Annotated in this window: 35 protein-coding genes and 1 pseudogene; 23 read left to right on the top strand and 13 right to left on the bottom strand. The window is 69.1% G+C overall.

What is annotated here, in order from left to right; translation table 11 throughout:
• Window positions 1-398 precede the first annotated feature (398 nt).
• The 3 genes from ACFVDP_RS40875 to ACFVDP_RS40865 all read left to right on the top strand — a co-directional run bounded on the left by ACFVDP_RS40875 (window position 399) and on the right by ACFVDP_RS40865 (window position 4151).
• Entirely contained in the window at window positions 399-1514 is a 1116-nt protein-coding gene (locus ACFVDP_RS40875; protein WP_383501919.1) for a GlxA family transcriptional regulator, read from the top strand.
• Window positions 1515-1698: 184 nt separating this feature from the next.
• Window positions 1699-2916, top strand: a complete 1218-nt coding sequence (locus ACFVDP_RS40870) for an epoxide hydrolase family protein (RefSeq protein ID WP_383501925.1) — start codon at window positions 1699-1701, stop codon at window positions 2914-2916.
• 89 nt (window positions 2917-3005) lie between these two features.
• Window positions 3006-4151 carry a glycosyltransferase gene (locus ACFVDP_RS40865; RefSeq protein ID WP_383501917.1) on the top strand — a complete coding sequence of 382 codons (1146 nt, stop codon included), beginning with the start codon at window positions 3006-3008 and terminating at the stop codon, window positions 4149-4151.
• A gap of 64 nt (window positions 4152-4215) precedes the next feature.
• Here ACFVDP_RS40865 and ACFVDP_RS40860 read toward each other — a convergent pair whose 3' ends face one another.
• Together ACFVDP_RS40860 and ACFVDP_RS40855 are read right to left on the bottom strand one after the other, a co-directional pair.
• The gene (locus ACFVDP_RS40860) at window positions 4216-5250 is read right to left on the bottom strand and encodes an esterase-like activity of phytase family protein (RefSeq protein WP_383501922.1); all 1035 of its coding nucleotides are present in this window, start codon (window positions 5248-5250) and stop codon (window positions 4216-4218) included.
• Window positions 5251-5496: 246 nt separating this feature from the next.
• On the bottom strand, window positions 5497-6414 hold the full coding sequence (locus tag ACFVDP_RS40855) for a LysR family transcriptional regulator (protein ID WP_383501914.1): 918 nt from the start codon (window positions 6412-6414) through the stop codon (window positions 5497-5499).
• Window positions 6415-6789: 375 nt separating this feature from the next.
• Between ACFVDP_RS40855 and ACFVDP_RS40850 the strand changes: the two genes are divergently transcribed.
• The 7 genes from ACFVDP_RS40850 to ACFVDP_RS40820 all read left to right on the top strand — a co-directional run bounded on the left by ACFVDP_RS40850 (window position 6790) and on the right by ACFVDP_RS40820 (window position 11742).
• Window positions 6790-6945 carry a hypothetical protein gene (locus ACFVDP_RS40850; protein ID WP_383501911.1) on the top strand — a complete coding sequence of 52 codons (156 nt, stop codon included), beginning with the start codon at window positions 6790-6792 and terminating at the stop codon, window positions 6943-6945.
• A gap of 159 nt (window positions 6946-7104) precedes the next feature.
• The gene (locus ACFVDP_RS40845) at window positions 7105-8070 is read left to right on the top strand and encodes a glutamate ABC transporter substrate-binding protein (RefSeq protein WP_383501908.1); all 966 of its coding nucleotides are present in this window, start codon (window positions 7105-7107) and stop codon (window positions 8068-8070) included.
• Window positions 8071-8075: 5 nt separating this feature from the next.
• Complete coding sequence (locus ACFVDP_RS40840) at window positions 8076-8723, top strand: amino acid ABC transporter permease (RefSeq protein WP_383501905.1); 648 nt, start codon at window positions 8076-8078, stop codon at window positions 8721-8723.
• Window positions 8720-9637 (top strand): amino acid ABC transporter permease, encoded by a 918-nt coding sequence (locus tag ACFVDP_RS40835; RefSeq protein WP_383501902.1) that lies wholly within the window; start codon window positions 8720-8722, stop codon window positions 9635-9637. The genes ACFVDP_RS40840 and ACFVDP_RS40835 overlap by 4 nt, the downstream gene beginning before the upstream one ends.
• Window positions 9638-9710: 73 nt before the next feature.
• Window positions 9711-10466, top strand: a complete 756-nt coding sequence (locus ACFVDP_RS40830; protein ID WP_383501899.1) for a class II glutamine amidotransferase — start codon at window positions 9711-9713, stop codon at window positions 10464-10466.
• 32 nt (window positions 10467-10498) lie between these two features.
• On the top strand, window positions 10499-11047 hold the full coding sequence (locus tag ACFVDP_RS40825; protein WP_383501896.1) for a sigma-70 family RNA polymerase sigma factor: 549 nt from the start codon (window positions 10499-10501) through the stop codon (window positions 11045-11047).
• A gap of 152 nt (window positions 11048-11199) precedes the next feature.
• Window positions 11200-11742 carry a helix-turn-helix domain-containing protein gene (locus tag ACFVDP_RS40820; RefSeq protein ID WP_383501893.1) on the top strand — a complete coding sequence of 181 codons (543 nt, stop codon included), beginning with the start codon at window positions 11200-11202 and terminating at the stop codon, window positions 11740-11742.
• Window positions 11743-11765: 23 nt separating this feature from the next.
• On the opposite strand, the gene ACFVDP_RS40815 is transcribed toward ACFVDP_RS40820, so the two are convergent.
• Complete coding sequence (locus ACFVDP_RS40815) at window positions 11766-12224, bottom strand: SsgA family sporulation/cell division regulator (protein ID WP_383501890.1); 459 nt, start codon at window positions 12222-12224, stop codon at window positions 11766-11768.
• Window positions 12225-12454: 230 nt separating this feature from the next.
• On the opposite strand from ACFVDP_RS40815, the gene ACFVDP_RS40810 reads away from it, so the two are divergent.
• On the top strand, window positions 12455-13522 hold the full coding sequence (locus ACFVDP_RS40810) for a terpene synthase (RefSeq protein ID WP_383501888.1): 1068 nt from the start codon (window positions 12455-12457) through the stop codon (window positions 13520-13522).
• A gap of 18 nt (window positions 13523-13540) precedes the next feature.
• Here ACFVDP_RS40810 and ACFVDP_RS40805 read toward each other — a convergent pair whose 3' ends face one another.
• From ACFVDP_RS40805 to ACFVDP_RS40785, 5 genes are all read right to left on the bottom strand, one after another.
• A complete protein-coding gene (locus ACFVDP_RS40805; RefSeq protein ID WP_383501884.1) occupies window positions 13541-14380 on the bottom strand; it encodes a carbohydrate ABC transporter permease in 840 nt (279 codons plus the stop codon).
• Window positions 14377-15732, bottom strand: a complete 1356-nt coding sequence (locus ACFVDP_RS40800; RefSeq protein WP_383501881.1) for an ABC transporter permease subunit — start codon at window positions 15730-15732, stop codon at window positions 14377-14379. Before ACFVDP_RS40800 ends, ACFVDP_RS40805 begins: the two co-directional genes overlap by 4 nt.
• A 6-nt stretch (window positions 15733-15738) precedes the next feature.
• Window positions 15739-17067, bottom strand: a complete 1329-nt coding sequence (locus tag ACFVDP_RS40795; RefSeq protein WP_383501878.1) for an ABC transporter substrate-binding protein — start codon at window positions 17065-17067, stop codon at window positions 15739-15741.
• 65 nt (window positions 17068-17132) lie between these two features.
• The gene (locus tag ACFVDP_RS40790; RefSeq protein WP_383501875.1) at window positions 17133-18779 is read right to left on the bottom strand and encodes a glycoside hydrolase family 13 protein; all 1647 of its coding nucleotides are present in this window, start codon (window positions 18777-18779) and stop codon (window positions 17133-17135) included.
• 194 nt (window positions 18780-18973) lie between these two features.
• Complete coding sequence (locus tag ACFVDP_RS40785; protein ID WP_383501872.1) at window positions 18974-20242, bottom strand: ABC transporter substrate-binding protein; 1269 nt, start codon at window positions 20240-20242, stop codon at window positions 18974-18976.
• Window positions 20243-20416: 174 nt separating this feature from the next.
• On the opposite strand from ACFVDP_RS40785, the gene ACFVDP_RS40780 reads away from it, so the two are divergent.
• From ACFVDP_RS40780 to ACFVDP_RS40765, 4 genes are all read left to right on the top strand, one after another.
• Window positions 20417-20932, top strand: coding sequence for a PadR family transcriptional regulator (locus ACFVDP_RS40780; protein ID WP_383501869.1), 516 nt, complete (start codon window positions 20417-20419; stop codon window positions 20930-20932).
• Window positions 20929-21696 (top strand): ABC transporter ATP-binding protein, encoded by a 768-nt coding sequence (locus tag ACFVDP_RS40775; RefSeq protein ID WP_383501867.1) that lies wholly within the window; start codon window positions 20929-20931, stop codon window positions 21694-21696. The genes ACFVDP_RS40780 and ACFVDP_RS40775 overlap by 4 nt, the downstream gene beginning before the upstream one ends.
• Before the next feature lie 3 nt (window positions 21697-21699).
• Entirely contained in the window at window positions 21700-23979 is a 2280-nt protein-coding gene (locus tag ACFVDP_RS40770; RefSeq protein WP_383501864.1) for an FtsX-like permease family protein, read from the top strand.
• Between the two features lie 78 nt (window positions 23980-24057).
• Window positions 24058-24462 carry a cold-shock protein gene (locus tag ACFVDP_RS40765; protein WP_383501861.1) on the top strand — a complete coding sequence of 135 codons (405 nt, stop codon included), beginning with the start codon at window positions 24058-24060 and terminating at the stop codon, window positions 24460-24462.
• 115 nt (window positions 24463-24577) lie between these two features.
• Here ACFVDP_RS40765 and ACFVDP_RS40760 read toward each other — a convergent pair whose 3' ends face one another.
• Together ACFVDP_RS40760 and ACFVDP_RS40755 are read right to left on the bottom strand one after the other, a co-directional pair.
• The gene (locus tag ACFVDP_RS40760) at window positions 24578-26164 is read right to left on the bottom strand and encodes an ABC transporter substrate-binding protein (RefSeq protein WP_383501858.1); all 1587 of its coding nucleotides are present in this window, start codon (window positions 26162-26164) and stop codon (window positions 24578-24580) included.
• 170 nt (window positions 26165-26334) lie between these two features.
• Window positions 26335-26949, bottom strand: coding sequence for a DUF6518 family protein (locus tag ACFVDP_RS40755; RefSeq protein WP_383501855.1), 615 nt, complete (start codon window positions 26947-26949; stop codon window positions 26335-26337).
• 192 nt (window positions 26950-27141) lie between these two features.
• On the opposite strand from ACFVDP_RS40755, the gene ACFVDP_RS40750 reads away from it, so the two are divergent.
• The 3 genes from ACFVDP_RS40750 to ACFVDP_RS40740 all read left to right on the top strand — a co-directional run bounded on the left by ACFVDP_RS40750 (window position 27142) and on the right by ACFVDP_RS40740 (window position 32441).
• Window positions 27142-28044 (top strand): NADP-dependent oxidoreductase, encoded by a 903-nt coding sequence (locus ACFVDP_RS40750; RefSeq protein ID WP_383501852.1) that lies wholly within the window; start codon window positions 27142-27144, stop codon window positions 28042-28044.
• Between the two features lie 403 nt (window positions 28045-28447).
• Entirely contained in the window at window positions 28448-30742 is a 2295-nt protein-coding gene (locus ACFVDP_RS40745; RefSeq protein WP_383501849.1) for a TOMM precursor leader peptide-binding protein, read from the top strand.
• Between the two features lie 265 nt (window positions 30743-31007).
• On the top strand, window positions 31008-32441 hold the full coding sequence (locus tag ACFVDP_RS40740; RefSeq protein WP_383501846.1) for an amino acid permease: 1434 nt from the start codon (window positions 31008-31010) through the stop codon (window positions 32439-32441).
• Window positions 32442-32535: 94 nt separating this feature from the next.
• On the opposite strand, the gene ACFVDP_RS40735 is transcribed toward ACFVDP_RS40740, so the two are convergent.
• Complete coding sequence (locus ACFVDP_RS40735) at window positions 32536-33408, bottom strand: phytoene/squalene synthase family protein (RefSeq protein ID WP_383501844.1); 873 nt, start codon at window positions 33406-33408, stop codon at window positions 32536-32538.
• Window positions 33409-33999: 591 nt separating this feature from the next.
• Between ACFVDP_RS40735 and ACFVDP_RS40730 the strand changes: the two genes are divergently transcribed.
• Entirely contained in the window at window positions 34000-34377 is a 378-nt protein-coding gene (locus ACFVDP_RS40730; protein ID WP_383501841.1) for a hypothetical protein, read from the top strand.
• A 288-nt stretch (window positions 34378-34665) separates the two neighbouring features.
• Entirely contained in the window at window positions 34666-78120 is a 43455-nt protein-coding gene (locus ACFVDP_RS40725; RefSeq protein ID WP_383501838.1) for a hypothetical protein, read from the top strand.
• Between the two features lie 431 nt (window positions 78121-78551).
• On the opposite strand, the pseudogene ACFVDP_RS40720 reads toward ACFVDP_RS40725, so the two are convergent.
• Window positions 78552-79838: pseudogene (locus ACFVDP_RS40720) on the bottom strand (glycoside hydrolase family 71/99-like protein); the annotation flags it as partial.
• Between the two features lie 251 nt (window positions 79839-80089).
• Between ACFVDP_RS40720 and ACFVDP_RS40715 the strand changes: the two are divergent.
• The 3 genes from ACFVDP_RS40715 to ACFVDP_RS40705 all read left to right on the top strand — a co-directional run bounded on the left by ACFVDP_RS40715 (window position 80090) and on the right by ACFVDP_RS40705 (window position 83517).
• Window positions 80090-81439 carry a cytochrome P450 gene (locus ACFVDP_RS40715; protein ID WP_383501835.1) on the top strand — a complete coding sequence of 450 codons (1350 nt, stop codon included), beginning with the start codon at window positions 80090-80092 and terminating at the stop codon, window positions 81437-81439.
• Window positions 81440-81494: 55 nt separating this feature from the next.
• Complete coding sequence (locus ACFVDP_RS40710) at window positions 81495-82439, top strand: catalase family peroxidase (protein ID WP_383501832.1); 945 nt, start codon at window positions 81495-81497, stop codon at window positions 82437-82439.
• 175 nt (window positions 82440-82614) lie between these two features.
• On the top strand, window positions 82615-83517 hold the full coding sequence (locus ACFVDP_RS40705) for an NADP-dependent oxidoreductase (RefSeq protein WP_383501829.1): 903 nt from the start codon (window positions 82615-82617) through the stop codon (window positions 83515-83517).
• A gap of 142 nt (window positions 83518-83659) precedes the next feature.
• On the opposite strand, the gene ACFVDP_RS40700 is transcribed toward ACFVDP_RS40705, so the two are convergent.
• Window positions 83660-84217 (bottom strand): hypothetical protein, encoded by a 558-nt coding sequence (locus ACFVDP_RS40700; protein WP_383501826.1) that lies wholly within the window; start codon window positions 84215-84217, stop codon window positions 83660-83662.
• Between the last annotated feature and the right edge of the window lie 504 nt (window positions 84218-84721).

Genomic DNA, 84721 nt, shown 5'->3' with positions numbered 1-84721 from the left:
GTACAGGAACGGCGGCTCGGACGTCGCGTCCACGAACGCCTGCGCAGCGGGCTCCAGAGCGATGTTACGGGGATTACCGGCCATGGAAGGCTCCTTGTCGGTCATGGCATGGGTCAGTGAGCAAACTGTCGTGATGTATCGGCGGAAAACACTCGTATCAGGGCCGGGGTCATGCGAATCAGGACAGGTGCGGCGGGAATGCGTCTTCGAGGTTCGGTCCGGCGGGCAGGGTCCGTCACGTGCCGATGACGGCGAGGGCCCTCATTTCCAGCGCTGGAGAAGCCCGGCGACCGGCGCCGTGACATCATCACCTTAGAAGGAATTTAAGTGACACGTCAACAACTTGTGATCGCCAGAGATAATTGACATGTCACTTAAATGCTTCTTAGGATCGCGGCATGGACGGCTTGAACCCGGTTGCGGCCACGCATCGCAGGATCGCCATGTTGGTGGTGGACGGCGTGTCGCTGATCGACGTCGCCACTGTGTCGGAACTGCTCGCGGACGCATGCCGTCACGGTGGTGTCTACGACCTCGTCGTCTGCTCCCCCGACGGGAAGGACATCGCCACCCGCAGCGGCCTCCCGCTCACTGTCGCGGCCGACGCCCATGACATCGGCCCGGTGGACACGGCGGTCCTCCTCGCCGGGGACGACCTGATCCACCACCTGCCCACCCGTGAGCACATTTCGGCCGCGCGGCACCTCGCGGGTCAGGCCTGTCGGCTGGCCACCACGGGCTCCGGGCCCTTCGTCCTGGGCGCCGCCGGACTGCTGCACGGGCGCCGCGTCACCACGGACCGGCGGTACGCCCACCTCCTCCAGGAACTGCATCCGTCGGCGCAGATCGTCTCCCAGACGCCCCTCGCCACGGACGGCGGTCTCCTCACCTCGGCCGGCGAGGGCGCCGCGAGGGCACTGGCCCTGGCCCTCGTCGACCGGGACCGGGACGACGTGACACGCCACAGCGCGGGCCCGGGATGCGACCTGACGCCGGATCAGCGTGCGGGGTACGGGACGGGCGCATCCGAAACGGCGTCCGTTCCGGTCAACCCCCTGGTCCGCGAGCTCACTTCGCAGATCGTCGCCGACCCCTGCGCACAGAGTTCGCTTTCCGACCTGGCCGCCAAGGTGGCGGTGAGCCCGAGACATCTCGCCCGGCTGTTCCAGGAGGAACTGCACACGACCCCGGCCAAGTTCGTGGAACAGGTCCGTTTCGACACCGCCCGCCGACTCCTGGACAGGGGACTGTCCGTCACGGACTCCGCCTTCAGGTCCGGCTTCGGCAGCCTGGAAGCCCAGCGGCGCGCCTTCACCAACCGGCTGGGCGTGTCACCACGCGCATATCAGAAAAGGCTCAAGTCCGGCCCACCCGCCGCCTTGTCGCCCGTGCCGCCCCTGCTCCCTGCGGCGTCCGCCGAGCCACAGGGCACTCGCCGCGCCATGCGCCGGCCCCCATCCGACCCACACCGCCTGCGGGCCTACCGCGGCGGCCGCTTGACGGCCTCCGGCTGAGAGCGAGCCGCCGCGACGTGGTGCCGCAGTCCCTTATCCCTTCACTTTCCATACTTACGGAGAGACCGTGTTCAGAGGATCACACCCCGCCGCATCCCCCGCGGCCGCCATCGAGCAGGCGCCGCAGGGGAGCAGCCGCCGTGGCTTCCTGCGGACGACCGCGTTCGCCGGAGCGGCGTCCGCCCTGTCGGTCGGCCTCGGTGTCGGCGCCCCGCAGGCGCAGGCCGCGACGGTCGCCGGTCTGACCCTGCCGCCGGCGGGCAAGGACATCGAGCGGTTCAACCTTCGCGTGCCGCAGAGCGCGCTGAACGACCTGCGGCGCCGGCTGGCCTCGGCGCGACTGCCCGAGGCCGAGACGGTCCACGATGTCTCGCAGGGCGTGCAGATCAACCGGCTGCGCACCCTCGTCGACTACTGGCGCACCCGCTACGACTGGCGCGACCTGGAGAACCGGCTGAATAAGCTGGGGCAGTACCGCACCGAGATCGACGGTCTGGGCATCCACTTCCTGCACGTCCGTTCCCCGCACGCGAACGCCCTGCCGGTCATCCTCAACCACGGCTGGCCCGGCTCCTTCGTCGAGTTCCTGGATGTCATCGGCCCGCTCACCGACCCGACCCGGTACGGCGGCAGCGCCCGCGACGCCTTCCACGTCGTCATCCCCTCCATGCCCGGTCACGGTTTCTCCGACCGACCCGGCCAGACCGGCTGGGACACCACACGCATCGCCGCCGCCTGGGTCGAACTGATGCGGCGTCTGGGGTACGACCGCTACATCGCCCAGGGCGGTGACTGGGGCGGCTCCGTCACCACCCAGATGGCCAAGCTGCGTCCGTCCGGGCTGCTCGGCGTCCACCTGAACCTGCCGGAGTTCATGCTGACCAACACCCCCCTCGGGGACAGCACGCCGGCGGAACAGGCGGCCATCGCCCAGCAGAAGGTCTTCGGCGCGCAGGGCTCCGGCTACTTCCAGGAACAGGGCACGCGCCCGCAGACCGTGGGGTACGGACTCGCCGACTCCCCCACCGGACAGGCCGCCTGGATCTACGAGAAGTTCACCGACTGGACGGACAGCAACCACCGCCCCGAGCACGTGCTGGGCTACGAGCGCATGCTCGACGACATCACCCTGTACTGGCTCACCAACACCGGTGCGTCGTCGGCGCGTCTGTACTGGGAGTTCTACCAGGACAACCACGACCTGACGGTGCTGGACCTGCCGGTCGGCGTCAGCGTCTTCCCCGCGGAGCTGGTGCGCACCCCGAAGGTGTGGGCGGAGAAGGCCTACAAGGACCTCGTCTACTTCAACGACGACATCAGCGCCGGCGGCCACTTCGCCGCGTTCGAGCAGCCCGGGATCTTCACGAAGGAACTGCGGGCCTACGCCCGGCTCGTGCGGTGACGAAAGGTCCCGGCCCAGCGACACCACGCGGGTGCGCCGGGGCGGGACCTGCACACGTATGAACATGTTTGAGCATCTAGACTGGCTTTATGCGTATTCTCTTTTCCAGTACTCCGGCACATGGTCACCTGCTGCCGCAGCTTCCCCTCGCCCGTGCGTTCCGTGACCGCGGTGACGACGTGGCCGTGCTGACGGCGGCGTCCTATGCGTCCCTGGTCGCCGCCGAGCGGTTCGAGCTGCTGGCCGCAGGACCGGAGATGCCCGTCCTGCTCGCCGAGTCGCTGCGCCGCACCGGCGCCGACGCCGCGACCGAGCCCACTCCCGAAGCCGTGGCGGAGCTCTTCGCCGGCGTCCGCATCGACCTCAGCGCGGACGAGGCCGTCGCCGCGGCGCGCGGCTTCCGCCCCGACCTGATCGTCTCGGAGGCGACCGACTTCGTCGGCCCGTTCGTCGCCGCCGCGCTGGACGTCCCGCTCGCGAAGCTGGCTCTCGGCCCGCACCTTCCCGACGAGTTCAGCGAGGTCTTCGACTCCGTCGCCGAGGCCCGCCACAAGAAGCACGGCCTCGCCGTACCGACGCCCCTCTGGCACCTCGACCCGTGCCCCCAGCTGTTGCAGACGCCGGGCTGGCAGCAGCCGCAGGGCTGGACGCCGCTGCGCCCGGAGGCTCACCGCGGCCCCGATACTCCCGAGCACGTCGGGACCGCGGCCCCCGGTGCGGCCCCCGCCGCCGGATCCCGGCCCAAGGCCCTGCTCTCCTTCGGTACCCACTTCGCCCAGCCGGAGGTCCTGCGGCCGCTCGTCAAGGCGCTCGCGCCGACCGTCGACGTCCTCGCCACCCTCGCCCTGACCGCGACCGACGAGAACGTCGGCAGCGACCTGGACCACGTGGAGGTCACCCGGTTCGCCCCCCTCGCGGAGCTGCTGGACGGCATCGCCGTGGTGGTGACGCACGGCGGCGCGGGGACGACGCTGGGCACCCTGGCGCGCGGGCTGCCCCTGGTGGTCGTGCCCCAGGGCGCCGACCAGTTTCTCCAGGCGGCGGCCGTCACGAGCTCCGGCACCGGCATCGCGGTGCTGCCGCCGGCCAACGACCCGGAGATGGTGGCCAAGGCGGTGGCGGAGGTGCTCGGCAATCCCGAGTACCGCGACAACGCCCTCCGGGCCGCGGCGCAGATCGCCGCCATGCCCTCGCCCCGTGAGATCGCCGACCGACTGGCCGACGAGCTGAGCTGACCCGGACGAGGCGCACGCTCGTGCCCACCGCCTTCACGCGACGGTGGGCACGAGCGGGCAGCGGTCAGATGCGCGTCGTCAGCCGGTACAGGCGGGTGACCTGGGTGGCGTTGCCGTTGTCGTCGCTGACCAGGAGCAGGCGCAAGCGGCCGTCGTGGGTGCGGCCGAGGACGGTGACGCCCTCGATGTTGTCCAGCAGCGGGTTCGGCTGGGGCTGCTGGGCGGTGGCCCCCAGCGAGGGACAGTCGGCGATGTCGGCGAGGAGGGTGGTTCGGGCCGTCCGGACAGGAGAGCCGGCGCTGACGGTGGTGACGTCCCGGACGTCGGAGGCGCGTGCCAGGTCGGCCAGGTAGAGACGGACGGTGTTGCCGACGCCCGCGGTGAAGCCGCGCTCCACGACCAGCAGCCGGCCGTCGCCGGTGGAGGCGATGTCGGAGATGTTCAGACCGGCGTCGACCCGCATCGCGTACTGGGCCGCGGGGCGGAACTCGCCCGAGCCGCCCGTGCGGCGCCATGTCTGCAAGCGGCGCACACCGCTGTCGTCGCCGGCCAGGGCGCCTTCCATGGAGGCGACCAGGGTGTGGCTGCCGGGCAGCAGGGCCAGCCCCTCGAAGGTCTGGTTGGCGGTCGCCCGGCCCGCCGGGGCGATCCGCAGGGCAGCCGGGGTGTCCAGCCGGCCGAGGTACCTGCCGGAACGGCTGAAACGTACGACGGAGGGCTCGGTCTCCGAGGCGATCAGGCGGGTGCCGTCACGGTCCACGGTCACCGCCTCGGAGTCCAGCGGCTGTCCCGCACCGTCGGCGAGCTGACGGACGGTCAGCGGACGCAGGGTACGGGAGTCCAGGGTGTACAGGGACGACTCGTCCCCCACGGCGAGCAGCCGTCGTCCGCCGGCGTCGACCGCCAGGCCGGACAGCTCGCCCACCTGCGCCCCGGCGAGCGTCGTCTTGTTCAGCGCGTCCGAGAATCCCGTGATGTCGGTCGAGGGGGAGCAGGACCGGCCGCCGGTCCACGCGGACGACGACGCCGCCGCCGGTGCCGACGCCGCCGCCGGTGCGCCGAGAGCGAGGGGCGAGGCCGCGAGCAGGGCGGACGCCATGAGGGCGAACGGACGCAGAGGCACGGAGAACTCCTTCGAGTCGATGGGGTGTCTTCAAGCGGGGCACCACCGGTGCGCGCGACGCTCGCCACGTGGGCCATGTGCGGCTGAGGGGGGTGAGCGGGCCACGTTGCCCGCCGCGTGAACACACCGAGAGTCACCGGCCGCTCCACGAGTGGTGCGAGAGTACACGACCACCCGGACACCACAGGGTGCACACCACAGAACGTCAGGGGTGTGTGGTGTTCATGTCTCCGGGAATCCGTCCTGCTCGAAGGAGCGGGCCACCGCACGCGTCTCCTCCAGAGCCGCCTGGACCGCCGAAACGCCTGCCATGTCGGGCCACAGCAGGGCGTAGGTGTGCCGCAGCGGCCAGGGGCGCAGCGGGCGACGGACCAGGCCCGACGCCAGATGCGTGTGCAGGGCCATATCGCTGACCAGGCTGACGCCGAGTCCGGAGGCGACCAGTGCCTGGATGGCGCTCACGTCGTCCACGCTCGCCACGATGGACGGCTGGAAACCCGCCGTGGCGCAGGCGGCCAGGAAGCGGTCCCGGAAAGTCTCCATCACCCAGGGGTAGTCGGCGAGATCGATCAGGTCGACCGTGCTCTGTGCGGCCAGCGGATCGTCCTCCCGCATCAGCACGCAGCGGCGGTCCCGCATCAGTTCGGTCCGCAGCATGGCGCCCTCGCCCTCGGGCAGGTCATCGCCCTCCCAGTTGCACAGCAGTCCCAGGTCGACCTCGCCGGACCGCACCATGCGGCGCGCGTCGGCGGGTTCGGCCTGCACCACCGTGACCCGGACCTCCGGATGCCGGGCACGCAGGCGCGCGACCAGTTCGGGCACCAGCGTCACGCAGCTGCTCTGGAAGGCGGCGATGCGTACTAGCCCGCTGCCCCGTGCCAGAGCCAGGGCGACCTCCTGGTCCGCAGCCCGCAGGGTCGAGAAGACGGCGTCCGCGTGGCGTACGAGGACTGCGCCTATCTCCGTCAGGCGCAGTGCGCGTCCCGCCTTCACCACCAGCGGTGCGCCCACCGCCTGTTGCAGGCGGCGCATCTGGTAGCTGACGGCAGGCTGGGTGTATCCGAGCGACGAGGCGGCCGCCGTGTAGGAACCCGTTCGTGCCACCTCCTTCAACACCCGGAGCTGATGCACGTCCAACATGCCGTAACCATAAAGGAATTCGATGTGTGGCAAAAAATATCCCCGTTGGACACGGCCTCCCGAACACCGGTCAAATGTTGTGCACCGCAAACCGTTCGTCCGCTCTCCCTCTGTAAAACGTCCGCTCTCCCCCTGCAAACAGGAGCTCCGGTGGCCTCGATCGCCCGGCCCGACAGTGCTGCGCACCCCGCAGCCGGCCGCCGTGCGGTGGGGCTCGCACAGGTCCGGGGCCGAATCCTCCGGTACCGCGTAAATGGCCTGAAGACGACCTCCGGAGGTCATATACGTGTCACCGGAGTGACTCGTTCCGCAGGGTGGGAGCATCCCGGTACGTATCCACGCCGACACCGGCACGGTCGCCACACCACCATGACCGTGGTCACACCTGAGAGGGTCGCCTCCGAGGTCGCCGACCGCGTAGTGTTCATGGACGGAGGCCGTGTCCCCGAACTGGCCCCGCCCGACGTGCTCTTCACCGCACGCGGCAATCAGCGCACTGCCGACTTCCTGTCGAAGGTGCTCAGACGCTGACCGCCGGTGCCATCCCCTGGTCACGGTCCGCGAGACACCCTGTGTCCGTCCGGTCCGTCCCCTGACGTGCCGCCGCCCCGCCTAGCTCCCCCGCCGATGGGGCGGCGGCACCCCCCGTCTCGTCCTCCGCGCTGTACGTCCCCCTACTCGGAGACCCTCATGTCGCTCACGACCAGATCGTCGCGCCGTACCGCCCTGAGCAGCACCGTCGTGCTGCTCACGGTCTTCACCGCAGCTCTGGTCACCGGATGTTCCGGCGGCTCCGGTGGATCGGCGAAGGTGCCGGGCGCACCGGCCGGCTCCACCGCGGCCGGCACAGCCGGTTCGGACTACATCGACCGGTTGCTGGCCAAGGAGAAGCCGGCCGACGCCTCCCTGCTGCCGGCCGGCTCCACCGCCGCGGCCGTCAAGAAGCGGGGCACCCTGGTGGTCGGTGGCACCCAGACCGCGGCCCTGTTCTCCCTGCTCGACCCGACCACCGGCAAGGTCGAGGGCTTCGACGCCGCGCTCTCCCGCCTGCTGGCGAAATACATCATCGGCACACCCCGCACCAAGCTGGTCAACGTCACCGCCACCACGCGCGAAGCCCTGCTGAAGAACCACGCGGTGGACGTCGTCCTCGCCACGTACACCATCACCCCCGAGCGGGCCAAGGTGGTCAACTTCGCCGGCCCGTACTACGAGGACGGCCTGGCCATCCAGGTGAAGAAGGACGCCGACATCACGTCGCTGAAGGACCTGGCGGGCAAGACGGTCACCACCGAGTCGGGTTCCACCGCGGCGTCCGTCCTCAAGGCGAAGGTGCCCTCCGCCAAGGTGCAGCTCTTCGACACCAACACCGAGTGCCTCCAGGCCCTGCGCCAGGGCCGCGCCGACGCCTACGTACTCGACCAGGGTGTGCTCGCCGGCAACGCCGTCACCAGCCCGGACGTCAAGGTTCTGGCTCAGAGGTTCAGCACCGAGCCCTACGGCATCGGACTGCCCCTCGACCGGCCCGACTTCAAGAAGTTCGTCGACGACTGGCTGCGGAAGATCGAGGCCGACGGCACCTGGGCGCAGGTCTGGAAGCACACGATCGGCACCCGCGTGCCCGGAGCGGTGCCGGCGCCGCCGAAGATCGGCTGACTTCCGTGGACGTCATCACCTCACACCTCGATGTGTTCGGCAAGGGGCTCCTGGTCTCCCTGGAGATCAGCGCGTGCACGTTCCTGCTCGCGGCGGTCGCCGGGGTGCTCCTGGCGGTCTGCCGGATCAGCCCGGTCGGCACGCTGCGGCTCTTCGGCCATCTCTACGTGAACATCGTCCGCAGCGTGCCGCTGCTGGTCCTGCTGACCCTGTTCGTCTTCGGGCTGCCGGAAATCGGGGTGCTGTACCCGCTGTTCTGGACCGTCGTCACGGCGATGGGGCTGTACTGGGCGGCGTTCTTCTGCGAGACGGTACGCGCCGGCATCCGCGCCGTGCCCACGGGCCAGATCGAGGCGGCCCGGTCTCTCGGTATGACGTCCGGCCGGACGTTCGCGCACGTCGTCCTGCCGCAAGCCCTGCGCCACGTCCTCCAGCCCCTGGCCTCCCTGCTGATCGCGGTGGTCCTCAACTCCTCCCTCGCCGCCGCCGTCGGCGTCACCGAGGAACTGACCGGGCAGACGGTGCTGCTGGACCAGCAGTACGCCCATCCGCTGGCGACCTTCGGGGTGGCCGCCCTGTGCTACGCCCTGTTCACCCTGGGGGTGGGCCGGTGGGCGACCGCGCTGGACCGGCGTCTGGCGGTACGGACATGAAGACCGCCTCCGCGCCACGGCCCACCGACGCGCCGCCTGCCCCGTCGGCCGCCGGCCCGCCGGCCGCGCACCGCCGCCTCGGCCGGTTCGCCGACGACGACGATCTGAAGCTCTTCGACACTCCCGGGCCGCGGGCCCGCCGCCGCGCCGCACTGGCCACCGCCCTGTCGCTCCTGCTCTTCGCGGCCCTGGCCGCCGTCGCGCTTCGGCAGTTCGCCGTGCACGGCCAGCTCTCCGCGGACAAATGGGATCTGTTCTCGCAGTGGCCGGTCATCCGCTACCTGCTGACGAGTCTGTGGGCGACCGTAGAGGTCACCCTCGTCAGCGCGGTGATCGCGCTGCCGGTGGGCGTGCTGCTGGCCCTGGCCCGCCTGTCGTCCAGCCCGCTGCTGAGCCGGCCCGCCGGCTGGTACGTCGAGGTGCTGCGCGCCGTCCCCCTGCTCCTGCTGATCTACGCCTTCCTGCTCGGCCTGCCCGAGATGGGCCTGCGACTGCCGCTGTTCTGGCAGTTGGTGTGGCCGATCGTGCTCACCAATGCCGCCGTGTTCGCGGAGATTTTCCGGTCGGGCGTGCGAGCCCTGCCGGTGGGGCAGAGCGAAGCGGGATACGCGCTGGGCCTGGGGCACTGGCAGTGCCTACGGCTCGTCGTCCTTCCGCAGGCCGTGCGGCAGTCCGCGCCCGCGCTGGTGAGCCAGCTCGTGCGCCTGCTGAAGGACAGCACGCTCGGCTATGTCGTCAGCTACCTGGAACTTCTCAACTCCGCCAAGGTGCTCGGCGAGTACAACCACACGGTCATCCAGAGCTACCTGGTCGTGGCGCTGGTGTTCGTCGTGGTCAACGTATCGCTGGCCGCTGCCGCCGACGGCCTCCGGCGCCGGCTGGGCGGACCGGGCACGAGGGCCGCGGCCCGCTAGAGCGTCCCCGGCGGCGCGTCACCGACGACGAGCCCGTACGAACGGCAGAACTCACGAAAGGGCGTACCCGGACATGTGTCGACTTCTCGGTGTGGTCTCCCGCAGACCCACCGCTCTGGGTGATCTGGTCGCCGAGGACATTGATTCCTTCCTCGCCCTGGCAGGTGAGCACGCGGACGGCTGGGGTGTCGCCCACCGCACCCGCGACGGTACAGCCGTGGACATCGCCAAGGGCACCGCCCGCGGCGACACCGATCCCCGTCTGCGCGGCCTCCTGGCCGACACCGTCACCGACGCGGCGCTGCTGCACCTGCGCATGGCCAGCCAGGACTTCCGGGTCGCGGCCGGCAACACCCATCCCTTCGGCGACCGCCGGTCCGCCTTCGCACACAACGGCGACTTCGACCCGGCGAGCGCGCTCGACGATGTCATCGGCCCTCAGCTGCTCGCGACCGCCGTCGGAGACACCGACAGCGAACGCTTCCACCTGGCGATCCGGCGCCGCTGGGACGAGGGCATGAGCCCGGTGAAGGCCGTCATGGGGGCCGCTGACGACATCCGGTCCCTGGCCAAGGGGTTCGTGAGCCTCAACTGCCTCCTGCTCACCCCCGACGGCCTGCTGGCCTACACCGAGCACGACCCGGATTCCGCGGTCATCGCCCGCCGGGGTCCCGACTACTTCCGACTGCACTACCGCGAGGACGACGGCAGCGTGGCCGTCGCTTCCACCGGCTGGCCCCAGCCCGCCCCCCGGTGGACACCGTTGCCCGAGCGCTGCCTGCTGGAAGTCGTTCCCGGAACCTTGACGGTGACGGTACACGGCGGTTAGCGCGCTCCCACCCGCGACCTCAGGACCACAGCATGAAGACGACCGCGCACTCCCGAGCCGCGACATCACTGCGTTCGCACACCTATGTGTACACCCTGGCCAGCCAGCACCGTAAAGCGCTCGTCGCCTATGCCGAGCGGCTCCTCGCCGACCGCCACCTGGCCGAGGACATCGTCCAGGAGGCCCTCATCCGAGCCTGGAACCACGGGGACAAGCTGCGCAGCGGCGGGGGTTCCGTGCGCGGCTGGCTGTTGAAGGTGACGCGGAACCTGGCGATCGACCGGACTCGCAGCAGTTACGTCCGCCACGAGACCGTGACGGAGGACCCTGGTGACGGAGACACCTGGCAGCCCGACCATGCCGATGTGACGCTGGCGGCCATGGAGGCACACGCCCTGCTGCGGACGCTGAGCGCCGAACATCGCGCCGTCCTCACACATGTCTATCTGTCGGGACACACCTTGCGGGAGACCGCCCAACTCCTCGACATACCCGTGGGAACGGTCAAATCCCGCCACCATTACGCGCTTCATGCCTTGCGGGACAGGGGCACGGCGTTTGAATGGGAGCGCGAGCGATAGCAGTTGCTCACTACCGAAGAGCTGAGGGGATAAACTCGGATTCACACATTCTCGGCAGGAAAGCCGGCGCACGGCGGTCGTAACATGCGTTGACGCAGTGACTGTTGACACATGAGCGGCGGCAGATGGCGGTCGGCGACGACACGTGATGGATGGCGATGATCGGCAGTCGACTTCGGTGCATGCGTGTCGCGAGAGGCCTCAGTTTGCGCGCTCTGGCCACTGCGGCCGGGGTGTCGCCCACTCTTCTGAGTCAGGTGGAGCGGGGGGTGACCGAACCGAGTCTTTCGACCTTACGCAAACTCGCGGAGGTGCACAGCGTGGCCATGGCCGACCTGTTCGCCGACGACGAGAGCGCGTCGGTGGCGGTCAGCCGGCCCGGCGAGGGCGCGACAGTGCAGCCACCGCCCGGCATCGTCCGCTACGAGCGGATCGCTGCGTCCCGCGGGCGCCTTGAAGTACTGCGCGCGGTGCTACAGCCCGGCGACGTCACCAGTGAGGAACGGAGCAGTCGGCCCACGGTGGAGTGCGCCTACGTGCTCGCCGGCACACTCAGCGCAGAGATGGCCGAAGGGGTCCGTACCGTGCGGGCCGGTGAGGCCGTGACCTTCGGCTACGGGCTGGCGCACCGCTATCTGAACGAGACCGACGCCCCGGTGGAGTTCTTGCTCATGGCGAGCCCGTCGGTGTTCTGACCCCCGGTGTTCTGGTCGCCGGGTCAGTTCCCCAGCAGACTCGCCTCCAGTGCCCGCCAGTCGACTAGATCGCTCTCACTGCCCGAGGGCACCAGCTCGTACGTGGCGTCGAGCCAGCTCTGTATCGGGAGCAGGTCCGCCTCGAAAGTCACATGGCCGGCGGGCCGGTCGAGGCTGAAATAGAGACACCGGTCGGCGTCTTGATGCGCGCCGGAGGACCACACCCGGAAGTCGCCCTCACCGCTGGGCCGCGTCATCCCCTGGGCCAAGAGGTCCCGGGCCACCGTCCAGGTCACCGATGTCCTTGGAGTCGGCGCCACGTCGAGGGCCACGGCGAACGGATCGTCCATGCTGTACCGGAAGACGCACGGCACCGTGTGGGGCGTCAGCCGCGTGAACAGGCGGCGCAGAGTGGTGTGCAGCACGGGCCGGCGGACGTCGGCGCCGCTCTCGTGGTCACCTTCCGGTGGCTGGTCGTTCATCTGGATGCTTCCCCTTTGCTTGCCATGGCTGCCTTGTTGTTCGCCATGGTGCGGGCACGCCGACCCCGCTGGCATCCGTCGAACGACCGACCGTGGAGGAGACCGGGGATCGAAAGCCCGGCTCCGGTTCCGCAGCGAGTGCCCGCAGCCGGGCCTGCACGGGAACATTCACACGTATGTCGAACGATATGCTTACCGGAATATGTATGACCAGCAGGGAGGAACCCCCCATGCCACAGGTGACCCCGCTTCCCGTACCGCCTTTCTTCTGTCCGCTTCCCTCCGCGCTGCACCCTGACTGGGAGAAGGTGAACCTGCGTTCCGTGGAGTGGTTGGAGTCCTTCGGCCTCTTCGACTCCGTCCACCAGTACGAACGTCTGGTGGACGCCCGCGTCGGTGAACTCGTCGGCCGGGTGTCCCCCCGGGGCCGGACCGAGGCCATCCAGGTGGTGGCGGACTTCTACCAGTGGTTGTTCGCCTTCGACGACGCCTACTGCGACGAGGGCGCCCTCGGCACCCGACCCGACCTTCTCGTCGTGGAACTGGCCCGGTTCCTGCGGGCTGCGGAGGTGCCGGGCCGGCCGCTGCGGGACGGCGAGACCGGCTACCTCGCCGCACTGCGCGACCTGCGCTTGCGCCTGGAGGAGATCGCCACACCGGCGCAGTTGAACCGGTGGGTGGAAGCACTGCGCGGCTACCTCTACTTCCAGGTGTGGGAAGCGGCCAACCGCAGCAGGGGAGAGATACCGGCCCTGGACGACTACGCGGTGGCCCGCCTGCAGAGCGGAGCCGTGAAGGCGACCATGACGCTCCTCGACGTCGCCGAGGGCTACGAGCTCCCCGCGGCGGACATGGACCACCCCCGCACCCGCGCCCTCACCGAGATGGCCTGCGCCGTCGTCGACTGGGACAACGACATCGCCTCCCACCACAAGGAGTCGCTGCGCGCCGGCGACGGCCAGAACCTCCGCGACGTTCTCGCCCATGAGCACGGGCTGTCCGCACAGGACGCCCTGGAGCGCGCGATCGCCATGCGGGACCGGGTGATGTGCCGGTTCCTCGCGCTCAAGGAGGCGGCCGACGCGGTGAGTTCGCCGGCCGAGCGGCGCTACACCGCTTCCCTGGGCGACTGGATCAGGGCCAACCTCGACTGGCAGGTGTCCACCAACCGCTACCGCAACCCCGGGCAGCCGGTGGCGCTGGCCTCCGGGTTCGCGGCCCGGCCGAGCGACGACTCGGCCGAACCGCTGCCCGTTCCCTCGGTGCAGTGGTGGTGGCACGACGATCTGCTCCGGTAGGGGCCGGGCCCCGGCGGGCTACTTCACTGAGCCCGCCATCACCCCTTGCACGAAGTGCTTCTGGAAGGCGAAGAACACCACGAGCGGCACGATCAGCGACAGGAAGGCGCCCGGGGCCAGCACGTCGATGTTGCTGCCGAACTGCCGGATCTGCGACTGCAGCGCCACCGTCAGCGGCTGCGAGTCGCTGTCCGCGAACAGCAGCGCCACCAGCATGTCGTTCCACACCCACAGGAACTGGAAGATGGCCAGCGAGGCGATGGCGGGCCGTGCCACGGGTAGCACCAACTGGTAGAAGATGCGCCACTCGCCGCCCCCGTCCATCCGGGCCGCCTCCAGCATCTCCTTCGGCATCTCGGCGAAGTAGTTGCGCAGCAGGAACACCGCGAACGGCAGCCCGTACGCCACGTGGAACAGCACCACGCCGGGAATGGAACCGAACAGGCCCACCTGCCCGAAGAGTTTGGCCACCGGCAGCAGCCCGATCTGTACGGGCACCACCAGCAGCGCCACGACGACCAGGAACACCGCGTCACGGCCCCGGAAATCCAGCCAGGCGAAGGCGTACCCGGCGAGTGCCGCGATCACCACGACGAGCACGGTCGTCGGTACGGAGATCAGCACCGTGTTCCAGAACGCATGGGTCATGCCCGTGTTCCGCAGCAGCGCCGAGTAGTTGTCGAAGGACAGCTGACCGGGGTGGGCGAACGACGTCCACCAGCCGCCCTCCGCCGTGTCCTCGGAGGAGCGCAGCGAGGACAAGAACAGCCCGGCCAAGGGGGTGAGCCAGATCAGGCCGACCAGGACGAGGAAGGCCTGCACCAGGCCACTGCTGAGACAACGGCGCACGGCGGTCATCGCTGGCTCCTTCGGAAACGGCGGACGTTGAAGACCATCGCCGGCACCACCAGCAGCAGCAACAGCACTCCCAGGGCGCTTCCCAGCCCCTGGTCGTTGCCGCCGCCGAAGGACACCAGCCACATCTGGGTGGCCAGTACGGTGGCGTCCTCCTGCACCGGGCCGGGCGCGATGATGTAGACGAGGTCGAAGACCTTCATGACGTTGATGACGAGGGTCACGAAGACGACGGTGAGTACGGGGGCCAGCAGGGGCACCGTGATGCGGCGGAAGATCTGCCACTCGTTCGCCCCGTCCATCCGGGCCGCCTCCAGCGCGTCGCGCGGCAGGGTCGACAGCCCAGCACCGATGAGGACCATCGCGAAGCCGGTCCAGATCCACAGGTAGGCGCCGATGATGGCGGGGGTGACGAGGGTCGGGCCGAGCCAGGAGACGCCGTCGTAGGGCTGGGCGAAGTTCGACGCGGGCAGGGCCAGCGTGTAGGAGCCCGGGGCGAGCTTGGTGAAGACGAAGGAACCGTCGGAGCCGGTGGTCGTGGTCGCCACGGACGCACCGTCCTTCAGCACCTGCACCTTCATGCCGGGCAGTCCGCTTTCGCCGGGGTCGACCTTCCCGGGCGCACCCCCGCCGCCGGGGGTGAAGTCCAGGTAGGCGACGCCGCGCAGTTCGCCGGGGGCCGCTCGGTGGGCGGCCGCGGTCGCGGCCGGCCGGGCACCGGACGGCAGGTCCCCGGGAAGGACGCCGACCAGGGGCAGGTCCACCGTGCCGCCGGGCGACGCGGTCGCGCCGGTCCGGTAGGAGCCGTCCTTGCGCTTGACCAGGACCTGGCCGTCACGGGCACGGGCGGTCGGGTACGGCGAGGTGCCCGCGAAGGCGTCGTGCACGGTGACCGTCGCGGCGTTCAGTACGCCCTTGTCGGGGTCCTCGTCGTAGGCGAGCCGGAAGACGATGCCGGCGGCGAGGAACGACACCGCCATCGGCATGAAGAGCAGCAGCTTGAAAGCGGTGGCCCAGCGGATCTTCTCGACGAGCACGGCGAGTACGAGACCGAGTCCGGTCAGCAGGGCGGGGGCGACGACGACCCAGATGACGGTGTTCCGGACCGCCTTGAGCGTAGTCGGGTCGCGGAACATCTCGGTGTAGTTGTCGGTGCCGACGAACCGGGTGCCGGAGGCGTCGAAGAAGCTCCGCCCGACCGAGAACAGCACGGGGTAGACGACGAGCGCGCCGAGCAGCAGCAGGGCGGGCAGCACGAACAGCACGGCGGCCGTGCGCCGCCGCGGCCTGGCCCGGGGCCTGCCCGGGTCCGGGGCGGCGGGGGCGGGGGCGTCCTTGACGAGAGTGGCGGTCATGGCCGATCAGTCCTGGTAGGCCTTGGCCGCGGCGGTCTCCAGCGCGGAGGCGGTGGCCTTCGGGTCGGAGGGGTCGCGCAGGAAGTCCTGGAGGATCTTCCATTCGCCGCTGCCCTTGGTGCCGCCGAACGCCGCCGGTGCCTGGTCGGACATGTCGAAGCGGACGGAGTCGCCCGCGGAGATCAACGACTTGGCGGTGGCCCGGGTGACGTCGTCCCCGTAGGAGTCGAGGCTCAGCTTCTTGTTGGGGGAGAGGAAGCCGCCCTCCCCGGCCCATGCGGCGGCGGCCTCGGGCGAGGCGAGGTATTCGACGAGCTGCATGCCTGCCGAGCGGTGCTTCCCGTCCTTCAGGACCACGGCCGCGTCGCCGCCGCTGACCACCGGGGCCTTGCCGTCGTCGACCGCCGGGAAGGGGAAGAAGTCGGCGTCCTTGCCGATGGTCTTGCCGTACTGGTCCTTGGCGACCCCGGCGACGAAGTCACCCTCGTAGACCATGCCGGCCACCGGCTTCGGCCCGAAGACCTTCTCCACCGAACCGGGGAAGTCGGTGTTGAGGGCCGTCTTCTGCCCGCCGGCGATCAGCTGCTTGTCCTTGAACAGCTCACCCAGGGTGGTGAGCGCCTTGACCACGCTGGCGTCGGTCCACTTCAGCTTGTGCGCGGCGAGGGCGTCGTACTTCTCGGGTCCGGCCTGGGAGAGGTAGACGTTCTCGAACCAGTCGGTCAGGGTCCAGCCGTCCTGCCCGCCGACCGAGAAGGCGGCCAGACCGGAGTCGGAGACGGTCCGTCCGGCCTTCAGCATGTCGGCGTAGGTCTTGGGCGGGGCGACGCCCGCCTGGTCGAGGGCCTGGGGGCTGTACCAGACCGTCGACTTGTGGGCGGCCTTGAAGTACAGGCCGTAGAAACGGCCGTCCACGCTGCCGTAGTTCTTCCACACGTGCGCGAAGTCGGCGTCCACCGTCTTCTGCACGGACGAGGAGAGCGGCTGGAGCCAGCCCTTGCGCGCGAACTGCTGCAACACGCCGACCTGCGGCACCATCACCACGTCGGGCGCGTCTCCGCCCTCTATCTTGCTGCCGACGACGGTGGAGACGTTGTCGCCGGTGGAGACGAACTGGGTCTTGGCGCCGGTCTTCTCGGTGAAGGCGTCGAGCACCTTCTGGAAGTTCGTCTGCTCGCTGCCGGACCAGACCCCGGCCACGGTGACCGTCTGGCCGCTGAGCGACTTGTCACCGCCACCCGCGGAGACGGCACCGCCCCCGCCGCAGGCGGTCGCGCCGAGTGCCAGGGCCAGTGCGGTGCAGCTGGAGAGCAGGGTGGTGCGGCGTCGCATCATCGTTGATGACCTTTCGGGCTTCACGGAGGACGAACAGGAGGGGGAGGAACGGTGCCGGGCGTGGGTCAGCCTTCGGTGCCGTCGGTGATCCACCAGGCGGTCGTAGAGCCGGCCAGGACGCCGGGCTCGCAGGGGCCGCTGGTGAGCAGGGGGACGCCGGAGACCGGCGCGGGGGTGGGGGCGGTGTCGAAGTTGACGGCGCAGACCAGGCCGTCGCCGCGGGTGAAGGCCAGCACGCCGGGCGGGGTGTCCAGCCAGCGCAGCGAGCCCTCGCCCAACTGGGGCAGTGCGGAGCGCAGTTGCAGGCCGTCGCGGTACAGGTGCCAGAAGGAGCGGGTGTCGGCGAGTGCGCGGTCGGTGGCGTGCTCGGCGAACCACTCGGGCTGCGGCAGCCACGGCTTGACGCCCTCGACGCTGGAGGTGAACCCGAACGGCGAGGCCTGCCCCGACCACGGCAGCGGTACGCGGCAGCCGTCGCGGATACGGGCCCGGCTGCCGGTGCGCCGGAAGATCGGGTCGGTGAGCACGTCGTCCGGCAGGTCGACGACCTCGGGCAGGCCCAGCTCCTCGCCCTGGTAGACGTACGCCGCTCCCGGCAGCGCCAGCATCAGCAGTGCGGCGGCCCGGGCGCGGGCCGTGCCGAGGCCGCTGCCCTCGGGCGTGGGTTCGCCGTAGCGGGTGACAGTGCGGACCTGGTCGTGGTTGTTGAGGACCCAGGTGACCGTGGAGCCGGTGCCCGCGATGTCCTCCATGGCCTCGGAGATGACCTTGCGGAAGGCGTCCACGTTCCAGGGGGCGCTGAGCAGGTCGAAGAAGAACGCCTGGTGCAGTTCGTCGGGCCGTACGTAGCGGGCGTGTTCGCGGGCGGTGGGCACGGACACCTCGCCGACCAGGAGCCGTTCGCGGCCGTCGCGGGCGGTGTACTCCTCGCACACCGCGCGCCAGTGCCGCCATACGTCGTGCACCTCGGGCTGGTTCCAGGCGAGGGGGTTGACGGAGTCCCGGGTACGGGCGTCGGCCTCCGGGTCCAGCGAGTCCGGCAGGTCGGGGTGCTTGAACAGCCCGGCCGCGACGTCGATGCGGAAACCGTCGACACCCCGGTCCAGCCAGAAGCGCAGCACCTGGTCGAAGTGGGCGGGCACCTCGGGGTCGCGCCAGTTCCAGTCGGGCTGCTCGGGGGTGAACATGTGCAGATACCACTGGCCGGGCCGGCCGTCGGCCTCGGTGACCCTGCTCCAGGCCGGTCCGCCGAACATGGCGTGCCAGTTGTTGGGCGGCTCGGACCCGTCGGGGCCGCGGCCGTCGGCGAAGTGGAACCGGGCACGGGCCGCGCTTCCGGGCGGCGCGGCGAGCGCCGCCCGGAAGTCGGGGTGCTCGCTGGAGCAGTGGTTCGGCACGATGTCCAGGAGGACCTTGATGCCGAGGCGACGGGCGGCCGCCATCAGCAGGTCGAACTCACCGAGGTCGCCGAAGACCGGGTCGACGTCGCGGTAGTCGGCGACGTCGTAGCCGTGGTCGTGCTGCGGCGAGGGGTAGAAGGGGCTCAGCCAGATCCCGTCGACGCCCAGCTTGCGCAGGTAGGGCAGTCCGGCCCGGACACCGGCCAGATCGCCTATGCCGTCGCCGGTGCTGTCGAGGAAGCTGCGGACGTAAACCTGGTAGATCACCGCGTCGCGCCACCAGCTGCGCGCGTCAATGTTCTTGGGAATCACCCCGGGTGCCTGTCTGTGCGTGGCCGTTGTTATGCATACATGTTAAGTAGGTATGACGCGAAGATGTCAACGGGTGAGTGTACGTTTGCCGGATCGGTGGCGCCGCAAAAAGGGATAAAGGCGGGCAAAATGCCACCACAAAGTTCCTGCCACATACATAACAGGTAACTAGAAGGTGTGCGTTGTGGCTGACGTCAGGGTCGCGTGAGGGCCGACAGCTCGGCACTCAACCGCCGTACCGCCGCCGCCGGCGTCACCCGCCCCGTCAGGGCGTCGTGGACGACCGACTGGATGACCAGACTGACCTGGTCGTACTCGGGACTCTTGGGCCGTGGCGCGGCGGACAGGACCGCGGCGCGCAGCACGGGCAGGTACGGGAAGCGCCGCACCAGCGCGGGATCCTCGTACAGATCGGCGCGGACCGGCGGCAGCGCGCCACGGGTCAGGACCTGCCGCTGCACGGGCGCGCTGGTGAGGTACGCGATCAGGCGCTCGGCGGAGTCGGCGTGCCTGGCATGGGCCGTGACGGCCAGGTTGGAGCCGCCCAGCACGCTGGTGCCCGGCCCGTCGGGACCCGGCAGCCGTACGGCGCCGACCTCGCCCGCCACCGCCGAACCCGGGCGGTCGGAAGCGACGTACGCATAGGGCCAGTTCCGCAGGAAGAGCAGGTGGCCGTCCTCGAACGCCTGCTTGGACTCCTCTTCCTTGTACGTCAGCGCCGCCTTCGGTATCCACCCCTCGCGCACACCGCGCGCGAGGAAGCCGATGCCCTCGCGGGCCGCCGCGGAGTCGACGGTGACCCGGTCGCCCTCGTCGTCCAGCACGGTGCCGCCCGCGGAGTAGATCGCCTCGGTGGCGTTGACCGTCAGCCCCTCGTACGGCAACAACTGGCCCGCGTACCCGTCGAGTCCGTACTTCGGCGCGACGGTCTTCGCCGCCCGCTCCAGTTCGGCCCAGGTGCGCGGCGGCGCCAGTCCCTCCTTGGCCAGGACGTCCTTGCGGTAGAGGAGCAGACCGGCGTTGGTGACGTAGGGCACCGCGTACAACTGCCCCTGGTAGGTGGCGGTGTCGACGACCGGGGGCAGGAAGCTGTCCAGCGCGAACCGGCCGCGCGGCAGTGCCTGTAGCCAGCCCGCGGCGGCGAACTGCGAGGTCCAGTCCACGTCGATGTTGACGATGTCGAACCGGCCGCGGCCCCCGCCGCGCAGGTCGGTCTCCATCTGCGCGTGCGTCTCGTCGGCGGAGTCCGGCAGCTCGACCAGGCTGACCTTCTCGCCGGGGTGCGTCCGGTTCCAGCCCGCGAGAAGCGGCCCGAGATACCCGGTCAGGTCCCCGGCCGTGGCCAGGGTGAGCGGACCGCGCCCGGAGCCGGGCGCGTCGTCGCGCACATCGGCGGAGACATAACCGGACAGGAGCACCACGAAGACGAGAAGGCCCCGGCCGGCGGCGTGTGCCCACCGCATGGGTCCCTCCCAGCTCGACGCGCCGGGCACCTTCGCCGCGGCAGCAGATGCATGTATACCTGTTAGGTATGCGCGATACTAGGGCCTGCGATACATCGGTCACCGGCACCGGTGCGACCGTCCGGGGCCGACCGGTGCACCGGACCCGACACGGAGACGAGGTGGAGAGCGCAAGTGCGGCTGCCTCTCCTGGCCCTGCTGGCGCGCGGACCGGCGCACGGCTACGAGCTCAGACAGGATCTTGAGCAACTCCTCGGCGCCGCGTACCCTCAGCCCAACATCGGCCAGATCTACGTCACTCTCGGTCGCCTGGAGAAGTCGGGGCTCATCGAGGGCGAGCAGGTCGAGCAGTCCGGCCGGCCCAACAAGAAGATCTACCACCTCACCGACGCCGGGCGTGAAGCGGTGCAGGCCTGGTTCGAGGAGACCGCCGAGGAACCCCGGGTCAGGGACGACTTCTTCATGAAGCTCGCGCTGGCCCCGCAGACCGGTCTCGCCGACCAGATCGCCCTGATCAACCGTCAGCGACGCCAATACCTCAACACCATGCGTACTCTGTCGAAACTCGCCGCTGCCGAAGACCGCGACCACCGCATCTCCCAACTGCTGTTCGAAGGCGCCATGTTGCACCTCCAGGCCGACCTCGACTGGCTGGAACGATGCCAGGAAGAACTGGAAGAACCGGGATGACCGCTGGAGCCGAAGCGGGTGCCCCTCCACCCCTGCTCAGGGCCGAGGGACTCACCAAGACCCACTACGGCGAGGGCGCTCCCGCGCACGCCGTGCGCGGCGTCGACCTCACCGTCCGCAGGGGCGAGTTCGTCGCGGTGACCGGCCCGTCCGGCGCGGGAAAATCGACTCTGCTGCATCTGCTCGGCGGACTCCAGCAGCCCGACGCCGGCCGCGTCTGGCTGGACGGTGAGGCCACCGACCGTTACGACGAGGCACGCTGGGCCGTGGAGCGAAGGACCCGTGTCGGCATCGTCTTCCAGTTCTTCAATCTGGTCTCCGACCTGTCCGTCCGCGACAACGTCGAGCTGCCCGCCCTGCTCGCCGGCACCTCCGCCCGGCAGGCACGGACCCGGCGCGCCGAGCTGCTGGCCGAACTGGGCCTGGTCGGCAAGGAACGCAACATGCCGGGGGAGCTGTCCGGCGGCGAGCAGCAGCGGGTCGCGCTGGCCCGCGCCCTGGTCAACCAGCCGGACCTGCTGCTCGCCGACGAACCCGCGGGCAGCCTGGACAGCAGGGGGACCCGGGAGGTGACCCGGCTGCTCACCCGTTTCCACAGCCGGGGCCAGACCATCGTCCTCGTCACCCATGACGCCCGGCTGGCCAGCGCAGCCGACCGCGTCATCAGCCTCTTCGACGGACGCATAGCGGACGACGCCGCACTGGACGCCGGTCCCGGCCACGTCAGGGGCGCGGCGGCCGGCGTTCTCGAGCTGCGGGACTGACCGGTGCGGGCCGTACTGCGCTGGGCGCACGCCGACCTCCGCAGACACCGCGGCGAGGCGCTGTTCCTCGTTCTGGCCACCGGCGGCATCGTCGCCGCCCTGCTGTTGGCCACGGCGTTGTTCGGTTATGCCACCAATCCCTGGCAACGTGTCTTCACCCGGGCCAACGGCGCACACGTATGGATACACACCAGCGCCTCCGCCGACACCGCACGGCTGGCCGCTCTGAACGGCGTCGACTCCGTCGCGGGTCCCTACCCCACCGAGTCGGCCACCCTCACCGCGCACGGCGTCCGTGCCTCCGCCGAACTGCGCGGCACCACCGGACTGCCGTCCGTGGGCCGCCCCCTGCTCACCGCCGGGCACTGGCTGCGGACGTCCGACCCCGACGGTGTGGTCCTCGAGACGCACCTCGCCCGCGCCCTGCTGGCCGGCCCCGGCGACACTCTGACCCTGTCCGGCACCGGCCGCACCGTCACCGTCCTCGGTATCGCCGACAGCGCCGAACCCCGCTACAGCCCCGGCGAACGCCCCGGACCGGTCTGGGCGCCGCCCGCCGCCGTCAGCGCTCCCGACGGCCAGGTCACCGGGCTGCGGCTGACCGACCCCGAGGACACCGACTACGCCGTCCAGCGGGCCGTCACCGTGCTCGGCGCCGGCGTGGTCGGGCAGGTCTCCACCTGGCAGCAGGCACGCGAACAGGCCCAGGGCGACAACCGGTTGCTCGGCCAGGTGCTCGGCCTGTTCGGGCTCGCCGCGCTGGTCGCCGCCGGCTTCGCCGTGCACGGCGCGATCAGCACCCGGGTCCGCGGCCACCTGCGCGACATCGCCGTGCTGAAGGCGATCGGCTTCACCCCGGGCCAGGTCGTCCGCGTCTTCGTGCTGCAGCACCTCTCCTACGCGCTGCTCGGATCCGTCACCGCGGCCGCGTGCGTGCAGGGCCTCGGCCGGCGCATCCCCGGGCGGCTCGGTGAGGCGGTCGGCATCTGGCAGGGCCTGCCGGAGCACACCGCCGCCCTGCTCGCGGTGTCGGTGGGCGCCGTGCTGTACATCGGCGCCACCACGGCGCTGGCCGCCTGGCGGGCCGGCCGTGTCCCGCCCGTCCCGGTCGCCCGGCGCGCCGCGCACACCGGCCGGGGCCTGTCCGTCCTCGCCCGCCGCGCGGTCGGCCGCGGTCTGTCACCCGCGCTGGTGCTGGGCGTGCACCGGGCGATCGCCCGCCGGCCGCGTTCCTTGGCCACCGCCGCCCGGCTCGCCCTGCCGCTGCTGCTGATCGTGGTGGCGATGAGCGCGTGGAGCACCATCGACGGCCTGCACGACCATCCCGAGCGCGTCGGACTCGCCGGCGGACTCACCGTCCGCCCCGACGGGCTCGACGACAGAGCGGTCCGCGCCCTGCTGCGCGAGGACCCGCGCATCACCGCTGCGTACCCGGGCGTGGAGAGAAGCGCCCTGGCCCCGGGCCAGACCGCCACCATCGCGCTGCGCGGCCTCGGCACCGACGGCGCCCCCTACCCCTACACCCTCGCCGAGGGCCGGGCACCGCGCGGCCCGAACGAGGCCGTGGCCGGCCAGGGACTGCTCGACCTGCTGCACGTGCGGGTCGGCGCCTGGGTGCGTCTGACCGTCGGCGCCCGCCCGCAGATCCTGCACATCGTCGGCCGTGCCATCGAACCGGAGAGCGCGGGCCGGGTCATCTCCACATCCCTCGACAACCTCCGCGCCGACGACCCGGACCTGCGTCCCTCCCTCTACGAGCTGAGGCTGCGCCCCGGCGCGGGCGCGGACGCGGTCGCCGCCGCGGTCGCCGCCCGGGCCCACGGCCACGTCGACGTGTACACCGCACCCGATCCCGCCGAAGGGCTGTCCCCGCTGCGCGGTGTCGTCGCGGGGCTGATCGCGGTCCTCGCCTTCATCGGCCTGCTGGAACTGCTCACCGCGATCGGCGCCACCGTGCGCGAGAGCGAGGGCGACCTGCTCGCGCTCAAGGCGATCGGTCTGTCCCCGCGGCAGATCGCCGCCGGCACGGTCGCCACGACCGTGTCCACCGCACTGGCAGCGGTGGTCGCCGGTCTGGTCGCGGGCCTGCCGCTGGCGCGTTGGCTCATCGACGCCCAGGGCCGGTCCACCGGCATCGGCGCCGGCCTCGCTCGGACACCTCGGGCGGGGCTGCTGGCCGTGTTCGCACTGACCGCGGTGGTCGGCGCCGCCGCCCTCGCCGCTCTGCCCGCCACGCGTGCCGCGCACCGGCACCGGGCGGACGCCACCGGCATGTCGGGTTGAGCCCGTTACACTCCGGATCAGGTGTTCGGGTGTGTTGCCCGAGAAACGTATCTGAGTAGTGTCTCTGGGGTTGAAAAAATGATCGCCGGCAAGGTTATTCGGTATGACGCGGTGCGTGGTTACGGGTTCATCGCTCCCGAGCAGGGTGGGGAGGACGTGTTTCTCCACGTCAACGACCTGCTGTTCCCGGAATCCTCCGTACGTTCGGGAGCGCGGGTGGAGTTCGACGTCGAACAGGGGGACCGCGGGCTGAAGGCCGCGGGCGTCCGGCTCGCGAGCCAGGCACCGGCGGCCGTGCGGCCCGCGGCTGTCGTCGACGATGACGACGAGAGCACTTGTGATGTGCTCAGCTCGGCCGAGTACAGCTCCGAGGTCACCGAACTCCTGTTGAAGCAGGCCTCCTGGCTAACGGGGGAACAGATCGTGCAGCTGCGGGGGGAACTGGCGGAGCTCGGGCGACGGCACGGCTGGGTGGAGGACTGAGAACGACGTCCGCAAGCGGGCGCGGCGGGACGGGTACGCCGTCGCCCACCGGACCGGTGGACGGACGAACCCGTCCCGGCTGTCCGAACGCGTCCGCCGCACGCCGGACCGGGCGTCACGCCTTGCTGAGCTCCCAGAACCGGAACACCGTCGAGGCGTCCATGCAGTACTCGTAGCCGTCGATGTCGATGTCGTTGCGCACGACCGCGTACTGCTTGCCCTGCCAGAGGGGCAGCACCGGTACCTCGTCCGCCACGATGTCCTGGATCTTCTCGAACAGCGTGCCGGCGGCGGGGCGGTCGCTGACCGCGGCGGTGTCCGGGATCAGGGTGCCGGTGAGCTTGCTGTTCTTGTAGTGGTTGTCCAGTACGTTGCCGTCGCCGAAGAAGGGCGTCGTGAAGTTGTCCGGGTCGGGGTAGTCCGGCACCCAGCCCTTGACGTAGACGCCGTAGCGGCCCGCGGCGATGTCCTTCTCGTACTGCCCGAACGCCACGGACTTCATGTCGGCGTCGAACAGGCCGCTGGCGTTCAGCTGTGCGGCGATCGCCGCCAGTTCCTGATCGGTCGCCGGACCGTACCGGGACGGAGTGGACCACAGCGTCAGCTTCACCTTCCCGGTGATGCCCTCGTCCTCCAGGGCCGCGGCGGCCTTGTCCGTGGCGGTACCGCCGCCGTAGCGGTCGAAGAAGGCCGTGTGGTGGCCGACGATGCCCGCGGGGATGATCGAGTACAGCGGGATCGCGGTGCCCTTGTACACCTGCTTGACCAGGGCCTGCCGGTTCAGGAGGTACGCGATCGCCCGGCGCACGCCCAGTCGCCCGGCCACCGGGTCGTCCATGTTGAAGACGAGGTGCTGGATCTCGGCGCTGCTGCCCTCGACGACATCGACGCCGGCCCGGCCGCCCTGCTGCTCCAGGCTGTCGATGTCGTCCACGCCCAGGCCCCGGTAGGCCAGGTCCACCTCGCCGCCGAGCAGGGCTCGCTTCAGCGCGTCGCGGTCGCTGTGGAAGAACTTCAGGGTGATGCCGCCGTTCTTGACCACAGCGGTGCCCTTGTACCTGTCGTTGACCGAGAAGACCGCCTGGCCCTTGTCGAAGGACTCCAGCTCGTAGGGGCCCGAGCCGACCGCCTGATGGTCGGTGCGCAAGGCGTCCCCGTCGTACGCGCCGCTGTCCACGATGGAACCGGCGCCGGAGGCTATGGCGCTGGGGAAGGTGGCATCGGGCGCCTTGAGGTGGAAGACGACGGTTCGGTCGTCCGGTGTGGAGATCTTGCCGAGCGTGGGGAACATGACCGCGGGGCCGGCCGGGTCGTTGATCCTGAGCAGGCGGTCGAAGGAGAACTTGACGTCCTTGGACGTGAGCGAGTCGCCGTTGCTGAACTCGATTCCGTCCTTGAGGGTGCACCGGTACACCTTGCTCTGCCCGTCCGTGAAGCCGCAGTGTTCGGCCACCTCGGGCTCCGGCTCCGTGCCCCCGGCGGGAAAACTGAGCAGGGACTGGAAAACGTTGTCGAACAGCAGCCACGAGCCGGGGTCGTAGCCGGAGGCCGGGTCCGTGGCCAGAACGTCGTCGGTCATGCCGACGACCACGCTGGGAGCCCGGCCGAGCCAGTCGCCGCCACCGGCGCCACAGGCGCTCGACACGGCGCAGGTCAGCCCCAGCAGAAGGGGGAGTACTACTCGCCTGCTGCGTATGTTCACTGAAGATGCCCGCTTCTACTTCGAGGTTCGGTTGTGCCCAGCGCTGAGGTCGTCATGACGCGAACCATGTCTGGCGCCTGAAACACGATGTCGACCGGAATAAGGTTCAGCCCGAACTTCGCGATGTCCGAATACGTGTGAGTGTGCCACCTGCACGCGTATCCCGGTGGTCAGGCGGAGAGCGCCTGAAGAGGCAGCACCACGAGGCCGAAGGCGACCAGCGCGAAGCCCACGGCGACGGCCAGGGTCAGGACACGCTCGACGAGGGCGCGGGCCATGAGCAGCGGTATCAGCAGCGCCAGGGCGAGGCAGGTCCAGGCCTGCGGGGCGTAGTGGAGCACCCAGGCGTACATGAGCCCCTCCATGCCGAAGAGGCCGGCGAGCGCGGCCACGGCGGTGACCCGGGTGCGCTTGGTCCGGCCACGCCGCCACCAGTGGCCCGCCACACCGAACAGCGGCCCCGCCACGCAGGCCATGCCGAGCCACAGGAGGGGAGCGGACAGGTCGCCCATGCCGTCACGCCCGAACTCGGCATAGCCGTAGTACCCGACGACCAGCCCGACCTCCGCGCCCAGCCCGCCGAGCGCGGCCTGCGTCACGGAACCGCGCGGATACAGCACCGCTCCGGCGGCGAAGGCGACAGCGGACCAGACGGCACCCGAGTTGGCGATCTGGTTCCAGTCTCCCGGGAGCCAGCCCTGCGCCAGGTTGGTGAGGACGCCGAGCAACAGCCCGCCCGCCGTCGCCGCCGCGGCACGGCCGATCCGCGTCCGGAGTTCACTCATCGTCGCCTCCTGCTGTGGGTTGGGGGCGACACACTATACGCACTGTGTATACATGCCAGGTATATGTGAGGTGTACGCGTCCGGTGAACGTGTGGAGGGGGTGTGCCTGGCGCGCGCTCGACCTGCGGTTCGCCCGGATGCGTGATATATCAACTATATTCGTGGTACCTGCCCGAGAGAACTGGAGCCACCATGCCGAACGCCGTAGTCATGACCGGATATGGGTCGCCCGATGTACTGAAGTGGGCGGAGGTTCCGATGCCGGAACCCGCGCACGGAGAAATCCGGATCAAGGTGCGTGCCGCGGGCGTCGGCCCGACCGACCTGGCGATCCGGGCCGGTCACCTGAGGTTCCCCCTGCCCCCGAACCCGGTCCTCGGGTACGAGGTGGCCGGTGTCGTCGACGCGGTCGGACCCGGTGTGTCGGGAACGCGGGTCGGCGACGAGGTGGCCGCCGTCCTCTTCGAGCGCGGCGGCTACGCCGAGTACGCGGTGGCGTCGATCTGGACGCACAAGGCGGACGCGGTGTCCTGGGTGGACGCCGCCGCGCTGCCCAGTTCCGTGGAGGCCGCGGCCGGTGTCCTGCGGCAGCTGGGGATCGAGCGGGGAGAGACGATGCTGCTGCTCGGCGGCGGCGGGTCGGTCGGCGTCATCGCGACGCAGCTGGCGGTCGCCCGCGGCGTGAAGGTCGTCAGCGCGGTGGGAGCGCGGGACGACAGCCTCGCCGCCGAGCTCGGCGCGACCCCGGTGCGCTACGGCTCCGGTCTCGTCGAGGCGGTCAAGGCTCTGGGGCCGGTGGACGCCGTCTTCGACGCGGCCGGCAAGGGAGCACTCGGTGACGCCGTCACGCTCGCCGGGGGACCCGAGCGCGTCATCACCCTGTCCGACCCCAAGGCGTCGGACTTCGGCGTGATGCTGTCCGGACCCACGGCGGACCGCGCCCCCGGCTCCCTGGACGAGGGCATGGCCCTGCTGGCCGAGGGACGGCTGAAGATGAAGGCCCGCAAGCCCCTGCCCATGCGGGACGCCGCCGAGGCCCACCGCCTGCTGGAGAGCGGCGAGGTGCGCGACCGCATCATCCTCACCCTCGACTGACGACTGCTCCGCGGGGGCGCGGCGGTGGGGCGGCCATCCGGTTCAACGGTTGGTCATCCGGTTCATCGGGCGGTTCGTCCTCTGCCCGCACGGTGGCAACGCCTGCCTCAAAGTGAAACGTGTGCCGATCCGTATGCCGTACGCCTGGAACAGGCGGCTACATTCACGGCACAAGGAGGTTCCGTCTCGGAACACCTCGGAACAGACATACGTAAGGAGCCACGATGAACTCCACCACCGACGTCAACGAGCAGGCCGCGATCGAGATCGAGGACATGGACGCTGCGGCGCAGCAGGTCTACAACACCGACTGGGTCGTCGAGAACTGAGCCTGCACGGCGCGGGCGGGCCGTCCGTCCCACCGGTCGGCGGCCCGCCCCAGGCACGGACCGGACATCGCGGCGTGGAAGAACGCTCCATAAGGTTCCGGTCGGACATCGATGTCCGGCCCGTACGGCACGACGGAGTCTTCCTCCTGAGGGGCGCCCGGACCACGGTCCTGCACGGACCGATGATCTGGGCCCTGACCCCCTTGCTCGACGGCCGGTACACCCGTGAACAGGTGGTACGGCACCTGGCTCCCGCCTTCACCGCGGATCACGTGCACAGCCAGCTGGACCGGCTGGCCGCGGCCGGAATCGTCGTGGAGCCGCCGGCGGCCGACGGCCTGAACAGCCCGGCGGACGCCGCGTACTGGGAACACGCGGGTGTCGACGCGGACCGGGCCGGAGAACGTCTGCGGGCCGTCACCGTACGTCTGCGGGCGCTCGGCGGCGCCGACGCGGCCCCCCTGGCCACAGCGCTCACCGACACCGGCCTGCGCCTCGCCGCTCCCGCCACCGAGGACGGGGTGAGCGACGCAGTCGGCGACGTCGTCGAAGCGGTCGTCACCGACGACCTGCGTGACCCCGAACTGCTCGCCGTGAGCGACACCGCCCGCACCGCGCACCGCCCGCTGTGGGTCGTCAAACTCAGCGGCGCCCTCGGCGTCGTCAGCCCGGTGCTCTGCGCCGAGCGGGCACCGTGCTGGCACTGCGCCTCGAAGCGCCTGTCCGGGCGGCACCTCGAGAGGGAGTACCTGGAGGCACGCACGGACGAGCACGTCCCGAGCGACGTCCCGCTGGGCGGTCCCATGGTCACCGGCCTCGTCGCCCGTCTCGCCGCGCTGCGGATCGCCCGCTGGGCCGCCCGCGCCGACGAGGCGGACGAGGACGCGCTCACCTTCGACGCGGTGACGCTCACGACGCGGCGACACCGCATGGCCCGCAGACCGCAGTGCCCCTCCTGCGGCGACGCCGAGGACGGTCGCGAGCGCCCCCCGAGCCCCCTTGTCCTGGCCGACGGCCCCGGCCCACCCGCCGGGACGGGCGGGCGGGCCCTCTCGCCCGAAGCCCTGCTGAGCGCGTACGGACACCTGGTGAGCCCGGTCACCGGCATCGCGACGGAGCTGACGCCGCTCGCCACCGGCAGCTCCACCCATCACGTGTACACCGCGGTTCACAACTTCAGCCTGCACGCGCCCACCACCCGCAAGCGCTACACCGCGCTGCGCTCGGCGAGCGCCGGAAAGGGCCGTACCGCGCACCAGGCACAGGCCGGCGCGCTCGGCGAGGCGATCGAACGCTACTCGGGCCTCTGGCAGGGCGACGAGTACCGGGTCAGGGCGACGCTACGCGAACTGGACGGCGAAGCCGTGCACCCCGACCGACTCCAACTGTTCAGCGAACGCCAGTACCGGCACCGCGAGGAGTGGAACGCCGGCGGGGTCCCCTTCCGGCGGGTCCCTGTCCGCTTCGACGACACCGAGGAGCACGACTGGACGCCGGTGTGGTCGCTCACCGCACGACGTCACGTGCACGTCCCGACAGCCCTCCTGTACTACCGCTACCCGCACCGTCCGGGCCGGACGTTCTGCTACACCGACTCCAACGGCAGCGCCGCCGGAGGGACATTGACGGAGGCCGTCCGGGAAGGTCTGCTCGAACTGATCGAACGGGACAGCGTCGCGCTGTGGTGGTACAACCGGGTGGCCCGCCCGGCCGCGGCAGTCCACGGCGTCGCCGCCGCCGCGCTGGCCGCCTGGCAAGAGGATCACGCGCGTACGGGACGTGAGGCATGGGTCCTCGACATCACCTCCGACCTCGGTGTCCCGGCGGCCGTGGCCGTCTCCCGGAAGGCCGTCACGCACGACGGGGGTGAGCGCATCGTGCTGGGCTTCGGAGCTGCCCTGGACATGGCGACCGCCGTGCACAAGGCCATGAGAGAGGCCGACCAACTTCGGCCCGGAGCGGACGCGTTCCGGCCCGGGGCAGACGGCGGCCCCCGCAGCGGCGTGGACCACCAGCCACTGCACGACTGGTGGCTGACAGCCGGCCTCGACAACCAGCCGTACCTGCGGCCCTCGGCCTCCGCTCGGCCGTCCCCCGCGCCGCATCCCTTCGTCTCCGAAGCACAGGGCACCCTCGCGGACGTCGAGGCGCTGTGCCGCGCCGTGTCGGACGGCGGCATGCAGGTCTTGGTGGCCGATCTGACCCGCCCGGACATCGGCCTGCCTGTGGCCAAGGTGCTGGTGCCGGGCCTGCGCCACTTCTGGCCCCGCTATGCCCTCGGCCGCCTGTTCGACGTGCCGGTGCGTCTGGGATGGACCGACGCGCCGACGGCCGAGGACGAACTCAACCCCATCACCCTGTTCCTGTAGACCGCTCCGCAGGCCGCCGACGGCGAAGAGACGGCGAACACGGAGTGAACCCCGTGGGCCATGGACAGCGTGTTAACAGTGACCGGCCGCACATTGCGGGCCGCGTTCCTCACGTGTGAGTCCTTCTCGGCACATGTTTCCCGTGCTGAGCACAGGTCGGTCGAGGCAATGCCCTTTCCGTGCCGGCACGTTCCGTCCCGGCACGTCGAGATCCGCCCCGAGGCCGACGAGAATCCCGGCCTTTCCGGAGAAAAGGACGACACACATGACGTCGACGCAGGTCGGTACAGAGAAGACACCCGAGGAGGGGTACGAGCGCGGGCTGGGGAGCCGACAGGTCCAGATGATCGCGATCGGCGGCGCCATCGGCGTCGGCCTGTTCCTGGGCGCCGGGGCGAACATCGCCAAGGCCGGGCCCAGCCTGATCGTCATGTACGCCCTGGCGGGCGTCATCGTCTTCTTCATCATGCGGGCGCTCGGCGAACTCCTGCTCTACCGCCCGATCTCGGGGTCGTTCGCGGAGTACGCACGGGAATTCATCAGTCCGTTCTTCGGCTATCTCACCGGCTGGACGTACTGGCTGAACTGGGTGGTCACCGGCATGGCAGAGCTGACTGCCGCCGGGATCTACGTCAATTACTGGTTTCCGGCCATTCCTCAATGGGTGACCGCGCTGACCTTCCTGGTCATTCTGTTCGGGGTCAACCTGATTTCGGTGAAGGTCTTCGGCGAGCTGGAGTTCTGGTTCTCGATGGTCAAGGTCACCGCGCTCATAGGGATGATCGTGATCGGCCTCGGGGTGCTCACCCTCGGATTCAGCCAGGCAGGTGACCATGCCGCCGTCTCCAACCTCTGGGCGTTCGACGGATTCTTCCCGCACGGCATCGGTTCCTCCCTGATGACGCTCCAGGGCGTGATGTTCGCCTACCTCGCGGTCGAACTGGTCGGTGTCACCGCCGGTGAGTCCGAGAATCCCGAGAAGACCCTCCCCAAGGCGATCAACACCCTGCCGTGGCGCATCGCCCTCTTCTACGTGGGCGCCCTGACCGTCATTCTCTGCGTGGTCAAGTGGACCCGGTTCGCCCCCGGCGTGAGTCCCTTCGTCGAAGCCTTCACGGTGATCGGAATTCCGGCCGGCGCGGGCATCGTCAACTTCGTCGTCCTCACCGCCGCGCTGTCCTCCTGTAATTCCGGCATGTACTCCACCGGCCGCATGCTGCGCACCCTCGCCGACAACGGCGAGGCACCCAAGGCATTCGCCCGCCTTTCGGCCAGCCGGACACCGGCCCTGGGCATCACTGTCTCGGTCCTGTTCATGGGTATCGGCGTCATCCTGAACTACCTTGTGCCGGAGAAGGCGTTCGGCTACATCACTTCCGTCGCCACCGCGGCCGGCATCTGGACGTGGCTGATGATTCTGATCAGCCACGTCCGCTATCGCCGTCAGGTCGTCGCCGGCCGACTTCCCGCTTCCTCTTTCCCGGCACCGGGCGGCTCCGTGTGTTCCTGGATCGCCATCGTCTTTCTCCTGTTCGTCGGCTGTCTGATCGCCTACGACGCCGACGCCCGCGTCTGTCTGTACGTGATGGCCGGCTGGGCGCTGGTCCTCGGGATCGCCTGGCGGGTGCGGGGCAGCCGCGGCCCGCAGCTCACCGTCGTCGCCGACGAGGGCGACGGAGAGCTTGTGAAGGCCGACTGACCCCGCGTGACGGCGGATCCCGTCTCAGGGGCGGCGAGGTGCTGTGTCACCGTGCCGCCCCTGAGACGGGATCCGCAAAGGCGGGCGGAGGGGTTCAGCCAAGGCGTCCGAGCAGGCCCGCGAGCGCCAGCCGGGATTTCTGTCCGGAGGTCAGGGAGACCCGGCGGAGCAGCACCGCACGGGGCTCGGCCTCGATGATGTCGAGGAGCCCCCGGTAGATGCCGGCCATCGTTCCCACGCAGGCCCGGCTGCGCCGGTCCAGCAGGGGCAGCAGGCGGAAACCCTCGTCGTACAGAACGCGCGCCCGGCCCGCCTCGAGTCCGACGAGCCCCTCGATGTCGCCGTCCAGGCGGAACTCCTTGACGTCCTCCGCAGGAAGATAGCGCCGGTCCATTTCGGCGTCCTCGCGGATGTCCCGGAGGATGTTGGTCACCTGCAGGGCCAGCCCCAGAGCGTCGGCGTACTCGTTGCCCCGCTCGAAGTCCGTGCAGCCGAACACGCCGAGGGAGAGCCTGCCGATGGACCCCGCGACGCAGCGACAGTAGACAAGAAGATCGTCGAAGGTCTTGTACTCCGCCCCCTCGACGTCCATCGTGACGCCGGCGATGAGTTCATGGAAGGCGTCGAGCGGAATCGGGAACCGCCGGGCGGCGTCGGCAAGCGCTATGCACACCGGGTCCGCCTTGTCGGCGGCCGGGATGTCGCCGCTGATCAATCCGTTCACCATGGTGCTGACGCGTGCGAGCTGTTCCTTCTTGCGCTCGGCCGGCAGATCACCGTCGCCAATGTCGTCCACCCGCCGAGCCAATGCGTAGATGGCCGACATGGCTCGTTTCTTGGGTCCTGGCAGCAGCCTTATTCCATAACTGAAGTTCTTTGCTTCGTTGCGCGTCACTTCTTGGCAGTAACGGTACGCAGCCCGTGTATCAGTGGCTGCTTCAATGACGGGATCGTTGTGCAGGGTCAACCTGATCAGCTCTTCCGGCCGAGTTTACCGAAAAAATGGCAGGGTCCAGGCTATCGATCAGAGGAACGACCAGCCGGGTAAATGCCCTTTGAGGCAGAGGAGACGCGCGTGCCGAAGCAACTCATGTGAACGTTTCGCTACGTTGAGGATCGTCCGGCCGCGCTTCATTACAGACTATCGCCAGGGCACCTCCTATTCGGGCTCACCATGTGTCGGATGTGTGCAACTTGTCATGAAATGCGCTAAAAGCACATTAAATGCCTGTGCGGAGAAATATTGATCCTTGATGTCCGTAATGCCCTGCCGTAATATTCGGCATTTGGTAACAGGTTGCTCGCTGTGTGTGAAAGTTTCATCCCGGGCAGACTGATTGCCCTAACGGGCATTCGCTCGCCGGTCCGGTCGATGGTCCGTTACGTTGGCCGCGCTTAAAGTGCCTGTTTCTGAACGGGCTGCGTGCGGGCCGTTTGCTGTCCAGTAGCTATCTACGGTCATGCTCGGCTTTCGGAGTCTTGCCTTGTGCAGTGATGATTTCGAGGGCCTCCGTCGAATATGCCCCAAGAGAGGGCATCTACAGGAATGAGTATTCATATGGGCGTTGCAACGAAGGTGAAGAAGGCCGCGGTGGCGGCAGGCACGGTCACGCTGCTGGCCGGGGCGGCCGTGGCGGGAACGACGGCATCGGCTTCTGCCGCTGTGCCGCACACCTTCAAGGTCTGCGCGTACGGCAACTACTCCGCCATGGCGGACATCCCCCAGCAGGGCGGGCTGGCCACGTTCGTGATCAAGCCTGGCAAGTGCGAGGAGATCCCGATCGCCGACGGCAGCACGTACGGGAACGTGTGGGGCTTCTACAACGTCAGCGGCGAAAAGTTCTACGTCGGTACGGCCGGCTTCAACGCGGCCACCGGGTGGACCGGCGGCGCCAAGGGCTCGACGACCAGCCCGTACCTGGAGAACTTCCACTAGGGTCTGGGCTGTTGAGCTGACCGCGCTGCAGCGCAGCGTGAGTCTCAGGAGCGCGTAACGGTGAGTCCGTGCGTGATGCGGGGCCCGGCTGGCTCATCAGCCGGGCCCCGTTCTCGATGAGATGGACCCGGGGGCGGGCCGATGCCCGCCGGCGCATGTGACCTGGCTCATAGGGTTGTTGTCGAACCCGCATGCGCAGGTGCTACGTGTATCAAGCAACGCCACACGTGTGTCATCCGCGGTTCGCCGTGTGGTTCGGCTGTAGGTGTTTTCGCTGTTCGGAGGGAGGTGATTGAAGTGAGCGATTTTGTCGACGGTGTTGTGGTGGCGTTGACGGGGATGCACCGTCCGGATGGTGATGCGGGGCGGGTGCGGGCTGAGGTGGAGCGGCCGCATGTGGAGTTGGCTGAGGGTTTGGGGGATGTGCAGGAGCTGATCGCGCGGGTGGCGGGGTCGGTGGCGGGGTCTGCTGAGGGTGAGTGGAGTGCGGCGTATGTAGCGGCGATGAAGAAGTTCGCGGGGGGTGAGGGAGCGGATTACATCGCGGCGTTGCGGGAGACGGCGGTGCGGTTGGCTGAGTATGCGCATGAGTTCGCGTATCAGCTGGATTACACGAATCGGATGATCATCGCGCAGGTGGTGCAGTTTTTGCTGGAGTGGGCGTTGACGCTGGTGATGGCGGTGTGGAATCCCATCGGGGCGTTGATTGAGCAGTCGTTCCTGCGGGCGTTGTATCGGGGGGTGTTGCGGAGTTTTCTGTTGCGGTTGTTGGCGGCGGTGGCGACGCATGAGGTGTTGAACGTGGGGTTGGCGGCGGCGATGGACGGGTTGGTGCAGTGGTCGTTGGCGGCGGACGGGTTTCATACGTCGCAGGGGGGCCGGTATACGAAGCAGGCGGTGGAGTTTGGTGCGGTGCAGGGGGCGTTCGGGGCGTTTGTTCCGTTGTTGGGTGGGGTGTTGGGGTCGGGGTTGGGTCGTTTGGTGGGGCGTGATGTGGCGGGGGTGATCGGCCGGGATGTGGACCGGGCGTTGGCGGGTGTGCGTGGGGAGGTGGGGGGTGTGGGCAAGGCGGGTGGTGGGTCTTTCGGCGGTCGGGTGGGGGAGTTGGCGGCGGGGATGGCGCGGAGTGCGCAGTTTGGTGGGGTGCGGGGTGAGGCGGGGAGGGTGTTTGCGCGGGAGGCGGGGGATGTGTTCGAGGCGGGGTTGGGTGGTGTGGTGGGTCGGGATGTGGCGCGGCGGATGGGTGGTGAGTGGGCGGGGGCGTTGTTGCGTGGTGTGGGCCGCAAGGATTTGGCGTTGGGGTTGGGGCGGGCGGTGACGGGGGTGCGGTCTGAGGTGCGGGATGCGTTGTCGGTGGGGGTGGCGCGGGCGGTGGGCCGGGACTGGGGCCGGAAGGTGGCGGGGTTCTCTGGCGACGCGCTGGCGTGGGGTGTGCATCAGAACGTGTCGGAGGGGTTCTACAACCTGTTCACGACGGGGAAGTTCAAGACGTCGTGGGAGTCGTTCGTGGGGGGTGCGGTTCCGGGTCTGCTGTCGCACGGTTTGACGCGGAACGCGTCGTGGTTGGGGGCGGGGCTGCGGGAGAAGGCGGGCTGGGGCAAGCTGCCCGGTCTGCCGGCCGGGCTGGGGGGAGCGGGCGGTGAGCAGGGCGGGGTGAATTCGGGTCTGGGTGTGGTGGAGGAGTGGGGGGCGTTCCGGCAGGCGCGGGACGGTGTGTTCGGGGGACGGCTGCGGACCGCGGTGGGGACGCGGGATGCGGTGGTGGATGCGGTGGGGGATGCGGGGGGTCACGTGGCGGCGGGGGTGGCGCGTCGTGGGGTGGGGGATCTGTGGGGCGGGCGGTATGTGCGGGAGGGGGAGGAGGGGTGGCGGTTCGCGGTGGACCAGTTGCCCCGGGAGGTGCAGGAGCGGGCTGCGCAGTGGCAGGACCGGCGGGCCGGGGCGCTGGAGAGCGCGGATGCGGTGGTGGGGTGGGCGGACCTGCGCCAGCGGCAGGTGGATGTGTTCGGGGAGGACTTCGAGCGGGCGGTGGCCGACTTTAGGGCGGCAGACGTGTTCGACGGGCGGTATCTGCCGGAGCGGGCCGGTACCGACGCCGGTGGTGTGACGGGTGATGCGGATCGGCCTGTGGCGTTGTCGCTGGCGGACGTGGGCGCGCGGATGCGGCGGGAGTATGTGTGGGCGGTGGATGGGGCGGTGCGCAGCTTCGGGGGTGCGGATGCGCCTGGGGTGGGGTTGGTGGTGGATGCGCGGCTGGCGGAGTTGCGGGTGGAGTTGGCGGGGCGGGTCGAGGATTTGTCGATGCGGGAGCGGGCGGTCGCGGATGCGGTGGGGCGGTGGGAGTCGGGGGCGCTGCTGCACCATCTGCCCGAGGAACTGGGTCAGGTGCGGACGGAGTTGGAGAACCGGGTGCGCACGGCGCATGCCGGGTTGTCGGGGGAGTTCCGGCGGGCTGAGGCGGAGGCGGAGGCGGAGGGGGAGGCGGAGCCGGGGCCGGAGATGCAGGGGGGTGTGGGGGGTGAGGTGTTCAAGCGCCGCTGGAATGCGTATGTGGAGCGGGTCACGGCGCGTGACGTGGTGTCGGGGCGGGTGGAGTATCTGCGGGAGCGTCCGGCGCGGCTGGAGCAGGCCCGGGGGCTGATGGAGGAGGCCCTGGAGCGGTTCGAGGGGGATCTGTCGGCGGGCGGGGATCTGGGGGCTGAGGGCCGGCGGCGGGTGATGGAGGCGTGGGACGAGGAGATGCGCCGGGCGCTGGACGAGGACCCGCACCAGCCGGCGGCGGGAGAGGCGGGGGTGCGGCGGCTGCCGCTGGCCGCATGGGAGGAAGGTTCCCGGGCGGGCGAGAGCAACGCAGGGGCGGGCGCTCTGGCGCGGTGGCTGGCCGACCGGCCGCTGGCGGGGGAGGACGGCGCGCGGCACGGCGTGTCCTGGGAGCGGTTGCCGGCGGGGGCGGCGGCCGACGCGTTGCGGCGGCCGGCCTACGAGCATGCGCTGCAGCACGAACTCGACCGGGCGGCGAAGGACTTCACGGCGCTGGCCGGGCGCAGCGGCGGTCCGGACATTGACGCCGGGACGCTTCAGCGGATCGGGCAGGACTACCGGGACGAGACGCTGGCCACCTACCAGCGGCTGTTCCACCCCGCCGACGACCACCCCCACGACATCACCGCCTGGCTCGGCGACGAACGCGCCCACGAGAACGCCTTCGCCGCCGCTGTCACCACGGCCCGCACCACCCCGGCCCCCGACCGGCCCGCCCCCGCCCCCGGCCCCGCTCCTGGCCGTCCCCGCACCGAATCGGGCCCCACCCGCCCGCAGACCGACACCGCCCCCGACCGCCCCGGGACGCAGACCACCCCGGCTCCCGACCCGGCCGCCCGGCCGGGCACGGCCGACACCGCGACCCCGCGCACGGACACCGACGGCCAGGCCCGGCTCCACCGGCCCCGCACCGAAACCTCCGACATCCCCCTGCTCTCAGAAGTCCGCCGGGACACCGACACCGGCACCCTCAACGACGACGCCAGCGACACCGGCACCCTCAACGACGACGCCAGCGAGACCGGCACCCTCCTCGACGAGGACACGCTTGGGTCTGCTCTCCCGAAATGGGATGCGCCCAAGGGGGACAAGGAGGCAGTTGAGGCGGCACAGGCGGCGGAAAAACCGCAGGACCCGTTCGTCGGCATGGCCGACACACAGGAATCCATGGTCAACGGCCTGCGGACGGCACGAGACGCCGCTCTCCAGGCCGGCCGCACCGAACAAGCCGCACAACTCACCGCAGCTCTGGAAACCTACCCACGAGCAGCTGACGACCAGGCCGCCGATGACGCTGCTCTACGGTTGCGGGGCGGCGCACCGGACCAGGACGCCAGTCGCTCTCAAAGCCCGGCTGGTTCGCTGTTCGACGGTCCGCCCACGCCGGCTGGTTCGCTGTTCGACGGTCCGCCCACGCCAGCTGCCCAGCCCTTCGCCCTGTCACTGCCCACCGTCACCGGCTTCTCTCTGTACTCCGGCCATGCCCGACAGGCCGGTATGGATACAGGGGGAGGAGATGCTCAAGTACATTCTGCTGAAAGTGTGCGCCGACCCACACCCATCAGCGTCGAGGAGCATATCTATGCTCCCAGCGCTCGGGCCCGCGCCGACCTTGGTGAGTTGGCTGATGTGCCGTGGCACAGCGCCGCACCATTCCCCAATGCCCTTAGGTGGGAACGCGACAGCACCGAGGATCATTATCTGTCCCAAGATGAATTCACGCACCTCAGTGCCCTCCTTGATTCTCATCCTAACGCCACCATCGGTGGCGTGTGGGATCACGTGCGTGCCATTTTTGCAGACCTGCCTATAACGGAACTTCAGCGCCTCCATTATGCCTACATAAACTCTTCGGAAAAATACGCAGAGGGGCTAATCGTTGCGGCACTGTCCGCCTGGCGGAATGACCAAAGCGCCTGGGAGGCTGGGCAGGACCGCAGTTACATTCTGCCTGCACGACGCGCAATTCTCATCATCGACGGGCAAGATGTTCCTTTCGGGCGAGAGCTGTTCGACATGCAGAGCGAGCCGAGAAAGCTGCAGGATTCCACGGTTGCTGCACTGCGTGATCTCAGCGTGGACCTCAAACTGGTCGAGAAGGATCATTACAAGCTTATTCCTGGACCAGGTCAACGCGCATTTAAGATCCCCCTGACCGTCGATTGGCAGCGCAATCTGGTTGCAGCTTTGACTGCCTGGCGAAATGACTCCCAAGGGGTGGCCGGAGGAATAGATCGTAGTTATGTGCTCCCTTCCGAAAGCGTAAGGCAAACTATCGAGGGGGAATTTGGGGCGTTTTCCTTCCCTCTCGGTTATTCGCTGCGCAGGCTGGAAGTTACTGCGCGAGAACTACTCGACTCCACAGTTGCCGATCTGCGGAATCTGCGTCTTGTGCTTGAACCGACCGAAGACGGTCGCTATTTGCTGGTTCCGAGCGATGGGCAGCGGCCTTCGCGCAAGCGGTATTCGGTGCAAGAATTCCTGATAGCTTTTGATGCCTGGCGAAGCAATCCTGAAGCCAAGGCCAAGGGGGAAGATCGCAGTAAAGTCTTCCCTATGAATAAAGAGATCCAGGATGGCGTTCCGATCGGGCAGCGTCTTAAGCATATGATTACGGACGGGGAAGATCTTACTGCCGAGAATAGAGCTGCGCTGCAAGAACGTGGCATGGTCTTTGCTGAAAAACCAGGAGGTAAGTGGCTCCTGGTCGTGCAGGAAGGTCAACGAAATAGCCCCATTGCGGAAGCAGACATTATCGAAGCATTCGATCTCTGGCGCAACGATCCCGAAGCCCGGAAAAAGGGAGAAAAGCGCGACAACGCCATACCCAAATCGAGGGCCAAGGTGCTCTTGCCGGGGCGGACCGCGCCGACGCCTCTCGGGCGGTGGATGGAAAATTTCGGACGTAAAGACGGAAAACGCATTAAGGAATCGACGGCTAGGGAGTTTGAAAAGCGGAATGTTCGACTAGAAAAGCTGGCTGACGGCAAGTACAAGCGAGTCCGAGATGTAGGCGATGGCGATGCTCTGCCGACGGAGAGGGCGGATGGGCAGGCAGGGGGACCGAAGCGTCGCAAGCGCAAAAAGTTGCCTGCTCCCGGCGCTTCGGGTGCGCAGATTGAAACCTCTCGGGTGCCCGAGAATGATGCCTCAAGTGCATCAGAGCGAGTGCCCGACGAGAGCGGATACGGCACCGTAGGCGCAGTCGGATCGGTGCCGTTTGCGAGCAGTTCAGCGGTGTCATCTGAGCAATCGGTGGATATGGTTCCACTTGCCGATTCGATGAGCTCCATGCATGTGCGCGCGTATGGTGATCTCGGATATTCGGAAGGGGAGCAGGTATCTGCTCCGCCGATGGCAGATGTGCACGGTCTTATGCCGGTGGATCCCTGGACCCAGTACATTGCGGCGCAGTATGGCCTGCTTGCAGCGGATGTCAATGCGGATGGCAACCGCTTCATGAACGCACTCGCGGCCGCTGCCGGAATTCCTGGTACTACTAGTTCGATTGCAACTGCCGCTGAGGTCCGAGCCCAGCTGGCGACCGCACTGACTGACGATGTGCAACGGTCACCGTATGAGCGACTTCTGTGGCCACATCTGGAAATGCAGGCCCGCACGATCTTGGCGGAGGAACTAACGCGCAACGACGGTCTGGTCGTGGGTGACCAGGCATACAACATCTGGCGAGATGGGTACCTGACGCAATGGGAACTTTCGCCCGACGGGATCGGCGATGAGTACCGACAGCACATCATTGCTTCGATCGCGGCCGACGGGCAGTACAACAGTGCCGGGGGTGACCTGGCCTCCTTGGCCGCTGCTCACCTTTACGGCTTTACCTTGCACACGCTGCACATTAATCCGAGTACCAGCCAAACCTCTCTTTCGTCCTTCGGCCCTCGTACGGGTTTCGACGTCCATTTGCTCCGCCGGTACACCGGCGATCCGGGAACCGAGCACTGGATGCCGGCGTGGCCGAATCTGGACGTCTCCGACCTGACTGGTGCCTCCGCACTCCCGACCGGACTTGCCCAGCCCTCCCAAGACTCCGACCCGAACACTTCCGATGCGGCCTGGCCGGTGTCCGGCGCCTTCTCGGGCGGGTTGCCCGGGGGCAGCCGGGACGCCGGTCGTGACCCGATGACCACTGACTGGCCCGCAGGACACGTCTTCACCGCGGCAGGCCCCCGTGACAGCGGCAACCAGCCACTCACCGTGCCGGTCGGGCAAGTGCCCGGTCTGCTGGATGGCGGGAAGAAGTCCGAGCAGAAGCGGCCCGAGCAGTGGCACACCCTCGTCCGACACCGCCCCGCGGCCGAAGGAATCAGCAACGACGGCGCACGTGACTCCTTCTCCTATGAGGTCAGTACCGCAGGCCGGATTCACCTCCCCGACGGCCAAGTCCTGCCGGCCGGACCCTGGTTCGCGTACGGACACGACTTCGTACTCCTGCACTCCGACGTCCACCTGCTGCGCGGCGACAGCGCCTGGATCGGCCGACCGGACAACGCCGACCAGCTCCGCGCCTACCTCGCCGAGTACGGCACCGCCCCCTACGACCTCTCGCTCGGCCCCGACGGCCTGTACCTGACCCCCGACAACGTCGGCACCGGCGAGGGGAAGCGCGAAGCCGCTCACATCCCCGCGACCCTTACCGATGGGGCCGAGGCCCGTCCGGCCCCGAGTCCGTCGCCGCTGCCCTCCGCTGCCGATGCAGGCGTCGCGCGGTTCGAGGAGTCGCCGGAAGCCGGTGAGCCGGCGGGGCACGCGGAGCAGGAAGAGAGCCGGGACGGTTCGGGCCGGTCCGAGGACCGCACGCCCACCGCCTCACCGGGCGCGTCCGTCACCGTGCATCCCGTCCTTCAGCCCGCCCTGCCCGACGCGGTCACACGGCTGACCCACGACGACCGTGCGGGCGAGCTGGGCCTCGTACATCTCTCGCCGATGCCGGACGCGCCCTTCGCGATGCTGCGCGAAGCCGTGCTCCAGGAGCTCGAACGCCTGGACGACGGCAACCGCGGACCGCTGGACACGGTGCGGGCCTGGGCGGGCGGTGCGGACGAGGGCCGGGCGGCCTGGCTCGCGGAGCTGACGCCCACCGCACTGGAGTCACGCCTGCGGGACGCCCTCGGACCCGCCGGCGCGCTGTTCCGGCTGCCCGACGGTGACCCGGGCAGCGGTCTCGTTCTCGGCGTCCGGCTCAGGCTCGCCGACCCCCGGCCCGCCGCGTCCCGGCTCGCGGATCGGCCGGGAGGCGTACAGCGCTGGGTGCTGGCCTCGGCCACGACCGGGGTGTCCGCGGGCAACAGCGACGTGCGGACGGGCAGCTTCAGCTCCTCGCACGTGGCCCACGTGCCGACTTCCGCCGGACTGCCGTCCGTCTCCGTGGGACCGGAGCTCACCGCCACCGTCAACAAGGTGAGCCAAACGGCCGGTGGCGGCTACGTCATCCGCTCCCTGAACCTCCAGGGCGCGCAGCAGGAACGCACCGAGCAGTACGCGTACACGGCCGTGCTGGAGTTCCGCGTCGTGCCCCTGCTCCAGGCGGACGGGCCGGCGGCCGCCTGGAGCACCGTGCGCGAAGCGGACGCGACGTGGCAGCAGACGGCCTCCTTCCCCGCCCACCTGCTGCGTACCTCCGGCGGCACCGGCGACGAACCGGAGGAGCGGCTGACGCCGACGCCCTGGTCGGTCATCGAGGAGTCCGTGCCGCTCTACGGCATCGAGTCCTTCCCCCACCACGAGGTGCTGTTCGACGACGTCATGGCGGCCTACCCGCGCCTCGGCGAACTCGACGGACGGTCCATGGAGGCCCTACGCTCCTACCTGTCCGAGAACGGGCTGCGCGGAGGTTTCGTCCGGCCCGGTACACCGCCGCTGTACGACAGGAACGGCGCCGTCGTCGGCTACGTCTCCGTCAACTTCACCCTGCACTGGGCCGACGACCGCGGATACCAGGGCGAGACGACCGCCACGGCCCTGGAAGCCGGCGACATCATCCGCATCACGTCGGCCTCGACCGGCGCCTCCCTGACCAACGGGCTCTCCCTGGGCGGCAGCCTCGGCCTGGGCTGGCTCGGCGGCCGGCTGAACCTCTCGGGAAGCCTCGGCGGGCAGTACGCGGAGAGCCACGGGCTGAGCACCTCCCAAGGAGTGCTCCAGTCCTTCGCACTGCGCTCCTCCGCACCGCACGTGCTGCAAAGGGCAAGGTTGCTACCGCGGGTCCGGCTGGTGCGTCCGGACGGTGCGCCGCTGCTACCGGCCCACGGGCGACTGGCCCGGAACGATCACGATTACCCCGTCACCCTGCGCGTCCCGTCGTCGGCGTCGGTGCGGGCACCCGGCGATCCCGAGCGCCCTGAGCGCACCGTGCCGCCGCGCGACGTCCGTGAAATCGCGCCGGGCATGACCTCCACTCCGGTGGCGATGACCGGCGCCGACCAGGTGTTCCGGGAGCTGGAACGTCTCCTGCGACAGCGGGGATACCTGCCGGACGTCGAGGGAACACCGGTCGGCAACGCCGACGCCCGTCATCACCTGCTCAACAACCAGCGGCTGCTCCTGGAGGCACAGGAGCCCTGGGGACGCCGCAACCTCCTGATGGCGCCCCTCGACCTCGCCTTCGCGAAACTGGACCGGACCGGCCTGTCGCGACTGGTCGTAGGCCTCGGGGTCGAGCCGGACACGGCTGACGGAACCCCCGCCGCCGGCGAGCACGTGCTGTACGCGCCGGGGCTCAGGATCCTCAACTTCACGGCCTCCTACGGCGAGGCCGCCTACGCGCGGACCCGGACCGAACGGGCCTTCAACGCGAGCCTGTCGTTGTCGGGCGGTGGCCACGCCTCCGACCTCGTCGGGCTGTCGGCCCGTGTCGGCGGATCGGGCAGTACCCAGGCTTCCCGGACGGACGCCCGGCCTGTCGCGCTCGGCGAGGAGGACTACTACGTCAGCCCCCTGGAGGGGGGCGTGCACATCACGCGGCATGCCGGTGTGCTGCGGGCCGCCTTCTCCGACGAACGCCTCCCGGATCTCGTGGGCCGGGTCGAGGCGCGGTTCGCCACCCCGGACTACCGCATGCTGGCCAGCGCGGAACCGGGCGACGTCACGCCGGTACCCGTCATCCGTGAGGTCACCGAACAGGACACGCGCAACCTGGCGGACCGCGCGGCGGGAGCTTGGCCGCACCTCTTCCCGCGCGGCGCTTTCCTCGAACGGCTGACGCTGGAGGACGCCGTCCAGGCAGCGGTCCTGCGCGCCGTCGGAGAGCCGGCGGCACCCGGCCACCAGGATCAACAGGGCCACCAGGACCCTGTAAATCACCAGGGCCGCCAGGACGCTGAGCCGGAGGACGGCGGGGTAGCGATGCCCGGCGCCTACGAGTTGACGGTGCTGGCCGACGGTGAGGACCGGGCCGCCGAGCGTGCTGCCCGGACGCCGAACGACGAGCGGACGCCGCAGGCAACAGAGCAGACCGGAGAGACCGGAGACGAGGACGCACGAGCGGTCGGCCCCGCCGCCGCCGAACTCCGGCCGGCGGAGAACCCCCTGCCGCACGCCGAGGACGACGCCCCCGAGCCCTACCCCGACGGACCCTCGCTCGCCGCCCGGCTGACGGAACGCCTGCGCACGGACATGCTCGGCGAACGGCGGGAGGACCCCTCCTCCGCGTTCCGGGTCCTGGCGCGCGCCGCGTTGTCCCGGGCCCACCTGATGGACCAGTTCTCGGCGATGGTGCGCGACCCCATGGGCACGCTGATCGTCGTCGGGAACGTTCCGGTACGACTCCGGGCCTACCTCCAGGACGTGCGACGGTCGCCCGACACCACCGACGGCGTCGTCACCGAGCGCTGGCACGTGGCGGGCGATGGAGCGGACGTCACCTCCTCCGCCGGCTCCGGGCGCACCCTCTCCCTCTCGCCCGTCCCCGCCGTCGCCCTCGGCACGACCCCCTCGGCGAGCATGTCGGTGGGCCTCAGCAGCGGATCCGGCTCCGGCACGGGCACGACCCACTCGGACCGCACCACCAGCTACCGCATCACGACCGAGGGCGAGACCACCGCCCCGGTCCACCACTTCCGGGCCGGACTGGTCGTCACCATCGACGTACTGCCCGACAGGCAGGGCCTGACGGGCACCGCGCTGCGCGCCGCGCTGCGCGGCGGGGAGACCCGCACCATCGCGGTCGAGGCCGCGGAGTCGGTCGACTTCTTCGTACGTGAGGCTGAGCTGCACGAGGACGCGGGCCTGGCGGCCCTAGTCGCCGCCGCCGGTCCCGAGGCCGGGCCCGCGAGCGCTTCCACGGCTGATCCCGTGATCGATTCCTCGGCTGATCCCGTGGCCGATCCGGCACCCGCGTCCTCCCTGCCCGCCTCCTTCCTCGCCAGCGGTGACCTGGGGCCGGCCTCCGCCACCCGGGTCACCACCGAGCCCGGCGAGGGACACCCGTTCCACGTGGCGAAGACGCTGCTGAACCGGGTGGCGCCGGGTGCCCTCACCCCCGGCATCGGCTACGTCCCGCAGGCCGAGGTGGCCGTCCAGCGAATGACGTCAGAGCGCGGTCTCGCCCAGGCCGTGTCCATGCGTCAGGTCTCCGTGTCCTTCGCCCACACCGGTCTCTTCGGCACGCGCCTGGTGACCCTCTCGCTCCAGGCCGACCCGGCGCCCGGGTTCGAGGACGTCACGGTCCGCAAGGCACCTTCCGGCAGTGGTCTGGAGACGCAGCTGCTGTGGTCCACCGGCGCCGGCTCGTTCCTGGCCGGGCCGAACGCCGCCGCCGACAGCACGTCTACCAGCTCGAACACCGGCGTCAGCGCGAACTTGTCGCTAGCGGGCAGATTCGGGCTGTCCGCCGGAGAGGGCAATCAGCACAGCATCTCGCGGAACCGGGGGCGCAACCAGGACCACCGCGTGTGGCTGCACCCCGGCGACACCGTCTCCGAGGCCGACGTGCCGTTCGTCTTCCGGTTCCGCGTCGACTCCGCGGCCCTGGCCACCGCCGCGTCCATGCTGCCGCACCTCCCCGAGACGCTGCTCCGTCCCGTCCTCCCCACGTTCGCGGCCGACCACGTGGCGAAGAGCGCGGCCTGGCTCGCGCACGCGGGCGGTGTGCACGAGGTGGTGCGCCCCTCGCTCAGCGCGGTCGCTGAGGCACGGGCCACGGCGAGAGTCCGCTTCGTCTCCGACACCGTTACGGTCCGCTGGCCCGGCCCGCTCGTCCGGCCGTCCGTAACGGAGCACGACCCTGCCCAGGGACCGTGGGTGCCCGCGGGCGCTGCCGCCGTCGCTCCGCAGCCTCCTCTGAACACCGCGTGGCGGCCGACCGGCGTCCTGGAGGTCCACCACTTCGACGCCTTCCCGCAGCTTGCCCGGGCGCTGGAGGCGGTCACGCCCGGACTGGCGGCGCAACGGGACCCGATCTCGCCGCCACCGTCCACGCAGGGCATGCTGATCCGGCTGCGCGAACTCCTCGATGACCGCAAGGCCACGCCGCAGCTCCTGGGGGCGGCGAACATCGCGCCGTTCGTCGGCAGTCACGGAGCCGACGGCACGACGATCCAGGTCCAGCTGTACGACGCGGTCACCGTGGTGTCCACCGTCTTCTCGGCGGACAGCGCCGACATCACCACCCTCAGCGCCTCCTCCGGGGTCTCCACCACGACCGCTCCGGCCCTCGGTGTGAGCGGCGGCGAGGGCTTCAGCCTCGGCATCTCGGCGGGCAACCGCCCCCAGTACGCGCGGTCCTCCGGCGCAGCCCTCCAGGAACGCCGCTACCGGCGCTCGGGCACCACGCAGGCATCCCCGGACGGCACGGGCGCCACCGGCTACCAGGTCGCCGCGGTCGCCGGGATCACCTTGACCGGGCCGGGCGGCGTACGGCGGTACGTGGTGGGCAACATCCACCTGCGCGCCCTGGAACGGCCGCCGTCCCCGGCACTGAACGGCGTCGAGTTCGCCGTGGCCGCCGACGACGCGGCGCGCGCCGCACGCCTGCCCGATGACGCCGCGCAAGGACATGCTCCGGCACCGCGGCTGCTGGCGGAGCTCCTCGCCGCCGTGCAGCAGTTCGAGGGAGCGGGCACCCGCCCCGCACGGCTTCCCGAAGAAGCCGACTGGCAGGAGACCCGCGGCGACGCCGCCGCCCTGATCCGGGCCCTTGAGAGCCGAAGTGCCGGAACCCTGGCGCTGATCGCCCAGCCATCGGGACAGGCCAGTGACATGCAGGCCCTGGCCGCCTATCGCATCCGTGAGGGCGGGGTGCGCTGGGCCGTCCTGAATCCGGCGGGGGCCCACGTCCTTGACGGCACCGTGGCTCTGGACGCCGACGCCCGAACCGCCCTCTTCGACCGGGAGGGCAACCCTCTCGACACTCTCCTTTTCCCGCCGGTCACCCCGGGGGAGGAGTCCGACGCCCGGGAAGCTCAGCCCGCCGACGACGCGACGGGCGGCCCCGGCACGTCCGCCGCCGAGGAACACGCCCTTGAGGTGTTGCGGGGAGCCGGCGAGCCTGTCCGGCGGGAGCAGACGGACAGCGTCGGGACCGGCGGGAACGACACGGTGAACCGGGCGGACACGCTGGGGCATCATCAGCCGTTCGCCACTTTGGACGCCGAATCCCGCCGCGACGTCGTCGAGGGCGTGAAGCGCTTGCTGGACAGGGCGGTGCCCGACGCCGCACTTCGGTCGCGCTTCGACACGAGCATGGAGAACGTGGGCCGGTGGCACGACGCGCTTCCCGGCACCCACCACAGGCAGCCGCTGAACGCGCGGGCCTCTTCGATCGCTCTGGCCCTTCAGAGTGGCGGTCACGTGACGCTGCCAGGCGGTGCACCCACGCGGCAAGGCAAGCGCAGAGCACCGCAGGGGACGCATACCCGACACCAGGCCGGCACTGAGCAGGCGACGGCCGGTCCGTCCCGGCGCGCCGACCGCGATGCCGCCTCCGCCGTGACCGAGCGGCGACTGCCCTCGGCAGGCGCCGATGCCCAGCGTGAACTGGGCATGCTGGCCTACCGGTTGTGGAGGGACCAGAGCAAGGACTACATCCCCCAGAACAAGTCATCCCATTTCGCCCCATGGCATCCCGCTCTGATCCAGAAGTTGCGGTTCCCGGTAGAGGCCGACGACGACGCCACTTTCGGCAATGTGTGGGAATATCTGCGTTCCTCTTACGATAAGAAATTGTCGATCGTGGAGATGCAGCATCTCCACAACGACTACGTGACATCTCGTAAAGAATGGTTCGCACCGAATGAAACGCGGGAAGGCGCGTTGGTTGAGAATTTGCCCTCAAGTGAGTCGGAGGTTTGGAACGCCAAAATAATGATGGCCATCCGTGGCTATTACAGGGATGCCAATTCGATTCTGCGTCCCGAAAGGGTCGGACGTAGGCCGAAGTACGATACTGTGGTGAATACCCCGCTGGGTGCGGCAAAGTTGGGCCAACATGTTGATGGCCTGGTCCGGAAAGGGGTGAGATGGGTCGACGGTCCACTGTTGGCCGAGTGGGAGAGCGTGGGTCTTCCCCTCAGCTTCGGCGAAATCCGCAAGGGTGACGGCAGACCGGTGTGGCACCTTCCCCAAGGTTCCCCTGGCTCACGACTTGACCTCAGGGCGGAGCTGGCCGCGTACATCGAGGCTTATCCCGAAAGTTACGGGGATGTCCCTGGGGAGGGTGCGGTACAGGATCTGCGCGATGTCGTCCAGAAACTTCTGGTAACCGGAATGAAGGTTCGGCTGTCCGGTTTGCTGGAGTTTGATCTTACGGAATTCGGGCTGTCGCCGCACAAAAAGGAAAACGGTGAATGGTGGATCGACACGGCTGCCATCGCCACGGCGCAGGCTCACTTCATCGATCAAGGTTACGCAGACAGATTCAGGCACGGCTTCGTTACCCCGTTGGATTATAAGGGAATCGCGAGAGACGGCGCTTCGATACATGTGGGATTGCTGATCCACACACTGGCGGTGCATGGAAAAACGACTCTTTCCGAAGAGGTGCGCGAGGCTCTGGTCCGAGCCGGTCTGGACCCGCGGCAGCACGGGGAGGACGGCCGTTGGTGGATTCACCCCCGGAGCACCCCGTCAAGCTCGTTCGCGGCTGGGAGAATCCGTCCCCGACCTGAGTTCATGCTCTACGCGCCGGGCCACGGGGGCGAGCTGCATCCTGCGCCGGTCACGGGACCTGAGCTTGCGGAGCACGGCGCCGGCCGTCACGGACTGGCGGTGCAGGACGTCCCGCTCGACAGTAACCGTGTCCTCAGCGCTCTCGTCCTGTCGGCGGGGCTGACCGACGAGAAGGGAGAGCAGGCAACGGTCGAGCTGACGCGCGTCGTCGCAGTCCGTGCCTTCACGTCCAACGGGCAGCTGGTCTGGGGGGACAAGCTTCTCCGCCCCCAGGCCGCGCTGGCCGTGGCAGGAGCGGAGACGTGGACCGGCGCCACGATGCCCGCGACCGACGGATTCCTGCAACGCGTCAGGGACATCGGTGCACGCCAACTGAGCACCGAGGCAAGGAAAGCACTCGTCCGCGTGCTGGAGAACGCCCGATACGCACGCGTCTTCGCCGGCTTCACCGCAGGCGCCGTCGCCGTGTCCCATGGGGTGAGACTGACGGTGTTCGCCGTGTCGGACACCGGGGAGGCGTCGGCCTATCGACTGACGACTGCGGGACGTCCGGCCATACTGGTTCGTGCCGACGGCGACCGGCCCGACTCCGAGCGCTGGCTGGCCGCCTGGCCCAATGCGGACGCTGCCCGTGCGGACGTGGACGAGACGCTGGCCTTGTGGGGGCAGTCACCGGCGTACCACGGGGAGATCGTCGACACCTACACCGCGGAGACGCCCACGCTGGACGCGGTACGGCGGGCCGCGGTCATCACCGTGCGACGCCTGCTGAACCCCCAGACCGTACCGGTGGAAGAAATCCTGGGCCGGCTGCGAACCCTGCCCACCACCGGTGCTCCCTCCGACAGCCTGGCCACCGTCGTTGAGGTAGCCAATGATCTTCTCCGTCTCTCTGCGGACGACGTGACTGCCGGCCCGGAAGAACAGGAGCCCGCCGCAGTCGTTGAGGCCGCGAGCACGAGCGGTGGTCCCACCGGCCGGTTCGAGGCGTTGCCGGACTCGTTGGACGAGGAGAACCGGGCACGGGAGACCGGCGTACTCCAGGGCGCGGACATGGGCCGGCACACGGCGCTGCGGGTCGGAGCCCACGGCTTCGACCCGGTGGCAGCGGGCCTGCGGGCGGGCAGCGCTGTCGAAGTGGTCGGAATCCGCCAGGGGGCGACGGAGTTGGCGTGGGCGCAAGGGGCGCCGCAAGCGGACGGAGGATTCAGGGCGGCTGAGCAGTGGCACACCTACGCCAACTACTTCACCAACTCCGGCTCGGCGTTCTCCTACGCCGTGTCCAGTAGCGGAGCAGTGAACCTGCCCGACGGCCGGGTGATGGTGACGGGCATCTGGTTCCGCTATGGCGACGACTTCGTGCATCCGCCGTACGGCACGGTGCCCGCTCTGTTGCTGCGGGGGGACAGCGGCTGGATCGGTGAGGTGACCAACTGGGAGCAGCTACAGGAGACCATCCCGGTTGGGCCGCTCTACCTGCTGACAGCCACGGCGGCCGGACTGTACATCTCCACGGACATCGAGGCCAGCGAAGCCGTTCTGACGATGCGCCTTCCGCTTGCCCCGGCCGTGGCGTCGTCCGCCGACATGACAACGGCCGGGCCGCCCCAGATACGTATGGCCCGCACCGACGAGGCCATGGCGGCCGGGCTGCGGCGAGCTCTGGAGGACGCCGAGAACATCGAAGCGGATGGCGGGACGGCGAGCCGGCTGCGCAGGGCCCTCGGGACGTTCTCGCAGGGTGCGGCGGCAGTTCCGTCGGGCCCGGAGACGGTGCGGGGCACGGTCAATGCGGCTTTCACGGCTGTGCCCGCCACCGACGCCGACCTGCGTGGCATCCGGTATTCGGAAGCGGCATCGGCTTTCGAGAGGAGGTTGGCCGAGCACGTCATGACGGGCATGCCCGTCGTCTCGGCACAGATACGCGTGCTGACGCAGGCCGCGTGGGCGCTGGTCGAGCAGCGGCAGCCCGTCCAGCTCAAGGCGTTCGGCCGCAACGATCCCACCGCTCCCGGTGCCGTCGGCCTCGACCTCTCGGTCTTGGAAAGCACCGTGAGGGAGGGCAACCTTCGTGAGCACCTCGCGATGCTCAACTTCGCCGCGGCCGGTGGCGCTTTCAAGGGCTTGTTCGATGTACCGCGTCATCCGGTTCTGCATCAGCGTTCGGAACCCGCGGGAGGACTGGTCAGCAGTGGGGTGTCCGGGTCGACCGTTGCACTGCTGGAGACGGCCGCCCGGCTGAGTGAGCTGACCGACGTCACCGTCGACATGCGCCTGGTACGGCTGGCCGCTGTCGGAGGGTTCGTTGGTGTCGGCCACCACACCTTCCACGAGGTCATGCTCGCTGCGCGGCTGTGGGAGAACGACCGAGGTGGCGTTCACGGGCTGGATTACCACGACGACTGGCTCCGTTACCGGCGGATCGAGCCGCTGACGGAGGAAGACCTTCGCCGATTCATTGCCGTGCAGGGGTTGTTCCCTGACGAGCACGCCGTGTTGGGGCCGACCGCAGATGTCCCGGGGTCCGGCGACGAGACAGACGGGCCCGACAGCCTCACCGCGGTGCAGCAACACGTCCTTGAGGTGCTGAGGGCGCCTGACGCACCTGTGCCGCTGGATGACTCGCCCCGACCTGTTGGGGACATCGACGACTCTGTCGGCCGGCCGGACGGGGATTCCGTTCGTACGACAGAGCGCTCGGACGACCGTGGTGACGAGCAGGCCCTGGAGCTGGTGGCGGCGGTGGACCACGAGCTGAGGAAGCTGCCGGGCACAGCTGAAGCCAAGGCCGGGGCACCGGAGGTCATGAGCGTCCACGACGCTCTGACCAGGTGGCAGAAGCGGCTTCCCCTCTGGGAGAAGGCCGAGCTGATGGCGCACATCATGCGGTTCGGCGAGCCGCCGCGGATGCTGGGCGGAGCGAAGAAGAAGAGCAGAAGAGGGGCGCAGGGCGGCGACGACACGGTCCCGCCGGCGCAGGGAACGCAGAGCTCGTCGCGGGCCGCGGGGCAGTCGGCAGCCACCTCCGCGAACACCTCCGCAGAGCGACTCGTTTCCGTCGCCCGTGCCTTGACGGAGAAGCTCCCCTACCCCTCTGACCTGCCCCCCGAGAGACTGCTGGCGACTGTCCGGGAGATCGAGGCCCGTGCCTCGGAGGAGTCGATGCAGCGGCTGCTCCGCCATCCGCATCTCGTCTACGCGGCGGTGCGGCAGCCGCTGCTGATCGGACTGTTGAGAGGGCACGCCGGACTGGTCGATGCGCTGAGCAAGGCCCACGACCTGGTGAAGTCGTTGGTCACTGCCAGTGACAATTGGTACCGGGCGCAGACGCCGCAGTCGGCGGAGATCCTCAGCAGGGATGAGGTGATCAGCGTCTTGGAGACCGACAACGAGGCCCGCGCGGTTCAGTTCGCGTTCCCGAAGATCCTTCAATTCCTCAACGGGCGTATGGACGTACTGCGTACGCTCGTGAAGCTTGACTCCTTCATCAAGCAAATCGTCGGAAGCTCACCGGAATTCGCGACCGCTCTGCTGGGTTTGAACGACCCCGTCGAGGCGTTGTGGCAGCTGAACTCCGAGGCGGCGCTGCCGTTCGTGCTGACGGTGAAGCTCGCGGACAGGCTCTTCGAAACTGAGCGGTTCTACGCGACCTTGCTCGTCGATGAGGGACTGCGGGTTGCTATCCGCCCCTTTCCCGAACAGTTGCGTGTCGTTCTGTCCTCGGCGAGCGCCCTGGAGTCGGTCAGGGCGAATCCGCGTGTAGTGGAGATCTTGAGCCGGTCACCCCTGCTGACGGATGTCCTGGAAGACATGCCGAGGACTGCGGCGCGGCTGTTGTCGGCCGAGGAGCGCATCACGGCGGCAGTCGACAACGCCGCGGTTGCGCTTGCCCTGTCCCACGACCCGCTTCGCTACGACGGCGTACCGGACAGGGATCTTGTTCAGGCGCTCACGGAGACGCGCATGCCTGCGGCCACGACGTCGACCGTATCCGCGATGACTTCGGAAGCGGTCGGACAAGCCACGGGCGCCGCCGTGCTGAGCCACCTCATCAAGGTCAGTCCCGCGGTGCGGGCTGTGGCGACGAGCAGTGACACCTCGCTCAAGCGCGTGATGCTTCAACGAGAAGACCTGCTGCGGCGTTTGGCCCGGTATCCGGAAGGGGTCGTCCATCCGCACGAATTGCGCCGTATCCTCAGGACGGAAATATTCGAACTACCCGCCGACAACGAGGCTGCTTTCTCGATTCTGAAAATGGCGGCACGGTATACGATCGTTCCCCTCTTTATTCGGCATATGTCGAAGCAGTTGATAGAGGCGACAAACGCCATGGTCGCCGAACTTCCTGAACTGTGGGATCTGCTGCCCCGGTCGCCGTTGCTTGCCTACCTGTTCTTTACGTATCCCGGTTTCCTGCGGTACCTGGATCTCGAAGAGGCGGCGTTCGATCCATGGCTCGCCGGAACTGCGAAGCGCTCCAGATCCGTCCTTCAGGTGTCCACGACGGGAGTGGCCGATCTGCACACAGCACTCATGACGAGGGACGCGGCACTGGCGCGGCTGCTGGCTCGTCATCCGTCGATCGCCATCGAGCTGGCCGGAGAACAGCGGTGGGGTGCGGTCAGGGACAACGTGCTGGACTTCCCGGGGTTGCTGCCGCGACTGCTCGGCACTTACGGAAGCATGTCCGCAACCCATTGGAAGGCACTGCTGACCGGCGACGTGGTCGAAGCCTTGGGTGAGTTCGCGGGGCTGACCGCTTCGGAAGAAGCGCGGGTGGCTGGCGCGGATACCGTTCGGCCGGGCGGGGCGCTGGCGGAGGCGATGATCAGATTCCCGCGACTGCTGCGTGAAGCGGTGGCCCGGCCCGGGTTCGTGAAGGTGTGGAGAGAGCATCCTGGCGCGTTCGACGAGTCGGCGCGTCAGGTACTCGAACTGATTGATGACGTGCGAGGGAAGGGTAGCGATCGGGCCTTCGAGGAATCTTTCGATCATCTGGTGAAAGCGGTTGAGTCCTCGGGCGAGCTTCTTATAACCGAGGAGGGACTCGAGCTCTACCCGTTTATGGGGAGGCTGCTTGACATCATGATTTCCGGCTGGCGAGGGGAAATGCCTGCGGATGTGGTGGAAGTGGAGGCAGGGGCGGCAAATATTCCTGGGCTCTACGAGGTGATGCCGACTTATAAAGCCGTGCTCGAACGTGATGAGTTGCGCCTTGTCGCTATTTCCAACCGGTACTTCGCCCAGGCGCTCATGGGTGCGGGGCGGTTCCTCGACCTGATGATGATCCGTCCCTCGCTGGTGCGGCTCTTCGAGCGTGACCCGTTGATCATGCGACAGGTCGCTAGCGTAGATTATTTGCCCGATCTGCTGGCGGACGATGATTACGCATTCGGGTTGTTCAGCGAAAATTCTGGATTTCGGGAAAACACCTCCAGGGTTGATATGGTAGAAGAATACCGACGAAACCCTGAGATTGCTCCGGCTTATCATTCGCACCCGGAACTGATAATGCCGGATATGCAATACATTGCGAGTCTGGTGCTCAAGAGTGAGGCGATCGCGCGGGCAGTGGTGCAGCGGCAGGGGACGATGACGGCGTTGGGCCGGTCGCCCGGGCTGGTGAGCGTGCTGCTGGAAGCGACGGAGCGGGTGGCGGAGGCGGTGGTGGCCACCCCGGGACGTCTGGAGGCTTCCGCTGATGAACCGACTCTGGTCTTCGTGTTGGCGCATGCGCCGATCCTGGCGCACGCACTGGGGGAGCGGACCGATGTCGCCGCCGATGCCGAGTCGTGGCGTCGGCTGCTGGGCTCGGCCGAGATCATGGGACAGTTGACGGCGCATCCCGATGCCACGTGGACCGTGGTCGAGCCGACGGTCCTGCGGGCGGTCTCGGCGGTGCCCGGATTCGTGCGGGTACTGGCGTCCGTGGCGCCCGCGGTGCGCAGGGAACTGAGTACGCCGCGGGTGACACGGCTGGTGGAGCGAGCGGGCAAGGACCTGGTCGGCGCTCTGGTGGAGCGTCCGGAACTGGCTGTCGCGGTGGCGACGTTGCGGGGCCTGCCGGAGGCGTTGACACGCCGTCCCGGACTACTGCGGGATCTGCGCGGGCGTCCCGAACTGGTGGAGGGGCTGCGCGCCAACCGCGCTCTCGTCGACGACGCGCTGGCGGACACCCAGGTGTGGCGTCTGGCCCTGCGGCATCCGGCGCTCGCCCAGCACATGAACTCCCGGCTGCGGAACCTCCTGCGGCACTACCCGAAGTTGTCGGACGTACTGCTGGCACGCGGTGCTGAGCTGACCGCCGAGACCTGGGGCACGCTGCACAGGGCTCTGTCGCGGGGCGGCGTCCCCGCCCTGCTGCGGACGGAGGGACCGCTGGCCGGATTCGCCGCGGCGTTCGTGGAGCGGCCCCTGTGGCAGCAGCGGGCCGTGGACGACGACGACTTCGCCTCCGGTGTGCAGCGCCTTGCCGCGAAGCGGCTCCTGGCGGACCTGGTCACCGCCGAGGACCCCGGCCGGTTGTCGGCGGCACTGGACGCCCTGCGAGCCAGGCCGGGGTCGGTGGCCGTCCAACCGGTTTCGACGGCCGGGAGCCGGCCTTCCGGAGCGGTGACGACGCAGCCGTCCGTAACAGTGGCGACCGAATCGCGCCCCGAAGCACTTCAGGCGCTACCGCCTGAAGTGACGGATCTGCTGATGAGCGCGCAGGGCGATCGGGTGGCCGCCGACATCGCGGTCCACCCGGAACTCCTGCCACTGCTGAGCGCTGCGCCGCCGATCGCGCAGGAGATCGCCGCGCACCCGGACCGGCTGGAGTCGTACACGTTCCATCCCTTCCTCAAGAGCCAACTGCCACGAGCGGATCGTTTGGTCACCGGACCGGAGACGGCACAGAAGGGGCAGTCGGCGTCGGACCGCGATTTCGAAACGTACTTCGCGGCATTCGTCGAAGCGATCGACGTGGCACCGGGAGACCACTACAGCGCGGTCCGGGACGCGGCGCAGCACGCGTGGCGCCGGGTGGCGGCAGAGAGGGCAGGCGTGCTTGCGGAGCACGCGCGGAACGTCCGTGAGATCCAGCCCGGCGCGGAAAGCACCTGGCGGCTCAGCGGCCGCGTCCATTACGCGGGCCGGATGACGGCGGAGCGTCTCGCTCACGTGCTGCCGGCCGACGTGGCGCAGAATGTGGCACTGGGCCAGGGCGTGCGGGAGCCCCGCGGGGCCCGCCAGCTCAACATGGCGTTGCACGCGCACATCAACCGGGGCAGCGGCGGCGTGGCGTTCGTCTACGTGCTGGCGCCGGACGGCCGGGTCGACACGCTGATCTATGAGATGAGTACCGACCGGGCGGGCAACAACGACTACCGGTGGAGCGGCAGCCAGAAGCCCGTCTCGGGCCCTCCGTCGCTGGAGATCATCGCCAACGATCCGGTCCTGCGCGCCTCGCGCGAGCTGCTCGCCCGGCGCGAGGACTGGGCGCGGGAATTGAGCGAAGCTGCCCGGCCGCCCGCGCAGACGGACGTGGTCCGGCGGAGGGTCGCCGCGGCGGCCGCGCTGAACGAGGCGGTGAGGGAGTACCACAAGGCGCTGGGTGTTCTGCGTGCCACCGTCATGCGCGACGGGGGAGCCACCGGCGGTGGCCTGAAGACGGCTGCCGAGGCTCTGCTGGCTGCCGGTGAGTCGATGCGCGGTGTGGGAGCGGAGGTCTTCGAGCAGTTCTGGGAGCAGGCGGCACCGGAGGACCAGCAGGAGATCGCCACGGCGGTCGAGGACCTTTTCGCCTCGTCGGCGCCGCGGAGAACGGCGCGCGAGCTGGGCGCCGTCGCACTGGCCCACCGGGAAGCCGGTCCGCCCGCGGCGCGAGCCGTGGCACGGGCTCTGGTCCGCGAGGCCGGCGTCCCCCGGCCCGGGAAGGTGCGTGGCGGGCACCCGGAGACGGCACCCGCTGTCACGTATGAGGTGCCGACTGCTCGGGAATCCGTATCGGAGGTGTCGCCCGGGGTGATGACCGGGGATGTCCTCCGGCCGGTGGGGGACCTCTCGGGTGGTGAGGACGCTGTCGCCGTCACGTCCGGGCGGGTGGACACGGAGCGATGGGTTCCTTATGGGCGTGGCGATGTCGACGCGTTTGTCATCGACGCTCGTGGCGACGGTTCCCGGCATGTGACCCGGCCGGGCAATTCGGGCGAGTTGACCCGTGTCGGCTACTCCTGGCAGTGGCACGTCAGTGCCGCTGATCCGGCCGGACGTCTCCATCTGACCCGTCGGATCCATCTGCGTTCCGACGGAGTCGCTCCCGGCCGACTGGATGAACTCAAGCAGGACGTACTGAGTACCCTCGACACCTTGGTCAACCAGCCCGGTTACCGTGTGCCCGTGCCTGGTCTGGGCGTCGGCGAGGGACCGGTCCTGCGGGTCGAGGCCGAGTTCGTCGACGGGTCCGGTCCGGACGGTGCCGATTCGGTCGTGACGGTGCGGCCGGGTCTTCCCGGTCGGCGGCAGATGGTGCAGGACGTCTGGTACACCGACGTTCGGCCCGAGGCGTATGTGCACGAGATCGTCCATGGCCTCGGTGTCCGTGACGACGAGGCCGATCCGCGGGTGCTCCTTGTTCCGGGCGGTCGTACCGGCCCGCACGCCGATCCGGATTCCTCCAGCGTGATGGGGCCCTTCACCGCTGAGACCCTTGGTCGCCCGCTCATCCTCACCGACAACCACCTCCGACAGATCGCCGAGGTCTTCGCTCCGCACGCCCGCTACCCGCAGTTCCAGGCCCGGGACACGTCCGGCACCACCGTCCAGCCGGCCGAGGCGGCGGACTCCGCCGTGTCCTCTTCCGACCGCATGGCCGCGGTGGACTACGACTATGTGAGCCTCGACGACGCGCCAGTGCTTGTGGAGAGCCGGCCCGACGAAACCCTGTGGCGCTTCTCCAACAAACCGCCGGAAGAGATTTTCAAGTACGGCTTCACGGCCACTGACGAAGACAACGTCGTCGAGTTGACCGAATGGGTGGAGGAAGATCCTCGGGCGCAGTACGTATCGACCACCCGGGACCGTGATCTGTGGTTTAAGGGCAGGCCCTACCGGTACGAGATCGATCCGTCCCGGAACTCCGATCCGACCGGTGTGGATTTCAACGCCACACTCACCGGGCGGGAGGAGCACGACCACGTGACCTACTACGGGGTCGAGCAGGAGGTGGCCTTCACCCGTTGGATCGATGCGGAGGCCGTCGTGCGCGTCTACGACAGACCCAACGACCGCACCGGTGTGTGGAACACAGCGACCTGGAGCGTCGATTGGACACCTGGCGACACCACAGCGGGCGAGTCCTTCGCTGGTCAGGTCGACACCGCGCCCGCAGTCCACTACGCCGTGTCCCAGGACGCGCCGTCCGCGGAGTCCGGTCCGCGCGTGGACGGTCCGATCGGCACCGAAACTGCCAGGGAGGACACGGAGCGCGCGGCTGAGGACTTCGAGCGGCGGCTCGGCTCGCACTATCACCACGACCCTGCCGCCTTGGACGCCGCCCGCGCGGCGGTCGGCCGCCTCCGTGACGTGCTGCGCGTGGCCTTCCCCGACGAGAGCGAGGAGAGCACCGCCGAGGCGTTCCTCGCCGACGACCCCACGATCGCCGGACAGACCGGACGGACTCCCGGCGGGGCGGCGGAACGCCTGGACGAACTGCTTGCTCACGGCAGTGTGCGTGAGCTCATGACCGCCTACCTCAACGCCGTGGGCGGGAAGGCGCTGTACGAGAACAAGCCCGACCTGCCGTCCTTCACTCGCCTGCTGAAGTCGCTGCTGCCCCCGGCGGCGGACGCGGATCCGGGCGCCGTCGAGGCACGCATGGCACAGGCCGCGGGCCTCGGGCTGGACGTCGACGGGCTGCGTGCCTACAACGACTTCCTGCACGGCGGCCGGCGCGCGGAACTGCAAAAGGCCGTGGAGGACGATCCCGCGCTGGCACGGCAGAGTCATCTCTTCGTCCTCGGCGACCCGTTCGCGGTGGGCAGTCTCGCCGCTTTCGACCCCGCCGGCCGGGGCAAGGATCCGATGGAGATGCCGCGCAGCCAGAACACCCGCGTTCTTGCTTCCGCACGTGACCGCTCCCTCGGCGACCGAATGAGCACCCCCAGGCACTACAGCGAACTCGGGGCGCCGCTCTCACCGCATGAGCTCTCCTTCCTCGCCCAGCATGAACCCGCCCTGACACTGGAGGGGTTCACGCTCCACGACATTCCGCTCGCCACCCTTGGGTTCGACCCGGTCACCGGCATGCCGGACCTGGCCGACCTCCTCGCCCGCCCGGACGTGTTCTCCGTCGAGGTGCACCGCGGCCCTGCCGTACCGGAGGCGGCAGGGCACAGCGCGGGCCTCGAGCCCGAGGGGGCCGTCCGACCGGTGGAGCGGATCGTGGCCGTCGTGCGCCAGGACGTCACCGTTGCGACGCCCCGCAACACCGATCTGGACAGCGACGCCGCATTCGGCCCACAGCTTCCGGTCGGCTGGGTGGAAGGCTCGGTCCGTATCGAGCTCGATGCCACCACCGACTGGTACCGGGAATGGCACGAACAGCGAAACATGCCCGTGGTGGCCGGTGTGTCCGGGACAGCATTGCGCGTGATGCGCTCATTCCAGTGGCTGAACGTAGCCGGAACGTCCACCGCTGAATTCCGCAAAGCACTGCTTGGCTGGATGCTGCCCGGCAGGGACCACTCGCTCTTCGAGATCGTCCGCGCGTTCCATCTCGCTGACGCGGCCACAGAACAGGAGGAACAGGCAACCCACACCGCACCCGAAGACCTCTACGCCGCGCAAAGTCTCATACCCGCACACCTCAGGAACCTCGCCCTCAAAACCGCACGGCAACCGGCCTCCGACGCGCACCTGTTGGCGCAGGTGCGCTCCGAGTTGAGCCGGCTGCCGGTCCCCTCCGGGCGCGAAGGGGAGGCGGAGCCCGGGGCGGACGCGATCATGCGGGTCCACGACGCCTTGGAGGAGCACGAGCAGGGACTTCCCTCCAAGGCGAAGGCCGAAACGATCGCGCACCTCATCCGGTACGGGGAACGCCCGCGCATGCTGGGCGGCGGCAAGAACAAGAAGAAGACCGGCGCTTCGAGGACCGCGGCGACGGCAGCCTCCGGATCCGGGACCGCTTCCGGATCCGGAACGACGACGGCCGAGAGTGCTCTTCCTCAGGTATCCCCCAAGATGGTCGGGGAATTGCGCGCTGCTGTTGCCCAGTTGTCCGGTTTTGTGGGCACGCCAGAACGTGCGCGCGTTCTCTCCGCGGCACAGCACCTGATGCGGCGACTGCCCTACCCTGAAGACCAGTCCGTACCCAGCCTGGTGCACGCGCTCGACAGTTTGATGAACTCACCGCAGGTGGATGCGGCGAAACGTGTGCTGGAGCACCCGCGCCTGGTGTATGCGGTGGCGCGCCAGCCTGCTCTGCTGGAACTGCTGGAGGACCACCTCGGCTTGATCGACGCGCTGAGCGCAGCCCCCGAACTGGTGAGCTCCCTGGCGGCGGCCGACATCACCTGGTACGAGGCTCAGGAACCGGGCATGGCGGAAATACTCAGTCGACCCGACGTGGTCAAGATGCTGGAGACGGATTCCGAGGCCCGCTGGGCCACCTTCAGTTCCTATGAGCTGCTGGGAGCCATTGACGGGCGTGCGGACCTGCTCCATACGATCCTGGATGTTCACGGCAATCTGTCCCATGTCGCCCGCCTGTCAGGCCCGTTCGCTCGCGCGCTGGCGGAGCTCGAGGATCCGCGCGAGGCGCTGTGGCAGCTGGCCAGCGAGCGCGCCATCCCGGCGGTCCTGTATACCCGGCTCTACTGGGGCGAGGAGGACAGCCAGGAGTTCTACAGGACGCTGCTCGTCGACGAGGAGCTGAGAGCCGCCATCCGGCCGTTCCCCGGGCAGCTTCAGGTCGTGCTGTCCTCTCCGGAGATGCTGGAGGTGGTCAAGGCCCACCCGGGTGTTCTGGCGATCCTGAGTAGCTCACCGCTGCTGACGGACGTGCTCGAAGACCTGCCCCAGCTGGCCCTGCGCCTGATGTCGGACGAGAATAAGATCGCCGCGGCCGTCGGAAACCCCGCCGTGGCTGTCACCCTCTCCCACCACCCCGACCACTACGACACGATCCCGGACGATGAGCTGCTGCAGGCGCTGAATGAGACAACGGAGCCACAGCATCCGGTAGAGGCGGATGGCCCGGCGGGGATGAGTCCCGAGGCGGTCGCCGGCGCCGATAAATTCGCTCAGCTGGAGCATCTCCGGGCTGCGCACCCCGTGGTGCGGGTGCTCGCGGAAAACCAAGATCCCCAACTCCGCAAACTGATGCCCCGCGACGACCTGATTCAACGCCTGGCCCGCTACCCGCAGGGCATCACGTGGCCCCATGAACTGCGACGCATTCTCGGCCGCGAGGAGCAGCCCGACCTGAAGTTGCCCGAGGACGACGAAATCGCCTTCGTCATCATGAGAGCTGCGGCGCGCCACGCCGACGTGGAATGGTTCTACAGGTCCGGCCTGCAAAAACTCCAAAAGCAGCTCGACCAGCAGCTCAGAAAGTCGACCGACCTCCGTCGGCTCCTGCCCGAATCGCCGCTGCTGGCCTACATGGTGAACAGTTATTTGCTGTCATTGCCCTTCGTCGATGTGGTGGAGACGGCGTCCAACCCGTGGCTCGCCGGCTCGCTGAGTGCACATGCCGATGACGACCTGTTTCCGGAAACCCCGGAGGGCGACGAGGGGAGAGCGGCGATGACCGTCGGCGACGCGGCGCTGGCGCGACTGGTGCACCGGCAAACCGCGCTCACCGTAGAGTTGTTGGATGAGAAGCAATGGCCGCTCGTCCGGGGCCGGGTGCTGGCATTCCCTCATGTGCTGCAACGGCTGACCCATGCGTTCGGCCGTATACCGCTGGCCCACTGGGAGCAGCTGCTTACCGGTGAGCTCTTCGAGGTGCTGGCGCGGCACATGGGCCAGGAGGAGCCTGCCGGCCAGATGACGGAGGCGTTGCTGCGGTTCCCGGACGTCCTGCGTGAGGCTGTCGCCAGGCCGGGTTTCGCGCGGGAGTGGGCTGCGCGACCCGAGGTGTTCGAAGAGCCGGCGCGACTTCTGCTCCAGCAGTACGCGGACGCGCGGGGGACGAGCGGCGGTCATGGGGTGGCCGGCCTGCTGGAGCTGATCAGCGAGACGGGCGCCCCGAACATCACCGAGCTGGGCATCGCACTCGACCCTGAGCTGGCACATCTGCTGGATCGCCTTGTCGCGGGCTGGGAACAGCGGACACCCGACCAAGGGATGATCCAGGAACTTAAGACGGTCGGCATCAGGGTGGACAAAGCTCAGATGCGCTCCTACCGGGCCGTCCTCGCGGACGACAGGTTGCGACAGGCCGCCGTGGCCAACCGTTCGCTGGCCCAGGCCCTCGTGGCCACGCCGCGCTTCACCGAGCTGGTCACGGTCAGGCCCTCGCTGCTCGATCTGTTCCGACAGTCATCGCAGACCCTGCGCAAGGTGATCCGCCTGAAGGACCTGGCAGGCCTGCTGGCCGACGACGACCGCCTTTTCGCGACGTTCAGTGACGACGAGGCCTTCCGTGCGAACCTGACCGCCGACGAGGTCCGTCTCTATCTGACGAACCCCGCGTACATCGACCTTTATCAGCGCTGGGATGTGGAACTTTTGATTCCCGCCGTGAAAAAGGTGCTTCCTCTCCTCAAGGAGCACACGGCGGTGGCCCGGGCTGCGAGTGTGCGGACGGACGTGCTGGAGGTGCTGGGAGAATCGCAGGACTTGGTGTCGTTGCTGGAGTCGGCGTCGCGGGACGTGGTGGCTGCGACGGTGGCTACTGAGGGGCGTCTGCAGGACGCCGCGGCCGAACCGGGTTCTGTGCTGAATCTGATGGGATTGCCCGCGGTGGCGGCGGTGCTCAGTGAACGGACCGATGTCGCCGCTGATGCGGCTTCCTGGCGGAAGTTGTTGACGTCGGCCGACGTTCTGGAGCAGCTGGACCTGCATCCCGGGCTGGCGGAAGTGGTGCTGGAGCCGACGGTGCTGCCTGTGGTGCTGAAGGTGCCGCGGTTCGCGGAGGTGCTGGCCCACGCGAGCCCGAGGGCGCGGACGCAGCTGACGAGGCCGCAGGTGCTGGGGCCGGTGCTCAGGACGGCCGGACTGGCTGATGCGCTGTTGGCGGACGGTGGGCTGCGTGAGGCGCTGGGTACGTTGCGGGGTCTGCCGGAGGCGCTGGCCGGCCGTCCCGCACTCCTTGCCGAGCTGCGTGAACGGCCGGTCCTGGTGGAGCAGCTGCGGGCTGACCGGACGTTGGTGGACGACGCGGCGGCGAAGAGCGCGACGCCGGGCGCCGATGTGTGGCGGCTGGTGAAGCGGCACCCTGTGCTGGCTGGGCAGATGCGGTCACGGCTGCGGAACCTCCTGGGCCACTACCCGAGGCTGACGGATGTGCTGCTGGCGCGAGGGGCTGAGCTCACCGCCGAGAGCTGGGAGCCGTTGTACAAGGCCTTGCTGCACGGTGGCGTGGTGGGTCTGGTGGCGGGCGACGGCTCGCCTGCCGGGTTCGCCGCGGCCTTCGTGGAACAGCCGCAGTGGCAGCGGCGTGCCGCGCAGGATGCGGACTTCGCCGCCGGTGTGCAGCGCCTGTCCGAGCAAGGGCGGCTGGCGGACCTGGTCGAGGCCGATGATCCGGGCAGGCTCCTTGAGGCACTTGACAAGCTGCGAGCCGGTTCGGGCGGCCCGGCCGTTCGGCCGGTGACGGCCGGACGGGTCGCGGGCGACGTGCGGGCACCGGAGCCCGTAGCGGCGGCCTCGTCCGTGCCGGCGAGTGCCCGGGCCCAGGCAGTGGTGTCGGCACGGGCGCTGCCGACGGAGGTGACCGAACTGCTGGCGGACGCGGTGGGCGAACGGATCGCCGCGCAGATCGGGACACATCCGGAGCTGTTGCCGCTACTGGAGGCGGCCCCGGTGGTCGCACGGGACCTCGCCACTCATCCCGACTCGCTGGCGTTCTACACGTTCCGCTCCTTCCTGGAGGAACGCCTGGGGACCGGGATCGGGACCGGGGACGGCGCCGCGGCCGCACCGGTGCCGGAGCGGGGAGGAGCACGGGGGCTTGACGCCACCTTCGAGCCGCATTTCGCCGCGTTCCTGGAGGCGGTCGACGTGGCGCCGGGCGAGCACTACCAGGCCGTGAAGGACGCGGCCCGGCACGCGTGGCTCCAGGTGGCGGAAGGGCACAGCCGTGCGCTGGCCCAGCGGGCGCAGAGGGTGAGCGGCATACGCGCCAATGCGTCCGGCACCTGGAGTCTGAGCGGGCGGGTCCGCTACGCGGGCCGGATGAGCGCGGAGGACTTCTCCGATGTGCAGCCCGGTGACGTGGCGCAGCGGGTGGCCCGCGGCGAGGCGATACGGGAGGACCGGACGGCCTGGAAGCTCAACAGGCCGCTGCACGCCCATGTCAACAGCGGCAGTGGCGGTCTGGCGTTCGTGTACGTACTGGCACAGGACGGTCAGGTCGACGCACTCGTCTACGACCTGAGCAGGCAACGCTCGGACAACCAGTACAAGTGGAGCAGCAACAACGGCGCGTACATCGACGGTCCTCCGCCTCTGGAGTGGATCGCGAACGATCCGGTCCTGCGGGCCTCGCAGGCCCTGCTGGACCGGCGCGATGCCTGGGTGAAGGAGCTGAACGAGGCGGCAGTCATGCCGGCGCAGGCGGGTGCGGCCGAGAGGCAGGCCGTCACCGCCGCGCATTCACTTGCTGCCGCCGCCGCGGAGTACCACCAGGCGCTGGGCGCCCTGCGGACCGCGACGGCAAGCGGGTCGGGCAAGGCCACGGCAGGCAGGACGGGCAAGGCCACGGCAGGCAGGTCGGGCAAGGTCACGGCAGGTCTGGAGGAGGCCGCCGCCCGGCTTGTCGTCGCGGGCGCGGCGATGAGGGATGTGGGAGCGGACGTCTTCGAGTCGATGTGGGAGCGGGCGACGCCCGAGGAGCAGCAGAAGGCCGCCGACATCGCCGGGGACCACCTCACCTCCTCCGCGGGGACACCCGCCCAGGAGCCCACGGCGCGCGACCTCGGCGCCATTGCCCTGGCCCACCGGGAGGGCGGCCCCCTCGCTGCCAGGGTTGTGGCCCGTGCACTGGCCGGGCACCCCGTCCTGCCTCTGTCCGGGGCAACGCACGCCGGTCTGCGTGGTGGAGGCGACTCCCGTACGGCCGACGAACAGCCCGACGGTTTTGGCGCCTCCTCCTTCACCCCGGCGCAGATGACCGCCGTCATCGACGACCTCGATCTGCACGACCTTCCCGTCCACCTGGTCCGCCCGGCCCTTGAGTCCTACTTCCGCCTGTACCGGCCGGAGCCCGTGATCGGTGAGGAGGCCCGGGAGCAGCAGGCCGTTGTCCGCGCGGACATCCGGGCCGTCGTCGAAGCCGGCCTGCGCGCCCAAACCACCGCCGTCTCCGGGGAGTTCCCGGCCAGGACGGTGCGCGACGCCATCGACACCGCCGCCCGGCAACACGTCGCCGCACGTCAGGCAGCCATCGGCACCGTCGGCTCCCCCGAGGACCGGTCCCGTTACGCGGATCTGAGCTCCCCCTCGGCCTTCCGCGACCAACTGAAGACGAGCGTTGAAGCACACCTCCGCTCTGCCCGACCGGACCACCCAGGCGTCACGTTCGGCCAGCTCCTCACCGCTTGGCAGAGCCTGCCCCACCTTCAGCGGCGCCTGCCGCTGGAGCAGCTCGCCCTCAAGATCGTCACCACCCCGGACATCCACCGCGGCACTTCGCCCGGCTCCGACACCGTCCCCGCTCTCGCCACGGCGGACGACCGGCGTGTTCACGACGGTGGACAAGATGAGGCGGGAGCGTTCCCTGAGGGGGCGCAGGTCGTGCACGCCGGTGTCCCGCACGCCTTGTACGCGCTGATGCTGGGAGTGGTGGCTCACATCGCCGGACAAGTCGGTGGGGACCTTGGTGGGCCGGATGGGCAGGGCAGGCTTGAGGAGGCGTTCCTGGCCGATGCTCAGGCGCAGATGCTGCTTCGGTTGCTGCCGGCCGGTGACCCTGAGCAGGCGGCCCGGGACATTGTCGGCCAGTGGCTGGAGGGTGCCGGGGCGGGGGCGACCGACCCCGCTCTTTCCGGGCCGGCCGCGCGTTTCGCACCGGGCGGTGGAGGGCCGGCGGAGTCTGCGCACGAGTTCCCCGGGGCGGAGCTGTTCGACACGCGGGGCTATGGCGTGGGCACCGGGGACCTGTATGTCACGCGGTCGGGCAGGCTGGTACACGTGGACGGGCCGCGTGTGCTGGATCCTGACCCTGACACCGGGCGAGGGCTCATCAGTCTGGCTGACATCGATCCCGAGTACCGGACGGGCGAGTTCGCTCGCGGCTGGACCGGTGAGGACGTCCGGCGGGCTGCTCTCCTGGTGCGGGAGAGTCCGGCACACAATGTGCCCGATCTGGGCAACCCCGGACGCAGGATCCACTCCGGCACGGTCGACGGCGTGGACATCGACGTGTCGGTGAACGGACGGGGGCAGGTGGCTGCGGTCCGTCCCTCCCAGATCGTGCGCTTCGCCAAGGGGCGCCATGCCCTCTCTGCGGACAGCGCACGGGTCCTGGGCGGTATCGCGGGCCGTTTGACGACCCTGGCCGACCGCAACGACAAAGCCAAGTTCCGTGGGCCCCGTGTCACGGTGCGCACGGTGGGGACCAGCCGGATCCCGTTCCTGTCGGGCTGGCTGGACACATGGCGGGCCGCCAAGGTCACCGACCGTCTGAGGGCAGAGGCGCGAGCGCTCGGCGCGGACCTGGACATCGTGCACAGGCACGAGGTGATACCGGCGCGGCAGGCGGCCGCGCTCGGGCCCGACGCGATGACCGCTCTGCGCAACCAGGTCGTCGTGACCGTGGACTCGTACGCGGATCACATCGGCAGGTGGGCCGTCGCGGCTCTCGACGGCGGACAGCCGCCCCACTTCAACATCTCGGCGTTCGCAGCCTCTTCCACCCCGGCACCGGACCGGGACGGTGCCCCCCGCACAGAGGCGGGCCAGGCGACCACCGAAGACACGGAACCGCGACCGCACCCGGCCACGGGCACTGTCGTGATCAAGGACGCGCCGCCCACCGACGGCGCGCGCCGCCCCGCCCTGCGGGAGAACTCCCACCGTGCTCCCGCCACCCTTCACCCCTCCGCGCGCCGCCGCGCGGATCTGGCTCCCCGGGTGGATTACCGCATCGGCGAGCCGAGGGACGGGGCGGAGCCCGCGCAGTATGTATCCACCACTCGAGACATCGGCACCCTCGGGAACGCCACCGAGCCCGGCCGGACGGAACAGGCCGACCGGTTCACCGAACCACTGGATACATACGGAACTTCTTCGGATCGGCTCGGTGACGATTCCCGGCGACCGGATGAACCCCATGACCATGAATCAGACGTCACCGTGTCGGCCGCGGCGGAGCCATACGGCATGGGGGAGCCGACTCCCGACACGGTCGGCGCCGACCGTCCCCTCGCGTCCGACGACATGGAACGACGCATACTCGAGGTACTGAGGGGGAGCGAGGAGGCACCGCGGTCGGGTGATCGCGCCCACGGCGCCGGGCAGACCCGTTCGGCCGACCGGATGCCGATCCCGCCCGAGGGCTCCGGCGCCGCCACGGTCGCCGACGCGACGGACGACGGTGCACCGGCGTCGTCGCTGGGTGCCGACTCACCGGTCGATCCTCAGGTCGACAAGAAGGCGTTGTCTCGTCGGGAGGAGTTCGACCGTGCCAGGCGGGTGCTGAGCAAGCTGCCGGTGGACTATTACGAGGCGTTGTTGGTGCGGGCCGCTGGTGTGATGGCCGGTCGTCATCAGCCGCCGTCGACGGTGCGATCGGACCAGGAAGCGGGGTCGCCCACCGCGCAGTACGCGGAGTTGCACGAGAACATCGTCCATCTGGTCGCGCACGCCGTTCACACGGCAGGGCCGGATGCGCGTCTGGACGATCCCGGTCATCCGGCGCGGGTGCTGTCCGAGCAACTGCGCAGGGAATTCGTCACCAAGCAGATGACCGGAATGGTCGGGGGCGCCATCGGCATCGAGATCGAGTTGCAGCATCCATTGCTACGTCCAGCGGACGCCGGCGAACTGGAATACAACACGGTCCTGGCCAATCACTCCTCCGGCTTGCAGATCGCGGTGGACCACCACCTCTTTTACCAAGCTCCTAATGGCCTGTTGTTCCCCTCTCAGGAGCGAGCCCAGTCGGTCAGGGGCGACAGAGTCCCGCTGCGAAGCGTGGTCATGCCGATCCCCGAGCTCGTGACGCCTCCAGGGGCTGCGCTCCGTGGCGAGGACAGCCGGATGCCCCGCAGGCTTTTGTTCGAGTCGATCGAGCGCACGCGTCGTGCTCTGGCGGAGACCGACCGGCGCATGAAGGTGCTGGGTCTGAGGGAGGTACTTCGCGAACAGGACGGCTGGGAGATCACGTCCGCAGGGGCCCATGTCGCGGTCTATCCCACACATGGAAGTTGGGATCACCCGGCGTACACCCAGTTGACTGTCGGAGTGCCTCGCACGGCACTGGGCGCCGTGCTGCAGTTTGCGGAGAACCAACTGCCTCCCGCAGCTCCGGTGTTGGCTCATTTGTCCGCCGCCGGTGACGGCTTCGGCCAGAGCGTCGCAGCGCTTTTCGCCAGCTGGCTGACCGGCCGACATGTCTCCGAAGGAGATGTGGCGTATCTGTCCGGACTGCCGTGGGTGAAGGAGATACACGGTTTCGCGTGGCTGCTGTTCTCTCATGTCACCGCATCTCCTTTGCAGGAGCGCTTCTTTTCGAACATGTTGGTGAAGAACGTACTGACGGCGGCATCACGCAACAGGCTGTCGGACGTCAGAGAGGCGCTCAGCGAGCCGGTGCGGTATTTCCTGGACAGCGAGTACATGCTGATCAGCCAACGGCTGGTCGACCATGCACAGCGGTTCGTGGAAATGCGTCGGAGGGCCGTCGGTGGCAATGCGCCTGACGCCCATGGTCTGCTGGACGAGGAAGCAGGCGGGCTCAGGATCGGCGACTATGTGGCATCGGTGCTGCGGGGCTCGGCGCACGGTGAGAGGGACGTCAGTCACTACAAGGTCATCGGCATGCACGCCTGGCCGATGGACAGCGTCGATGGCCATCCGCTGGTGCTGCTGGAAATGCGGCATCTCGGTGTCAACGCAGAGCTCTCGGCCCCGCAGGACGTCCAGAGGACTTATGACGGCCTCGCACGCCTGACGCAGCAGGAGTTCGACGCACTGCCGGAGCCCGGTCGGCCGGAGCCGGACATGGCGGAGGCCGCCAGGGACATCCGGCGGATTCTGGACCGCCCCGAGGTCCGCGACACTGGGGGTCTGTTGGCGCGAGCGGTGGCCCTCAAGGGCTTCGGCGTGAGACCGGGAGCGGAGCCGATGCTGCTGCCGTCGGCCGAAGAGCGCTGGATGGGCGCGCAGTTGGCCGAGTTCGCGTTCGGCCGCCTCCCGCAGCCGGAAGCTGTGGACCGTCTGCAGAGCCTCATCGACAGCGCCCGGGTGCTCTCCGGCTTGCCGCGCGATCACCCTCGGGCTCTGCGACCTGAGGACGCGCAGGGGCTGAGTGCCGACATCGACAAGGCCGGCCATGTTCTGGCCTGGCTGCGGGCGTTCGGATCGTCCACTCGACAGGACGCCGGCACGTGGCTGGGGTCCACGGCTTCCCAGCGTGACCCCCGTTCGACCGGTTCGTCGGCACGGGCCGCCGACGTACCTCTCGCTCGGCAGCCGTTCATCGGTGCTGTGGACACCGAGGATGCGATGGTTCAGGGGCTGCGCACAGCCCTGGAAGATCGGCGGGCCGAGCTTGCTCAGCAGCTTGGTGACGCCGCTGCCACCGGGCATGCGCTCGACGAGGCCGTCGCCGACGACCGGTTGTCAGGAGTCCTGCTCCGGACACTGGGTACCTACTCTGGCCAGCGGGCGAGTTCCGCTGCTGCCGGTGCCGGTCACGCCGATCCGCCGGCCGTCCCGTCCGGCTCCGGCGATGGCCGGCAGGCAGCGGCGCGCGGTGGGGAAGACGGCTTTGCCGAGCTGGACGGCGACTCGAGGCAACTGGTCACGACAGCGCATACCTCCGACCAGCGTGCCTTCACGGAGGATTTCCTGACCAGTGAGGTCAACCGTGTGCTGCGTGCGATGACCGGCGGGGAGCGCGAACGGGTCGGCGCGGCGGAGGTGATGCGCCTGCACTACGAGCGGTTCGGCAGTGAGGGAAGGCGGGAGGTGTTGAAGGAGCGGGCCGCTCTCATCGCAGCCTCCCTGGTGTCCTCCGATGCGCCGGGACTGCCGGGAGGAGCGAAGAAGAAATCCGGACGAGGCGTCGCCGGCCAAGCCGCCTCAGCGGCCACGGAGACCGCGTCCGGCAGCGATGGGACGGCAGACGGCCTCCCTCCGCTCGCCGAGAAGACGGTCCGTGAGGTGCGCCGCCTCGTTGGACTCCTGCCTGACCTGACGGAGCGTCAGCGAGCCCAGGTCATGACCCTCACCCAGGACCAGTTGCGGAAGGCGCCCCTTCTGCGGGCCACGTCAATGACGCAGCTGGTGCAGGCCGTGAACTGGATCCGCACTGGCGACGACGCTCTGCAGACCGCGTTGCTGCGCCATCCGTACGTGCTGAACGCAGCAGCACACCAACCTTTCTTGCTGAGTCTTTTGGCCCTGCGCCCCCGTACGATCGACCAACTCGGACAAGCGCCCACCGTGATGGACTGGCTGTCGAGGCTACCGGCCGCCTGGTTCAAGTCCCAGGACGAGCGCACGGCGGACATCCTGGGGCGGGAGGACGTCCTCGACGTCCTCGAAAACGGCCCCGACATGCGCATTTTGGTCGGAGAGTCTTCCCGCCTGCTGCGTTTCTTCGACGGCCGAATGGACCTCATCCGGCACGTGAGCGATATGCATGCTGATGTCCTGGTGCTCGCCGACATGTCGGAGAACTTCGCGACAGCTCTACTCGGCTTGGATGATCCTGAGGGTGCGCTGTGGCGGCTGGGTAGCGAGGCGGCGCTGACGACCGTCCTTTACCAGCAGGCCGCGCGTAAACGGGCAGGCACGGTGGAGTTCTACCGGGATCTGCTCACCGACGAGAGCCTGAAAGCGGTGCTGCGTCCGTTTCCCGAGCAACTCGGCGTCGTTCTTTCGAAGCCGGAGATTCTCCGAGTGGTGAAGGATTTCCCGGCGGTACTCGGCGAACTCGCCAAGGACGCGGAACTCACGGATGTGCTCGAAGACCTGCCGGAGCTGGCACTACGGCTGCTCCGCGACGGCCGGCGCATCGCGGCAGCGGTTAATAATCCCGCCACCGCCGTGGCCCTGTCCCATGATCCGCTCCGCTATGACGGTGTCGGTGACGACCAGCTGATCGATGCGCTGGAGCACACGACGGCGCCGCCGCGGCCAGTGACGTCCGCCAGCAGGGCCGGGACGGCACCCGCGACCCATGAGGTCAGCCTGCTCGCGCAGAATCCCGCCGTCAGCGCGCTGATGGCTCGTAAGGAGGACAGAGACCTTGCCCGACAGCTCTTGTCGCCCCTTGCATCGTCCGTCGAGCTGAGGCGCCGCCTGACGAATGCACCCCACGTGATCACCACGCCACACGTGCTTCGCCGTGTCATCCGCATGTCGGTACTCGGTCTGCATCTTCCAGACGACGATGTCCAGGCACTCAAGGCGTTGAAGGTCGCCGCCCGGCACGCAAATATGGCGGCCGTGTACCGCCACGACAGCAACTTGTACCACCGGCTGGATCTCAACGAGATTACGAAGAGGTCACCCGACTTCCTGGACCAGGTCTATCGGTCTCCGCGACTGGCGTTCCTGACCCGTCACTACAGTCAGTACGTGCTCGGTCTGCCTGATATGGAGTGGGAAGCGAGCCCTTGGGTGGCCGCTGCTTTGCAGCGCAGTGTGGATGTGCTGAGACGTTGGCACGAAGACGGCCCAGGTGAGTCGCGTGCCGCTTTGGAGGCGGGAAACTCGGCGCTGCTCCGCCTCTTCTACCGTTATCCCTCGCTCAGCCGTGAGCTCCGCACCAATGAATGGCAGAAGGTCGTCCGGAAGGTCTTGGCGGCGCCTGAGCTGCTCGGCTCCCTGACAGGTGTCTACAGCCGGATGCTGCCGGAGCACTGGAGGCGGTTCCTGACGGGTGAAGTGTTTCCGCTGCTCGCTCGGCGACTGAGCGACGGCGGCGGCACGCCGGGCGGACCGATGGCACTGGTGCTGATCAGCTTCCCGCAGGTGCTGCGGGAAGCTGTGGCACGTCCCGGTTTCCCGGCGGTCTGGGAAGCTGAGGCGGGCCGGTTCGACGATCTCGCACGCTCGCTGCTGGGTGCGGATGATGCCCGGAAGGAGGCGCGCGGGAAAGACACCGGCCAGGTGGTCGACCGTGCACTGTCCGGCCTCATCGAGGCCGTCAGGGAAGCGGGCGGGCGATCACTCGTCACCGAGGAAGGGCTTCCACTTTTTGGTTTTGTGGCGGAGGCGCTCGACAAACTCCTCACTGGGCTGCACCAGGGTGACAGGGCTCGGGCTCAGCGGCTTCTCACAGACGGGGAACCGGGTTCCGAGGCCATGAGCGAGGACGTCGTCCGTGCCTACGAAGCCCTCTTGGAGGACGACCGGTTGCTGCGGGCAGCGCGGAGCGACCGATACCTTGCGCAGACGCTTCTCTTCCTCCCCGGGTTCTTCGAGCTCCTCTTGGTGAGGCCGTCACTCCTCGACGTCTTCCGCCGCTCCCCGGAGATTCTGCGTGAGGTGACCCGGGTGCCGGGGCTGGACGCCCTGCTGATGCACGACGACTACGCCCTATACCTGTATCGGAGTCGATGGGGGGTGAGCTACTTCCTGGATGCCGCCTGGGTCGCGAATGTGCGGAAGAACCCACGTGCGATCAACGCCCTCGACAAGAGGGCTTACCAATTGACGCAGCAAGGAGCGCGTCATCTCCACACGATGGTGGATCGCAGCCCGGCGCTCGCCGCCGCCGTGGCAGAGCGTGAAGAGACGTTTCCCGCGCTCCGCGCACATCCACGGTTGGCGCAGGAACTGTCGAAAGCCACGGAGGCGGTGCTCCGCGCGGTGGTGGTGGCGCAAGGCCGCATGGACGCCTCGGCCGCCCGTCCCGAGCTGGTCTCCGCGCTGGCGGAAGCTCCCGAGGTGGCAGCCGTGCTGGGCGACCGGCCCGAGGTGGCCGCCGACGCGGAGACATGGACACGCCTGGTGGGCGACGAGGCGGTGATGCGCGGGCTGGCCGCTCATCCGGAAGTGCTGCCCATGGTGCTCACGACGGAGGTGCTGCCGTACGTGCTGGAGGCGCCGGCGCTGCTGGAGGCGCTGGCGCGCGCGGAGTCGGCGGGACAGACGGGACTGCTCCGGAAGGACCTGCTGGACCTGGTGCGGCGGGACGCCTCGCTGGCGGAACAACTGGCCGCCGACTCACCGCTGCGCGCGGTGTTCGCCGCCCACCGCACGCTGCCGGAGCTGCTGAAGGACCGGCCGGTACTCCTGAAGGCGCTGCGGACCCGCCCCGAGCTGGTCGAGGCCCTCCGCGTCAACCGGACCCTGCTCGACGAGGCGGCGCAGCGGAGCGAGGTCTGGGCCGTCGTGGAGCGGCATCCGGTTCTCGCGGCGTCGCTGACGTCCCAGGCACGCGGCTTCCTTCGACGCCACCAGGCCGTGACGGACCTTCTCGTCGAACACGCGCCCCAGGGGATGACGGCCGCCGAGGCGGAGACCCTGCTGAGGGCACTGCGCCAGCCGGGAGTCGCCTCGCTCCTCGCGTCGCAGCCGTCGTTGGGAACAGCGTTCGTGGCGCGGGCGCAGTGGCAGGAACAGGCCCTTGCCGACCCCGACTTCGTCAGCGATGTGCAGCGTCTGCTCAGGAAGGGCGACGCAGCAGGACTGGCCGATGACACCGACCCGGACGGCCTGCGCACGGCTCTCCTCGGGCTGCGCACGGAGGACGGGCTCGCCGCCGCCGGACCGGCGACGGCCGCGACCACGGCCGCACCGAGCGCGGAGACCGCGGCAGCTTCCACCCCCGCCGCGGACGGCGACCAGAGCCCCGTGACCGCGCGGCCCGCCGAGACCTCGCCCCTGGGCGTTCTCCCTCCCGAGGCGGTCGACCTGCTGGCCGGACCGGTCGGCCGCGGCATCGCGCAGGAAGCCGCGACCCATCCGGAGCTGCTGTTGCTGCTGGCGGCGGCACCGGACATCGCCGGGGACCTCGCGGCCCATCCCGATCGCCTGCACACGTATCTCCTGCGGCCGTTCGCGGAGCGGGTGCTGCCCGCGGCGCCGACGGAGGCTGCCGATCCCGACGTGGCCCGGCGCGACCTGTCGGCCGAGTCCGGCGCCTTCGACCGGCACTTCGCCACATGGCTGGCCTCCATCGACGTAGCAGCGGGCGACCGGTACGCGGCACTGAAGTCGGCGGCCACGCACACCTGGCGCGAGGTGGTCTCCGCCCGGGAGGCCGCCCTGGCGGCGGCAGAGGAGGACCGGGCGCGGCGAGCGGACGCGTTCCGGGCGCATCAGCCCGGCTCCTGGGAGCTGAGCGGCCGTATCCACTCCGCCGAGCGCATGGGCGCCGACAGCAACGTTCTCGTCGAGTACGAGAAGGTCCTGGCGGCAGTGGCCGGTCACGGCCAGGGTGTGCGGGAGGACTCACACGCGATCAACGTGGCGCTGCACGCGCACATCAACGGCGGCAGCGGCGGCGTGGCGCTCTTCTACGCACTGGCACCGGACTTCAAGGTCGATCTCGTCGTGTACGACGTGAGCACGGACCGCAACGTCAACAACGCCTACCGGTGGAGTTCCAGCCGACGGTTCCAGTCCGGCCCCCCTCCGCTGGACAGCATCGCCAACGACCCTCTCCTGCGACGGTCCAGGGAACTGGCGGCATCTGCCGCGGGCCTCCGGACGGCCGGGGCGGACAGCGCGGGCGGCGGGTCCGCGGTGAAGACTGCCGACCGGGCGGAGCTGCGGCTCGTGCGGGACGTGCGGGCCGTGTCCGAGAACGTGGAGCGTCTCCACGACGCGCTGGACGGGCTGAAGACCCGGGGTTCCCGGAAGGCAGGACCCGCTGCCGGCCTGAAGGCCGCGGCCGAAAGCCTCGTCCTGGCCGGGACCGCCCTGCATCGGCTCGGCGTGGACGTCTTCGGCCAGACCTGGGAGCAGCAGTCCCCGGAGACGTGGCAGGAGGTCGACGCGCTTCTGCGAGCGGTCCCGGGCGGCCTCGTCGAGCCGGGCGTGAACCACCGGCGTGGCGCTGTCGCGCTGGCGCTCGGGAGCAGCGGTCCGAAGGCTGCCCGAGCCGTGGCGCAGGCATCGGTCACTCCGGAGCAGGGGGGCACGACGGCCGGCGCCGATGCCGCTCTTCCCGGCGGTGGCGGGCCCGCCCGGACCGGTTCGGCCGCGGCCCACACGGAAGCCGGTGCCCCGGTCGCCGGGCCGTCCCGCCTGTCCGACCGGGACAGCGGGGACGGGGCGTCGCTCACATCGGACGACGTGTTCAGCGTCCTGACCACCTCACCGCAGACCGAAACCCCCTCCCGCCCTCGGCCGGAGGTACCCGGCATCGTCGAGCGCACCGCGGCTCTCCGGCGCATGCAGACCCGCTGGCACCGGATCACAGAAGACGAGGCGGGGGCTGTTCAGGCCGACGACGCCGGGACCGGTCCGGCCAGCTCGTTCGAACAGGCGCTCATCACCGCTCACGGTCTGCTCGGCGCGTACCAGATAACGCCGATGAGCCTGGAACACAGCCTCCTCGACGCCATCCCGACACTCACAGATCAGCCGTACGAGATACGTAACCTCTTCATCGTTGCCGATCACCTGCTGGAGAACCCGCAGGACTCCGAGGGAGCCGAAGTTCTCGCTCGCGCCCTCACCGGGCGACTGACTGCGCCCACCGGTCCCATGGGCGGGAACCCTGGAGCTTCCACCAGCAGGAGCGGGGCCCACCGGGACCGCACACCGGGCCCTGCGGTCCGCCAGCTCCCGACGGACCTGGTGAACGCTGTCGAGAACTGGCTGACCACTTACGAAGCTCAGTACAGACAGCGCTCCCCAGAGTTTCGGACCATCATCGAATACGTGCGTCTGTGGGTGAACAAAGGCGCCAAGGAGCCCGGAGACGTCCAGGCCAACGACCGCCAGCTGACGCTCGTGCGCTCGGCGATCGACGCCTGGAGTGCCCGCAGCCATTCGAACAAATCCCGTAAGAACGCGGTGGCCGACCTGCAGGCCAGCGTGGAGCAGCTTCTGGCGCACCTCGCGGGGTCAGCGTCGGCCGATGCGCGGAACGACAACAGGGCGACCACGAGTCGGGGACGTTCGGTCGAACCCCCCGCGGCCGCGCCGACCCAGCCGGTACGTCTGACGAAGGCACCCCGGGTCGGTACTTCGCTGGAAAGGAATGCCGCGGCCGCGCCGCCAGAGGGGCCGCCGGCGGTCCTGCGCCGAACCGGCAAGGGCAAAGAAAGGGAAGTGGCCCCTCCACCAGCGCAGCCGCAGCGCCCACGGCGCGGTTCGCTGCCCGGGAACCCTGTCAGCCGTCCAGCAGCGTCCCAGCCCCAATACCAGCCGCAGTCCCAGTCCCAGTCCCAGCGCCAGCCGCAGCCCCAGCCCCAGCCCCAGCGCCAGGAATCCGGAGACACGGCATACGGTGTGAACCATGCCCCGGAAAGGATCGATCACTGGGTCGCACGCACACGCCAGAATCCGCCTCCGGTGTCCAGGAATCGGACCGGGGCGCCGCTCATGCCTGCAATTCAGCCCACGCGCAAGGACAGCACCCAGCCCGCGATCCGGCCGGAGATCGCACCGTCCGAGGACGGCGAGAGCTCGTTGGGCGGTGGCTCCGCTCACGGAGTCCAGGCGGCACGTCCGCGGAGAGGAAGTGCTCCGTCCGCGCCCCAGCGCCCCGGACCGAGGCCGTTGCAGAATTCGGAGGCGCTCTGGGCCTCCGCGGCGAGGATCAGCCATCGGCACTACAAACTGCCGACCAGCTTCGAGCCCTATGTGAGGCGAGAGGAATCCGCTGCCACGAGCAGCGGCGACGTCAGGCCGAGCCCGCTCACTGTGCCGCGTGGACTTGACGGGCACCTCCCCAGGCACTACACCATGGAAGCCATTAGGGATAACGCCTTCCACGCCCGACGTCTCACCGAGCTGATCGAGGAGATGAAAAAGGGTCGGGTGACGTCGGATCTCAGTCGGCAACAGGTGAAGGAAATGCTTGACGACGAAAGGTCCGCCGTTGCTCGGAACTATCCACAATTGCATTCCTATGTGAGGGGTGCCGACGATCTGCGAGATGCTCGCGTTACGTCCTTGGAGCGGCGATATCTGCCGAACATGCGGTTGCCCTCTGGTCAGCCGTTGTACACGGTTCACTACGATGCGACCGACGCGCTGCGGGGTAGCCAGGTCGATAATCTGACCAAGGCCACGAGGATGATCAGCGAGCAGTTCGATTTCCCGCTGGGCAAGATAGAGGTGTACCTGTCAAAATACGGGGGCATGGATGTGCATGTCGGCGAGCGAGGCATAAGCGAACAAGTCGCGTCGAAGAAGAATTCGACTTCTGAATTTGTCCCGCCGAATCATTTGTTCATGATGCCGTATGCGAGTTGGCGGGAGAGGAGCTATGTGCATGAGTTGGCTCACTATTTCCACGAGCAGTCTCATCCTGGCGCCTTCTATGACCTCACCCACACGGTATGGGTTTCGGAGGGTTCGCGAAACATAGCCGGAAGAGTAAGTGACTATGCCGCCTCGTCGCCTGTCGAGTTCATAGCTGAAACGTTCGTGAAAATAGTTATGAGGGAAAGTGTGGATGCGGACGTCATGCGGATGTACAGGGCCTTGGGCGGCCCCCTTCCCAACAAGCGGCACGAACTGCCCGGATGGGGGCCCATCAGCATGGACGGGCCCCCTGGGGCGGCGGGGTGAGGCGGTAACTCCCCGTCGAGGCGGTTCAGCGCTTCGAGCGCGGCGCCGCGCACTTCGCGACGGGCGTCAGCCGGCCACCGTCACCAGATCGAACCGCCCCCACGGACCGGCGGCCGACGCACCGCATGCCGTGAGGGGAGCCGGGCCGGAGGAACTCCCGGAGGTCACCTACGTGTCCTTGGCCGACGGGCGCATGCTGACACTGCCGTCGGCGTTGCGCTCCGGCCGGAAGGCCTCCCGGGCGCCGATGGCGGTGCGGTTGGCGATCAGCGGTGACGACCCGCCGCCGTCGGCGCTGACGACCCGGCCGTTGGTACGGGCGCGCGGCGCGACGGCGCCGTCGCCCAGGGCGAGCCGGTCGCAGCGCTCCCAAGGACCCGGGCCGGCCGAGTCGCGGTCGGCGATCAGTGGTCTGCTGCGGCGCTCTTGGCGATGGTCGGCTGTGTGGGCCGGGTGGCGGTCGGGGCCAGTTCGCCCTTGAGCATGCGGCCGCCGTCGCCGGTCAGCCGCAGGTAGTAGTCCGCGGAGCAGGCCGTGCCGTCCTCGTCCAGGGCGAGCAGTCCGGAGCCCGTGGGCACCCAGGCCGCCGACTCGGCCGTCTTGGCGATCTGGTTGCCCTCGTTGTACTCGTCGAACATGGAGATGTAGACGCTCTGCACGCCCGCCCGTGCCATGTTGTAGAACTGTCGCCACATGAAGTCGCCGTGGACGCGCTGGCGGACGGAGACGTCGCCGGGCAGGACGCAGGGCTGGTAGTCGATGCCGTGTGCGGCGCAGTCCGCGAGGTCCGGGACGGTCGCCCGCTGGTAGAAGTCGTCCGCGTCGGCGATGGTTCCGATGCGGCCCACCAGCCACGGCGTCAGCATGTGGAAGGCGTGGTAGACGTCGCTGAAACCCGTCCGTGAGTCGCCGCCGGAAGGCGCGGTGCGCCACCACGTCGGAACCCCGCCGATCACGTAACAGCCCTGGTCGCGGAACCAGTTGACGACGTCGAGACAGGCGTCGGCCGAGAACGCGTGACTGCTGTCGTCGAACCCGAAGCCCCAGATGCAGACGACCGGCATGCCACTCTGGCGCGCGTACGCCGGGCTCTGCACGTGCGCGGACATCTTGTCGCGCCAGTCGGCCTTGATCTCCGACTGCATCGCGGTCCAGTTGGTGACGTCGTACATGATGTAGAACTTGCGGTCGTACTTCTCCGCGGCGCCGCGCACCTTCGTCGCCATGCCGTCCCTGGTCGGCCCCTCGCCGCCGTTCGGGTTGAAACGCTGGAGCGCGGCGGTGTCGATGCCGTACTGCTGCATCCACAGGAAGTGGGTGTCCACCGTCTGCTGGTCGTAGGAGGAGAAGAGGGACGCCGTACCGCCGTTGCCGAGGTGGCCGAACGCCGTCGGATACGTGTGCGTGTAGTCGCGGACGTCCGGCCACGCCTTGACACTGTTGTTGGTGGGTGACGGTGTCTGTGCGTTGTTCGGAGCCCAGTGCCACCAGGCGTTGATGGGGGCACCGTCGCCCTTGCAGGCGAACCAGCCCTGGTAGCCCGCGGTCACCTTGCCCACGACGTCACCGGGGGTGCCGGCCGCCGTGTCCGCGTCGGCCGGGGCGGTGGCCCGCGCGACACCCAAGGTGCCCAGCGCGGTGGCCGCGGTAGCGCCGGCTGCGGCGCCCAGCACCTTGCGACGGGTCCAAGTGGCGGATCTGTGAAGGGACTTCGGCATGGGGAACTCCAGTGGGGGAGGAGGCTGGCCGGGTGAGCCGTGAGTTAAGTGGGGTGAGCGGTTGGCTGTCAAGGAACCCGCGCGAGTGAACCCCATCGGTCCGGCACCCGGCCCAGACGGGCGGCGGTGCCTCTAAGGGCAGGAGACATGCCCGCTGACGCACCGTCAACACGTAGGCACACAGCGGCACATGAGCCGGGGCTAGCGTGCTCCTGCCTTTGTCCCGTCCGCCTCACCCCCCAGGAGCCGACGTGAGTACCACGGCCGCCGTCCCCACCGCCCAGGGCGCCTTACCCCTGGTCGGCCATGTACCCGCGGTCTTCCGCGACGCCCTCGGGTTCCTCTCCGCGCTCCCCGCCGAGGGCGACCTGGTGCGTCTGCGGCTGGGCACGCAGTCGATGGTGCTGGTCTGCTCGCCGGAGCTGACCCGCCACGTACTCCAGGACGACCGCACCTTCGACAAGGGCGGCCACATCATGGACCGGGTGCGGGAAATAGGCGGCGACGGCCTGGCCTCGTGCCCGCACAGCATGCACCGCCGTCAACGGCGCCTGTGCCAGCCCTCCTTCCAGGCCCAGCGCTATCCCGGCTACAGCACGGTGATGGCCGCCGAGGCCGAGGAGGCCGCCGCGCAGTGGCAGGACGGCCAGGTCTTCGACACCCACCGGCACATCATGAAATACGCGTCCCAGGCGGGTGTGCGTGCCATGTTCACCACCGGTGTGCCGGACGCTTCCATGGACCGCTTCCCGGACGACGTGGCCACGCTCCTCGAAGGCATCGTCGCCCGCGCGGTCCTGCCCCCGTTCCTGACCCGGCTGCCCACCCCGGGCAACCGCCGCTACTTCCAGGCGCGCGCACGCATGCACGACACGGTCGCCGGCATCATCGCCGACCGCCGGGCCGATCCGTCCGACCACGGCGACCTGCTGTCCTCGCTGCTCGGCGCGACCGACGCGGAGAGCAGCGGGGACAGCAGGGCGTTCACCGACGGCGAGGTCCGCGACCAGGTGATCACCTTCCTGATGGCGGGCACCGAGACCACGGCCACCACCGTGTCCTGGGCGCTGTACCTGCTGGCCCGCCACCCCGACATCCAGGACCAGCTGAGCGACGAGATCGACGAGGTCCTGAAGGGCGAGGCCCCCGCGTTCGGCCACCTGCCGGAGCTCGAACGGGTCGACCGCGTGATCACCGAGACGCTCCGGCTCTACCCGGCCGCCTGGCTGAACACCCGTACCACCACGCGTGACACGCGGCTCGGAGGCGTGGACCTGCCCCGGGGGACCTCGCTCATGTACAGCCCCTACGTCATCCACCACCGCCCCGACGTGTACGAGGACCCCGAGCGCTTCCACCCCGACCGCTGGCTCGGCACCCGCCCCAACCCCGTCACGTATCTCCCCTTCGGGGGCGGCGCCCGCAAATGCATCGGGGAACGGTTCGCCTGGACCGAGATCGCGCTGTTCCTGGCCGCCCTCCTGGGCCGCTGGCGCTTCACCCCGGCCGACGACCGCGACGTCACCCCCACGATCGGCCTCAGCCTGACCCCCGAGAAGCTGCGGCTGCGGGTCACGCGGCGACCGTCGCGTCCGGCATGACGGCTGCCGAACGTGGCAACCTCCGCCCAGTGAGTGTTCATACGTATGATAGAACATGCGCATGTCACCTGCGTCGTCGCGCCCTCAGACAGCCGTAGCCCTCGTCGACACCATCGAGCACCTCAGCGGTACGTATGCCGGCCGTCGTCGTGCTCACGCACGAGGCGTCTGCTACGACGCCGAGTTCACGCCCTCGGGTGAGGCGGGCCCGCTGACCACGGCCGCCCACCTGCAGGCGGACCCGGTTCGGGCGACCGTCCGGTTCTCCCACACCGGCACCGACCCGCAGCGGTCCGACGGTGAGCGTGCCGCACGGGGATTCGCCACCAGGTTCCACCTGCCCGACGGTTCCGCCACCGATCTGATCACGGTCAACCTCGACCGCTTCGTCGGCTCGACCCCCGAGCAGTTCCTCGACCTGCTGCGGGCGGCGGAGCGGGACCCGGACACCGGGAAGCCGGATCCCGCGAAGATCCGCGCCTACACCGAACTGCATCCGCAGGCGGGTGCGGCGCTGGCGGCCGCCGTCGGCGTCTCCGTCCCGACCAGTTACGCGACCACCGAGTACTGGGCTATCCACGCCTTCGTCTGGCGTGACGCGGACGGAGACGCGCACCCGGTGAAGTACCGGTGGGAGCCCGACGCCGGAATCGACCACACCGACCCGGCCGAGGCCGCCTCCTGGTCACCGCGGCACCTCACGGACGAACTCGCGGAGCGCCTGACCGGCGGCCCCGTCACCTTCACACTCAAGGTGCAGCTCGGCGAGGAGGGCGACCCCACCGACGACCCCACACGGGCATGGCCCGCAGAGCGCCGGGAGATCACCGCCGGGCGACTGACGATCACCGGGGAGGCCGCGGACCAGGACTACTGGGAAGCGCAGTCCTTCGACCCCAACCTGCTCACCCCGGGCATCGAGGCATCCGACGATCCGGTCCTCGCCGCGCGCAGCGCCGTCTACGCCGTCTCCTACGACCGGCGTTCTCACCAGCGCTGACAGGCCGGCGGGCAGCTTCCCTAAAGGGCACTCTCACGGCCCTGCCGGGAAGAATTCGGTCGAAAGCCCGCAGGGCGCTCACTTCGACGGCAGGCTGTTGCTTTCCCGTGTGCCGTGACGCGTCACGTCCGGCCGCGCCCCGCGAGCACACCGCCAGAGAGAGCCGGAGCCATCCATGAAGTCAGTCCGTTTCAACCGGTTCGGTGGCCCGGAAGTCCTGGAGATCGAGGACGTTCCCGAACCTCACCCGGGGCCAGGCCGGATACGTATCGCGGTGCGCGCGGCGGGCGTCAACCCCATCGACTGGAAGAAGCGGCAGGGGCTGATGGGGGGCAAGCCCCCGCAGTCCCTGGGCCAGGACGCGGCCGGTGTCGTCGATGAGGTCGGAGTGGGCGTCGTCGACGTCGCTGTCGGCGATCGCGTGTTCGGCCTCTCCGCCGGAAGCACCGCTCAGTCCGAACGGGCCGTCCTGTCCTTCTACGCGCCGATCCCGCCGTCACTGGACTTCGTGGACGCCGCCGCGCTGCCGACCGCCATCGAGACGGCCGCGCGGGCGCTCGACGAGACCGGCGTGGAGAAGGGCACCGTCGTGCTAGTCAACGGCGCCTCCGGAGGCGTCGGCAGCTCCACGGTCCAACTCGCCGTGGCGCGCGGCGCCCGCGTCATCGGCATCGCCAGTCCGGCCAATCACGACTACCTCCGCAAGCTCCAGGCCGAGCCCGTCGCCTACGGCGAGGGACTCGTCGAGCGGGTACGGGCCATCGCGCCCGAAGGCGTCGACGTCGCGCTCGACCTGGCCGGGAGCGGTGTCGTCCCCGAGCTCCTCGAACTCGCCGGCGGAACCCAACGCGTGCTGACCATCGCCGACTACGGGGCGGCCCAGAAGTACGGGGTGACGTTCAGCGACGGCCACGACGGCCGCGCCGTCCACGTCCTGGGCGAGATCGGCGAACTGATCGAGACCGGCCGCTTCGCCCTCCCGGTCGCGCGGACCTTCCCGCTCACCGACGTCGCCGAGGCCCATCGCACGAGCGAGCAGGGCCACGTGCGCGGCAAGCTGGTGCTGCTGGTGGGGTGAGCCGGCGCGCGGCACCGCGCGCGCCTACAGCATGTGCGGTGCGGCGGCCAGGCGCTGTTCCGCCTCCGGAATCAGCGTTGCGGGCGAGCTGCCTGACCTTCACCTCGGGCTCACAGAGGCACAGCTCGGCAGCCCCGGTACGTCACGGACCGGTGTAGAAGACGGAGTTGCCCGACTTGGTGCGCTGGGCCTTGTTCTCGGCCGTGAGTTCTTCGAGCGTCCTGCGCACCGCGGTGGCCTTGGGAGCGTGCTCGGGGTTCTGGTGCCTCAGCACGGTGGTGATCTCCACCGCGGAACGCGGCTCGCTCTGCTCCGCCAGGTGCTCGCGGATCAGGTCGACGAGCGTGGGCGAGGCCGACGGCGCCACCGGTGCCTTGCCGACCTTCTTCTTGACGGTCCGCTTCCCGGCAGGAGCAGGGGACTTCGTGGCTCCCGCAGGCTTCCGTGTACGGGACACGGCCGGGTCTTTCCGCTTGGCGGGTGCCGGGGATTCGACGGGCGCCGCCGATGGCACTCCCAGACCCTGCCGCATGGTCACCAGGAAGTCGCGATCTTGCTGCAGGGCAGCCAACTGGTCCTGCATCGCTTCGATCTCAGCGGTGAGACGTACTTGTTCCTGCTGGATGTGCTCGAGATCATCGGCTATCCGAGCGCTGTACTGAAAGGCCACGTCCGTGGCTCCAGCAGTGGTGTCAGACATATTGAGTACACACCCCATTCATGGGCGTCACAGCCGTCGAGAAGCACGTCCATGACGTATGCGAGATTGACGTGTCCGCTGTCGGTCCTGAAGCGGTGGGAGCCGCAGCCAGTACTACCGCGCAGCCATACTACGCATGACATGTGCACAGCCCTCAGCGGCCCGGTGAAAACGTTGGAGCACGGTCTTGACCGTATCTCCGTGGCCGGTGGTGTGTTGAGGTGTGCTGTTGGTGACCGGGGATGTGCGCACTGTTCATTAGTCGCAATGGGCACGCGCGAAGGACTTGTCCGTTGAGGGGCCGAGTCCATGGATCCTGTCCTGATCTGAGGTGTTTACGCCTGGATCCGAGGTGCTTGGGCCGAAGTGGGGGAGCACAATTGTGCGTGTTCACAAGCCCCGTTGACCTAGGAGCCTTCCATGGCCGGTAATCCCCGTAACATCGCTCTGGAGCCCGCTGCGCAGGCGTTCGTGGACGCGACGTCCGAGCCGCCGTTCCTGTAC

Source organism: Streptomyces sp. NPDC057694, assembly GCF_042799415.1.
Lineage (GTDB): Bacteria > Actinomycetota > Actinomycetes > Streptomycetales > Streptomycetaceae > Streptomyces.
Note: the sequence above shows the minus strand (reverse complement) of the source record. Positions and strands in the feature narration are given on the sequence as shown.

Excerpts from the sequence above, each read along its gene's own strand:
- ACFVDP_RS40875 (WP_383501919.1), top strand. The coding sequence starts at position 399 with ATGGACGGCTTGAACCCGGTTGCGGCCACGCATCGCAGGATCGCCATG.
- ACFVDP_RS40865 (WP_383501917.1), top strand. The coding sequence starts at position 3,006 with ATGCGTATTCTCTTTTCCAGTACTCCGGCACATGGTCACCTGCTGCCG.
- ACFVDP_RS40860 (WP_383501922.1), bottom strand. The coding sequence starts at position 5,250 with ATGGCGTCCGCCCTGCTCGCGGCCTCGCCCCTCGCTCTCGGCGCACCG.
- ACFVDP_RS40855 (WP_383501914.1), bottom strand. The coding sequence starts at position 6,414 with ATGTTGGACGTGCATCAGCTCCGGGTGTTGAAGGAGGTGGCACGAACG.
- ACFVDP_RS40845 (WP_383501908.1), top strand. The coding sequence starts at position 7,105 with ATGTCGCTCACGACCAGATCGTCGCGCCGTACCGCCCTGAGCAGCACC.
- ACFVDP_RS40835 (WP_383501902.1), top strand. The coding sequence starts at position 8,720 with ATGAAGACCGCCTCCGCGCCACGGCCCACCGACGCGCCGCCTGCCCCG.
- ACFVDP_RS40830 (WP_383501899.1), top strand. The coding sequence starts at position 9,711 with ATGTGTCGACTTCTCGGTGTGGTCTCCCGCAGACCCACCGCTCTGGGT.
- ACFVDP_RS40825 (WP_383501896.1), top strand. The coding sequence starts at position 10,499 with ATGAAGACGACCGCGCACTCCCGAGCCGCGACATCACTGCGTTCGCAC.
- ACFVDP_RS40820 (WP_383501893.1), top strand. The coding sequence starts at position 11,200 with ATGGCGATGATCGGCAGTCGACTTCGGTGCATGCGTGTCGCGAGAGGC.
- ACFVDP_RS40815 (WP_383501890.1), bottom strand. The coding sequence starts at position 12,224 with ATGAACGACCAGCCACCGGAAGGTGACCACGAGAGCGGCGCCGACGTC.
- ACFVDP_RS40810 (WP_383501888.1), top strand. The coding sequence starts at position 12,455 with ATGCCACAGGTGACCCCGCTTCCCGTACCGCCTTTCTTCTGTCCGCTT.
- ACFVDP_RS40805 (WP_383501884.1), bottom strand. The coding sequence starts at position 14,380 with ATGACCGCCGTGCGCCGTTGTCTCAGCAGTGGCCTGGTGCAGGCCTTC.
- ACFVDP_RS40800 (WP_383501881.1), bottom strand. The coding sequence starts at position 15,732 with ATGACCGCCACTCTCGTCAAGGACGCCCCCGCCCCCGCCGCCCCGGAC.
- ACFVDP_RS40795 (WP_383501878.1), bottom strand. The coding sequence starts at position 17,067 with ATGATGCGACGCCGCACCACCCTGCTCTCCAGCTGCACCGCACTGGCC.
- ACFVDP_RS40785 (WP_383501872.1), bottom strand. The coding sequence starts at position 20,242 with ATGCGGTGGGCACACGCCGCCGGCCGGGGCCTTCTCGTCTTCGTGGTG.
- ACFVDP_RS40775 (WP_383501867.1), top strand. The coding sequence starts at position 20,929 with ATGACCGCTGGAGCCGAAGCGGGTGCCCCTCCACCCCTGCTCAGGGCC.
- ACFVDP_RS40765 (WP_383501861.1), top strand. The coding sequence starts at position 24,058 with ATGATCGCCGGCAAGGTTATTCGGTATGACGCGGTGCGTGGTTACGGG.
- ACFVDP_RS40755 (WP_383501855.1), bottom strand. The coding sequence starts at position 26,949 with ATGAGTGAACTCCGGACGCGGATCGGCCGTGCCGCGGCGGCGACGGCG.
- ACFVDP_RS40750 (WP_383501852.1), top strand. The coding sequence starts at position 27,142 with ATGCCGAACGCCGTAGTCATGACCGGATATGGGTCGCCCGATGTACTG.
- ACFVDP_RS40740 (WP_383501846.1), top strand. The coding sequence starts at position 31,008 with ATGACGTCGACGCAGGTCGGTACAGAGAAGACACCCGAGGAGGGGTAC.
- ACFVDP_RS40730 (WP_383501841.1), top strand. The coding sequence starts at position 34,000 with ATGGGCGTTGCAACGAAGGTGAAGAAGGCCGCGGTGGCGGCAGGCACG.
- ACFVDP_RS40710 (WP_383501832.1), top strand. The coding sequence starts at position 81,495 with ATGCGCATGTCACCTGCGTCGTCGCGCCCTCAGACAGCCGTAGCCCTC.
- ACFVDP_RS40705 (WP_383501829.1), top strand. The coding sequence starts at position 82,615 with ATGAAGTCAGTCCGTTTCAACCGGTTCGGTGGCCCGGAAGTCCTGGAG.
- ACFVDP_RS40700 (WP_383501826.1), bottom strand. The coding sequence starts at position 84,217 with ATGTCTGACACCACTGCTGGAGCCACGGACGTGGCCTTTCAGTACAGC.